Source organism: Pseudooceanicola marinus, from assembly GCF_020177265.1.
Lineage (GTDB): Bacteria > Pseudomonadota > Alphaproteobacteria > Rhodobacterales > Rhodobacteraceae > Pseudooceanicola > Pseudooceanicola marinus_A.
The window spans coordinates 114183-225831 of the sequence record NZ_JAIVMC010000008.1 but is presented as its reverse complement, the minus strand read 5'-3'; the positions used below and the strand labels follow the sequence as shown (position 1 = coordinate 225831).

General features: G+C 68.1%; 109 protein-coding genes and 2 tRNA genes (2 of these 111 only partly in view). 54 read left to right on the top strand and 57 right to left on the bottom strand.

Annotated features, from left to right (window positions below):
* Positions 1 to 299: the 3' portion of a DUF6476 family protein gene (locus tag LC066_RS15235; protein ID WP_224900709.1), read on the top strand. Its footprint begins 16 nt before the window's first position; 299 of the gene's 315 nt are visible here — the last part of the coding sequence; its start codon lies off the left edge, out of view; the stop codon is at positions 297 to 299.
* A 147-nt stretch (positions 300 to 446) separates the two neighbouring features.
* Here LC066_RS15235 and sthA read toward each other — a convergent pair whose 3' ends face one another.
* The 3 genes from sthA to LC066_RS15220 form a co-directional block, all read right to left on the bottom strand.
* Complete coding sequence (gene sthA, locus LC066_RS15230; RefSeq protein ID WP_224900706.1) at positions 447 to 1838, bottom strand: Si-specific NAD(P)(+) transhydrogenase; 1392 nt, start codon at positions 1836 to 1838, stop codon at positions 447 to 449.
* Positions 1839 to 2049: 211 nt separating this feature from the next.
* Entirely contained in the window at positions 2050 to 2727 is a 678-nt protein-coding gene (locus LC066_RS15225; RefSeq protein WP_224900703.1) for a RibD family protein, read from the bottom strand.
* A gap of 133 nt (positions 2728 to 2860) precedes the next feature.
* Positions 2861 to 3397 (bottom strand): helix-turn-helix domain-containing protein, encoded by a 537-nt coding sequence (locus tag LC066_RS15220; RefSeq protein ID WP_224900700.1) that lies wholly within the window; start codon positions 3395 to 3397, stop codon positions 2861 to 2863.
* Positions 3398 to 3534: 137 nt separating this feature from the next.
* On the opposite strand from LC066_RS15220, the gene LC066_RS15215 reads away from it, so the two are divergent.
* Positions 3535 to 4710, top strand: coding sequence for a benzoate/H(+) symporter BenE family transporter (locus LC066_RS15215; RefSeq protein WP_224900698.1), 1176 nt, complete (start codon positions 3535 to 3537; stop codon positions 4708 to 4710).
* A 37-nt stretch (positions 4711 to 4747) separates the two neighbouring features.
* Here the strand turns inward: LC066_RS15215 and LC066_RS15210 are convergent, their stop codons facing one another.
* Genes LC066_RS15210 through LC066_RS15200 form a run of 3 tightly spaced genes read right to left on the bottom strand, consistent with a single transcriptional unit; the run spans position 4748 to position 7486 of the window.
* Positions 4748 to 5620, bottom strand: coding sequence for an isocitrate lyase/PEP mutase family protein (locus LC066_RS15210; protein WP_224900696.1), 873 nt, complete (start codon positions 5618 to 5620; stop codon positions 4748 to 4750).
* A gap of 22 nt (positions 5621 to 5642) precedes the next feature.
* On the bottom strand, positions 5643 to 6800 hold the full coding sequence (locus LC066_RS15205) for a PrpF domain-containing protein (RefSeq protein ID WP_224900694.1): 1158 nt from the start codon (positions 6798 to 6800) through the stop codon (positions 5643 to 5645).
* On the bottom strand, positions 6797 to 7486 hold the full coding sequence (locus LC066_RS15200; RefSeq protein ID WP_263625118.1) for a GntR family transcriptional regulator: 690 nt from the start codon (positions 7484 to 7486) through the stop codon (positions 6797 to 6799). Before LC066_RS15200 ends, LC066_RS15205 begins: the two co-directional genes overlap by 4 nt.
* A gap of 208 nt (positions 7487 to 7694) precedes the next feature.
* On the opposite strand from LC066_RS15200, the gene LC066_RS15195 reads away from it, so the two are divergent.
* The 4 genes from LC066_RS15195 (at position 7695) to LC066_RS15180 (ending at position 11876) form a co-directional block, all read left to right on the top strand.
* Entirely contained in the window at positions 7695 to 8687 is a 993-nt protein-coding gene (locus tag LC066_RS15195) for a Bug family tripartite tricarboxylate transporter substrate binding protein (protein WP_224900691.1), read from the top strand.
* Between the two features lie 132 nt (positions 8688 to 8819).
* Positions 8820 to 9284 (top strand): tripartite tricarboxylate transporter TctB family protein, encoded by a 465-nt coding sequence (locus LC066_RS15190; RefSeq protein ID WP_224900688.1) that lies wholly within the window; start codon positions 8820 to 8822, stop codon positions 9282 to 9284.
* A gap of 1 nt (position 9285) precedes the next feature.
* Positions 9286 to 10800 carry a tripartite tricarboxylate transporter permease gene (locus tag LC066_RS15185; protein ID WP_224900685.1) on the top strand — a complete coding sequence of 505 codons (1515 nt, stop codon included), beginning with the start codon at positions 9286 to 9288 and terminating at the stop codon, positions 10798 to 10800.
* 5 nt (positions 10801 to 10805) lie between these two features.
* Entirely contained in the window at positions 10806 to 11876 is a 1071-nt protein-coding gene (locus LC066_RS15180) for an AbrB family transcriptional regulator (RefSeq protein WP_224900682.1), read from the top strand.
* Positions 11877 to 11897: 21 nt separating this feature from the next.
* Here LC066_RS15180 and LC066_RS15175 read toward each other — a convergent pair whose 3' ends face one another.
* The 6 genes from LC066_RS15175 to LC066_RS15150 all read right to left on the bottom strand — a co-directional run bounded on the left by LC066_RS15175 (position 11898) and on the right by LC066_RS15150 (position 18676).
* Positions 11898 to 12797 (bottom strand): 2-hydroxyacid dehydrogenase, encoded by a 900-nt coding sequence (locus LC066_RS15175; protein ID WP_224900679.1) that lies wholly within the window; start codon positions 12795 to 12797, stop codon positions 11898 to 11900.
* Entirely contained in the window at positions 12794 to 14401 is a 1608-nt protein-coding gene (locus LC066_RS15170; protein ID WP_224900676.1) for an ABC transporter ATP-binding protein, read from the bottom strand. Before LC066_RS15170 ends, LC066_RS15175 begins: the two co-directional genes overlap by 4 nt.
* Positions 14398 to 15237 (bottom strand): ABC transporter permease, encoded by an 840-nt coding sequence (locus LC066_RS15165; protein WP_085887227.1) that lies wholly within the window; start codon positions 15235 to 15237, stop codon positions 14398 to 14400. Before LC066_RS15165 ends, LC066_RS15170 begins: the two co-directional genes overlap by 4 nt.
* Before the next feature lie 2 nt (positions 15238 to 15239).
* The gene (locus LC066_RS15160; RefSeq protein ID WP_085887228.1) at positions 15240 to 16217 is read right to left on the bottom strand and encodes an ABC transporter permease; all 978 of its coding nucleotides are present in this window, start codon (positions 16215 to 16217) and stop codon (positions 15240 to 15242) included.
* A 64-nt stretch (positions 16218 to 16281) separates the two neighbouring features.
* Positions 16282 to 17826, bottom strand: coding sequence for an ABC transporter substrate-binding protein (locus LC066_RS15155; protein WP_224900673.1), 1545 nt, complete (start codon positions 17824 to 17826; stop codon positions 16282 to 16284).
* A gap of 61 nt (positions 17827 to 17887) precedes the next feature.
* On the bottom strand, positions 17888 to 18676 hold the full coding sequence (locus LC066_RS15150; protein WP_412103248.1) for a class II aldolase/adducin family protein: 789 nt from the start codon (positions 18674 to 18676) through the stop codon (positions 17888 to 17890).
* A gap of 180 nt (positions 18677 to 18856) precedes the next feature.
* Here LC066_RS15150 and LC066_RS15145 point away from each other — a divergent pair, with 180 nt between their 5' ends.
* Both LC066_RS15145 and LC066_RS15140 read left to right on the top strand, forming a co-directional pair.
* A complete protein-coding gene (locus LC066_RS15145; protein WP_224900667.1) occupies positions 18857 to 19573 on the top strand; it encodes a GntR family transcriptional regulator in 717 nt (238 codons plus the stop codon).
* Positions 19570 to 20604 (top strand): histone deacetylase family protein, encoded by a 1035-nt coding sequence (locus LC066_RS15140; protein WP_224900664.1) that lies wholly within the window; start codon positions 19570 to 19572, stop codon positions 20602 to 20604. Before LC066_RS15145 ends, LC066_RS15140 begins: the two co-directional genes overlap by 4 nt.
* A 75-nt stretch (positions 20605 to 20679) precedes the next feature.
* Here LC066_RS15140 and LC066_RS15135 read toward each other — a convergent pair whose 3' ends face one another.
* Genes LC066_RS15135 through LC066_RS15115 form a run of 5 tightly spaced genes read right to left on the bottom strand, consistent with a single transcriptional unit; the run spans position 20680 to position 24773 of the window.
* Positions 20680 to 21180, bottom strand: coding sequence for a GAF domain-containing protein (locus LC066_RS15135; RefSeq protein WP_222478467.1), 501 nt, complete (start codon positions 21178 to 21180; stop codon positions 20680 to 20682).
* An 8-nt stretch (positions 21181 to 21188) separates the two neighbouring features.
* Positions 21189 to 21965: an ABC transporter ATP-binding protein gene (locus tag LC066_RS15130; RefSeq protein ID WP_224900661.1), complete on the bottom strand. Its 777-nt coding sequence runs from the start codon at positions 21963 to 21965 to the stop codon at positions 21189 to 21191.
* Positions 21962 to 22810: an ABC transporter ATP-binding protein gene (locus LC066_RS15125; RefSeq protein WP_224900658.1), complete on the bottom strand. Its 849-nt coding sequence runs from the start codon at positions 22808 to 22810 to the stop codon at positions 21962 to 21964. Before LC066_RS15125 ends, LC066_RS15130 begins: the two co-directional genes overlap by 4 nt.
* Positions 22807 to 23709 carry a nickel transporter permease gene (nikC, locus tag LC066_RS15120; RefSeq protein ID WP_224900655.1) on the bottom strand — a complete coding sequence of 301 codons (903 nt, stop codon included), beginning with the start codon at positions 23707 to 23709 and terminating at the stop codon, positions 22807 to 22809. Before nikC ends, LC066_RS15125 begins: the two co-directional genes overlap by 4 nt.
* A complete protein-coding gene (locus LC066_RS15115) occupies positions 23709 to 24773 on the bottom strand; it encodes an ABC transporter permease (RefSeq protein WP_412103246.1) in 1065 nt (354 codons plus the stop codon). Before LC066_RS15115 ends, nikC begins: the two co-directional genes overlap by 1 nt.
* A gap of 96 nt (positions 24774 to 24869) precedes the next feature.
* Here LC066_RS15115 and LC066_RS15110 point away from each other — a divergent pair, with 96 nt between their 5' ends.
* From LC066_RS15110 to LC066_RS15075, 8 genes are all read left to right on the top strand, one after another.
* Positions 24870 to 25481 (top strand): helix-turn-helix domain-containing protein, encoded by a 612-nt coding sequence (locus LC066_RS15110; protein ID WP_224900650.1) that lies wholly within the window; start codon positions 24870 to 24872, stop codon positions 25479 to 25481.
* Positions 25482 to 25525: 44 nt separating this feature from the next.
* The gene (locus LC066_RS15105; RefSeq protein WP_224900648.1) at positions 25526 to 27112 is read left to right on the top strand and encodes an ABC transporter substrate-binding protein; all 1587 of its coding nucleotides are present in this window, start codon (positions 25526 to 25528) and stop codon (positions 27110 to 27112) included.
* A gap of 71 nt (positions 27113 to 27183) precedes the next feature.
* The gene (locus tag LC066_RS15100; protein WP_224900645.1) at positions 27184 to 28278 is read left to right on the top strand and encodes a M24 family metallopeptidase; all 1095 of its coding nucleotides are present in this window, start codon (positions 27184 to 27186) and stop codon (positions 28276 to 28278) included.
* Between the two features lie 174 nt (positions 28279 to 28452).
* Positions 28453 to 29391 (top strand): helix-turn-helix domain-containing protein, encoded by a 939-nt coding sequence (locus LC066_RS15095; RefSeq protein WP_224900642.1) that lies wholly within the window; start codon positions 28453 to 28455, stop codon positions 29389 to 29391.
* 236 nt (positions 29392 to 29627) lie between these two features.
* Complete coding sequence (locus tag LC066_RS15090) at positions 29628 to 30176, top strand: 2,4'-dihydroxyacetophenone dioxygenase family protein (RefSeq protein ID WP_222478485.1); 549 nt, start codon at positions 29628 to 29630, stop codon at positions 30174 to 30176.
* A gap of 96 nt (positions 30177 to 30272) precedes the next feature.
* Positions 30273 to 31526: an MFS transporter gene (locus LC066_RS15085; RefSeq protein ID WP_222478487.1), complete on the top strand. Its 1254-nt coding sequence runs from the start codon at positions 30273 to 30275 to the stop codon at positions 31524 to 31526.
* Positions 31527 to 31612: 86 nt separating this feature from the next.
* A complete protein-coding gene (locus LC066_RS15080; RefSeq protein ID WP_224900640.1) occupies positions 31613 to 32437 on the top strand; it encodes an SDR family NAD(P)-dependent oxidoreductase in 825 nt (274 codons plus the stop codon).
* On the top strand, positions 32434 to 33438 hold the full coding sequence (locus LC066_RS15075; RefSeq protein WP_224900638.1) for a zinc-dependent alcohol dehydrogenase: 1005 nt from the start codon (positions 32434 to 32436) through the stop codon (positions 33436 to 33438). The genes LC066_RS15080 and LC066_RS15075 overlap by 4 nt, the downstream gene beginning before the upstream one ends.
* 81 nt (positions 33439 to 33519) lie before the next feature.
* Here LC066_RS15075 and LC066_RS15070 read toward each other — a convergent pair whose 3' ends face one another.
* Positions 33520 to 34122 (bottom strand): LysE family translocator, encoded by a 603-nt coding sequence (locus LC066_RS15070; RefSeq protein WP_222478494.1) that lies wholly within the window; start codon positions 34120 to 34122, stop codon positions 33520 to 33522.
* A gap of 214 nt (positions 34123 to 34336) precedes the next feature.
* Between LC066_RS15070 and LC066_RS15065 the strand changes: the two genes are divergently transcribed.
* The 4 genes from LC066_RS15065 to LC066_RS15050 all read left to right on the top strand — a co-directional run bounded on the left by LC066_RS15065 (position 34337) and on the right by LC066_RS15050 (position 39150).
* Positions 34337 to 34669 (top strand): hypothetical protein, encoded by a 333-nt coding sequence (locus LC066_RS15065; RefSeq protein WP_224900636.1) that lies wholly within the window; start codon positions 34337 to 34339, stop codon positions 34667 to 34669.
* A 77-nt stretch (positions 34670 to 34746) separates the two neighbouring features.
* Entirely contained in the window at positions 34747 to 35175 is a 429-nt protein-coding gene (locus LC066_RS15060) for a c-type cytochrome (RefSeq protein WP_224900634.1), read from the top strand.
* Positions 35156 to 36559, top strand: coding sequence for a multicopper oxidase family protein (locus LC066_RS15055; protein ID WP_224900632.1), 1404 nt, complete (start codon positions 35156 to 35158; stop codon positions 36557 to 36559). Before LC066_RS15060 ends, LC066_RS15055 begins: the two co-directional genes overlap by 20 nt.
* Positions 36560 to 36678: 119 nt before the next feature.
* Positions 36679 to 39150, top strand: a complete 2472-nt coding sequence (locus LC066_RS15050; RefSeq protein WP_224900629.1) for a heavy metal translocating P-type ATPase — start codon at positions 36679 to 36681, stop codon at positions 39148 to 39150.
* 136 nt (positions 39151 to 39286) lie between these two features.
* On the opposite strand, the gene LC066_RS15045 is transcribed toward LC066_RS15050, so the two are convergent.
* A tRNA-His gene (locus tag LC066_RS15045) sits at positions 39287 to 39363 on the bottom strand.
* Positions 39364 to 39804: 441 nt separating this feature from the next.
* On the opposite strand from LC066_RS15045, the gene LC066_RS15040 reads away from it, so the two are divergent.
* A complete protein-coding gene (locus LC066_RS15040; RefSeq protein WP_222478502.1) occupies positions 39805 to 40005 on the top strand; it encodes a DUF6324 family protein in 201 nt (66 codons plus the stop codon).
* Positions 40006 to 40042: 37 nt separating this feature from the next.
* On the opposite strand, the gene LC066_RS15035 is transcribed toward LC066_RS15040, so the two are convergent.
* Positions 40043 to 40498, bottom strand: coding sequence for an MmcB family DNA repair protein (locus tag LC066_RS15035; RefSeq protein WP_085885957.1), 456 nt, complete (start codon positions 40496 to 40498; stop codon positions 40043 to 40045).
* Between the two features lie 172 nt (positions 40499 to 40670).
* Between LC066_RS15035 and LC066_RS15030 the strand changes: the two genes are divergently transcribed.
* Together LC066_RS15030 and LC066_RS15025 are read left to right on the top strand one after the other, a co-directional pair.
* Entirely contained in the window at positions 40671 to 41936 is a 1266-nt protein-coding gene (locus LC066_RS15030; RefSeq protein WP_224900923.1) for a hypothetical protein, read from the top strand.
* The gene (locus LC066_RS15025; RefSeq protein ID WP_224900626.1) at positions 41933 to 42682 is read left to right on the top strand and encodes a hypothetical protein; all 750 of its coding nucleotides are present in this window, start codon (positions 41933 to 41935) and stop codon (positions 42680 to 42682) included. Before LC066_RS15030 ends, LC066_RS15025 begins: the two co-directional genes overlap by 4 nt.
* Positions 42683 to 42963: 281 nt before the next feature.
* Here the strand turns inward: LC066_RS15025 and LC066_RS15020 are convergent, their stop codons facing one another.
* From LC066_RS15020 to LC066_RS14990, 7 genes are all read right to left on the bottom strand, one after another.
* Entirely contained in the window at positions 42964 to 43269 is a 306-nt protein-coding gene (locus LC066_RS15020; protein WP_222478508.1) for a hypothetical protein, read from the bottom strand.
* Positions 43270 to 43364: 95 nt separating this feature from the next.
* Positions 43365 to 43871, bottom strand: coding sequence for a GNAT family N-acetyltransferase (locus LC066_RS15015; protein WP_224900623.1), 507 nt, complete (start codon positions 43869 to 43871; stop codon positions 43365 to 43367).
* A 1-nt stretch (position 43872) separates the two neighbouring features.
* Positions 43873 to 44367, bottom strand: coding sequence for a transcription antitermination factor NusB (gene nusB, locus LC066_RS15010; protein ID WP_224900620.1), 495 nt, complete (start codon positions 44365 to 44367; stop codon positions 43873 to 43875).
* A 39-nt stretch (positions 44368 to 44406) separates the two neighbouring features.
* Positions 44407 to 44934, bottom strand: coding sequence for a 6,7-dimethyl-8-ribityllumazine synthase (locus LC066_RS15005; protein ID WP_224900617.1), 528 nt, complete (start codon positions 44932 to 44934; stop codon positions 44407 to 44409).
* A gap of 4 nt (positions 44935 to 44938) precedes the next feature.
* Positions 44939 to 46069, bottom strand: a complete 1131-nt coding sequence (ribB, locus tag LC066_RS15000; protein ID WP_224900614.1) for a 3,4-dihydroxy-2-butanone-4-phosphate synthase — start codon at positions 46067 to 46069, stop codon at positions 44939 to 44941.
* A gap of 210 nt (positions 46070 to 46279) precedes the next feature.
* Positions 46280 to 46801, bottom strand: a complete 522-nt coding sequence (locus LC066_RS14995) for a hypothetical protein (RefSeq protein ID WP_224900611.1) — start codon at positions 46799 to 46801, stop codon at positions 46280 to 46282.
* Between the two features lie 50 nt (positions 46802 to 46851).
* Complete coding sequence (locus LC066_RS14990) at positions 46852 to 47442, bottom strand: riboflavin synthase (protein WP_222478520.1); 591 nt, start codon at positions 47440 to 47442, stop codon at positions 46852 to 46854.
* A 328-nt stretch (positions 47443 to 47770) separates the two neighbouring features.
* On the opposite strand from LC066_RS14990, the gene LC066_RS14985 reads away from it, so the two are divergent.
* From LC066_RS14985 to LC066_RS14975, 3 genes are all read left to right on the top strand, one after another.
* Complete coding sequence (locus tag LC066_RS14985) at positions 47771 to 49063, top strand: capsule biosynthesis protein (RefSeq protein WP_224900608.1); 1293 nt, start codon at positions 47771 to 47773, stop codon at positions 49061 to 49063.
* A 206-nt stretch (positions 49064 to 49269) separates the two neighbouring features.
* Positions 49270 to 50367, top strand: coding sequence for a polysaccharide biosynthesis/export family protein (locus tag LC066_RS14980; protein ID WP_224900920.1), 1098 nt, complete (start codon positions 49270 to 49272; stop codon positions 50365 to 50367).
* A gap of 91 nt (positions 50368 to 50458) precedes the next feature.
* Entirely contained in the window at positions 50459 to 52486 is a 2028-nt protein-coding gene (locus LC066_RS14975; protein WP_224900605.1) for a capsular polysaccharide biosynthesis protein, read from the top strand.
* 7 nt (positions 52487 to 52493) lie between these two features.
* Here the strand turns inward: LC066_RS14975 and ribD are convergent, their stop codons facing one another.
* The 4 genes from ribD to LC066_RS14955 all read right to left on the bottom strand — a co-directional run bounded on the left by ribD (position 52494) and on the right by LC066_RS14955 (position 56038).
* Positions 52494 to 53600, bottom strand: a complete 1107-nt coding sequence (ribD, locus tag LC066_RS14970) for a bifunctional diaminohydroxyphosphoribosylaminopyrimidine deaminase/5-amino-6-(5-phosphoribosylamino)uracil reductase RibD (protein ID WP_224900602.1) — start codon at positions 53598 to 53600, stop codon at positions 52494 to 52496.
* Positions 53600 to 54067, bottom strand: coding sequence for a transcriptional regulator NrdR (gene nrdR, locus LC066_RS14965; RefSeq protein WP_085885971.1), 468 nt, complete (start codon positions 54065 to 54067; stop codon positions 53600 to 53602). The genes ribD and nrdR overlap by 1 nt, the downstream gene beginning before the upstream one ends.
* A gap of 211 nt (positions 54068 to 54278) precedes the next feature.
* Positions 54279 to 55259 (bottom strand): sensor domain-containing diguanylate cyclase, encoded by a 981-nt coding sequence (locus tag LC066_RS14960; RefSeq protein WP_224900918.1) that lies wholly within the window; start codon positions 55257 to 55259, stop codon positions 54279 to 54281.
* A 191-nt stretch (positions 55260 to 55450) separates the two neighbouring features.
* Entirely contained in the window at positions 55451 to 56038 is a 588-nt protein-coding gene (locus LC066_RS14955; protein ID WP_224900599.1) for a heme NO-binding domain-containing protein, read from the bottom strand.
* Between the two features lie 150 nt (positions 56039 to 56188).
* Between LC066_RS14955 and LC066_RS14950 the strand changes: the two genes are divergently transcribed.
* Both LC066_RS14950 and LC066_RS14945 read left to right on the top strand, forming a co-directional pair.
* On the top strand, positions 56189 to 56977 hold the full coding sequence (locus LC066_RS14950) for an NYN domain-containing protein (protein WP_224900596.1): 789 nt from the start codon (positions 56189 to 56191) through the stop codon (positions 56975 to 56977).
* Positions 56978 to 57259: 282 nt separating this feature from the next.
* Positions 57260 to 57736 carry a CHAP domain-containing protein gene (locus LC066_RS14945; RefSeq protein WP_412103247.1) on the top strand — a complete coding sequence of 159 codons (477 nt, stop codon included), beginning with the start codon at positions 57260 to 57262 and terminating at the stop codon, positions 57734 to 57736.
* Between the two features lie 52 nt (positions 57737 to 57788).
* Here LC066_RS14945 and LC066_RS14940 read toward each other — a convergent pair whose 3' ends face one another.
* Together LC066_RS14940 and LC066_RS14935 are read right to left on the bottom strand one after the other, a co-directional pair.
* Complete coding sequence (locus LC066_RS14940; protein ID WP_224900593.1) at positions 57789 to 59390, bottom strand: trimethylamine methyltransferase family protein; 1602 nt, start codon at positions 59388 to 59390, stop codon at positions 57789 to 57791.
* A gap of 152 nt (positions 59391 to 59542) precedes the next feature.
* Positions 59543 to 60238, bottom strand: a complete 696-nt coding sequence (locus tag LC066_RS14935; RefSeq protein WP_224900591.1) for an HAD family hydrolase — start codon at positions 60236 to 60238, stop codon at positions 59543 to 59545.
* 168 nt (positions 60239 to 60406) lie between these two features.
* Between LC066_RS14935 and LC066_RS14930 the strand changes: the two genes are divergently transcribed.
* A complete protein-coding gene (locus LC066_RS14930) occupies positions 60407 to 60865 on the top strand; it encodes a MarR family winged helix-turn-helix transcriptional regulator (RefSeq protein ID WP_222478541.1) in 459 nt (152 codons plus the stop codon).
* Between the two features lie 115 nt (positions 60866 to 60980).
* Here LC066_RS14930 and LC066_RS14925 read toward each other — a convergent pair whose 3' ends face one another.
* Complete coding sequence (locus tag LC066_RS14925) at positions 60981 to 61265, bottom strand: DUF3572 domain-containing protein (protein ID WP_224900588.1); 285 nt, start codon at positions 61263 to 61265, stop codon at positions 60981 to 60983.
* Between the two features lie 155 nt (positions 61266 to 61420).
* Here LC066_RS14925 and LC066_RS14920 point away from each other — a divergent pair, with 155 nt between their 5' ends.
* On the top strand, positions 61421 to 62866 hold the full coding sequence (locus LC066_RS14920; RefSeq protein ID WP_224900586.1) for a diguanylate cyclase: 1446 nt from the start codon (positions 61421 to 61423) through the stop codon (positions 62864 to 62866).
* A gap of 58 nt (positions 62867 to 62924) precedes the next feature.
* Here the strand turns inward: LC066_RS14920 and LC066_RS14915 are convergent, their stop codons facing one another.
* The 4 genes from LC066_RS14915 to LC066_RS14900 form a co-directional block, all read right to left on the bottom strand.
* Positions 62925 to 63512, bottom strand: a complete 588-nt coding sequence (locus LC066_RS14915; RefSeq protein WP_224900584.1) for a periplasmic heavy metal sensor — start codon at positions 63510 to 63512, stop codon at positions 62925 to 62927.
* Positions 63513 to 63516: 4 nt separating this feature from the next.
* Positions 63517 to 64065, bottom strand: a complete 549-nt coding sequence (locus LC066_RS14910) for a hypothetical protein (RefSeq protein ID WP_224900582.1) — start codon at positions 64063 to 64065, stop codon at positions 63517 to 63519.
* Positions 64062 to 64652 carry an RNA polymerase sigma factor gene (locus tag LC066_RS14905; RefSeq protein ID WP_224900578.1) on the bottom strand — a complete coding sequence of 197 codons (591 nt, stop codon included), beginning with the start codon at positions 64650 to 64652 and terminating at the stop codon, positions 64062 to 64064. The genes LC066_RS14910 and LC066_RS14905 overlap by 4 nt, the downstream gene beginning before the upstream one ends.
* Before the next feature lie 173 nt (positions 64653 to 64825).
* Positions 64826 to 65530 carry an EF-hand domain-containing protein gene (locus LC066_RS14900; protein ID WP_224900575.1) on the bottom strand — a complete coding sequence of 235 codons (705 nt, stop codon included), beginning with the start codon at positions 65528 to 65530 and terminating at the stop codon, positions 64826 to 64828.
* Between the two features lie 398 nt (positions 65531 to 65928).
* On the opposite strand from LC066_RS14900, the gene LC066_RS14895 reads away from it, so the two are divergent.
* The gene (locus LC066_RS14895; RefSeq protein WP_222478555.1) at positions 65929 to 66453 is read left to right on the top strand and encodes a DUF983 domain-containing protein; all 525 of its coding nucleotides are present in this window, start codon (positions 65929 to 65931) and stop codon (positions 66451 to 66453) included.
* 41 nt (positions 66454 to 66494) lie between these two features.
* Positions 66495 to 67226, top strand: coding sequence for an NUDIX hydrolase (locus LC066_RS14890; RefSeq protein ID WP_224900572.1), 732 nt, complete (start codon positions 66495 to 66497; stop codon positions 67224 to 67226).
* Here the strand turns inward: LC066_RS14890 and LC066_RS14885 are convergent.
* From LC066_RS14885 to LC066_RS14875, 3 genes are read right to left on the bottom strand one after another with little or no spacing between them, the layout of a single operon-like run.
* Positions 67219 to 68103 carry a DMT family transporter gene (locus LC066_RS14885; RefSeq protein WP_224900569.1) on the bottom strand — a complete coding sequence of 295 codons (885 nt, stop codon included), beginning with the start codon at positions 68101 to 68103 and terminating at the stop codon, positions 67219 to 67221. The genes LC066_RS14890 and LC066_RS14885 overlap by 8 nt on opposite strands.
* Positions 68104 to 68118: 15 nt before the next feature.
* On the bottom strand, positions 68119 to 69021 hold the full coding sequence (locus tag LC066_RS14880; protein WP_224900567.1) for a fatty acid desaturase: 903 nt from the start codon (positions 69019 to 69021) through the stop codon (positions 68119 to 68121).
* The gene (locus LC066_RS14875; protein ID WP_222478563.1) at positions 69014 to 69220 is read right to left on the bottom strand and encodes a DUF2061 domain-containing protein; all 207 of its coding nucleotides are present in this window, start codon (positions 69218 to 69220) and stop codon (positions 69014 to 69016) included. The genes LC066_RS14880 and LC066_RS14875 overlap by 8 nt, the downstream gene beginning before the upstream one ends.
* 98 nt (positions 69221 to 69318) lie before the next feature.
* Between LC066_RS14875 and LC066_RS14870 the strand changes: the two genes are divergently transcribed.
* Complete coding sequence (locus LC066_RS14870) at positions 69319 to 70176, top strand: helix-turn-helix domain-containing protein (RefSeq protein ID WP_224900565.1); 858 nt, start codon at positions 69319 to 69321, stop codon at positions 70174 to 70176.
* A gap of 114 nt (positions 70177 to 70290) precedes the next feature.
* Here LC066_RS14870 and LC066_RS14865 read toward each other — a convergent pair whose 3' ends face one another.
* Positions 70291 to 71337 carry an aldo/keto reductase gene (locus tag LC066_RS14865; RefSeq protein WP_222478567.1) on the bottom strand — a complete coding sequence of 349 codons (1047 nt, stop codon included), beginning with the start codon at positions 71335 to 71337 and terminating at the stop codon, positions 70291 to 70293.
* A 185-nt stretch (positions 71338 to 71522) separates the two neighbouring features.
* Between LC066_RS14865 and LC066_RS14860 the strand changes: the two genes are divergently transcribed.
* The 4 genes from LC066_RS14860 to metG all read left to right on the top strand — a co-directional run bounded on the left by LC066_RS14860 (position 71523) and on the right by metG (position 76469).
* The gene (locus LC066_RS14860; protein WP_224900563.1) at positions 71523 to 72743 is read left to right on the top strand and encodes an MFS transporter; all 1221 of its coding nucleotides are present in this window, start codon (positions 71523 to 71525) and stop codon (positions 72741 to 72743) included.
* Between the two features lie 144 nt (positions 72744 to 72887).
* On the top strand, positions 72888 to 73643 hold the full coding sequence (locus LC066_RS14855; RefSeq protein WP_222478572.1) for an SDR family NAD(P)-dependent oxidoreductase: 756 nt from the start codon (positions 72888 to 72890) through the stop codon (positions 73641 to 73643).
* 176 nt (positions 73644 to 73819) lie between these two features.
* A complete protein-coding gene (locus tag LC066_RS14850; protein ID WP_224900560.1) occupies positions 73820 to 74575 on the top strand; it encodes an SDR family NAD(P)-dependent oxidoreductase in 756 nt (251 codons plus the stop codon).
* Positions 74576 to 74756: 181 nt separating this feature from the next.
* Entirely contained in the window at positions 74757 to 76469 is a 1713-nt protein-coding gene (metG, locus tag LC066_RS14845) for a methionine--tRNA ligase (protein ID WP_224900556.1), read from the top strand.
* A gap of 182 nt (positions 76470 to 76651) precedes the next feature.
* Here the strand turns inward: metG and LC066_RS14840 are convergent, their stop codons facing one another.
* From LC066_RS14840 to LC066_RS14820, 5 genes are all read right to left on the bottom strand, one after another.
* Positions 76652 to 79246 (bottom strand): methyl-accepting chemotaxis protein, encoded by a 2595-nt coding sequence (locus LC066_RS14840; RefSeq protein ID WP_224900553.1) that lies wholly within the window; start codon positions 79244 to 79246, stop codon positions 76652 to 76654.
* Between the two features lie 34 nt (positions 79247 to 79280).
* Positions 79281 to 79862 (bottom strand): hypothetical protein, encoded by a 582-nt coding sequence (locus LC066_RS14835; RefSeq protein WP_224900548.1) that lies wholly within the window; start codon positions 79860 to 79862, stop codon positions 79281 to 79283.
* Positions 79863 to 80002: 140 nt separating this feature from the next.
* Complete coding sequence (locus tag LC066_RS14830) at positions 80003 to 81526, bottom strand: inorganic phosphate transporter (RefSeq protein ID WP_224900545.1); 1524 nt, start codon at positions 81524 to 81526, stop codon at positions 80003 to 80005.
* Positions 81523 to 81996, bottom strand: a complete 474-nt coding sequence (locus tag LC066_RS14825; RefSeq protein WP_224900542.1) for an NUDIX hydrolase — start codon at positions 81994 to 81996, stop codon at positions 81523 to 81525. Before LC066_RS14825 ends, LC066_RS14830 begins: the two co-directional genes overlap by 4 nt.
* Positions 81997 to 82127: 131 nt before the next feature.
* On the bottom strand, positions 82128 to 83057 hold the full coding sequence (locus LC066_RS14820; RefSeq protein ID WP_224900539.1) for an L-lactate dehydrogenase: 930 nt from the start codon (positions 83055 to 83057) through the stop codon (positions 82128 to 82130).
* A 333-nt stretch (positions 83058 to 83390) separates the two neighbouring features.
* Between LC066_RS14820 and LC066_RS14815 the strand changes: the two genes are divergently transcribed.
* A complete protein-coding gene (locus tag LC066_RS14815) occupies positions 83391 to 83651 on the top strand; it encodes a MarR family transcriptional regulator (RefSeq protein WP_224900536.1) in 261 nt (86 codons plus the stop codon).
* Between the two features lie 38 nt (positions 83652 to 83689).
* Here LC066_RS14815 and LC066_RS14810 read toward each other — a convergent pair.
* Positions 83690 to 83775, bottom strand: a tRNA-Leu gene (locus LC066_RS14810).
* 157 nt (positions 83776 to 83932) lie between these two features.
* Between LC066_RS14810 and LC066_RS14805 the strand changes: the two genes are divergently transcribed.
* A complete protein-coding gene (locus LC066_RS14805) occupies positions 83933 to 84787 on the top strand; it encodes a rhomboid family intramembrane serine protease (RefSeq protein WP_224900534.1) in 855 nt (284 codons plus the stop codon).
* Positions 84788 to 85032: 245 nt separating this feature from the next.
* Here the strand turns inward: LC066_RS14805 and LC066_RS14800 are convergent, their stop codons facing one another.
* Both LC066_RS14800 and LC066_RS14795 read right to left on the bottom strand, forming a co-directional pair.
* Positions 85033 to 85821 carry an inositol monophosphatase family protein gene (locus LC066_RS14800; protein ID WP_222478590.1) on the bottom strand — a complete coding sequence of 263 codons (789 nt, stop codon included), beginning with the start codon at positions 85819 to 85821 and terminating at the stop codon, positions 85033 to 85035.
* A 101-nt stretch (positions 85822 to 85922) separates the two neighbouring features.
* The gene (locus LC066_RS14795) at positions 85923 to 86879 is read right to left on the bottom strand and encodes a LysR family transcriptional regulator (RefSeq protein WP_224900531.1); all 957 of its coding nucleotides are present in this window, start codon (positions 86877 to 86879) and stop codon (positions 85923 to 85925) included.
* A gap of 93 nt (positions 86880 to 86972) precedes the next feature.
* Between LC066_RS14795 and metF the strand changes: the two genes are divergently transcribed.
* Together metF and LC066_RS14785 are read left to right on the top strand one after the other, a co-directional pair.
* A complete protein-coding gene (metF, locus tag LC066_RS14790) occupies positions 86973 to 87839 on the top strand; it encodes a methylenetetrahydrofolate reductase [NAD(P)H] (protein ID WP_222478594.1) in 867 nt (288 codons plus the stop codon).
* A 143-nt stretch (positions 87840 to 87982) separates the two neighbouring features.
* Positions 87983 to 88456: a PaaI family thioesterase gene (locus LC066_RS14785; protein ID WP_224900527.1), complete on the top strand. Its 474-nt coding sequence runs from the start codon at positions 87983 to 87985 to the stop codon at positions 88454 to 88456.
* A 228-nt stretch (positions 88457 to 88684) separates the two neighbouring features.
* Here the strand turns inward: LC066_RS14785 and LC066_RS14780 are convergent, their stop codons facing one another.
* Both LC066_RS14780 and LC066_RS14775 read right to left on the bottom strand, forming a co-directional pair.
* Positions 88685 to 89755 carry a DUF2235 domain-containing protein gene (locus LC066_RS14780; protein WP_412103245.1) on the bottom strand — a complete coding sequence of 357 codons (1071 nt, stop codon included), beginning with the start codon at positions 89753 to 89755 and terminating at the stop codon, positions 88685 to 88687.
* Positions 89739 to 92045 (bottom strand): xanthine dehydrogenase family protein molybdopterin-binding subunit, encoded by a 2307-nt coding sequence (locus LC066_RS14775; RefSeq protein ID WP_224900524.1) that lies wholly within the window; start codon positions 92043 to 92045, stop codon positions 89739 to 89741. The genes LC066_RS14780 and LC066_RS14775 overlap by 17 nt, the downstream gene beginning before the upstream one ends.
* A gap of 362 nt (positions 92046 to 92407) precedes the next feature.
* Between LC066_RS14775 and LC066_RS14770 the strand changes: the two genes are divergently transcribed.
* Entirely contained in the window at positions 92408 to 95533 is a 3126-nt protein-coding gene (locus LC066_RS14770; RefSeq protein WP_224900522.1) for a valine--tRNA ligase, read from the top strand.
* Positions 95534 to 95631: 98 nt separating this feature from the next.
* On the opposite strand, the gene LC066_RS14765 is transcribed toward LC066_RS14770, so the two are convergent.
* The 3 genes from LC066_RS14765 to LC066_RS14755 all read right to left on the bottom strand — a co-directional run bounded on the left by LC066_RS14765 (position 95632) and on the right by LC066_RS14755 (position 98553).
* On the bottom strand, positions 95632 to 96864 hold the full coding sequence (locus tag LC066_RS14765; RefSeq protein ID WP_224900505.1) for a multidrug effflux MFS transporter: 1233 nt from the start codon (positions 96862 to 96864) through the stop codon (positions 95632 to 95634).
* A gap of 41 nt (positions 96865 to 96905) precedes the next feature.
* Positions 96906 to 97157 (bottom strand): DUF2842 domain-containing protein, encoded by a 252-nt coding sequence (locus LC066_RS14760; protein ID WP_222478607.1) that lies wholly within the window; start codon positions 97155 to 97157, stop codon positions 96906 to 96908.
* Positions 97158 to 97257: 100 nt separating this feature from the next.
* Complete coding sequence (locus LC066_RS14755) at positions 97258 to 98553, bottom strand: adenylosuccinate synthase (protein WP_224900501.1); 1296 nt, start codon at positions 98551 to 98553, stop codon at positions 97258 to 97260.
* 272 nt (positions 98554 to 98825) lie between these two features.
* Here LC066_RS14755 and LC066_RS14750 point away from each other — a divergent pair, with 272 nt between their 5' ends.
* The 4 genes from LC066_RS14750 (at position 98826) to LC066_RS14735 (ending at position 102572) form a co-directional block, all read left to right on the top strand.
* Complete coding sequence (locus LC066_RS14750; protein ID WP_224900498.1) at positions 98826 to 99227, top strand: DUF6524 family protein; 402 nt, start codon at positions 98826 to 98828, stop codon at positions 99225 to 99227.
* A gap of 282 nt (positions 99228 to 99509) precedes the next feature.
* Complete coding sequence (gene secG / locus LC066_RS14745; protein ID WP_224900495.1) at positions 99510 to 99878, top strand: preprotein translocase subunit SecG; 369 nt, start codon at positions 99510 to 99512, stop codon at positions 99876 to 99878.
* Positions 99879 to 100123: 245 nt separating this feature from the next.
* Complete coding sequence (locus LC066_RS14740; RefSeq protein ID WP_224900492.1) at positions 100124 to 101767, top strand: CTP synthase; 1644 nt, start codon at positions 100124 to 100126, stop codon at positions 101765 to 101767.
* 166 nt (positions 101768 to 101933) lie between these two features.
* Entirely contained in the window at positions 101934 to 102572 is a 639-nt protein-coding gene (locus LC066_RS14735) for an SGNH/GDSL hydrolase family protein (protein WP_224900490.1), read from the top strand.
* A 317-nt stretch (positions 102573 to 102889) separates the two neighbouring features.
* Here the strand turns inward: LC066_RS14735 and LC066_RS14730 are convergent, their stop codons facing one another.
* Positions 102890 to 104185, bottom strand: coding sequence for an MFS transporter (locus LC066_RS14730; RefSeq protein WP_222478615.1), 1296 nt, complete (start codon positions 104183 to 104185; stop codon positions 102890 to 102892).
* 334 nt (positions 104186 to 104519) lie between these two features.
* On the opposite strand from LC066_RS14730, the gene ppk2 reads away from it, so the two are divergent.
* The gene (ppk2, locus tag LC066_RS14725; RefSeq protein ID WP_224900487.1) at positions 104520 to 105458 is read left to right on the top strand and encodes a polyphosphate kinase 2; all 939 of its coding nucleotides are present in this window, start codon (positions 104520 to 104522) and stop codon (positions 105456 to 105458) included.
* A 304-nt stretch (positions 105459 to 105762) separates the two neighbouring features.
* Here ppk2 and LC066_RS14720 read toward each other — a convergent pair whose 3' ends face one another.
* Positions 105763 to 106293: a hypothetical protein gene (locus tag LC066_RS14720; protein WP_224900484.1), complete on the bottom strand. Its 531-nt coding sequence runs from the start codon at positions 106291 to 106293 to the stop codon at positions 105763 to 105765.
* 198 nt (positions 106294 to 106491) lie between these two features.
* On the opposite strand from LC066_RS14720, the gene LC066_RS14715 reads away from it, so the two are divergent.
* The 7 genes from LC066_RS14715 to LC066_RS14685 all read left to right on the top strand — a co-directional run.
* A complete protein-coding gene (locus LC066_RS14715; protein ID WP_224900481.1) occupies positions 106492 to 106983 on the top strand; it encodes a TerB family tellurite resistance protein in 492 nt (163 codons plus the stop codon).
* A 7-nt stretch (positions 106984 to 106990) separates the two neighbouring features.
* Entirely contained in the window at positions 106991 to 107830 is an 840-nt protein-coding gene (locus tag LC066_RS14710) for a phosphate/phosphite/phosphonate ABC transporter substrate-binding protein (RefSeq protein ID WP_224900478.1), read from the top strand.
* 85 nt (positions 107831 to 107915) lie between these two features.
* Positions 107916 to 108692, top strand: coding sequence for an ABC transporter ATP-binding protein (locus tag LC066_RS14705; RefSeq protein ID WP_224900475.1), 777 nt, complete (start codon positions 107916 to 107918; stop codon positions 108690 to 108692).
* Between the two features lie 78 nt (positions 108693 to 108770).
* On the top strand, positions 108771 to 109487 hold the full coding sequence (locus LC066_RS14700; protein WP_224900472.1) for a transporter substrate-binding domain-containing protein: 717 nt from the start codon (positions 108771 to 108773) through the stop codon (positions 109485 to 109487).
* A gap of 115 nt (positions 109488 to 109602) precedes the next feature.
* Positions 109603 to 110523, top strand: coding sequence for an ABC transporter permease (locus LC066_RS14695; protein WP_085886016.1), 921 nt, complete (start codon positions 109603 to 109605; stop codon positions 110521 to 110523).
* Positions 110523 to 111362 (top strand): ABC transporter permease, encoded by an 840-nt coding sequence (locus tag LC066_RS14690; RefSeq protein WP_224900911.1) that lies wholly within the window; start codon positions 110523 to 110525, stop codon positions 111360 to 111362. The genes LC066_RS14695 and LC066_RS14690 overlap by 1 nt, the downstream gene beginning before the upstream one ends.
* A 139-nt stretch (positions 111363 to 111501) precedes the next feature.
* Positions 111502 to 111649, top strand: partial view of a glutamine synthetase family protein gene (locus tag LC066_RS14685; RefSeq protein ID WP_222478629.1) — the 5' end (the start) only. It continues 1169 nt past the right edge of the window; 148 of the gene's 1317 nt are visible here — the first part of the coding sequence; it begins with the start codon at positions 111502 to 111504; the stop codon falls past the right edge of the window.

The following is a 111649-nucleotide window of genomic DNA, read 5'->3' as shown; positions in this document are numbered from 1 at the left end:
CTGAGGCGGCGGACGGCGCGGAACCGGCCAGCCTGCGTCTGTTGCGCCGCCTGGTGACGACGCTTCTGGTGGTGATGATCCTGGGGCTGATAACGCTCGTGGGGCTGGTTGTCATCCGTTTTGCGCGCCCGCCCGCCCCGGCGATGCCCGCAGAGATTACCCTGCCCGAGGGCGCCCGCGCCGAGGCCGTCACCCGAGGCCGTGGCTGGACCGCCGTGGTCACCGCCGATCAGCAGATCCTGATCTTCGACGCCACCGGAAAGCTGCGTCAGACCGTCCCCATCACCCTGGACGACTGACCCGCCGGGTACCGGACGTTTGCCAGGGGCGGATCCGACGCCAGACAGGGGCGCCGCAGGGTCCGCCGCGCCCTGCGCCCCTGGTTCACCTTGTTCCAAATACTCCGGCGCGACGCAGCCCAAGGGCGCGCCGTCCGGCCAGGGCGCCTACCCCGCCCCCATCCGGTTCCAGGCGTCCAGCCCGGCCACCTTGTAGGCCTCCGCGAGCGTGGGATAGTTGAAGGTGTTCTCGACGAAGAAATCCACCGTGCCCTGAAGGTTGATGACGGCCTGGCCGATATGGATCAGCTCGGTCGCCCCCTCGCCCACGATATGCGCCCCCAGCAGGCGGCGGGTCTTCAGCGAGAAGATCAGCTTCAGGAAGCCGGTGTTCACCCCCATGATGTGCCCGCGCGAGGTCTCGCGGAACCGCGCGATGCCGCATTCATAGGGCTCGCCACTGGCCTTCACCTCTTCCTCGGACTGGCCGACGGTAGAAATCTCGGGCACGGCGTAGATGCCATAGGGGAATGTCTCGGGCGGCGGCGGGGGCGACACGCCGAAGGCATGGCAGGCGGCCACCCGCCCTTGTTCCATCGAGGTGGAGGCCAGCGCCGGAAATCCGATCACGTCGCCTGCGGCATAGATGTTGGCAGCCTCGGTCTGGAAGGTCAGCGGATCAACCTTCAGCCGCCCGCGGCTGTCGGGCTCCAGACCCACGGCCGACAGGTTCAGCCGTTCCACGTTGCCCGCCCGCCCCGCGGCAAACAGCAGCGTGTCGGACCGGATACGCCGCCCGTCGGTCAGTTCGACGTCCACCCCGGTGGCGCCCGTGGTGACCTGTTTCACCTCTGACCCCAGGCGGATCGTCATGCCCCGGTCGCGCATCTGGTGAATGAAGTCGTCTACGATTTCCCGGTCGACGAAGTTCAGAATCTCGTCGCGCGCCTCGATGAGGGTGACCGGCACGTCGAGGGCCGAAAAGATCGTGGCATATTCCACCCCGATCACCCCGCCGCCGATCACCGTCATGGTACGGGGGATGCGCTCCAGCTCCAGGATCTCATCGCTGTCGAAGACGCGGGTGCGATCGAAGGGGATATGCGAAGGGCGGTAGGGATGGGTGCCGGTCGCAACCAGCGCCTTGTCGAACTCCACCAGGGTGCATTCGCCGGTCTCGGTGCGCACCTCGGCGGTATTGGGATCCAGGAACCGCACCTCGCCAAATCCCGAGCGGACCATGTTGCGCATGAACTGGTGCTGCAGCACCTCGACCTCGTGATCCAGGGTCTTGTGCAACCGCTGCATAAGGTCGATGGCGCCGATGTCCTGTTTCACCCGGTAGCCCTGGCCGTAGAACCCGCGCTCGCGCCAGCCCGACAGGTTCAGCACCGTCTCGCGCAGGGTCTTCGACGGGATCGTGCCGGTATGCACCGACACGCCCCCCAGCCGGCGCCCCTTGTCCACCACCAGCACCGATTTGCCCAGTTTCGCCGATTGCACCGCCGCCCGCCGCCCGGCGGGGCCGGAGCCGATCACCAGCATGTCGATCCTGTCCATGGCCTCGCACCTCTCCCTGTCTCGATCCCCGTCCTGCACCCCGAGCCAAGCGGCTTTGGCGCTCTCGGGCAACCGTGCTGCCGGGCCGGACTGGCCCTGACCTCAATGGGACCGGAGGTGTTAGGAACGGGTTACATCCCACGCACAGGAAATGGGCAATTCGATGCGCTGGTCAGGAGAGGCGGGGCAACGCCACGGGCCGCGCCAGACGTCAGGACAGGACGCGATGGCGCATCCAGACCACGCCGTCCTCGCGCGTCGTGACCGACATCAGCTCCAGCGTGCGGGGCCGGGTGTCTGCGGCATGATCGTAGATCGCGGGCACCCCGCCCTGGCCGTCCACCGTTGGATGCACCAAGGTGCTGGTCTCGTCGATCAGGCCTGCGGACAGGAAGGCCCCGTTGATCCGGCCCCCGCCTTCCAGCACCAGCCGCGTCACGCCGAAGGCCGCGCCGATCCGCGCCAGCGCGCCAGCCAGGTCGGCGCCCTCGGGCCCGGAGAAGACCACCGAAATGCCAAGTGAGGCCAGATGATCGACATGAGCCTGCGAGACACGCTCCGACAGCACCATTACCAGATGATCCCCGTCCAGATCCTCTCCCTCGGGCCGCAGGCGCCCGGTTCGGTCGAAACAGATCCCCAGGCCGCGCCCGGCGGTATCACCGATGCGGTCGGGACGGTTTTCCGGGGCTGTGCCCAACTGGGGCTCCCCCGCCGCCATGTAATGCCCCATGGTCTCCCGCCCAGTGATCCAGCCATCCGGCTGCATCTCCTCCACGGCCGCGTCGTAGACCTGCAGCAGCCGGTCTTCGGACACGGGCCAGCGTTCGGTCGCCAGCCGACCGTCGAGGGTGGTGATCATGTGGCAGATGATATGCGGGCGTGTCATGGCCTGTCCTGTCTGTCAAAGCGCGGATGCTGTTCCGCGCCCCGGGGCAGATAGGGCAGACTGGCGCCGCCGGACAGGGCGGAGCTGTGCAATCACAGATGAACGGACCTCATGAACCGGACAGAGGCGGCCCCTAGGGCGCGGACGGATAGTGCATGACGTTCAGGAACTGCGCCGGCTCCGCCGTGTCGTTGCGATAGCCGTGCAACTGATCCGCGGCAAAGCGCAGGCCCTTGGCGGGCGGGCAAACCGCCCAGGCATCCCCCTGCAGCACTTCGATCTGGCCGCGTGTCACCACCACGTCCTCGACCACTCCCGGCGCATGGGGTTGCGAGACATGCGCCTGCCCCGGCTCCAGCGTGATCAGGAAGGTCTCCGACCCGTAGAGCGGATCGAAGGGAAAGACCGTCTGCACGGTGATCTCGCCGGGGAAGCTGACCGGCACGGGAGGGTGGCCGTCCTGCGGCGCGAGATGCAGGAAGGCGCTCAGCGGCTGGCGAAAGCCCTTGGACAGCTTCCACAACGTGGCGATCGTCGGGCTGGATTCCCCGCGTTCGATCTGGCCCAGCATGGCCTTGCTGACGCCCGTGCGTTCGGCCGCCTGCGCCAGGCTGAGGCCCGCCTGGGCGCGCACCGCCTTGAGGCGGATCTGTAGGGTCGTGTCGCTCATCCGGTCTTTCCGATTGCAGGGCGGCAGTGTCGTGCGCTATGACGTCCGTGCGCTATAGCGTCCGACCGTTATCACGGCCGGGCGCAACATGTCATCGCCCTACCCTATCCCCCGCCGCCCCGAAAGGCACCTGACGCATGACCGGCCTGAAACTCTCGCACCTGGTGACCGCGTTGATCGCGGTCCTGCTGGGCTATACCAGCAGCGCCGCCATCATCTTCCAGGCCATCGACGCGGTCGGCGCCAGCCCGGCGGAGGCGACGTCGTGGATGCTGGCGCTCGGCCTCGGCACCGGGCTGAGCTGCCTGATTCTGTCACTGCGCTACCGGATGCCGATCCTGACGGCCTGGTCGACGCCGGGCGCGGCACTGCTGGCCGTGGGGCTTCAGGGGATGTCCCTGCCCGAGGCCACCGGCGCCTTCCTCTTCTGCGCGGCGCTGCTGACCCTGACGGGAATCACCGGCTGGTTCGAGCGCGTCTCGCACCTCATCCCCGAGGCCCTGGGCAGCGCCCTGCTGGCCGGGATCCTCTTCCGCTTCGGGCTGGAGATCTTCGCCTCGATGGAGGACGACCTGCCGATGGTGGCGGTGATGTGCGTGACCTACCTCGTCGCGCGCCGCGCCCTGCCCCGCTACGCGATCCCGCTAGTGCTGGTGGCGGGCTGCGCCATGGCCTGGGGCACCGGCGCCTTCGACCTGTCCACGACGGGCGGAATCGACTGGACCCTGGCGCGGCCGGTCTTCACCTGGCCCGAGTTCACCCTGACCAGCCTGATCGGTGTGGGCCTGCCCCTCTATATCGTCACCATGTCCTCGCAAAACGTGCCGGGCGTCGTCACCCTGCGCGCCGCCGGATACCGGGTGCCGGTCTCGGCCAGCATCTCCGTCACCGGCCTGACCTCGCTGCTGATGGCCCCCTTCGGCGGCTTCGCCTTCAACCTGGCTGCCATCACCGCGGCGATCTGCGCCGGGCCGGAAGCAGATGAAGACCCGGCGGGCCGCTACAAGGCGGCAGCCCTGGCGGGCGTCTTCTATTCCGTCGTGGGCCTGATGGGGGGCGCCATCATCGGCCTCTTCCTGGTGGCACCCCAGGCGCTGATCGCCACGATCGCCGGACTGGCCCTGCTGAACACCATCGGCAGCAGCCTGACGGCAGCCATGGACCGGCCCGATCAGCGCGAGGCGGCGCTGGTCACCTTCATGGCCACGGTCTCGGGCGTCGGCTTCCTGGGGATCGGCGCGCCGCTCTGGGCCCTGGTCTTCGGCGGCGCCACGCTGCTGGTGCTGCGCTGGCGCCGACCGGCGGCGATCTGAACGGGCCCTTGCCGCGCGACACGGCAAGGGAGCCGGGTCAGTAGGCGTACCGCTTGTCCAGCTCGTCGAACAGGTCCTTGCGCACCACGCGCTGCCGTTCAAGGAAGCCGGCCAGCGGGCCGTCCTCGTCCATCTGACCCTGCTCCTTCAGCTGGGTAAGCGCGGTCTGCATGCCGTAAAGCGCCGATTGCAGCGCCACGTTGGCGTAAAGCACCAGAGAGAAGCCCATCTCGGTGAATTCGTCCACCGACAGGATCGGGGTCTTACCCCCCACCACCAGGTTCACCAGCTGCGGCGTGCCCTTCAGCGCGGCGGGGATCGAGCGCAGATCGGCCTCCGTCTGCGGCGCCTCGACGAAGGTGATGTCGGCGCCGTCCTCGATGAAGGCCGCGGCGCGATCCAGCGCCTCGGACATGCCGTCGGTCGCCGCCGCATCGGTGCGGGCCACGATCATCGTGTTCTCATCCTGGCGGGCATCCACCGCCGCCTTGATACGCGAACGAGCCTCGGCCAGGGGCACGACCTCCTTGCCGGAGAAATGGCCGCAGCGTTTCGGCGTCTTCTGGTCCTCCAGCTGGATCGCCGAGGCGCCGGCGCGTTCCAGCGTACGGATCGTGTGCCGCACGTTCAGCCCGTTGCCGAAGCCGTTGTCGGCATCGACGACGATGGGCAGGTCGGTGGCGTCGCGGATGGTGGCGGTATGCTGCGCGATCTCCGGCAGGGAGATGAAGGCCAGGTCGGGCATGCCGAGGTAGGTGTTGGTCAGGCCGGCGCCGGACAGGTAGACCGCCTCGTAGCCCAGGTCCTCGATGACCCGCGCCGCAAGCGCGTTGGCCGCGCCGGGCAGCAGCATGGCCCCGCCCCCGGCGACACGCGCCTTGAACCGCTTGTTCACTTCATGATTCAGCATGGGATGCCTCGTTTCTTTCGTGTCATGTCAGGGAGAGTTTGCCGCGCGGCACGTAGACCTTGCCGTCCATCAGGCGGCGCTGCGTGCGCAGGATCTTGGCGGCGGTGATGTCGCCGGTGTCGAGGTCCAGCCGCGCGCCGACGGTGACGATGCCGGAGGGCGTGCCGATCCGCAGGGTCTGCGGATCGCTGCCGGGGGCGATCTGGCGCTGCACGACGGAGCCGTCGATGGCCGCGGCGCAGGCCAGGGCCAGGGCGCCGGTGACGGGCACCGCGCGGTGCGCCTGGCCGGCGGAAATCATGCGGATCTGCAGGTCCTGGCCGTCGGCCGGATGCACCAACCCCGCCAGGTCCTCGTAATCCGACGGCGCACCGACCATCGCGACCTTGGGCGTGGCGATACGGGCGCGGGCGGCGGCAAGATCGGGCGTCAGCTGCATCGCCACCGAAGCCTGGCAGCGGATCTCTTCCAGCCGGTCCATCAGGGCCCGGTCGGCATCGATCTTCGCCGGGTGGGTCCGGCTGTCGCCCGCCACCTGCCCCGCTTCGACGAAGACGGAAGGTACGGCGCCGTCGATCATCGTCACCTCGACCTCGCGCCCGTCCGACAGGGTCAGCCGGTCGGCGCGACTGCCGGTCGGCAAGGCGCCGTGACCGGCGGTGTCGGTGGGATCGAGAAACTCCAGCGCGACGGCCGCGCCAGTGCCTTCGACCCCGGGGATGGACAGATCGCCCTCCACCTCCGCCAGCCCGTCGCGGACGGGGAAGCGGGCGGCGATCACCTTGCCCGAGTTGGTGTTGTGGATGCGCACCACGGCCTCGCCGTCGCGCGGGCCCTCCACCAGCCCCTCGTCATAGGCATAGGGGCCCATGGCGGAACTCATGTTGCCGCAGTTGCCGGAGAAGTCGACGCTGTCGTCGATCACGCCGACCTGGGCGAAGGTATAGTCGATGTCGGCATCAGGGCGCGTCGGCGGGCCGATCACGCAGATCTTCGACAGCGAGGAAATCCCCCCGCCCATGCCGTCGAGCTGGCGCAGGTTGGGATCGGGCGAGCCCAGCATGGCGGCGAAGAGCGCGGGCCAGGTGGCCTCGTCCTGCGGCAGGTCGCGGCGCTGCAAGACCAGCGCCTTGGAGGTGCCCCCCCGGATGAAGGCGGCGGGAACGGCAATCTGGCTCATGCCTCGGACTCCTCGGACGGGGCCGCCAGCTGCGCTTCCAGCGCCTCCCAGCTGGCCCGGATGTGACGGCGCATCAGCAGCGCGGCGACCTCGCCGTCGCCGCAGGCGATGGCCTCGGCGATGCGGCGGTGTTCCAGCAGCGCAGCCTGACCGCGCCCGGTGACATTGCGGTGTTTCACGCGCAGCAGCGACAGCTGCGGGTACAGCTCGCGCGTGAGATAGCGCAGGATCAGCGGGTTCCCGGAGAGACGCGCGATGACCATGTGGAAATCCCGGTCGCCCGGACCCTGCAGGTAGGCGCCCTGGGGATGAGAGGAGACCTCCTGCGCGTGCTGGCCCAGAAGCTGCGTCAGCGTCTCGCCGCTGCGCGCATCGGCCTGGCCGGCGGCCAGCCGGGCGGCCTCTGCCTCCAGCGCGGCGCGCACCTCGTAAAGCGCGCGGGCATCCTCACGCCCCATCTCGCGCACGCGGGCGCCGCTATTGGGCACGATGGTGACGATGCCAGCATCGGCCAGCTGGTTCAGCGCCGAACGCACCGGGCCGCGGCTGACCTCGAACCTTTCGGCCAGGGCGACCTCCCCCAGGCGCGAGCCCGGCGCCAGGCGCCCGGCCAGGATCTCTTCCTGCAGGGCCAAGGCGACTCGCTCCGCTGCGACTCCCCGGATCTCCTCCGCTTTTGTTAACAATATACCGGCCTCCCTCTGGCCCGCAGCCGCCGACAGAACAGCGAAAAACTTGGAATTCAGGCATATAAATCGCTATATACTTGCGAAATGTCAATGAAACTTGCTGACTTGACAGCAATCACACCACGGGCCTACATCTTGCCCATCGGCGTTATTGTTCTACAATCCTGGCCGAGTCGATCATATTGAGACATGAGGGGAGGACTCTATGAATCTCACCAAACGCGCTTTCACCGCGGTCACCCTGGGCACCGCCCTGGCCGCTGCCGTATCCCCGCTGGCCGTCTCGGCCGCGGAGAACTGGCCGCCGCGCCAGATCACCTTCGTCGTGGCCCTCGGCCCGGGCGGCTCCGCCGACCGCACCGCGCGCGCCCTGGCGCAGCGCCTGCAGGAAGAGCTGGACACCCCGATTTCCGTGATCAACCAGCAGGGCGGCGGCGGCCACGTCGGCCACACCTACTTCATGAACATGCCCGACGACGGCAGCTACTTCCTGGCGACGTCGATCCACCCCTACATCTCCAACGCGATCCTCAACTACGACGCGGATTACACGCTGGAAGATTTCGCCTTCATCAACGGGCAGTGGAACGACTTCGACATCTTCGCCGTCAACGCCGAGACGCCCTATGAATCGCTGGCCGATTTCATGGCCGCGGCCAAGGAAAATCCCGGCGATCTGAGCGTGTCGGTGGTCCCGAACTCCTCCGGCGCGATCAACCTCAGCCTGGCGCTGGAGGCCTTCGGCCTGACCGAGGATGACGTGAACGTCGTCACCTATGAATCCGGTGGCGCGGCACGGACCGCCGTGGCCGGGGGCCAGGTCGACATGACCGTGCTGGCCGCCGACGGCACCCTGTCGATCGCCGAATACGTCCGTCCGCTGGCCTATGCCGCCGACGAACGCTCGGACGACTGGGATGCACCGACCCTGGACGAGGCGTTGGAAGCCTCCGGTCACGAACCGGTGACCACCCTCGCAGGCTCCATGCGCGGCCTTGCGGCCCACGCCACCTTCAAGGAAAAGCACCCCGAAGCCTTCCAGGAACTGGTGGACGCCTATCATAACGTCATGATGGACGAGGAATTCGTCGCCTCCCTCGAAGCCCAGGACATGGGTGCCGAATGGCTCGGGCCGGAGCGCACGACCGAGATCGTCATGTCGAACTACGAGATCCTGACCCGCTTCGCCGGGGAGTGATCGCCGACACGTTCCCGGGGCGGGGGGCATCTGCCCTCGCCCCGGATCCGGGCCGCCCGTGCCCCGCCCCATAGCGGGGCGGTGGAGAGGCGGCCGGTTTCATTTCCGAAGACATCTGCGGGAGGTCACCAGGTGACAGGCAAGTTCTACGCCACCCACGCCGCGCTGATCGGCATCATCCTGGCCATATCCGGCTTCATCACCTGGAGCGCGGTAGACGCGCGCGCCAGCCTCGACAACCTGGTCGTGGTCGCCCCGGTCGCGGGCGTCATCGCCCTGCTGGCCGTGATCCTTGTGGCGGTGACCCTGCTGAAACCCGCCCCTGCCCCCGCCGAAGGCGAGGCGGGCGAGGCCCCGTCGAAGGATCCGGGCATCTGGGGCGACATGCTGCTGCTCGCAGGCTTCGGCGTCTTCTGCTACGCGCTGACCAAGGTGGGCTTCGACCTGGCGACCTTCCTCTTCGTCTGGGCCGGTGTCGTCATGAGCGGCGGCAAGGGCTGGTGGCAACCGCCCCTCTATGCCGCGCTCTTCACCGCGGCGCTGGTCTACGGCTTCGGCTCGCTCTTCCCCTATCCCATGCTGACGCTGGTGCTGTGACATGATCGACCAATTTGCCCTGTCGCAGGCGCTGGACCTGCTGTTCTCCAGCTTCACCCCCTGGCTCTGGGTCATTCCCGGGCTGCTGATCGGTCTGGTCTTCGGCTCGATCCCCGGGTTGCAGATCTCCATGGCGATGGCCGTCTTCCTGCCGGTTACCTTCTCCATGGACTTCCTGCAGGCCATGCTGTTCCTCACCTCGATCTTCACCGGCGGCGCCTATGGCGGCGGGGTGACGGCGATCCTGATGAACATTCCCGGCTCGTCCAGCTCCATCGCCACGGCCTTCGACGGCTACCCGATGGCCCGCCAGGGCAAGCACAACGAGGCCCTGGGCCTGGGCCTTGCCGCCTCGGTCGTCGGCGCCTTCGTGGGCTACATCCTGCTGATGCTGATGATCCAGCCGCTGGCCGCCTTCGTGCTGAAGATCGGCCCGCTGGAGATGGTCGTCGTGGTCCTCTGGGGGCTGACCCTGATCGCCACGCTGAACGACAGCTCGATGGCCAAGGGCCTGCTGGCCGGGTTCTTCGGCCTGATGCTCAGCCAGATCGGCATGTCCACGACGGGCGTCATGCGCACCTCCGTCGGCATGCCCTACCTGATCGACGGCCTGCCCGTGGTGCCCGCGATGATCGGCATCTTCGCCGCCTCGGAACTGCTGCGCCTGCGCGGGGAAACCTACCTGGTGCAGAACGAGGCACAGCGCGACATCTCCTTCGGTCGCATCCTCAAGGGCGCGGGCGAGACGTTCAAATACCCGGGCGTGCTGATCCGCGGCAGCCTTCTGGGCGCGGTCATCGGGGCCATCCCCGGCGTCGGCTCCTCGGTGGCCAACCTGGTCTCCTACGGTGAGGCGAAACGCACCTCGAAGACCCCCGAACGCTTCGGCAAGGGCGCCTCCGAAGGGGTGGTGGCGGCCGAAAGCGCCAACTCCTCCTCCGAGGGCGGCTCGATGACGGCACTGCTGGCGCTCGGCATTCCGGGCGGGGCGGCCACGGCGGTGCTGCTGGCGGCATTCTCGTTCCACAACATCATCGGCGGCCCCAGCTTCATCCGCAACCAGACCGATGTGGTCTACTCGATCATCCTGGGCAACCTGGGCCAGGTGCTGCTGTTGGCGGTGCTGGGTCTTCTCAGCCTGCGCCTGCTGGGCCTCGTGGTGCGGGTGCCGCTGTCCTACCTTGTGCCCTCGGTCCTGGCGATGTGCGCCTGGGGCGGCTACGGCATCACCGGCACCATCGCCGGGCCCCTGACCGTGGCGGGCTTTGCCGCCCTCGGCTGGCTGATGCGGCGCAACAACTATCCCGTCGCCGCCACCGTGATCGGCCTCCTGCTGGGCCGGATGATGGAAGGCGAGCTGGTGCGCACCATGCAGATCTCCGGCGGCAACCCGCTGCGCTACATGCTGGAGCGGCCTATTGCGCTGGTGCTGTTCATCATCATGCTGCTGGTCCTGGTGGGCGCGCCCGCGCTGAAGGCGCTGCGCCGCCGGCGCCAGGCGCGGACAGAGGTCTGAGACGCATGACCCTGACGACCAACCCGGCGTTGCGCGGCCTGATGACCCTGGCCATCGGCGCCGGGGGCGGGTTCCTGTTCTTCTGGCTCAACCTGCCCCTGCCCTGGGTGCTGGGGTCGATGTTCGCCAATGCGCTGCTGGCGCAGGCGACGCCCTTCCAGCCCAAGCTGCCCCCCGCCTGGCGCGGCTACGCGATGATCGCCATCGGCACCATGCTGGGCACCGGCTTCACCCATGACGTGATCGTGCGCGCCCACAGCTGGATCCCCAGCCTGATCGCCATGTGCCTGCTGTCGCTGATCTTCTGCCTGGGCGCCTACTGGGTCTTCAAACGCTGGGGCCACATGGACCGCTCCACCGCGCTCTTCGCCGCCATGCCGGGCGGGCTGTCCGTGGTCACCATGCTGGCCGAGGAACACAAGACCGAGGTCAACCGTGTGGTCCTGTGCCACACCGCCCGCATCGTGGTGCTGCTGGTGACGGCGCCGATCCTGATCCAGATGATCTCCGGCATCGACCTGGCGGAGGCCAACCGGGCCAGCTTTGCCGAGGCCGAGCCGCTGGACCCGCTGCGCCATGGCGCCATGGCCGCCGTCGCCGTGGCCTGCTGGTGGCTGGGGCAACGCTTCCGCTTCCCCTCCGCGCAGCTGCTGATCCCGCTCTTTGCCTCCGCCGCGCTGCACATGACCGGCGTGCTGACGGTGCATGTGCCCCCGCTGCTGTCGGCGGCGGCGCAGATCGTCATCGGCGGATCGGTGGGCGCGCGCTTTGCCAGCTACACCCTGCGCCAGATCGCCCGCGACGGCAGCCTGGCCGCCGGGGTGGGCGTGGTGCTGGCGCTCGGCTCGCTGGCCGGGGCCTACGCGCTGGCGCCGCTGATCGACGCCCCGGTCGCGCCTCTGTTCCTGGCCTACCTGCCCGGAGGCGCACCCGAACTGGGCGTGGTCGCCCTGGCGCTGGCCATCGACCCGGCGATGGTCGCGGCGCATCATGTGCTGCGGGTCTTCCTGATCGTCGCCGCCCTGCCCTTCGCCGCCTCCTGGATCAAGCCGAAGGAGCAAGCGGAGGAGGGCTGAGCCCCTCCTCGCGCCCGCGCGTCATTCCAGCGAGGCCATGCCGCGCTTGACGTTTTCGACCACCGCCTCGGGCCGGGGCGTGCTGGCCACATGGGGGGTCAGCACCAACTTCGGATGCGCCCAAAGCGGGCTGTCTGCTGGCAGCGGCTCGGTCTCGAAGACATCCAGCGAGGCGCCCGACAGCTGGCCGCTGTCCAGCGCCGCCAGCAGGTCCGCCTCCACCAGATGCGCGCCGCGCCCCAGCTGGATCAGCGCGGCGCCCTCGGGCAGCGCGTCAAAGCTGCGGGCGTTGAGGATGCCCTGCGTCGCAGGCGTCAGGGGCAGTACGTTGATCAGGATGTCCGTCTCCGCCAGGAAGGTCTCCAGCCGGTCGTCGGTCATGTGCCGCGCGCCCGGCAGCGGCTCGCGCGGGGTCGATCGCGACAGCACGGTCACCGGATAGCCCAGAGCCACAAGCCCCGCCGCGATCGCCCGGCCCATCAGGCCGAATCCCATGACGCCGATGCGGCGCAGGGTCGGGCTCTGGTCGCCCACCCGACGCTCCCAGGCGCCCCGGGCCTGGGCGGCCAGGAACTCTCCCATCCGGCGGTGATGCCACAGGACGTGGAAGGCGGCGAAGCCCGCCATCTGCTGTGCCTGGTCCGGATCCTCGACCCGGAAGACCGGCACGTCCGGGCGGGACTGACAGGCGTCGATGCCATCCGTGCCCGCGCCGACCGAGAAGATCGCCCGCAGGTTGGGATAGGGCGCGAAGGCCCCCTCCCCCGGCACGAAAGTCAGGGCGAAATCCACCGCCGCCGGATCCTCGACCTCTTCGGGCAGCAGCAGGCGCACCTCCGGGGCGAAGGCCCGGTAGGGCCCGCGCTGGAACCGCGTCATGTCGAGCATCGTGCAGGTGGCAACGCCGGTCCAGCGGCTCATTCCGCCGCCTGCCCCCAGCCCCCGCCGGGCACGGCGTCGAGCAGGGTCCGCGTGTAGTCATGCTGCGGGTTCAGGAAGACCTCGGACACCGGGCCGATCTCCACCAGCTTGCCCTTCTGCATCACCGCGATCCGGTCACACAGCTGCGCCCCGACCCGCAGGTCATGGGTGATGAAGAGGATCGACAGATCGAACCGCTGCCGCAGGTCGCGCAGCAGGTCCAGCACCTGGGCCTGGATCGACACGTCGAGCGCCGAGACGGCCTCGTCCGCGATGATCAGCTCGGGGTCCATGGCCAGGGCGCGGGCGATGCCGATCCGCTGACGCTGCCCGCCGGAGAACTCATGCGGGAAGCGGTCGACCGCATCGGCGCCCAGCCCCACGGTTTCCATCAGCTCGCGCGCCCGGTCACGGGCCTGGGCCTTGGGCACCCCCTTGGCAATCGGCCCGTCGGTCAGCGCGCGCATCACCCGATGGCGCGGATTGAGCGAGGCATAGGGATCCTGGAAGACCATCTGCACCTTGTGCCGCGCCGCGCGCAGCTCGCTGTCGTTCAGCGCCGCCATGTCGGTGCCGCCCACCATGACCGACCCGGAATCCGGCGTCACCAGCCGCACCACGGCGCGGCCCAGGGTGGATTTGCCCGACCCGGATTCCCCCACCAGGCCCAGCACCTCGCCGCGCGAGATGGTCAGCGACACGTCGTCGATGGCACGCACCGCGCGGGCCTCGCGGAAGAGGCCGCCGCCGGTGTTGTAGGTCTTTTTCAGATGCCGGATCTCCAACGCGGGGGCCTTTGCGACCTCGACCGACTGCGGGACCATCCCCGTGGGGATCGCGTCCAGCAGGCGGCGGGTATAATCGTGCTGCGGGTTCTCCAGCACCTCCGCCGCCGTGCCGCGTTCGACAATCTCGCCGTAACGCATGACGATCACGCGGTCCGCGATCTCGGCCACGACGCCGAAATCATGGGTGATGAACATCACCGCCATGCCATGCTTTTCGCGCAGGTCGAGGATCAGCTTCAGGATCTGCGCCTGGGTGGTCACGTCGAGCGCGGTGGTCGGCTCATCCGCGATCAGCAGTTCCGGCTCCAGCGCCAGGGCCATGGCGATCATCGCCCGCTGCCGCTGCCCGCCGGACAGCTGGAAGGGATAGGCGCGGATGATCTTTTCGGGGTCGGGCAGCTGCACCTCGCGGATCAGCTCCAGCGCCTTCTCGCGCCGCTCCGCCGGGCGGTGCCGGTTGTGCGCCTCGTAGACCTCGGCGATCTGATCGCCGATCCGCATCAGCGGGTTCAGCGCCGTCATCGGCTCCTGGAAGATCATCGCGATGCGGTCGCCGCGCAGGGCGCGCTGTTCCGCCTCGCTGACGCGCAGGATGTCCTTGCCGCCGAACTCGGCCGTGCCGTGATCGACGCGCACCCCTTCCGGCAGCAGGCCCATCAGGGCGTTGGCCGTCATCGACTTGCCCGAGCCGCTTTCGCCCACCACGCAGAGGATCTCGCCCGCGCCGATCTCGTAGGAACATTGGCTCACCGCATGTTCCCGGTCGGCGCCCTTCGGCAGGGCGATGGACAGGTCGGAAATCTTCAGGACGCTCATGACCGGCCCTTTCGCGACAGGTGGGGGTTCAGGGCATCGTTGAGCCCCTCGCCGATCAGGTTCAGCGCCAGCACCGTCAGCACGATCGCCACGCCGGGGAAGAAGGACAGCCACCAGGCGGAGCGGATCACCGTGCGCGCCGCCCCGATCTGGAACCCCCAGGACATGATGTTGGGATCGCCCAGGCCGAGGAAGGACAGCGAGCTTTCCAGCAGGATCGCCGTGGCCACCATCAGCGAGGCCATGACGATGATCGGCGACACGGTGTTGGGCAGCACCTGACGCACCAGGATCGACAGGTTGGACAGGCCGGCCAGGCGGGCGGCGTCGACGTATTCGCGTTTGGTCACCGACATCACCTCGGCCCGCACCAGGCGCGCCACCGGTGGCCAGGAGACGATGGCAATGGCGATAGTGATCGAGGTCAGCGTGGGCTCCAGGATCGCCACCAGCACGATGGCCAGGGCGAAGTTGGGGATGGTCTGGAAGAACTCGGTGAAGCGCATGGCGCCTTCATCGACCCATTTGCCGTAAAAGCCCGCCAGCGCGCCAAGAGGCACGCCGATCAGCAGCGCCATCAGGGTGGAGACCAGCCCGACCAGCAGCGACACCCGGGCGCCGTAGACCAGCCCGGCCAGCACGTCACGGCCCAGGGTATCGGTGCCAAGCGGCAGCCCGTCGGTGCTGAAGGGCACCAGGAAGGGCCGTTGCACCATGGCCCAGGGGCCACGCGGATAGAGGACGGGCGCCAGCAGGGCCACGGCGATCACCGCGATCAGGATCGCCAGCCCCAAAAGGGCGCCGCGGTTCGTGAGGAAGCGTTTCCAGAGTGTCATGATTATGCCTTGTGTCCGATCCGCGGGTCGATCAGCCGGTAGACCAGGTCCGTCAGGATGTTGAAGACGATGACCATGGCGGCCGAGACGAGGAAGACCCCGAGGATGGTGTTGTAGTCACGCGCCGCGAGGCTTTCGAACATCAGCCGGCCGATACCCGGCCAGGCGAAGACCGTCTCGGTCAGCACCGCGCCCCCGACCAGCTGCCCGGCCTGCAGGCCCGCAAGGGTGACGACGGGCAGCAGCGCGTTGCGCAGGATGTGGCGGCGCCGGATGGTGGCCGGGTTCAGGCCCTTGGCCCGTGCGGTCTTCACGAAGTCCTGCTGCGCCACCTCCAGCATCGAGGCCCGGGTCATGCGCATGTAGACCGCCATGAAGAACAGCCCCAGCGTCAGCGCCGGCAGGATCAGGTGCTTCAGGATGTCCAGCGCCCGCGCCAGCCCGCCGAAGCCGCTGCCGACGGTTTCATAGCCGAAGCCGGGCAGCCAGCCGAGCTGCACCGAGAAGACCAGCACCGCCATCAGCGCGGCCCAGTAAAGCGGCGTGGCGTAGAACAGCAGCGCCGTGCCGGTGATCAGCGTGTCCGTGAACTTCCCCACCCGCGCCGAGGCTGCGACGCCAAGCGCCACCCCCGCCACGAGGGAGATCCAGAAGGCCGTCAGCGTCAGGATCAGTGTCGCCGGCAGCCGCTCCAGGATCAGCTCCAGCACCGGCTGGCCCTGGCGGAAGGAATAGCCGAGGTCGAGGGTGACGATATTGCCGACGTAGCGCGCCAGCTGGACGTAGAAGGGCTGATCCAGCCCGAACTGCGCCCGAAGATCCGCGATCATCTGTTCGTCCGCCGCGCCCGCTTCGCCTGCCAGCACCGCCGCCGGGTCACCGGGGGCCGCATGGACCAGGAAGAAGTTCAGGATCGCGATGGCAAGTAGTGTGATCGCCGCCTTCAGCAGACGCGACAAGATCGCTCCGGCAATGGCCATGGCCAGCCTCCCGTTTGGTCTTGGGGAGAGGCGACGGCAGCGCCGCCCCTCCCGATATCAGGATTTACTCTTCGATCCAGGCGTCGCGCAGGCCGTCGTTCAGACCGATCCCCGTGGTGATCAGGTTCTTGACGTTGCAGCGATAGATCGTCGGGAACTCGATCTCGAGCAGCCAGGCGACGGGCACGTCTTCCACGATCTGCTGCTGGATCTCGGTGTAGAGCTCCTGGCGCTTCTCGTTGTCGGGCTCGACGGCGGCCTGTTCCCACAGCGCGTCCAGCTCGGGGTTCACGTAGCCCTCGACGTTGTTCCAGGGGCTGCCCTTCTTGATCTGGCTCTCGACGTAGTTCCGCGCCACGCCCAGGGCCGGATCGCCGTACTGGTAGAGATAGGTGAAGGCCATGTCGTAGTCCCAGTTGGCCGTCTTCTCGTTCCAGCCCGCGACGTCGGCGCTGTCGATCTCAACCTCGACGCCGACCTCGCCCAGGTTCTGCTTCACCGCTTCGGCCCAGCGTTGCCAGGTCTCGCCATAGGGCAGCGGCAGCAGGCGGACGGGGGTGCCGTCATAGCCCATCTCGTCCAGCAGTTCCTTCGCCTTCTCGGGGTCGTAGGGGTACTGCGGCACGTCGTCGGTGTAGAAGTTGGTCTTCGACGACACGGGGCCCGTCGGCACGGTGCCGAAGCCGTTCCAGACCACGTCCTTCACGAATTCGCGGTCCATGGCGAACATGACGGCCTGGCGGAACCGCTTGTCGGCGGTCGGCCCTTCGCGGTTGTTCAGCCACATCCAGGCGTGGGGGGCGAAGAATTCCCAGCCCTTGGAGCTGGAGCAGACGTTGTCCATCTCGGTCAGCCGCGCCACGTCCCAGTTTTCCACGGCGCCACCGGGCAGCACATCGACCTCGCCGGTTTCGAAGGCCACGGCGCGGGAGGCCGCATCGGGCACCACGCGGTAGTAGAGATCATCGATATGCGGCAGCCCGTCGAGGTAGTAGTCCTCGTTCTTCGTCAGGTGAATGTAGCTGCCCTTTTCCCACTCCACGAACTCATAGGGGCCGGTGCCGATCGGCGTGGCGTTCATCTCGTTCGTGGCATAGTCGGTGCCTTCGTAGATGTGCTTGGGCACGATGGGCATGGAGCCCGCCTCGAAGGCGTTGATGAAGGGGCCGTAGGGTTCCTTCATGGTGATGACGATGGTGTTGGCATCCGGCGCCTCGACGCTTTCCACGTGGGAGAAGGCGCCGCGGAAACGCGCGTGGTTGTCCTGCAGGAACTTGGTGGAGAAGATCACGTCCTCCGACGAGAAGGGCTCTCCGTCATGCCAGGTGACGCCTTCGTTCAGGATGAAGGTATAGGTCATCCCGTCTTCCGAGATGCTCCATTCCTTCGCCAGCGAGGGCTGCGGCTCCAGATCGGTGTTGTAGCGCAGCAGGCCTTCGTAGATCTGGCCGGCCACCATCTGGGTCGGTGCGTTCTGCACCAAGCCCAGCATCAGGCTGGGGGGTTCCGGCTGTACGATCAGGTCGAGCCGTCCGCCGTCCTGTTGCGCCACAGCGCCGGTCGCCATGCTGGCGGCGACGAGGAAAGTCGTTGCCTTCAGAAGTTTCATCTTGGTTTTCCCTGTTGGTTTGGGGTTTGTCGGACCCGGTTTGCCGGGCCTCGGTTTGAATTCAGGCGATGTAGCCGGGAGCCTCCCGGTCCAGCAGCCGTAGGATAGACGCCCATTCGGGGTCCTGCCCCGAGGCCTCGATCTTGTCGTAGGCGCGGGCATATTGCCCGGCCGTATGGGCGGCCACCTCGTCGGACAGCGGATCGGGCGTCAGCCCCATCGACAGGGCCGCCACCTGGGCCTTGCACGACCGTTCCAGGTTCAGCGCCAGCTTCACCGCCTCGGCCACGGACCGGCCGCAGACCAGCGTGCCGTGGTTGCGCAGCATCAGCACGTTGAGGTGGCCCAGGTCGGCGATGATGCGCTGCCGTTCTTCCAGGTTCAGGGCGATGCCCTCGTAGTCGTGGTAGGCGATGGCGTCATGGAACTGCGCCGACCACTGGTTCAGCGACATCAGCCCCTCACGGACCGAACTGACGGCGACACCGGCCACGGTGTGGGTGTGCAGCACGCAGGCCGCATCGTGACGCGCCATGTGGACGGCGGAATGGATGGTGAAGCCGGCGGCGTTCACCCCGTGGCCATAGGGATCGTCGAGGATCGCGCCCTCTTCGTCCACCGTCACCAGGTTGCTGACCGTCACCTCGTCAAACATCAGGCCGAATGGGTTCAGCAGGAAACGTTTCTGCCCCTCGGGCCCGTCGGGCAGCCGGGCGGAAATATGGGTGTAGATCCCGTCGTCCATCCCCTTCAGCGCGATCACCCGATAGGCGGCGGCCAGATCGCGACGGATCTCGGCCTCGGTCTTCGGGCTCTGCGCGGCGGAGGTGTCCCCTCCCCCGAGCGACATGGATTCTTCGGGCATCGGCCTGGAAAGCGTGGTCATGGGCGGCTCTGCCTTTCGGATCAGCTTCGGATCGTCGGTTCACGTAAAAGAGATTGCCTGAAGGCGCTTGAGTCAAGAAGATTGTCGACAGCCGACAAAACGACAGATAGTCAGGTCCTGAGATGATTGAGATTTGGACGCCCCATGACCCGGGACACCAGCGCCGTGACTGAGGCCTACCCGTTCCTGCCCCTCAGCCGGGATGGCCTGGTCGACCGGGTCGCCCATTCGCTGGTCAATGCCATCCTGTCGGGCGCGATCCGCCCCGGCGAGCGGCTGGCCGAATCCCAGATCGCCCGCCAGATGGACCTGTCGCGCGCCCCCGTCCGCGAGGCGCTGCGCCTGCTGGAAAGCTCGGGCCTGGTGGAATACCGCGCCAACCGCGGCTTCTTCGTCCACGTGATTTCCGCCACCTCGATCCGCGAGCTCTACGAGCTGCGCATCGTGATCGAGACGGCCGCCGTGCGCGCCCTGACGGAAACCAACCCGGGCGCCCTACCCGGCCTGCGTGCCCAGATGGCCGAATTGCACCGGCTGGCCGACGAGGACGCCGAGATGATGGCCCATGTGTCGGCCGACATGCAGTTCCACCGGCTGATCTGCGAAGGATCCGGCAACCGGCGCTTCCTGCAGGTCTTCGACCAGATTTCCAATGAAACGAAGCTGGGCCTTCTGGTGATCGGGCGCCTTTACGACGATGCGCACCGCATGGCCGAGACGCATGAGCCGATCATCGCGGCCATCGCCGCGGGTGACGCAGATGCCGCCGCTGCGGCCATCGCCTATCACATCGGCGTCGCCAAGGACCTGGTTACGGCCCATATCGAAGCCCAGCAACAGCAGGAGGCCGGCAGGACATGAAATGCTATTACGCCAAGGCGACCGAGGCCCATGACCCGGTCTTCCGCATCTCCCTGGGCCGCATCGCCCGCAACGCCGAACAGGCGGAACGCGCGCGCCTGCTTCTGGCCGGGCTGGACCAGCTGGACCTTCCGGTGACCGAACCCGATCCCGCCCCGCGCGAGATCCTGGAAACGGTGCACACCACGGAGCTCCTGACCTTCCTCGAAACCGGCTGGGCCGAATGGCAGACCCTGCCCGACGCCGGGCCGGAGGTGGTGCCCAATGTGCATGCCCTGAACAAGGAACGCACCTACCCCAAGCACATCATCGGCCGCGCCGGCTGGCACATGGGCGACACCTCCGCCCCGCTGGCCGAGCATAGCTGGGAGGCCACCCTGGGGGCCGTGGCCGCCGCCCATGCTGCCGCCCGCGCCGTGCTGGAGGGTGACCGCAGCGCCTATGCCCTCTGCCGTCCGCCGGGGCACCACAGCTCCGCAGACGTGGTGGCGGGGCACTGCATGCTGAACTGCGCCGCGGTGGCCGCCGAAACGCTGAAGACGCGCCACCAACGGGTCGCGGTGCTGGACATCGACGTGCACCACGGCAACGGCACCCAGGACATCTTCTATGAACGTGACGACGTGCTCTTCGTCTCCGTCCATGCCACGCCCGAAACCTACTACCCCTTCTTCGTCGGGCACGCGCATGAGACCGGCGCGGGCGCGGGGGACGGGTTCAACCTGAACATCCCGCTGGCGCAAAGCACCGGCGATGACGGCTGGTGCGCGGCGCTGGAAACGGCGCTGGCGCGGGTGGCGGAGTTCGCCCCCGATGCGCTGGTCCTCAGCCTCGGGCTTGATGCCCATGAGAACGACCCGCTGAAGGGGCTGAAGGTCACCTTCGACGGCTTCACCCGCGCGGGCCGGATGATCGCCGATGCCGGGCTGCCGACGGTTCTGGTGCAGGAAGGCGGCTACCTGTCGCCCGACCTGACGACCTCCCTCGTGGCCTTCATGACCGGCTACATGGGATGCGACGTGGCGACCTGAGCCCGCCCCCGTTCACGCAAAAGGCGCCGCCGACAGCCCGTCGACGGCGCCTTTTTCGTTCGCAAGCTCAGTCGCTCAGCGCGCCAGTTGCATGGCCACGGCACAGGCAGCCAAGGCCGGAAGGCGCAGCGTGTCGTGAATCTGCGCCACGCGCTCGGCCGTGTAGTAGCCTTCCTCGTGCAGGATGTTCATCGTGGCGATGACCTTGCCGCCCATGATGATCGGCAGGTTCACCACCGACCCGCAGCCCAGCTTGCCGATCAGCTCGGCATCGGGAAATACCGTGTCGATGTCGGCCAGGGTGTTGGACACGAAGGCCTCCTGCCGGGTCAGCACCTGGTCGAACCAGCGGTTCATCTCGATCGGTTTCTCACCCGAAGTCGGGTAGTTCTCGGCGTCATCCGTATAGGCGCGCCGCGCCACCATCGCCTCGGTGTCCGAGGTCATCACGGTGAACAGCTTCGCCCCCACCGTGGCCTTGGTCAGACGGCACAGCGCATCGAAGGCGGCTTCTTCGCTGGTGGCGCCGGTCAGTTCGGCGGTGAAGGCGTCAAGCGCCCGGGTCGTGTCGGTCATGGAAGTCCTCAGCTGTCGGATGCGGCCAGCGGCGCAGGCGCATCGGGGTTGCCGCCGGAAGCGGCATACAGGTCGCGCGTGTAGGGATCGGCAAAGCTGCCGTCATACAGCGCAGTCTTGGGGGCGATCTCGACGATGCGGCCCTTGTTCATCACCGCCATGCGGTCGCACATGAAGCTGACCACGGGCAGGTTGTGGGTGACCATCAGGTAGGTCAGCCCCTGTTCACGGCGCAGGCGCTTCAGCAGGTTCAGGATCTCCGCCTGCACCGACACGTCCAGCGCCGAGGTCGGCTCATCCAGCAGCATCACCTTCGGCTCCAGCATCAGGGCGCGGGCGATGGCCACGCGCTGACGCTGCCCGCCCGACAGCTGGTGCGGAAAGCGGAAACGGAACCGCCGGTCGAGGCCCACGGCCGCCAGCATCTCCAGCACCTTCTCGCTGCGCTTGCCGATGCCGTGGATGGCCAGCGGCTCGGACAGCACCGTGTCGATGGTCTTTCTGGGGTGCAGCGAGGCATAGGGATCCTGAAACACCATCTGGCAGGTCTCGGAAAAGGCCCGGTCGGGGCCATGCCCGCGCGGCTTGCCCAGGACCGAGATCGCCCCGGTCCACTGCGGCGCCAGCCCCGCGATGGCCTTCAGCACCGTCGACTTGCCCGACCCGCTTTCGCCCACAAGGGCAAAGCTCTCGCCCTCGGCCACGTCGAAGGTCACGTCACGGACGACCTTGGTGTCACCGTAGGAAATATCCACGTCCTTGAGGGAAATCGCCGGAGCGGTCATGTGCTTTCTCCTGCGGTACGGTCGAGGACGGGCAGCTCGTCCCGGGTTTCCTGCATCCGTGGCTGCGCCGCCAGCAGACCCTGGGTGTAGGGGTGCTGCGCCTTGTGCAGATCGGCAGCGGCGCAGCTTTCGACGACGCGGCCGGCGTTCATCACCAGGATGCGGTCGCAGTAGCGCGCCACCAGGTTCAGGTCGTGGGAGATCAGGATCAGCCCCATGCCGTTGCCGGTCACCAGCTCCTCGATCAGGTCCAGCACCTGGGCCTGCACCGAGACATCCAGCGCCGAGGTCGGTTCATCCGCGATCAGCAGCTGCGGGCGGGGGATCAGCATCATGGCGATCATCACCCGCTGGCCCATGCCGCCCGACACCTCATGCGGGTACATCTGCGCCACCCGTTCGGGATCGTTGATGCGCACGGAGGTCAGCATCTCGATCACCCGGGCCTGCAGGTCGCGGCGCGGCAGGCGTTCATGCACCTTCAGCGCCTCGGCGATCTGTTCGCCGATGGTCATCACCGGGTTCAACGAGAACTTCGGATCCTGCATGATCATGGAAATCCGCGCGCCCCGGATGCCGCGCATCTGCCGCGCGCTCTGGGCCGCCAGATCCAGCCCGTCGAAGCGCAGCACATCCGCCGTCTGGCGGCCCGGGGCGCGGATCAGGCGCAGGATGGCGCGGCCGGTCATCGACTTGCCCGACCCGCTTTCGCCGACGATGCCCAGACGTTCCTCGCGGCCCAGGTTGAACGAGAGGCCTTTCACCACCTCCACCGGCCCCGTGGGCGTGGCGAAGCTGACGCGCAGGTTCTCGACCTCCAGCAGCGGTGCCTGTTGATCGATCATTTCGCGCCCCCCTGTTTCGGATCCAGCACGTCACGCAGACCGTCGCCGAGGAAGCAGAAACCCAGCGAGACGAGGATAATGGCAAAGCCCGGCATGGTGGCAACCCACCACTGGTCCAGGATGAAGGTCCGCCCGCGCGAGATCATGGCGCCCCATTCCGGCAGGGGCGGCTGCGCACCCAGGCCGAGGAAGCCGAGACCGGCCGCGGTCAGGATGATGCCCGCCATGTCCAGCGTCACCCGCACGATCATCGACGACGTGCAGAGCGGCAGCACGTGGCGGAAGATGATCCGCCCGTGCGAGCCTCCGACCAGACGCACCGCCTGGATGTACTCCGCATTGCGGAAGGTCAGGGTTTCGGCCCGCGCGATGCGCGCATAGGCGGGCCAGGCGGTGATCGCGATGGCAATGATCGCGTTTTCGATCCCCGGCCCCAGGGCGGCGACGAAGGCCAGCGCCAGGATCAGTTTCGGCAGAGACAGGAAGACATCGGTCAACCCCATCAGGATGCGGTCGACCCAACCACCGAAGTAGCCCGCCACGGCGCCGATGATGAGCCCGAGGGGCGCGGAGATCACCGCGACCAGCGCCACGATCATCAGCGTGATGCGCGAGCCGTAAACGACCCGGCTGAAGATGTCGCGGCCCAACTCGTCGGTGCCCATCCAGTGATCGGCCGAAGGCGGCAGCAGGCGCGCCTGCAGGTTCTGACCCACTGGGCTTTCCGGGGCGATCCAGGGGGCGAACAGGGCCGTTGCCAGCAGCAACAGGATGATGATCATCCCCGCCACCGCCAGCGGATTGCGCATCAGCGCGGTGAACATGCGCCAGGCGCGGCCCAGGTTGGCCTGGGTCAGCGTGGCGGGACTGTCGTCCAGAAGCCAGTCACGGGTGCTCATCAGCGGCTCCTCGGGTCGAGAACGCGATAGAGCACGTCCGACACTTTGTTGATCAGGATGAAGACCGAGCCGATGACCAGCGTGGATCCCAGCACGGCGTTCATGTCGGCGTTCAGCAGGGCTACCGTCAGGTAATTGCCGATGCCGGGCCAGCTGAAGACGGTCTCGATCATCACCGAGCCTTCCAGCAGGGCCGCATAACTGAGGCCGATGACGGTGATCAGCGGCACGCGGATCGGCTTGAACCCATGCGACCAGATCACCCGCCATTCCGGCACGCCCTTCACGCGGGCGGTGGTGATGAACTCCTGCCCCAGCTGGTCGAGCATGAAGCTGCGCGTCATGCGGGCGATATAGGCCAGCGAGAAGAAGCCCAGGATCGAGGCCGGCAGCACCAGGTGCGACAGGGCGTTCCAGAAGACGGTCCAGTCCCCGGCAATCGCCGCGTCGATCAGCATGACATTGGTGCGCGCGGGCACCAGGCCTTCGTAGAAGATGTCCAGGCGGCCCGGCCCCGCGACCCAGCCCAGCCCGGCGTAGAACACCGCCAGCCCGACCAGGCCCAGCCAGAAGGCGGGCACCGAATAGCCCAGCAGGGCAAAGACGCGCATCACCTGGTCGACCCATTCGCCGCGCCGCGTGGCGGCCCAGACGCCTACAGGCACGCCCAGCACGACACCGATGATGATGCCCAGCGTCGCCATTTCCAGCGTCGCGGGGAAGACACGCGCCAGGTCCTCGGCCACCGGACGGTTGGTCGATATGGAGCGACCGAGGTCGCCCTGCGCCACCGACCAGACATAGTCGAGGAACTGCACGATCATTGGCCGGTCCAGCCCCATGGCGATCCGCGCCGCGTCGTATTGCGCCTGCGTGGCGCGGTCGCCGACCACCGACAACACGGGGTCGATGGGCACCACGCGCCCGATGAAGAAGGTGATCGCCAGCAGCCCGAGGAAGGTCAGCAGGGTGACGACGACAAAGCCGCCAAGCCCCCGCGCCCGCCGCCCGGCGCGCACCGCCAATGTTGTGTCTGTAGCCAAGGTCCGCGCCTCCTCCGGCATCGTCCAGGTGAAAAACTCTTCACCCAGATTACAAAATTTTTTGCCATAGTAAAAATTTTTTTGTAGCCTGTGGGAAACGACCCGGAGGAAACGCCCATGGCGAGGGAGAAGCACAAGGCGGACCCGCAGATCGGCCCGCTGATCCGCAGACGGCGCAAGCAGCTTGGCCTGACGCTTCAGGCGCTGTGCGACCGCGCGGGGGTTTCCGTCGGCTACCTCAGCCAGGTGGAACGCGACAACGCCACGCCCTCGCTGGGCACGCTGGCGCAGATCGCCGCCGGGCTGGAGGTCGGGTTGGAGTTCTTCATCGCCGCCCCCGGCCCCGGTGATTCCCTGACGCGCGCCGAAACCCGTCCCCAATTCTCGCTCAACGGCTCCTCGATCGGCTACGAAAATCTGGCCACCGACTTCCCCGGCGCCGAATTGTCCAGCTACATCCTGCATGTGCCGCCCGGCTATGCCTCCGAAGTGGTCAGCCATGAGGGGGAGGAGATCATCTATATCCTCGACGGCGAGATCACGCAGACCCTGGACGGCCAGGTGATCCGCATGACCGCCGGCGACAGCCTGCACTACAGCGGGTTGCGGCCGCATTCCTGGACCAATCCCACCGACCGCCCCGCCCGGCTGCTTTGGACGGGCACGCTGGCCGTGCTGAACCGCAAGGGCGCGATGAAACTGCCCGAGATGGCCCCGCTCGACGCCTGAGCGACCGTCCCGGACCAACAAGAAGACCCAACAAGGAGAGAGTGATGAAACTGCTGAAACCCGCGCTTCTGGCCTCGGCCATGGCGCTTCCGCTGACGGGCGTCGCCCTGGCGGAGACCCCCGATTCCATGCTGGTCGTGGCCCAGAACATCGATGACATCGTCGCCATCGACCCGGCCCAGGCCTATGAATTCACCTCCGGCGAACTGGTCACCAACCTCTACGACCGGCTGGTGCAATACGACGCCGAGGATACCACCGTGCTGGCCCCGGGCCTGGCGTCGGAATGGACCGCGGATGCGGAAACCAAGACCATCACCTTCACCCTGCGGGACGGCGCCACCTTCGCCTCCGGCAACCCGGTGACGGCTGAGGACGTGACCTATTCGCTGGGCCGCGTGATCAAGCTGAACCTGACGCCCGCCTTCATCCTGGCGCAACTGGGCTGGACCGCCGAAAACGTCGACGACATGGTCACCGCCGAGGGCGACACCGTGACCGTGCGTTACGAGGGCGACTTTTCCCCCGCCTTCGTGCTGAACGTGCTGGCCTCGCGCCCCGCCTCGATCGTCGACAGCGTGCTGGTGATGGAGCATGAAGAAGACGGCGACATGGGCAACGCCTGGCTGAACGCCAATTCCGCCGGCTCCGGCCCCTTCTCGCTGGACAGCTACACGCCCGGCCAGATGGTTCGCCTGGCCGCCAACGAAGGCTACTTCAACGGCGCGCCGGAGATGCAGCAGGTCATCATCCGCCACGTGGCGGAGGCCGCGACCCAGCAGCTGCTGCTGGAACAGGGCGACATCGACCTGGCCCGCAACCTGACGCCGGACCAGATCGCCTCGCTGTCCTCGGACGAGATCAAGGTGGAGACCTTCCCCCAGGCCGCCGTCCACTTCCTGTCGTTCAACCAGAAGACCGAGAGCCTGACCGATCCCGCCGTCTGGGAGGCCGCGCGCTATCTGGTCGACTACACCGGCATGACCGACACGATCATCAACGGCCAGATGGAAGTGCACCAGGCCTTCTGGCCGAAGGGCTTCCCCGGCTCCTACGACGAGACGCCCTTCACCTATGATCCCGAGAAGGCCAAGCAGATCCTCGAAGAGGCCGGCATCGAGACCCCGATCCAGGTCACCCTGGACGTGATCAACGCCGCTCCGTTCACCGACATGGCGCAATCGCTGCAGGCCAGCTTCGCCGATGCCGGTATCGAGTTCGAGATCCTGCCGGGCACCGGCGCCCAGGTCATCACCAAGTACCGCGAGCGGACCCACCAGGCGATGCTGCTCTACTGGGGCCCCGACTTCATGGACCCGCATTCCAACGCCAAGGCCTTCGCCTACAACTCCGACAACTCGGACGAGAACTACCAGGCGACCACCACTTGGCGGAACAGCTGGGCCGTGCCGGACGAGATGAACGAACAGACCATGGCCGCCCTGTCGGAATCCGACCCCGAAACCCGCCTGGAGATGTACCGCGACCTGCAGCAGAAGGTGCAGGAAAGCTCGCCCATTGTCATCATGTTCCAGGCCTCCTATCAGGTCGCCATGGACGCGGACGTGACGGGCTACGTCAACGGCGCCACCTCGGACTTCGTCTACTACCGGCTGGTCGACAAGGAGTGATCCGCGACCACGCCTAACCACCCCCAGGGTCGCCGGACATCCGGCGGCCCCTTTCGTTTCAGGAGTTTTCCATGTCCTACATGAAGCAGGCCGATGCGCGCCTGGCCCGCCTGCGCGCCCGCATGGCCGAAACCGGCACTGACCTCGTGGTGCTGGGCCCGTCCAGCCACATGAGCTGGCTGACCGGCGTCAGCCCGCATGGCGACGAGCGGCTGGTGATGCTGCTGGTCACCGCCGGGTTCGCGGGCTTCCTCATGCCGCTGCTGAACGCCGACGCGGCACGCAAGGACACCCCCCTGCCCCTTTACACATGGGCCGATGACGAGGGCCCCGACGCGGCCCTGGACCAGCTGCTGACCGACTGCGACGCCAAGCGGCCCGACCTGTCGGTGGTGCTGGACGAAACCATGCGCGCCGACTTCGCCCTGCGCCTGCTGGACGCGCTGGACAGCCCCCGCCGCCGCTTCACCGCCGACACGGTGGGCCTTCTGCGCACCCACAAGGATGCCGAGGAAGACGCCCGCATCAAGGCCGCGCACCTGCTGAACGACAAGGCGGTCGAGGCAACCTTTGCCGCGCTCGAGCCCGGCATGACCGAGGCGCAGGTGGTCGACCTGCTGGCGGACTACTACAAGGCCCACGGCGCGAAGACGGCATTCTCGCTGATCTGTTTCGGCGAAAACGGCGCCTATCCGCACCACCATTCCGGCGAGACCCAGTTGAAGGATGGCATGGCGGTGATGTTCGACACCGGCTGCTACCTTGACGGCTACCCCTCGGACATGACCCGCTGCCGCTGGTTCGGCGCGACGCCCGATCCGGAGTACCTGAAAGTGCGCGACATCGTGGAAGAGGCCGTGCAGGCCGCCGTCGCCGCCGCCAAGCCCGGCGCGCGCGCCAGCGATGTCGACGCCGCCGCGCGCAACGTCATCACCGAGGCGGGCTATGGGCCCTACTTCCTGCACCGTACCGGCCACGGCCTGGGCGTCGACGTGCACGAGGAACCCTATATCACCGGCACCTCCGAACGGGTGCTGGAGGTGGGCAACGTCTTCTCGATCGAGCCGGGCATCTACCTGGAAGGCAAATTCGGTGTTCGCCTGGAGGAGATCGTGATCCTGCGCGAGGATGGCGCCGAGATCTTCTCGGAGATGCCCCGCGTCTGAGGCGCCGCCCGAGACGACACGACCGAGACGACCCGCGCGCCCGCCTGGCCGGCGCGCGGGTTCCCCCAGCTCCCGTTCTCGCAACAATCTTGATCTTGGCATGTATATTTGGAACGATGGCGCACCGTAGCGCGGTCGATCCGCGCCATCGACGCACCTTTGGGAGGAGGGGCCGTGATCGAGAAATTCACCTCGTCGTCCATACCGACGGGCCGCAGGCTCGATTTCTGGAACGAGCTTTGCGAACAGAGCCTGCGAGGCACCACCGTCGACAGTGAAAGCCGCGCGTTCCGGGCCGAGATGTGGCGCCTGTCTCTGGGCGACACGACGCTGCTGCGACCGCGCTCCGATGCCTCGACCGTGCGCCGGCCGGCGGATCCGACCGGCTGCGAGGGGCGATCCGTGGTGTTGCACATGCAGGTCGGGGGCCGCTCGCGGATGCAGCTGCGCGACCGCACCATCGACCTGGCGCCCGGGGATTTCGTCCTGACGGATGCGGGCCACGGCTATGTCTTCGACCTGTCGCAGGGCCATGACCTGATCGTCGTCGAAATGCCGATGGAGGTCCTGCAAAGCCGCATCGACGGGCTGGCCGGGCACCTCGACCGGGCGCAGACCATCTTCACCCCCGGCGGGCGTCTCTTTCGCGAGTTCCTCTTTTCGCTCTGGCGGCAGGACGACATCGGCGCAGGCGATCCGGTCTTCGGCCAGGGCGCCTCACAGGTGCTTGCCGATCTCTGGGTGATGGCCCTGCGCCAGGGGCAGGAGGAACCCCAGGCGCTGAAGGGACGCAAGGAGGCGCTGCGCCAGCGCATCCTGGCCTTCATGGATGCGGAACTCTTCGACCCGGAGCTGACCATCGCCCAAATCGCCAGCGAGTTCAGCCTGTCGCCGCGTAGCCTGCAGGCGCTGTTTTCCGAGATGGGCACGACGCCCACCCGCTACATCCTGTCGAAACGCCTGGACCGCGCCGCCGATTGCCTGCTGGCCGAACCCGGGCGCTCGGTCACCGAGATCGCCTTCGAGCAGGGGTTCAACGACAGCGCCTATTTCGCCCGCCGATTCCGCGCCCAGTTCGGCGTGACCCCGACCCAGTGGCGCCAGCGCACCTGAACGGCTCGCGCATTTGTCCCGTCTTACCTGCGTCTGAATCCAAGTCGCCGCTCGCCCCGTCTGCCACTCTCATCGAACCAACGCGCGAACGGGAGGAGGCCGCGGAGGGTGGGCAGCGATGCCCCCGCCACGGTTGCGCCAAGGAGGAGGTATCTCGACGCCGGGCCCCTGCCCGGTTCAGGTCGGGCGCTGCCTTGCGCTCTCCCGTTCCGCCGGAACGGCAAAGGAGAGCCAGCATGAAAGACGACGCAAGCAAGGCACGCAACGCCCCGCCCTCGGAGGCCTTCCGCATCGTGGACGTCCCCGATCCCTACAAGGAACTGTCGGCCCGCCGCGGCCTCGAAGGCACCTACGTCGGCCCCGAGGACAAGGACAGCCCCTGGATCCCCTTCGGCGACAACGCCGCGATCCGTCACCTGGCCTTCGACGTGCGCAACAACATCTATTCCAACATCCTTTGGATGAAGGGTCCGGGCGTCATAGGCACCCACTACCACCGCGGCCAGATCGTCATGGTCTGCCTCGAAGGCAGCGCCCGCTACCTGGAATACGACTGGACCGCCACCCCCGGCGGTTTCATCCAGGAGGTGCCCGGCGAGGCCCACACCCTTGTCACCGACCACCCCCAGGGCACCAAGCTGTTTGGCTGGATGCAGGGCGCGATCGACTTCTACGATGACCAGGCCAACTTCTCGTTCACCGCGGATGTCTGGTGGTTCATGAACCACTACGAGACCTACTGCAAAGAGAACGGCCTGGAGATCAACGAGCAGCTCTACATCTAAGAGCGCCACGGATCAGGAGACAGCGCCGGGCGGGGAGGAGAACGCGCCCGGTGCAGCCATTCCGGCTTCGGCCACAGCACATTCAGGGAGGACGACATGGCCACCATGTCACAGGCGGGCGCAGGCAAGCAGCGGTCCGCACGGTATCAGTTCATCATGGTCGCGCTTCTCAGCCTGACCTTCGGCGTGGTCTTCTTCGACCGCAACGCCCTGGGCTTTCTCATGCCCTTCATCCAGCCCGAACTGGGGCTGAACAATTCGCAGATCGGGATGCTGGCCTCTGCCCTGTCGCTGACCTGGGCCGTGTCGGCCTTCGTCATCGGGCGACTGTCCGACAGCCTGGGCAAGCGCAAGACGCTGCTCATCGCCTCGACCGTGGCCTTCTCGCTCTGCTCGGTGCTGTCGGGTCTGGCCGGCAGCTTTGCCCTCCTGCTGGGCGCGCGCCTTCTGATGGGGGCAGCCGAGGGGGGCTTCATGCCCATTGCCCACACGATGGTCGCCGCCGAGGTCTCGCCCAAGCGGCGCGGGCTGGCGCAGGGGATCACGCAGAACTTCGGCTCGAACCTGCTGGGCTCCTTCGCGGCGCCCGTCCTGCTGGTTGGTTTCGCCACCATGTTCGGCTGGCGCGAGGCCTTCTACCTGGCCGGTGTGCCGGGCCTGCTCTGCGCGCTGATGATGTGGTTCTATCTGGATGAGCCCGCCGCGCCGCCGAAACACGACGGGCCCAAGGCGTCGGCCCTGGAAGTTCTGAAGAACCGCAACGTGCTGATCTGCGTCTCGCTGTCGGTCATGCTGGTGTCCTACCTCGTGATCTGCTGGGCCTTCATGCCCCTCTTCCTGACCCAGGAACGCGGCATCGCGCCGGAAAGCATGGGCTGGCTCATGGGGTCGCTGGGCATCTCGGCCACCATCGGCAGCTTCGTCGTCTCCGGCCTGTCGGACAAGTTCGGGCGCAAGCCGATCATGACGCTGATGCCGCTTCTGGGCCTATTGCTGCCCTTCGGCGCGCTGTTCTTCGACGGCTCGCTCTGGGTGCTGGCGGTGTTCTTCTTCTTCGGCTGGGGCGTGAACGGGATCTTCCCGCTGTTCATGGCGACAGTGCCGTCGGAAAGCGTCGACCCGCGCTACGTCGCCACCGCCCTTGGCCTTTCCATGGGCCTGGGCGAGGCCCTGGGCGGCGTGCTGGCGCCCTCGCTGGCCGGCGTCGCCGCGGATGCCGTGGGCCTGCAGGCGCCGATCTGGATCATGGCCGGGCTGTCGCTGGCATCTCTGGTGATCGCGCTCTTCCTGAAGGAAACCGCGCCCAGCCAGGTCGGCAAGGCCGCGCCGGTCGCCGCCGCCGCCGAGTAAGACGTCACCTGACGCTCCCGGGGACCCGCCGCGCCATGTGCCCGGCGGGTCCCGCCCTTCCGGAAAGATCCCGAGGAAAGCTCCCCATGACCACACTTGAGAAATTCGACCTGACCGGCCGCTCCGCCTTCGTCACCGGCGCCGCCTCGGGCCTGGGCCTGGCCTATGCCGAGGCGATGGCCGAGGCTGGCGCCAAGGTGACCCTGGCCGACCGCGATGCAGACGCCCTGGCCCGCGAGGTGACGCGCCTCGACGATGAGGGCTTCACCGTGCGCGCGGCCCCCCTCGACATCACCGATCGCCCTGCCCTGACGGCTGCCGTCGACGCCCATGTCGCGGCCTACGGCAGCTTCGACATTCTCTTTGCCAATGCCGGGGGCGACAGCAGCCCCGGCTTCTGGAACCCCGAGGGCCACCGCAATCCCGACGGCCAGGTCGACACCCTGGACCCGGAGGCCTGGGACCGCTCCATCGCGATCAACCTCACCGGCACCTTCAATTCGATCCGCGAAGCGGTGCGCGCGATGAAGGCCGCGGGCCGCGGCGGGTCGATCATCTGCACCTCCTCCAACGCGGCGGTGGTCAACGAACCCATCGTCGGCCTGCCCTACATGCCCGCCAAGGCCGGGGTGAAACACATGGTCGAGCACCTGGCGCTGGAGCTGGCCGAATTCCGCATCCGCGTGAACGCCATCGCACCCGGTCCCTTCGTGACCAACATCGGCGGCGGCTGGCTGAAGAAGGACCCGACGGTGCGCGCCAAGTGGGACAGCCTGGTGCCCCTGGGCCGCGTGGCGGAAACCGACCAGGTGAAACCGCTGGCGCTCTACCTCGCCTCGGATGCCTCCGATTACATGACCGGGGCGCATCTGATGATCGACGGCGGCATGGCATTGGGGAGCTTCAAATGAACAAGGCAGCGGTTTTCCAGGGCTTCGACGCCCCCCTTGCGGTGCAGGACCAGGCGATGCCGGAGCCCGCGCCCGACGGCGTGGTTCTGCGCGTCACCCATTGCGGCATCTGCGGGTCCGACCTGCACATGGCCCACGACCCCGCCTTCGGCGCGCAGCCCGGCGATGTTTTCGGCCATGAATTCGCCGGCGAGGTCGTGGCCCTTGGCCGCAACTGCACGCAGCTTCAGGTCGGCGACCAGGTGTCGGTGATCCCGCTGGGCGGCTGCGGCCAGTGCCAGACCTGCCGCGCAGGCGAGCCCGCCTGGTGCAGCGAGATGTCCCTGCAGGGCGGTGGCTACGGCCAGTTCACCACCACCACCGAACGCCAGTGCCGCAAGCTGCCCGCGGGCGTCACCGCCGAAGAGGGCGCATTGGCCGAACCCCTGGCGGTGGCCCTGCACGGCGTGGCCCTGTCGGGACTGACGGCGGGCGACCGGGTGCTGATCCTCGGCGCCGGGCCGATCGGTCTGGCCACCGCCTTCTGGGCGCGGCGCCTGGGCGCCACCGCCGTCGTCGTGCAGGACATCCACCCGGAGGCACGCGACCTGGCGCTGGCCATGGGCGCCACCGATTTCCTCTGCACCCCGGACGCCCCCGTGCAGGCCAGTGACGCGGCGCTCGGGCGCAAGGCCGACATCGTCTTCGACTGCGCAGGCGCCCCGCCCCTGCTGGCGCAGGCCATCGACCAGGTGCGGGTCAAGGGGCGGATCGTGATCCTCGCTCTCAGCACCCGGGAGACCAGCTTCATCCCCTTCGCCGCCGTGTCGAAGGAGGTCGCGGTGCTGACTTCCGCCTTCTTCACCCTGCGCGAATACGAGGCGGCGCTGGACGCGCTGGCCAGCGGTGCCCCCGTGGCCGAGGCGCTGGTGACCCGGACCATTTCCCTGGACCAACTGCCGGAGGTCTTCGAGGGCATGAAGACGGGCCGGTCGCATGGTAAGGTCATTGTCCGCCCCTGAAGGGTGCGGGAAAGACTTGGCCAGAAACATCAAAGGCGCGACCGGGACACCCGGCCGCGCCTTTTCGCCCGCTGGGGGCGCTCAGACCTTCTCGGTGGCCAGCTTCAGCCCGAGGGCGGCGAAGGATCCGGCGAAGACGCGGCGCAGCCAGGTCATCGCCCGCTCGCTCTGCAGCAGCCGGTCTCGCCCCGTCGCAGCCACCGCGGCGTAGCCCAGGAAGACGACGAAGGTCATCGCGGTGAACCCCAGCCCCAGTTCCGCCAGCAGCCCGACCGAGCTGCCGGCCGGCACGAATTGCGGGATGAAGGCCACGAAGAACAGCGGGATCTTCGGGTTGAGGATGTTCAGAAGGATGCCGCGCCAGACCAGTTTGCCGGCGGGCGCCGCCTCGGCGGCCTGCACCGAAAGGCCGCCCCGGTCCTTCAGGATGCCCCAGGCCATCCACAGCAGGTAGGCGACCCCCGCGAACTTGATCGCCTGGAAGAGCAGCGCGCTGGTGTGCAGCACCGCGGCCAGACCCGCCATCGCCACGATCAGGTGCAGGACGGTGGCGATGGTGCAGCCGGTCGCGGCCCAGATCCCCGCGCGCATCCCGCCGCCCAAGGTCGAGGAAAGCGTGTAGATGACGCCGATGCCGGGTGAGAGGCAGATGATGAAAGCGGTCAGAAGATATTCGAGGCTCACGGGAAATAACTCCATTCAAATCAGGATCCAGAGCACGCTAGCGCTACCATGTCGCCGCGTAAACTCTTCCCTGCCCTGCGCCGCCGACAGGCTGACCAACGCCGCTGCCACGCCCGCGGCCCCGTTGCGGCCCTTTGCCCCGGTGCGCGTCCGGCCATAACCGGTTGACCCGCCCGGACCAAAGCGCGAAGGATCGGGGACGGAGGGTCGCCCGTTGCGCTTGATCTGGTTCATCACTGTCCTTGCCTGGCTCGTCGCGGGCCTGGCACCGCTGCATGCGGCGGGCATGGGGATGACCGATGGTGCCCATGCGACCGCCTGTTGCCCTGAGACCGGGGCGACGGAGGGCCATGAGCAAGGACCAGACGGCGCCGGACAGGCGCAACTGCCCTGCAAGCACGCCGCGGTCTGCGCCGCGCTGATGATCCCCTCGCAGCTTCTCGGCCCGGCCAGCGACCTGGTGCCGGCCCGGTTGCACTGGCACGACAGCGCGCGCACCGCTCGCTCGGTCCCGCAGGTTGCGGACCCGCCACCGCCACGCCCCTGACGTTCCCCGATCCGGGCCTGCGAGCCCCATAGGTCGCGCGCCCCGCGCGGCCCCAACCGGAACATCAGGACCATCCCATGAAACGTACCCTTCCCTATGCCCTGGGCCTCGTCGCCCTGGGCGGCCTCGCCTATCTCGCCCTGCCGGCCCAGACCGACACCGCCAGCGCGGCACCGGCCGAAGGTGATCCCATCGTCGAGATCACCCTGCCCGACACCCTGTCGCCGACCGCGCAGATGGGCCAGCGCGCCTTCAACGCCGTCTGTGCCGATTGCCACGGTGAAAACGCCACCGGCAAGGTGGGCTTCGGCCCGCCCCTGATCCACAAGATCTACGAACCCTCGCACCACGGCGACATGGCCTTCGTCATCGCCGCCGCGCGCGGGGTGCGGGCGCATCACTGGCGCTTCGGCGACATGCCCGCCCAGCCCGGCGTCACACCAGGAGAGGTCAAGACGATCATCGCCTTCGTGCGGGAGGTGCAACGTGTCAACGGCATCGACTGATCTGCGCCTGAGCCGCCGCGCGGTCTGCGCCGGCCTCGCCGCCCTGCCCGTGCTGCGGCCTGCCCTGGCCGACGCGCCGCCGCCCCTGCTGACCGCGCGGGAGGCCAGGGTGCAACTGGCCCCGCCGGGCTACGACACCACCCCGGTCTGGAGCTATGACGGCAGCCTGCCCGGCCCGGTGATCCGCGCGCGCCAGGGTAGCCGGCTGGAACGGCGGCTGGTCAACGACCTGCCGGTGCCGACCTCGGTGCACTGGCACGGCATCCGCATCGACAACGCCATGGATGGTGTCGCCGGGCTGACCCAGGATCCGGTCACCCCGGGCGGTCAGTTCGACTATGCCTTCGACCTGCCGGACGCGGGCACCTACTGGTATCACGCGCACACCAACTCCATGGAACAGGTAGCGCGGGGGCTGGCGGGCGCCCTGATCGTGGATGAACCCACGCCGCCCGATGTCGACGCCGATCATGTGCTGCTGTTGGACGACTGGCTGCTGGACCCCGACAGCGGGCATTTCGTCGACGGGTTCGACCACCCGATGATGCTGAGCCACGCGGGACGCATGGGGAACCTGATGGGGGTCAACGGGCGGCATGACTTTTCGCTGCAGGCCCGACAGAACGACCGGCTGCGCCTGCGGCTGATCAATGGCGCCAATGCCCGCATCTTCGTGCTGGCGCTAGAGGGGCTGACCGGCTGGCGCGTGGCGCTGGACGGGATGCCGCTGGAGAGGCCCGAGATGGTGGACGGCCAGCTGATCCTCGCCCCGGCGCAGCGCGTCGACCTGATCGTCGACGTCACCGCCGAAGCGGGCGCCACGGCAGGGTTGTTGTCGGGCAGCGAGGCTGACGGCTGGCGCCTGCTGGCCGAGGTCGCAGTGACGGGCCGCGCCGCACGAACCCCACGAGGCGCCCCTGCGCCCCTGCCGCCCAATCCCCGCATGGCGGTGCCCGGCGCAGCCGACGCCCCGCTGCTGGAGATGCCCCTTCAGGGCGGCGCCATGCGGGGCATGAACTCCGGCCACTACCAGGGGCAGGAGATGGGCTTTCGCGCCCTGATGCAGCGCGGCCAATACTGGGCGCTGGCGGGACAGGTCGGCCTGGGGCCAGAGCCCTTCGCCCGCCTGTCGCGCGGCGAGACGACGCGGATCGCGATGACCAACGACACGATCTTCCCCCATGCCATGCACCTGCACGGCATGCATTTCCGCCAGATCGGCGCGGACGGGCGGCAGGGGCCGTTGCGCGATACGGTCATGCTGATGCCCGACGACCGGGTCGAGATCGCCTTCCTCACCGACAACCCGGGCAAATGGCTGCTGCACTGCCACATGCTGGGCCACGCGGCCTCTGGCATGACCCACTGGATCGAGGTGGCCTGAGGCCGCCCACCGGGGCGGCCGTAGACGCCGCCCCGGCCCCGACACACGCGAAACGCCCCGGACGATGCCGGAACCTCAGCCGGTTCCGCGCCGTTTGTCCCCCAAGGCAGGAGATCTTCATGACCCATGCGCACACCCATCCCGACAGCCTCCAAAACGCCGACAGCGACGAGGCGATCACCCGCGACCCGGTCTGCGGGATGCTGGTCGACCCGGACGCGGACAAGCCGACCGCCGAACATGACGGGCACCTCTACCATTTCTGCTCCTCCGGCTGCCGGGACAAGTTCCGCGCCGCGCCGCAGGACTATCTGACCGCCACGGATCCCGTCTGCGGCATGAAGGTCGACCGCTCCACTGCCGCGCATATGCTGAAACACGAGGGCCAGAAGGTCTATTTCTGCTCCGCCCGCTGCCAGGAGAAATTCGAGGCCGACCCGGAGGCCTACGCAGAGGGCGTGCCCGCCCCCGAGCCGATGCCCGAGGGGACGCAGTACACCTGCCCCATGCACCCCGAGATCATCCGCGATGCCCCCGGCGATTGCCCGAAATGCGGCATGGCGCTGGAGCCGATGACGCCCTCCGCCGACAGCGGCCCCAACCCCGAATACGTTGATTTCAAACGCCGCCTTGCGATCACGGCCCCGCTGGCCGCCCTGGTCTTCGTGCTGGAGATGGGCAGCCACATCGGCATCCCCTTCGCCGAATGGATCGGCCACACCGCCTTCGGCTGGCTGCAATTCGCCCTGGCCACCCCGGTGGTGCTGATCTGCTGGCCCTTCTTCAAGCGGGGCTGGGCCTCTGTCACCAACCGCTCGCCCAACATGTGGACTCTGATCGCGCTCGGCACCGGGGCGGCCTATCTCTTCTCCGTGGTGTCGCTGCTGGCCCCCGGCCTCTTCCCTGACGCCATGCGCGACGACATGGGCATGACGCCGGTCTACTTCGAGGCCGCCGCCGTGATCCTGGTGCTGGTGCTGATCGGACAGGTCATGGAACTGGCCGCACGGGAGAAGACGGGGGACGCGATCCGCGCCCTGATGGACCTCGCGCCGAAGACAGCCCGCCGGGTCAGCGACGGTGAGGAGGAAGACGTGCCGCTGGACCAGCTGGCGCAGGGCGACATCCTGCGCGTGCGCCCGGGCGACAGCGTGCCGGTGGACGGCGTGGTGACCGAGGGCCGCTCCTCCGTTGATGAAAGCATGATCACCGGCGAACCCGTCCCGGTGGAGAAGACGGAAGGCGAGCCGGTCACCGGGGGTACGTTGAACAAGTCCGGCAGCTTCCTGATGCGGGCCGAGACGGTGGGCGCCGACACGACCCTGTCGCGTATCGTCGACATGGTGTCGAAGGCACAACGCTCCCGCGCGCCGATCCAGGGCACGGCGGATCGTGTGGCCGCCTACTTCGTCCCCGCCGTGGTGGGCGTCGCGCTCCTGGCCTTTGCCGCATGGGCGGCCTTCGGCCCCTCGCCCGCCCTGTCCTATGCCTTTGTCGCTGCCGTTTCGGTGCTGATCATCGCCTGCCCCTGTGCCCTGGGCCTGGCCACACCCATGTCGATCATGGTCGCCACCGGGCGCGGCGCCTCCGCCGGGGTTCTGATCCGCGACGCCGAGGCGCTGGAACGCTTCGCCTCCGTGGAGGTGCTGGTGGTCGACAAGACCGGCACCCTGACCGAGGGCAAGCCCGCCCTGACGGATGTGGAGCCTGAGAACATGGAGAAGACGGAGTTCCTGACCCTTGTTGCCGCCCTTGAACGCGGGTCGGAGCATCCGCTGGCCGAGGCCATCGTCACCGGCGCCCGCGAGGCCGGGGCCGAGGACAAGGACGCGCAGGACTTCGACGCCGTGACCGGCCAGGGCGTCACCGGCACCGTGGACGGCAAGCGCGTGGCCCTGGGCAATGCCGCGCTGATGAAAGGCGAAGGCATCGACATCAGTGCCCTGACCGACCGGGCCGAAGCCCTGCAGGCCGAGGGCAAGACCGCGATGTTTGTCGCCGTCGATGGGCAGGCCGCCGGTCTGATCGCCGTGGCCGACCGCATCAAGGAGACCACGCCAGAAGCCATCCGCGCCCTGCACGACGCGGGCCTGCGCATCGTCATGGCCACCGGCGACGCCGAGGCCACGGCGCGGGCCGTGGCGGGGGAGCTGGGCATCGACGAGGTTCACGCGGGCGTCAGCCCCGAAGACAAGCACGCCTTGGTCGAGAAACTGCGCGGCGAAGGCCTGTCGGTTGCCATGGCTGGTGACGGGGTAAACGACGCCCCGGCGCTGGCCGCCGCCGACGTCGGCATCGCCATGGGCACCGGCGCCGACGTGGCGGTGGAAAGCGCAGGCGTCACGCTGGTCAAGGGGGAGCTGACGGGCATCGTCCGGGCCCGCCACCTGGCGGAGGCGACTATGCGCAACATCCGGCAGAACCTGTTCTTCGCCTTCGTCTACAACTCCGCCGGCGTGCCGCTGGCGGCGGGCATCCTCTACCCGTTCTTCGGCGTATTGCTGTCGCCCATCGTCGCCGCCGCAGCGATGAGCCTCTCATCGGTCTCGGTGATCGGCAACGCCCTGCGGCTGCGCGCGAAAAAGCTCTGACCGGCTCGCCGGACAGCTCGCAAACGTGCCCTCGCGTCCATCGCGGGGGCACCATGCTGCGATGGAGCCGCAAACACAGAAGGCGTCGGACACCGGCGCAACGCAGGTGCGGTTCAGCTGTCGGAAAGGGGGGGAGTGGTACCGCCTCCCCGGTTTGAACGGGGGACCTCTGGATCCACAATCCAGCGCTCTAACCAACTGAGCTAAGGCGGCACGTGAGGGGTCATCTACCCAGCCCCGCCCGCGAATGCAAGAGGGCTTTGGCGCAAAAATTTACCCCGTCGTCCGACCCGCCGCCATGACCGGAGTCTCAGGGGAATACCGGCACGGATCCCGGCGTTTCAGGCGACGAAAACAGAAACGCCACCTTCGGGAGAGCATCCGAAGGTGGCGCGGGACAAGATCCGGAGGGCCGGACGTCATGCCTGTGTTCTGACTGACACCCCGAGGAAGAGGTGGCTTTGTCTGGAGGGTGGCCAGAGTGGCCGAAGTTGGATTTTATATCACATCTAAATGTGGCAAAATTGTGTTCGCCGCCGCGAAAAAGACACGCTACGGCACCGTATCCGACGCAAAGCCGCTCTCGCCCTCCCCCTTGCCAAAGCGCCTGTGCCGCGGTAACGACCTCGGGTTCTTTTCCGGAGCTTGGATTTCATGGGTATCGACACCGAACGCGACATCGAAGCGAATCTGCAGATCGGGCCGACCGACCAGGGCATGGTGCGCCTGTTCATCGACGCTGGTAGCCTGGAAATTCCGATGGATTTCGAACCCGATGAGGCCATCGAGATCGCAGAGGAAATCCGCGCCGCCGCCCAGGCCGCGCAGCAGGCCGCAGGCAAGAAGCGCCGCTGACCGATCCTGACCGCGCCGCCCGCGGCCCCGCCGGGGTCTAGACGCGCGGGTCGCGCAGCGCCTGCAGGCGCCGGGCCGCGTCGCGCGCAAACTTGCGCGAGATCACCTTGCGCCGGGCCGCCGCCAGCTTCTGCTCATCGGGCATCCGCAGGATCTCTCCGCCGTAGGCATCGGCGATGATCAGCCCGCTCTCTTCCGGCAGCAGCTCCACCGGGAAATCCTGATCGACGGCCCAGAAGAATCGGTCGCACCAGTCCAGGTAACCCTGCCACTTGCTGTCCGACAGGTAGTCGGCGCGGCTGCTTTTGCATTCGACCACCCAGATCTCCCCCTTGGGTCCGAGGCCCATCACGTCCACCCGCTTGCCGCGTTCGGGCACGAACTCCTCCAGCGGGGCGAAGTCATGGCCCTTCAGCAGGCGGCAGACGCCACGGGCGATAAGCTGGCCGGGTTGCGGGGCGGCGGGATCGGGGGAGAGGGAGGTCACGGGCATGGGGACATTCTGAACATTCCGTGAACATGCGCAAGCCCCTTTGGTTTGCGCCGCCCCGCGCCCTATCTGGAACGGGACGGTGCCCGTGGGGGGTGCTGGCGAACCCTCGGAGATCCGCTTGACCGAACCGACGAAGGACACCCGGGCCGCACGGCCCGATCCCCGCGCCCGCATGGTGCATGAACTGGAAGGCCACCTGGGCTTTCTCGATACCTTCACCGGCGCCGCCCTGGGCGTGCTGGCAGTGGCCTCGGGCATCTACACCTACCTCGGCGTGCAATCCCTGCTAGACGGGGACGGCGCGATGCAGGCCTTTGCCGCCATCGCCTATTCCGTCGCCGTCTCCACCGGGATCTTCGTCTTCTGGTCCTACCTGATGCGCCTCTTCCCCGCGATGCGCACCGCCCGGTCGCGCGCCGGGTTAATGGGCGCGCTCGGCCTGGGCTCCCTGGCGATCGTCGCCATGTCGTCCTGGCTGAACGCCGCAGCGCTGGCAGGCGGCGCAGCCGTCGAACAGCACCTGGCGGAAACGGTGCAGGACTACCAGGCGGCGCTGGAACGCGCCAACGAGAACGCCCTGGCGGCCCAGGGCCTGGAACGTGACGTGGCCCGCGTCCAGCAAAGCTTTGCCGATCTGTCGGAACAGGAGGCCTCGGGCGGGCTGTCGGGCCTGGCAGGGCGCGGCGCCGTGTTCCGCGTGCTGCGGCAGAAATCCGAAGAGCTGTCGGCCCTGCAACAGCAAATCGCGGCCCAGTCGCCGCTGGTCGACGGGGCCTTCGCCGAAGGCAATGCGATCCTCAGCCGGATGCGTGCGCTGACCGTGGAGCCCGGGCCGGTGGAAACCCGCGCCGTCGAATTTTCCGAACAGGCCGTGCAGCTGGCCGGCCTGATCGCGCGACTGCGGCAGCTGTCGGTGGCGCCACTGGTGGAACGCGCGGCACAGGACCTGACCGCCTCGGTCGTCCTGCCGGAACTGGACGGTGGGACCGAGGCCAACCGCAGCGCCCAGGGCACCACCATCGCCTCGGTCCTTGACGTGCTGGCACAGCGCGCCACGACGCTGGAAACCGCCGCCTCCGAAGTCACCGCCCTGCCCGGCCCCGAGGAGATCACCTATACGCCCCTGTCGCCCGCAGACGCCGTGATCCGCTATGCGGGCAATTTCGTGCCGTCCTGGGCCGGCGCCATCGCCATCGACCTGCTGCCCGCGGTGCTGGTGCTGATCCTGACGGTGACCCACACGGCGATCCGCTCGGGCCGCGAGGCGGTGCCGATCGAGGACCGCATGACCGTGTCCGAACTGCGTGCCGCCCTGGCTGCCGCGCGGGACGTGGACGTGGCCCTGGCCCATGGCCGGGCCGAACTGCCCGAGGCGACTGCCCCTGCGCCGGCCCGCGACGACAGCAGAACCGCTCCGGACGGGAAAGGCGAGGCATGAGCGACGATCCCTCCGCCCGCCCGCTGCGGCGCGCGCTGACGGCGGCGCTCGGGCTGCAGGTGTTCCTGGCGCTGCTGCTCTTCGCGGGCGATCTTGGCCGCGACTTCTCCCTGCCGACGCGCGGCCCCTCGGCGCCCGACCTGGATCAGCCCACCACCCCGGGTGACCAGACGCGCCGCTACGATCCGGCAACGCGCCCCGCGGGCCCTGGCGTCGCGCCTTCGGGCCCGATGCCCGAACGGCTGGTGCTGACCGAAAGCGACGGGGCCTGGAGCCTCAGCGGGCAGATCGCCCCCGGGGATGGCGAGCGGATCATCCGCCAGATCGAGGCCCGCGGCGAGGGCGCGCCGCAGGTCATCCGTCTGGACAGCCCCGGCGGGTCGGTGACCGACGCGCTGGAGCTGGGCCGCGCGATCCGCGAGGCTGGGCTGGACACGGACATGGAGGCTGGCGCCATCTGCCTCTCCGCCTGCCCCTATGTCCTGGCCGGCGGCACGGAGCGGAACGCCGATGAGGATGCTCGTGTCGGCGTCCACCAGCACTATTTTGGCGAAAACACCCTGTTGCCCGCCTTCACCGCCGTGTCGGACATCCAGCGCGGCCAGGGCCTGGTCATGCGTTACCTCGACGAGATGGGCGTCGACCTGCGCCTGATGGAGCCCGCCCTGATGACGCCGCCCAAGGAAATCTACCTGCTGACGCAGGAGGAGCTGCGCGATTTCAACCTGCTGACGACAGCAGAATGACGGCAGCTGTCCGGGCGGCTGAAGGCGAATTTACGCAAAATCCCGACGGCCCCCTTGCCGCGCGCCGGTGAAGAGCCTACCTCAGGCCTCGGCGGGTGCTGCCCTTCTCGTGAACGAGTACATTCCGGTGGCCTTAAGCAACTCCGAGGGAGCTGGCTCTGTCCGGGCCGTGGTCCGGTTACCTGGCGCCCACCTGATAATCAGGTCCTCGGGAATGCGTCACTCAAACGGTTGCGTGCGGGCCCGCCACTTTTCCCTTTATCAGGAACGATTTGCGGCGATCAGCGACGCGGCTTGGCCGTCGCCTCGACGCGCACCGGCTGCGCAAGGATAGGCAGGCGGGTGCCACCCTTGGGGCCATCATCCTTTTCCGCCATGCGCATGATCGAGATCGCGAACTGCACCCCGGCAAAGACGATGCCGTTGGAGAAGAAGATGAGGAACGCGCCCAGGAGGCCGTCGGAGGATCCGAGAACCAGCCGCTGCAGGCCCATCACGTCGAAATAGATCAGCCCGGCGGTGAAGAGCGCCGAGATGCCGAAACCGATCAGGCACTGGGTGATGTAGAGACGAATGAGCTTGGGCATGGGAGAGCTCCTGCAGCTGTCTGCGCTGGTCCTATCCTACAGCAAAACGCCCTGCTTGTCAGGTATCCCCTTCGGGACAGGCTGTCGCAGCGCGCTCAGGCCCCGGCGGGGGCGAAGTCGTAGTGCAGGCGAAGCAGGTCCACGCGGTCCCCGTTCCGGGTCTGCCAGAAGTCGGGCAGGACCTCCTCGCGCCCGAACCCCAGCCGTCGGTAGAGGGCCAGGGCACGGGCATTGTCGGGCACAACATGCAGCCAGAAGGACGCCCGCCCCTCGGCGCGCAGCACTTCCAGCAAGGCCGACAGGGCCCGCGTGCCAGTGCCCCGGCCGCGCGCCAGGACCGCGAATTCCTCAAGCTTGGGACGGTCGCCGTCACAGCCGGAGAGATAGGCAAAGGCCGCCAGGCGGCCGTCGATGTCGAAGGCCAGAAGCCGGCGGGCGCCATCCGGCGCACAGGCCTCCGCCAGCGCCTCGGGTGTCACGGCGCCCAGCACGTCGAAAAACGCGGGATCGGTCAGGATGGCGGAGATCGCGGGCAGATCGTCGGCCCGGGCCGGGCGCCAGCGCGCGGGCTGCAAAGCGGTTTCGGGCGACTGGCCTGTCACCTCAGAACGCCTCCGGCTTGGCCTCGCGCGCCATGTGGTCCAGCACGGCGTTGACGAACTTCGGCTCCTTCCCGTCCGGGAAGAAGGCCTTGGCCACGTCGACATATTCCACGATCACCACCCTGGGCGGCGCCTCGCCTTCCAGCATTTCGGCCCCAGCGGCGCGGAACAGCGCGCGCAGGGTCGGGTCGATACGGGCAATGGGCCACTTGGCGACCAGCGCCCGGTCAGTCATCTGGTCGATCTTCACCTGCCAGTTGACCGCATCGCGCAGGGTCTTGCGGAACAGGTCCACGTCGCCTTCGAGATACTCCGCCTCTTCGTATTCCGCGCCGAAGCGGTGATCCTCGAACTCGACGATCACCTTTTCGACGGACATCCCCGCCAGTTCCATCTGGTAGAGCGCCTGGACGGCATAAAGCCGCGAGGCGGAGCGCATCTTCCGCTTCTGGTTGCCCGAAGGGGGCACGGCCGGGGTCGGGGTGTCGTCACTCATCTGGGGCGCGTCTTCTTATCTGGGTCCGGGCGGTTGGTCTCAACCGGCGCGGGCGGGGTCATCGGCAGCCGGGAGGAATCCCACCCCGGCTTTCGGAGCGCCCCATTTGCGCGAAAGCGACAGAAGATGCAAGGCCGCAGCCGCCGCACCGCCGCCCTTGTTCTGTTCGGCCACCCGGGCGCGGGCCAGGGCCTGGTCGCGGTTTTCCACCGTCAGGATGCCGTTGCCGATGCACAAACCCTGCAGGCCCAGCAGGGTCAGCCCGCGCGAGCTGTCGTTGCAGACGGTTTCGTAATGGGTGGTCTCGCCGCGGATGACACAGCCCAGGGCGACGAAGGCATCGTACTCGGCCATGCGGCCGGCCATGGCGATGGCCGTGGGCAGCTCCAGCGCGCCGGGCACCTCGATTAGGTCGTGGGTCGCGCCCCAGGCCTCGATCTCGGCGCGGGCCCCGGCGATCAGCTCATCCGCGATGTCCTTGTAGTAGGGCGCCACGACGATCAGCACCTTGGCAGGCTTGGTCATCTCGCCGCGCGGCAGGGTGTAATGCTGTTCGGAACCGGCCATGGGGTTACTCCTCGATCCGGCGGGTGCCGGTGATTTCAAGACCGTAGGCATCCAGACCCACGACATTGGGTTGCGCGTGGTTGGTCAGCAGCACCAGTTTCGACAGGCCAAGCGAGGTCAGGATCTGCGCGCCCAGACCATACTGGCGCAGGGTCTGCGGCGACACCGCCTCGCCCCCCTCCAGCTTCATCTGCAGGTCACGCAGCAGGACGACCACGCCGCGCCCCTCTTCGCCGATCAGCTTCATCGCGGTGCGGAATTCATCCGAGCGCCCCTCGGCGCCCAGGCCGGCCACGTCGCGCAGCGGATCCAGCGCGTGCATCCGCACCAGCACCGGCGCGTCGCCCGAAATGTCGCCCTTGATCATCACGATATGTTCGGCGCCCTGGGTTTCGTCGGTGTAGATCTTCAGCTGCCAGTCACCACCGAACTCCGACTGCACGTTCTCTTCCTTGGAGACGCGCACCAGGTTGTCGTGACGACGACGGTAGGCGATCAGGTCGGAGATCGTGCCGATCTTCAACCCGTGGCGCTGCGCAAAGCCGATCAGCTCCGGCAGGCGCGACATGGAGCCGTCCTCGTTCATGATCTCGCAGATCACGCCCGAGGGGTTCAGACCCGCCAGGCGCGACACGTCCACGGCGGCCTCGGTATGGCCGGCGCGGACCAGCACGCCCCCCTCACGGGCACGCAACGGGAAGACATGGCCCGGGGTCGCGATGTCCTGCGGGCCCTTGCCTGCGTCGATCGCCACGGCCACGGTCCGGGCGCGGTCATGGGCGGAGATGCCGGTGGATACGCCCTCGCGCGCCTCGATCGAGACGGTGAAGTTGGTCTCATGCCGGGACGAGTTCTGCGACGACATCAGCGGCAGGCCCAGATCATCGACACGTTCGCCGGTCAGCGACAGGCAGATCAGCCCGCGCCCGTGGGTCGCCATGAAGTTGATCGCTTCGGGCGTGGCCATCTGTGCGGGGATCACCAGATCACCCTCATTCTCGCGGTCTTCGTGGTCGACGAGGATGAACATGCGGCCGTTGCGGGCGTCCTCGATGATCTCCTCGATGGAAGAGATGGCATCGGACCAGCTTTCCTCGACGGGGCCCTTGTTCTCGAATGCGGCGCTCTCGGACATGGCACGCTCCTTGTTACTCGCGCTGGCCTTACCGCAGGGGCGGACGAAAGGCCAGTCACAGACGACGTTCCACAACGCAGGAACGTCCCCTGCCCGCATTTTGCGGCCCGAAATCGACAAGCCGGCGCGGGGGCTGTGGCCCAGGGGCTGTGCCGGCGGCTGGACCGGGGCGGAGGTCACCGGCTTTGCCCGCGAAACGGGCAACGCGCCTCAGCCGAACAGCGCCTCGGCGGGCAGGCTGCCGGCAAGGCCGCCCGCGGTCACCCAGTCGCGCTCCAGGCCAAGCGCGGTGATCGCCACCAGCCCCGCCGCCGGCAGGCGCCCCTGCGCCCGGGCCAGCGCTGCGCGAATCTCGGGCCAGCTGCCCAGCAGGGGCGGCGCGGCAAAGGCCAGGTCCAGACCGGCCACCCGCTCCAACAGGGCCGCCGGAGAAAGCGGCGGATGCGCCAGGCCGACGCGCTGCACATGGCGCAGGGCCATCAGTCGCTCGGTGACGGAGGCCTGCGGCGTCACCCTGTCTGCCTGGACGCCAAGCGCGTTGGACGAGATCAGGTAGCCCGCGATGTCCCGCCCCGAGGTAGCCCGGATGGCGCTGTAGTCGGAGTAGCTGAGCCCCAGTTCCTTCGCACGGGCTATGCGCGACCGGTGGATGGCCATCGGCAGCTTCGCCTCGGCCCGGCTGGCCTGCGCGCGGGCCCACATATGGGTGCGGAAGCGGCGGCCGGCCTCCATCGAGGGGCCCTGGTTGTGGCCGATGACGGCGCGGGGATTGCCCCCGCCGGTCAGGCCTCGAACTCCTGCAGGCGGGCGACGTAGCGGGCCATGGTGTCGACCTCCAGGTTGATCCGGTCGCCCTCTGCGGCGCGGCCCCAGGTCGTCACCTGCTTGGTATGCGGGATCATGTTGATGCCGAAGCGGGCGCCGTCCACTTCGTTCACCGTGAAGGAGGTGCCGTTCAGCGCGACCGAGCCCTTGGGCGCGATGAAGCGCGCCAGCGGACCAGGCGCCTCGAAGACCGCGCGGGTGCTGTCGCCCTCGTCGGTCAGCGAGACCAGCGTGGCCACCCCATCGACATGGCCCGACACGATATGCCCGCCCAGTTCATCACCCACCTTCAGGGCGCGTTCCAGGTTGACCACCCGACCCTCGGCCCAGGTGTCGAGATTGGTCTTCGACAGGGTTTCGGCCGAGACGTCGACGTCAAACCAGTCGGGACCCATCTCGACCACGGTCAGGCAGACGCCGTCGCAGGCGATGGAGGCGCCCAGATCGACGGTCCCCATGTCATAGGCGCAGCCGATGCGCGCCTTCAGGTCGCCGCCACGGGTCAACGCGCGGATCTCGCCCTGGTCGGTGATGATGCCGGTGAACATGGCCGGGTCTCCTGCTGGTCGTCGCGCCCGGGGTCCGGGAATGGGGACCGGCGCGCCTGATGTTTCCACGGGCGTAGCGCGCCGCGTGCGCCCCCGCAAGAGGCAGAGGCCGGCCCGCCCCGTACAGACCCCGCCCAGGCCCCTGTCCGGCCCGCGAAATGGCAAGACCCCGGCAACCTTGTCATGCTAGGGCCTTCAGTGTGTCGGGGCAGATACCCCCGCACTGCCAGAGACGGGTCACATTTCTGCCGGTTTGACGCGGCAGACCTGCTGGCACAGACTGCACGGCGGCGCCGGAGGGACACCGCGCCGCTTTCGGGGAAACGAGATGACGGACAAGACACCGGACGAGCGGGTCTTCCTGTTCCTGCAGGGCCCCCATGGCCCTTTCTTTCACCAGCTGGCTGGCGCGCTGCGCCGCGCGGGCGGCACCTGCTGGCGCGTGGGGTTCAACGCCGGCGACGCCGCCTTCTGGCCCGACCGCGCCAGCTACATCCCCTTCCGGGACAGACCCGAGGCCTGGCCGGACCGTTTTGCCACGCTCTGCGAGGAGAAGGGCGTGACCGATCTGGTGCTTTACGGCGATGTGCGTCCGATCCACGCCCAGGCCGTGGCCGCCGCGAAAACGCGGGGCCTGCGAGTGCATGTCTTCGAGGAAGGCTACATGCGCCCCTACTGGGTCACCTATGAACGCGACGGGTCGAACGGCAATTCGCGGCTGATGCGCCTCGGGGTCGAGGACATGCGCCAGATGCTGGCCCTGTCGGACATGGACGCCCCGCTGCCCCCGGCGGTCTGGGGCGACATGCGCCAACACATGTTCTACGGCGCGCTCTACCATTGGTTCGTGCTGTGCACCAACCGCCGCTATCGCCAGTTCCGCCCCCACCGGGAGATCGGGGTGGGTCGGGAATTCCAGCTGTATCTCAAGCGGTTGCTGAGCCTGCCGGTCACGGCCGCAAGGCGCGCCTTGGCGTCGCGCCGCATCCGGCGCGGCGGTTTTCCCTACCACGTCGTGCTGCTGCAACTGGCACATGACAGCAGTTTTCAAGCACATTCCCCCTTCACCGGCATGGCCGATTTCCTGGGCGTGGTGATGCGCGGCTTCGCCGAAGGGGCGCCGCGCCACCACCACCTTGTTTTCAAGGCGCATCCGCTGGAAGACGGCCGCGCGCCCCTGAGGCGTGAGATCGAGCGACTGGCGCGCGAGACCGGGCTGTCGGACCGCGTGCATTACGTCCGCGGCGGCAAGCTGGCCCGCCTTCTGGCCGATACCCGCAGCGCCGTGACCGTCAACTCCACCGCCGGGCAGCAGGTGCTGTACCGGGGCATCCCGCTGAAGACCTTCGGCGCGGCGGTCTACGACAAGCCCGAGTTCGTCTCCACACAGCCGCTGGCGGAGTTCTTCGCCGGCGCCACCCGCCCCGACCGGCGCGCCTACCAGGATTACCGCCGCTTCCTGCTGGAGACGAGCCAGGTCGCGGGCGGCTTCTACTCGGCCGCCGGGCGACGCCAGCTGATGCGCCAGGTGGTCGACATGATGCTGGCCGAGGAAGACCCCTACGATGCCCTGGCCCAGGGGACCGCGGCGCCGCGGCAACAGTTGCGCGCCGTCCCCTGAGACATACGCAGGAGGCTGGCTTTTGCGCCCAAGCTCCTGTAACCTGAGAAGAATGAGGCAGATCCGGCGGCGGATCCGGGGCCAGCCCGGGCAGATCGAGGCAAGACAAACGCGCGGCGCAAGACGCGACGGCAACAACGACCGGACACAGGTCGAGGAGACGAGCAGTGAACCCCAAAGCTACCCGATGGGCGAAGTCCGTCGCGATGGTCGCGACGATCCTGGCGGTCTCTTCCTGTGATGTGCTGCCGCGCAGTGGTCCGACCAAGCGGGAGATTTTCGCCGGATCCGTGCAGCGCGAGGGCGATGCCTTCGTCATTGCGGTCAACGACCGGGTGACCCGCGCCACCGCCGTGATCCCCGCCCTGGGCTTCAGCGACAGTTTCCGCAACGCGGGCGCAGTGGCCGCCGACGTGATCCGCCCCGGCGACACCCTGTCGCTGACCATCTGGGAAAACGTCGACGAGGGCCTGCTGGCAAGCGAGGGCGTGAATTTCACCTCGCTCGACTCGGTGCAGGTGGACGGCGCGGGCTTCATCTTCGTGCCCTACGCGGGCCGCATCCGGGCCGCCGGCAACAGCCCCGAGGCGATCCGCCGGATCATCACCGAGAAACTCCAGGACCAGACGCCCGACCCGCAGGTCGAGGTCCGCCGCGAGGCCGGCGACGGGGCGACCGTGACGCTGATTGGCGCGATTGCCGGCACCGGCGTCTACCCGATCGAACGCCCCACCCTGCGCCTGTCGGGCATGCTGGCCGCCGCCGGCGGCGTGGCCGTTGCGCCCGAAAGCGCGCAGATCACCGTGATCCGCGGCAATCAGCGGTCGACCATCTGGTTCCAGGACCTGTTCGACGATCCGCGCTACGACATCGCCCTGCGGAACGGCGACCGCATCCTGATCGAGGAGGACACCCGCTCCTTCACCGTGCTGGGTGCCACCGGCGCGCAGTCGGTCATCGATTTCGAAAGCCAGACCCTGTCGGGGATCGAGGCCATCGCCCAGGCGGGCGGGCTGCAGGCCAATGCGGCCGACCCCACCGGCGTCTTCGTCTTCCGCAACGAGGCAGAGGAAGTGGCTGCCCAGGTGCTGGGTCGGAACGACCTGATCGGGGCGCAGCGTATGGTCTACGTGCTGGATCTGACGCAACCCAACGGCATGTTCATGGCCCGCGATTTCCTGATCCGCGACGGCGACCTGCTCTATGTCACCGAGGCTCCGTTCACCCAGTGGGACAAGACGATTGCGGCCCTCACCGGTTCGCTGGGATCGGTCAACGCCCTGGGCACCCTGGCAGGCCAGTAACCGCATGACGCCGAGCGGCCGCCTTTCTTCGTCTGAACAACACAGGGCGGGGGCAGAGCGGACCCAGGCAGATGACGCTGCGGCAGTCCCGATGCCGGAGACGCTGGCCGAGGCCGACAAGCTGAAGCTGCATGTCTACAACGCCGGCTTCCTGCGCCAGCCGCGGCTGCGCCGCATCCTCGACCTTGCCGGCTATCGCGTCAGCCCCCTGGGCCGGCCGGAGCCTGAGGGGCTGATCGGGGTCTGGGGCCATTCCCCCTATGCCCGCCGCGGCGAGGCCGTGGCCGAGCGCACGGGCGCGCAGTTGGTGCGGATCGAGGATGGCTTCCTGCGCTCCCTGCATCCCGCGCGCACGGGGCGCGAACCGCCCCTCAGCCTGACCATCGACCGCCTGGCCAGCCATTTCGACGGCAGCGCGCCGTCGGAGCTGGAACGCCTGTTGAAGCGCCACCCGCTGGACGACAGTCACCTGCTGGCCCGGTCGCGCGGGCTGATCGCACGGATGCGCGAGGCGCATCTGTCGAAATACGCCGCCACCGACCCCGCCTTGCCCCTGCCCCCGCCGGGCTACGTGCTGGTCATCGACCAGCTGCGCGGCGATGCCTCGGTCCGGCTCGGGGGCGCCGACGCGAACACCTTCCGCGAGATGCTCTACTGGGCGCAGGAGGAACACCCCGGCGCCCGCATCGTCATCAAGACCCACCCCGAGACCGCCCAGGGCCGCCGCCCGGGCTACTACGGAGAAAAGGACGCGGCGACGGCGCCCGACGGCAAGATTACCTTGCTGGATGCCCCCGTCAGCCCCTGGGCCCTGATGGAAGGCGCAGTGGCGGTCTATACCGTCAGTTCGCAACTGGGGTTCGAGGCGATCCTGGCGGGCCATCGCCCACGTGTCTTCGGCCAACCCTTCTATGCCGGCTGGGGGCTGAGCGACGATCGCCACCCCCTGCCCCACGGCCCCTCGCGCCGGGGCCGCAGCCTGACGCGCGCGCAGCTGGCGACCGGGGCGCTGCTGCTCTATCCCTACTGGTACGACCCGCACCACGACCGCCTGTGCGAGGCCGAAGAGGCCGCCGAGGCCCTGGCCGCCCGCGCGCGCGCCTGGCGCGAGGACCGCGCGGGCTGGCGCGGCGACAATATCCGGTTGTGGAAACGACGCCACTTCCAGGCCTTCTTCGGCCAGCAGAAACGGATGCGTTTCTCGCCTGGGAACGGGCCGCAGAAGCGGATGACCTGGGGCCCCGCGATCCGCGGCGCGACGGGTGTCGAGGACGGTTTCCTGCGCTCGCGCGGGCTGGGGGCGGACCTCGTGCCGCCGCTGTCGCTCTGCCTCGACGATCTGGGCATGTACTACGACCCGCGTCGCGAAAGCCGGCTGGAACGGCTGATCGAGGCGCGCGCCAACCTGCGTCCCGATCAGGCGTTGCGGGCTGAACACCTGATCGCCGATCTGCGCGCGGCGGGCCTGTCGAAATACAACCTCGGTGAACCGACAGATCTGCCCGAGCTGCCCAAACGACGCCCCGGTCAGCGCATCCTGCTGGTGCCGGGCCAGGTCGAGGATGACGCCTCCGTCCGGCTGGGCGGCGGGGCGGTCACCCGCAACCTCGACCTGCTGACCGCCGCCCGCCAGGTGGAGCCGGGCGCGCTTATCCTCTACAAGCCGCACCCCGACGTGCAACGCGGGCTGCGCCCCGGCGCCCTGACCGAGGCCGAGGTGCGCCGCTATGCCGATACGGTGGTGACCGAGGCCGATCCCGCCGCCTTGCTGGCAGGCGTGGATGCGGTCTGGACCATGACATCGCTGATGGGATTCGAGGCGCTGCTGCGCGGGGTCGAGGTCTTCTGCACCGGCCTGCCCTTCTACGCCGGCTGGGGCCTGACCCGCGACGTCGACCACCTCTCGCGCCGCCGGATGCGGGTCCCGCTGGAAGGCCTGGTGCATGCCACCCTGATCGACTACCCGCGCTATTTCGATCCGGTGACGGGCCAGCCCTGCACGGTGGAGGTCGCGGTCTCCCGCCTGCGGGAGGGCAAGGTGCCGCCGCGGGCGCGGCACCTACGGCTGCTGGCCAAGGCGCAGGGGGCGCTGGCCTCCCAGGCATGGCTCTGGCGCTAGCGGCGCCTTAGCCGGCGGTCGGACGCGCCCATCGGGTCAACACGTCGGGGCCAAGCGCGCGCATCTCGACCAGCGTCAGGCGCGGCGCCTCGGCCAGGCGATCGACGCCCAGGGCACCGATCCCCGGACGGCCCTCGGCCCCCAGAAGCATCCCGGCAGACATCACGATCAGCTCATCCACCAGGTCCGCCGCCATAAGCGTTGCGGCCAGTGCGCCGCCGCCCTCGCAGAAGACCCGCGTCAGCCCGGCCGCACCAAGCTCCTGCAGGACCGAGGAAATATCCAGCTGCCGGCCCGCCAGATCACAGGAGAACAGCCGCGCGCCCAGGCCCTGCCAGGCCTCGACCAGCGCCGGATCGGCATCGCGGCCGTGACAGATCCAGACCGGCACCTCCTTCGCGGTCCGGGCCAGGTTGCCCATCAGCGGCAGGTCCAGGCGACGGGAGACCACGACGCGCACCGGCTGATGATCCATGCCGAGATCTCGCACGGTCAGCGTCGGATCGTCGATACGGGCCGTGCCCGCGCCCACCATCACCGCGTCGTGGCGTGCGCGCAGGGCGTGCACCTCGCGCCGGGCGGCGGGGCCGGTGATCCACTGGCTTTCACCGGTGGCCGTGGCGATGCGCCCGTCCAGCGTCAGCGCCATCTTCAGGGTGACCAGCGGCCGCCCCTGCGCACGATTGAGGAAGAAGCCCGCGTGATCGGCAAGCGCCTGTTCGGCCAGAAGGCCAGTCGTCACCTCGATGCCGGCGTCCCGCAGCATGGCAAAGCCGCGCCCGTCGACGTTCGGATCGATGTCGGCAATGGGTGCCACGACACGGGCCACGCCTGCCGCGATCAGCGCCTCGGCGCAGGGGGGCGTGCGGCCATGATGGGCGCAAGGCTCAAGCGAGACGTAGGCGGTGGCGCCGCGCGCGCCCTCACCGGCCTGATCCAACGCCACGCGTTCCGCATGGGGCCGCCCGCCGGGCTGCGTCCAGCCGCGGCCAAGGATGCGGCCGTCCTTCACGATGACACAACCCACGGCCGGGTTGGGCCAGGTGCGACCCTGCCCCCGCCGGCCCAGCGACAGGGCCAGCGCGAGGTAGCGGGCGTCCTCCGGACGGGTCATCACTCGTCTTTGGGCAGGTTCGGACGCAGCTCGCTGACGAACTTGTCGAAGTCGTCGGCGGCCTGGAAATTCTTGTAGACGGAGGCGAAGCGCACGTAGGCGACGGTGTCGATGCGCGCCAGGGCTTCCATCACGATCTCGCCGATGACCTTGGACGGGATATCGGTCTCGCCCATGCTTTCCAGCCGGCGCACGATGCCCGAGATCATCTGGTCGATGCGTTCCTGCTCAACAGGCCGTTTCTGCATCGAGATGCGGATCGAGCGTTCCAGCTTGTCGCGGTCGAAATCCTCTCGACGGCCATTGGTCTTGATCACCACCAGGTCGCGCAATTGCACGCGTTCGTAGGTGGTGAACCGGCCCCCGCAGGACGGGCAGAAGCGCCGGCGACGGATCGCGGCATGGTCTTCCGCCGGGCGGGAATCCTTCACCTGGGTATCGACATTGCCGCAGAACGGACAGCGCATCGCACGTTGCTCCCTATCGCGCGCCCAGATATGGGCGCGTTTCGATCTTATCCACAGGCACTATAGGGGGTCTACTGGGGATTGGGTAGGGGCCATTTCGCGCCGCTAGATATGCTGCGAATTTGCCACGCTGCCCGGCGCTTAGGCGGCAAAGCTCGCGTAGGGGGCCGCGCCTGGCGCAGCCCGGCCCATGGAATGCAGCCCAGGCGCGTTAACCGGGTGGCGGAACGTGGAAGCTGTGCCGCCCCCGACCCGAATGCTTCGAGGCATAGAGCGCCGCATCGGCGTCCGCCAGCATCTGATCCGCCCGCGGGGCGTCATAGGCGGAGGACAGCGTGGTGCCCATGGAACAGGAAATCCGGCAGACCGCCCCCTCGAAGGTGACGGGCTGTTCCAGCCGGACCAGCAGCCGCGTCGCGATTTCCTCGATCCGGGCGCGTTTCGTCAGGTTGTGGAACAGCAACACGAACTCGTCCCCGCCGATGCGCGCCACGGTGTCGCCGGCGCGGGTTTCATCCAGCATCAGCCGGGCCACGTGCTGCAGCACGTAGTCCCCGGCGGCATGGCCGTGGCCGTCGTTGACCTGCTTGAACCAGTCCAGATCCAGGTGCATCAGCGAGAAATCCTGCCCCGTGCGGATCAGCCGGGCCAGGATGTGATCCAGCGCGCGGCGGTTCTTCAGCCCGGTCAGCGTATCGGTGAAGGCCTGTTCCTCCGCCGCGATCTTGGCCCCCTGAAGCCGCAGGTTGAGGGTGCGCGACGCCTCCATCGCCAGGGTCTTCGCCTCGATCAGGTAGAGCATCTCGATGGTCAGGTCGGTGGGGGCGAAATCGCCCGAATGCAGGGTGTAGGTCTGGATCCCGTCGAGGATCGAGATCCCGAAGGAGAAGGTGACAACGGCCCCGGCCCGCCCGGCCTCATCCGGCAAGAGCGGCGCCAGCACCGCCTTCAGCGCCGTGCGCGGGGCGTCGCGCAGCCGCAGGTGCAGCTTGATCCCGGCCGAGGCCAGCAGCGCCGCCATGCTGTCGACCGCGCGCGGGCGCGACAGCTCGAACAGCTCAAGAAACCTCTGACCGGCCATCGGCACGTCGGGGCGCAGCTTCTGCATCGTGGGGCCGGCGTGGATCACGTGGCCGGTGGCATCCAGCACCAGGTGCATCGGCGCCAGGATATCCAAAGCCCCCTGCGGCATCGGCGGGAGGGGATGCGCCGCCTGGCCGATCAGCACCGGGCCGGTCGCGTCGCCGGTCCTGTCGCCGGGCGCCTCCCGGGGCAGGCCTGCCGCCTCCGCAATGGCACGCCCTCTCCCCTCACCCGCCGCATCCTCCGCTGGCTGGCGGCGGCCGGGCGACAGCGCGGCATCACGGTCTGGTCGCGAAAGGCTCATCCGGCGCGCGCCCCCAGGTCGAAGGCCCGACCCTCGGCGAAGGCGGATTCGACCAGCGTCACCTCGATCACCTCCTCCTGCTGGTGATGGCCCGCGTGGTCCAGCATCACCAGCGCACCATAGTCATCGGCCATGGCCCGCAGGATACCGACCAGTACATGAGCAAAGCCCGGCGGGTAGGCCGAACAGGTGATACGATAGCGGTTGCCCGACAGCTGCCGCAGCTCCATCTGCGGCAGATCCAGATCAGAGACGGCCAGCCGCGTCCGATCCGGCAGCTCGTCCAGCGAATGCAGGAAATCCTCGTACCCCACGCCGGCAAAGCGCAGCAGGCGGCGCAGCCCCTCGTTATGGGGGTGGGACACCAGGTAGGTTCCCAGATCCTCCAGCAGGGTCGCGCGGGACTTGGCCAGCCGCGCCTCTGCCGCGTCGAGCACCCGGAAGGTCAGCGCGTCCTCATAGGTCAGCATCGCCTCGAATTCCGCCACCGGCAGATCGGCGTCGGCCACGACATCCCCCCACAGCGCGGCCCCATAGGTGTCGCGCAGGAAACATTGCAGCGATCTGTTGATCAATCCGTGCATCACAGGCCCGTCGTCCTTTGCCGCAGCATCGCGCGGGAGGTTTAAGAACGGGTCAACGGCGGCCCGCCCAAGCGCGGCCCGCGGGGCGGAACCGCTGGCCCTCGGCCGCCGAAGGCCATAGGGTCGGCCCAAATGAGTAAAGGGGTTTTCATGCCGACCGACACCAAGCCGCCTCTTCTGGCGGTGCTGATCGACGCAGACAATATCTCGGCCAAGTACGCCGAGGCGATGTTCGAGGAGATCACCACGCTGGGCGAGGCCAGCATCCGACGGATCTACGGCGATTTCTCCGGCGGTGGCCCCCAGGGCTGGAGCAAGGACAAGCTGGCCAACCTGGCCATCGTGCCCTTCCAGCAATTCGCCAACACCACCGGCAAGAACGCCAGCGACATCTCCCTGGTGATCGACGCGATGGACATCCTGCATTCGGGCCGTTTCGACGGCTTCGTGCTGATCTCCTCGGACAGCGATTTCACCCGCCTGGCCAGCCGGATCCGCGAACAGGGTCTGGATGTCTTCGGCATGGGCATGCGCAAGACCCCGGCGGCCTTCGTGAAGGCCTGCAAGCGGTTCATCTACGTCGAGAACCTGCTGCCCGACACCGGCAAGACCGACACGGTGAAGAAAGAGCGCGGCGGCCGTTCCGGCGCGGCGGCCAAGGAAGACACGAAGGAGGCGCAATCGCCCGCCAGCGTGTCCGAGGCCCCGGCGGAAACCGAGGATCCGACGAAGCTGATCATCCGCGCCATGGATGCGATCAACCAGGATGACGACTGGTATCTGCTGGGTCAGATCGGCCAGTACATCACCGCCGCCAAACCCGATTTCGACACCCGCAGCTACGGCAAGCGCAAGCTGAGCGACCTGGTGAAATCCCTGCCCCTGTTCGAGACGCGGCGCGGCGAGGGCAACCAGGTCGAAGTGCGCCGGCTGGACTGAGCCCCTGGCGGGCGGGCCCCATGCGCCCTGCCCGCCCTGCGGCGCGATGCCTCGCTCGACCTCGCACGCGCGCGTAACGCGCCTCTCCGCCGATAGGTTCCCGTTGATGCGCAGGTTTTTGCCTGCCGCGCCCGCCCCCTCTTGGCCTTCACCTTATCTTCACGCAGAAGCGACTGACCCGCCGGTCACCGGACCGGCACGAGCCAGCTACACCAGAGATCAACTCGGGGACAAACCGTGCGCTTCACCACACCGCGACGCCTTGTGGCGCTGCTTGGCCTGATGGCCACCACCGCCTGCACCCAGATGCCGCAGGAGGAAACACCCGGGATCCACCCGCAACGCCTGTCCTTCGCCATGGAAGAAGTCGATGCGCTGAAAAGCCGGGGCGCCCGCGTCTGGTGCGTGCCCTTCGCGCGCAACCTTTCGGGCGTCGAGATCCGCGGCAATGCCCGCACCTGGTGGCCCCAGGCCCAGGACGCCTACCCCGTCAGCAAGACCCCAGAGGTCGGCGCCGTCATGGCCTTCAGCGCCACGAAGTCGATGCCCCTGGGCCACGTCGCCGTGGTCTCCGCCCGCCAGGGCGACCGCCGCCTGCTGATCGACCACGCCAACTGGCACCGCAACGAGGTGTCGCTGGGCATGGCGGTCATCGATGTCTCGGAGGCCAACGACTGGTCCCGCGTGCGCGTGGAAACCAACCCCGGCGCCTTCGGCTCCGTCTACCCGGTCGAAGGGTTCATCCTGCCCGACGCCTGATCGCGCCGCGCAGCGCCCCTCCGGGGCGCGACGATGACCCAGGCGTCCTGCCTCAGAAATCGGTGGGCGCCCCGCCCTCTTCCTTGCGACGGATCACGAAATCCTCCAGCGCGGCGCGGTTGGCGTCGGGCATGGGCGGCGGGGTGAACTCGGCCAGGATGCGTTTCCAGGTGACATGGGCGCGTTCGGCGGTCCAGACCTCACCCGCCAGCTGGAAGGCCTCGAAGTTGCGCCAGTCCGAAAGGAAGGGCTGGTAGAAGGCGGTGGTATAGCGGTCCTGGGTATGGGGGATGCCGAAGAAATGGCCGTCCTGGCGCACCTCGCGCATCGCCTCCAGCGCCAGCGATCCCTCGTCCACCGCGCAGATCTCCGGCTCCAGGTAGCGCTGGATCTGCTGGATCACCTCGCAATCCATGACGAATTTCTCCGGGCTGGCGATCAGCCCACCCTCCAGCCAGCCGGCGGCGTGGTAGACCACGTTGGCGCCCGACTGCACGGCCGCCCAGAGCGCATTGGACGTCTCCCACATCGCCTGCCCGTCCGGCACGTTCGCCGCGCAGGATCCGGAGGCGCGCATCGGCAGCCCGTAGTGGCGGCACATCTGGCCGGTCATCTGGGTGGCGCGCATGTATTCCGGCGTGCCGAAGGCCGGCGCGCCCGACTTCATGTCCACGTTCGAGGTGAAGGTGCCGAAGGCACAGGGCGCGCCGGGGCGGATCACCTGCGCGAGCGCAATGGCCGACAGCCCCTCGGCCAGCGACTGCACCACCGCGCCGGCCATGGTCACCGGCGCCATGGCCCCCGCCAGGGTGAAGGGCGACACGATCAGCCCCTGCCCCCGCCGCGCCATGCGCATCCAGCCGTCCAGCATCGGATAGTCATGCTTCAGCGGCGAGGTGGAGTTGATGTTGGTATAGAGGTGGGGGCGCGCGGTGAAGGTCTCCTCGTCCCAGCCGCCCGACAGGCGCACCATCTCCATCACGTCCTCGACCCGTTCGGCGCCCAGCGAATAGGCGTGGGGCACCTTGTCGGTCAGGGTCAGCTTGTCGAACAGCACGTCGAGATGGCGGATCGACGGGTGAATGTCGACAGGTTCGACCGGGTAGCCCCCGGCGAAGTGGATACAGTTGAAATACTGGGTCAGCCGCAGAAGGTTGGCGCAATGGGCGCGGGTGCCGGGGATCTTCCGGCCCAGGTCCATGTCCCAGTAGTTCGGCGGCGAGGAGACATTGCCGAAGAGGATTGCCCGCCCGCCGACCGGCAGGTCGTGCGCCGGGTTCCGGGCGCTCAGCGTCCATTCCGACGGGGCCAGGGCCAGCATCTCGGTGACGAAATCGCGGTCCATGCGGACCACCTCGCCGTCAACGATACAGCCCGCCTGCGCCAGGATGGTCCGCGCTTCCGGATGGAGGAAGGCGACGCCGATCTCCTCCAGCACCGTCATGGCCGCGCCATGGACGGCCATCACGCCGTCGTCGTCCAGCGGCTCGGTCGGGGCGTCGATGTTGATCGGGATGCGCCAGGCGCTTTGCTGGATCGCGTGATCCCCGCGCCGGGCGGCAGACCCGGCCCGGCCGCCTCCACGGCGTCCCTTCCGGGCCGGGCTGGAGGCGCTTGCGGTCTCTGCGGCGGGGGGCGTCGGACGATCGGTCATGGGCATCTCCCTGGGCTCTGCCCCAGAGAAGCGCGCGCACCCGACGCGTTACGCGCAGGAAAACGACACCGCCTGTCGTTTTCGTCTCATCCGCGGGTGCCGGGCGGCCTGCCGGTGCACAGCCGACAGCGCCCTGCACAGATCGAGGGCGGTCAGCCCGCGCGGGCGAGCCAGCCGGGCAGATGGCCGATGTCGGGCAGTACGACATCCGCATGGGGGGCCAGCTCTTCCCGCGGCGCCAGGCCGGTCAGCACGGCGATGCAGGTCATGCCCGCTGCGCGCCCCGCGAGCATGTCATGGGTGCTGTCCCCCACCATGCCGATCTGATCGGGCGCCAGCCCGGTCTGGCGGGCGAAGGCCAGAAGCGGCGCCGCGTCGGGTTTCGCCCCGTGCCCGGAATCGAACCCGGCCAGGAAGGGAAAGAAGCCGTCGACCCCGGCTGCGCGCAACTGGCGACGGGCGGAGAACTCGGCATCATTGGTCATCACGCCCAGGTGCAGCCCGCGCGCCTCGCTCAGCTCCCGCAGCAGCGGCGCCAGCGGCGTGGCTGGCACCAGGGGCGCCTTGGCGGCGGCCTCGGCCAGGTAGCTTTCGACCCCGGCCAGATCGTGCCCCGGCAATTGCGTCAACAGCAGCTCCGCCGCCTCGCGGTTGGTGCCCGCGATGACCGGGCTGTCGGGGTGGAAACCGCCCCGGTCCAGGTCGAACCGTACCGCGTCGGCCAGCGCCCGCGCGCGGGCGGCATCCCCGCCGGACAGATCCGCGATCACGTCCCGGGCCCAGCTGTTCCAGGTCCCGCCGAAGTCGAACAGCGTGCCGTCCTTGTCGAAGATCAATCCCCTGAGCATGCTGTCCTTTCTCCTTCTCGCCGCCGGTGGCCATGGCGCGCAAGCTGCGCGATCGCGCCTCCGGGCACAAGGGCCGGCAGCCCCCCAGGCACAGGTTTGAGGGGGCGGGCGACCGGCATGTCCCGGGGCAATGCTTGACTTTCCGCCCCTGCTCAGTCTCATGACCCCATGGAGAGTGAGACCCCCCCTTATCGGCTGCATGACTCCCTGGGCTACTGGCTGTCGGTGACGGCCCGGATCCAGGAACGTCGCCTGGACGAGAAACTGCGCGAGATCGGCCTGACCCGGATCACCTGGTGTCTTCTGCTGGGTGTGGCCAACGAAGGGCTGTCGCAGCCCTCGGAGCTGGCCGAGTTCGTCGGCATCGACCGCACCGCCACCTCGCGCGCGTTGCGGCAGCTGGAACAGGCGGGTCTGCTGTCGCGCAGCTCGGGCACCGGGGACCGGCGCACCCGGCAGATCCACCTCACCGATGAGGGCTACGAGGCGGTGCGCATCGGCACGCCCTTCGCCCGTGCCAACGGCGATGTCATGGCCGCACGCCTCGGCGAGGCCGAAACTGTCGAGCTACGCCGCCTGCTGCGCAAGCTGGCCGAGGGCGAAGAGGCACAGCTGAGCCACTTGTAAGGCCGCGCCCCGCTTCTCCGCTCCGGGCGCGGGGACTTGCCGATCTCGCGGGACGCGCTCGGCGCGATATTGCCATCACGCGTTCGTTAACAGCTATTCCGGGACCGTAGCGGTTTCAGGTCCAGTGCACCTGTTCGCCGCCCGGAAGCATCTGACGCGCTTGGCCCGGCATCTCGTAGTCCAGCCCCTCGGCCTGGCAGAAGGCCATCACCCAGTCGTCGTCCATCAGCACGAAATCCAGAACAGATCCAAGGAAATGAGGGTCTTGCGCGGCGCGGCGCAGGTCTTCGGGCGCCAGGCCGCTGGCTCCCATGAAGACCGGCAGCAGCTCTTCGTCGTTCGCCAGCCAGACCAGGCAGGCGGTTGCGATCTCTTCGGCGCGGGAGCGGGACAGGGGCATGGCTGACACAAAACCGGTAAATTACGTGCAAGAGTTTCTTAACCAATTTCACCAATTCATGGCTCAGGCAAGACCGCTCTGGCGGACCACTGCCCCCGCCCCGCCCGCAGCGCCGCTGCGCCCCGTCGCCCTGCCGCCAATGGATCCCAGACCGCATGCCCGGACGCATCCTCATCCTCGACGACGATGTCACCCGCCGGATCACCCTGGCGGCGCGGCTGTCGGGCGCCTTCTACGAGATCCGCCTCGCCGACACCCTGGAGGAGGCGCTGGCGCTGGTCGCGGAATGGCAGCCCGCGATGCTTCTGGTGGCGGATGACCTGGCCCGGGCGCCTGCGGCCGGGGTGCTGCGACGGCTACGCGCCACGCCGCGGCTGGCCGAGGCCGCGCTGCTGGTGGTCACCGCGCCCGGGGCCCACATGGGCCGGTCGGACCTACTGGTCGCCGGCGCCGACGACGTGATCGCGCGCAGCGAACCGCAGGAGGTCTTCCAGGCGCGGCTGCGCAGCCATGACCGGGCGCGCGAACTGCTGCAGACGCTGAAGCCGCGCGGCGCCGCCCTGTCCCTGCCGGGCCTGGCCGAGGATCGCGCCCGTTTTCGCACCCCCACGCGGGTCACGGTGCTGGCCCCCGATCCCGACAGCGCCCGAGCCTGGCAGAAGGAGCTGGCGGGGGCACCGGGTTTCCGGATCGAGTTGCGCGACCTGTCGGGCCTGCGTGACGCCGGCGGCGGCCTGTCGGCCGATATCCTGCCGGATCGGGCCGGGCTGCTGGTGCTGGGCCTGACCCCGGGCAGCGAGGCCCTGGGCCTGCGCCTGCTGGCCCGGGTGAAGGCCCGCGCCGATCAGCCCGACCAGGAGATCCTGCTGCTGGCCCCGGGCGCGCCCGCGCGCATCCAGGTCCAGGGGTTCGAAATCGGCGCCAGCGCCGTGATGACCGGCCCCTTCGATGCCGCCGAGATCGTGGCGCGCCTGCGGCTGCTGCGCGCCCGCCTGATGCGCCGCCGGTCCCTGCGTCGCGCCCTGAACGAGGGCATGCGCGCCTCGATCACCGATCCGCTGACGGGGCTCTACAACCGGCGCTACGCCTTGCCTCTGCTGGCCCAGGTGGCCCGACGCGGGGCGATGCTGGGGGAACCCTTTGCGGTGATGGTCGCCGATCTGGATCATTTCAAGACGGTCAATGACCGCTTCGGCCATGCCGCCGGCGACCTGGCCCTGCAGAGCGTGGCCGAGGTCATGCGGACCAACCTGCGCAAGGAAGATGTGCTGGCGCGGATCGGGGGGGAGGAATTCCTGGCCATCCTGCCGGCCGCCGATCCCGAGGCGGCCCTGGCCAGCGCCGAACGGCTGCGGGTCCGCGTCCGCGACTGCCCCGTTCGCCCGGAAAACGCCCCGGCCATTCCGCTGACGATCTCTGTCGGCGTGACCCTGGGGCACGAAGGGCGGCGCAGCCCCGAGGCTCTGCTGGCCGATGCCGATCGAGCGCTCTATGCCGCCAAGCATGCCGGGCGCGACCGGGTGATGCGCCATGTGCCGGGCGGCGCGGCGTCCTGCCCCTTGCCTTTTGCCCCGGAGGGGCGCGCGGAGCGCCAGGCCTGATCAGTTCGTCACGCGGCTGCCACTGTGCTGGAATTGGGACGCCGGCGCGCCAGCCAGCCTACTCCTGATCGCGCGGCCCGTCGGCGGCGCGCAGGGGGCCATCACGATGGCGCGCGTCGAACCGCTCCAACCCTTCTTCCAGCCGGTCGGCAAAGGCGCGCCGCGCCTCCGGGGACATCCCGTCGATATGCGCCAGCAGCGCGCGCTGGCCGGCGGCCTGGAACCGCGCGGCGTCCTGCCTCTGGGCCTCAAGGAGGTCCTGCACGGCCCGGGCATCATAGGGGTCGGCCCGCAGGGCGGTCAGGATCCGGTCGTAATCGGCACGGCGCGACCGACGGTCACGGCCATCGGCGCGCAATTCGCGAAAGACGCGGCGGCCGATCTCGTGCCGGTCCTCATCCGACAGGGCGAAGGTCAACGCCCCGCCAACGCGGTCGGGACGCGGCGGCGGCCCGTCGAAGGGCGCCCGCAGGACGAACCCCAGCACCAGCCCCACCACCGCCAGATTCAGCGCCAGCGAGGCGAAGAGCAGCACCCGCACCCCGCGGCCCATGCGGGCGCGCGGCGGACGCGCCGTCGGGCCGCCCTCGGGGGCCTCGCGGTCGGGGGCGCGGGTTTCGGGAGCTTGGTCTTTCGGGTCGCGCATCACGTCACCCCTCGCTGTCCAGGAATTCGAAGGCACTGGTGCTGTCCACCAGGTAGGGATTGGCGCTGAGGCCGGTGCCAAAGGCACTGTCGAGGCCCGATTGCAGGGCTGCCGGGGGCATCAGCCCCAGCCAGAGACCCACCAGGGTGACCGCGCCCAGGCCCGCCAGGGCCGCGCCCCCGCCGATGGCGCGGATGACCTGCGCCCAGAAACCGCCCGGGCCGAAGCCTGCGCCGGGCATCATCGCGCCGCCCATGCCACCGGCGCCGGCGGGCACCAGGCCGGGGGCAAAGCCGCGCGCCGGCACATGGGCCCGTGCGGCGGCTCTCGCGGCCTCGGCCGTACTGGCGCGCAGATCCATCAGGGTGTCGGCATCCGCCAGGATGCGAGCCGACAAGCCGGGCGGCAGGCCCTCCGCCCCGCCCGGAGGCAGGTCCGGCAGGTCGCCCGTGTCACGGGTATTCCGTTCGGCCCGCGCCTCCGCGAAGAGGGCATCGAGCGCCGCATCGGCCAGGCTGTCCGGCCTGTTCTGTCTGTCGTCGCGATCGGTCATCCGTCGTACCCCAATTCCTCGCGCCGCGCCGCCAGAAGGCGGGCCAGCGCCCGTTTGCCCCGCGCCGTCAGGCTTTCCACGGCCTCGGTGCTGATGTCTAGGATCGCGGCAATCTCAGGATTGCCCAGACCCTCCAGGTGACGCAAGACCACCGCCTGCCGCTGACGGTCCGGCAGTTGGTCCAGTGCTTCCTGCAGCGCATCCATCCGCGCCCGCGATTGCAGCTCCTCGTCGGCGGGCAGCCCCGGGTCGGCGGGTTCCGGGATCGCGTCGAGATCCGTCGTGCCCCCGCGCCGCCGGCGCAGCCGGTCGGTGCAGAGGTTGGCCGTGACCCGGTAGAGCCAGGTCGACACTTTCGCCTCGCCCTGCCGCCAGTCGGGCGCGATGCGCCACAGGCGCAGCATCGCCTCCTGGGTGACATCCTCGGCCTCGGCCCGGTCGCCCAGCATGCGCGCCGCCTGGGCCAGCACCCGGGGCGCCAGCCGTTCGGTCAGCAGCCGCGCCGCCGTGCCGTCACCGTTGGCGTAAAGCACCAGCAGCGCGTCGTCGGGTATGGCGTCTGGATCGTCGAAGGCCATCTCTGTCATACCTGTCGGGCTATCGCCTTCCTGGAAGTCTGTCTATCGCGCGGCCGCCCGTCCGGCGGCCCCGTCCTGCGGCAATTTGCACCCCGGCCCGGGGCGACTGAGGGACGCAGCAGGCCCCGGGCCGAGGCGCCCCGCGACCCCGGGGGGAGGTCACGGAACCCTTGTCCCTGGCCTTACTCGGCCGGGGTCTCGGCAGGCATGTCGAGGAAGAGACGCATCAGGCCACCTTCCCCCCTGGCGCCACCGCCCATGCCGCGATCGGCCTGGCCGCGCGGACCATGGCCCCGGTCACCCCAGCCACGGTCGCCGTGATCGTGCCAGCCCATGCCGCGCTTGCCGCCACGCTGGTCCCCGAAGGACCCGCGCGGGCCATCGCCCATGCGTTTCTGGAACCGGTCCTGGGCGGCGGCGAATTCTTCCTCGCTGATCGCCCCGTCCTCGTCGGTGTCAAAGCGGCTGAAGAAGGAGCCATCGCCGCGCGGTTGCGGGAAGACCTCATCCTTGGTCAGCACGCCGTCCTCGTCGGCATCGGCGAACTCCATCATCCGCTGGGCCGCCTGGTCGCGACGCGCGGCGCGCTGCGCCTCGGCGCGGGCTTCCATGAAGCCGGTGATCTCGTCCTTGGTGATCTCGCCGTCCGCGTTGGCGTCGGCCTTCTCGAAGGCGGCGTCCAGGCGGGCCTGGCCGGCGGCCATGATCTCTTCCTGGGTCACCTTGCCGTCACCATCGGCGTCGGTCTGGGCGAAATCGAAGATCGGGCCACGGCCCATGCCGCCGGGCTGGCCGCCAAACTGGCCACCGGGCTGTGCGGTCACGCCGGAGGCCAAGGCCGTCAGGGCGATTGCGGTGGCGGTTCCAAACAGGGCAATGCGTTTCATCTCGTCTACTCCTCAAGGTCCCTTCCGGGATCGTTCGGGCGGGGCGCCTTGCCGTCCGCCTTCTGGCAAGTCAAACGGGCCACCCCCGGGTTTCCGTCGCCCGGTCGACGATTTTTTTCGTCCCGATCGCCGCCGCCCCCCTGTTTACGGGCGCCAAAGACGCTAAGCTGCGGATCGGAGTGAGAAATCGGCATCCGCCCCCGGGCGTGGTGCCGGCAACGGGAGGAGGACGCGGGCACCTGGCGTGCAGACCGCAAGAGATGACTCGTCGACAGATCATTTGCGACATGGAGCCGCAAGCGGCCGCAGAGCCTTCCCAGGTCGCGGCCAAGGCCCCATGTTTCGGTCAAACGCCCCCGCGATCAAGGATCGGCGCCCCTGCGCCACAGGACCATCAGATGCACAACCATCCAGATCAGCCGCAGCAGACGGCCCCCACAGCCGCCGGACCGGCACAGCCCGCCCCGCCTGCGCAGGCCGACGCCACGGACCCGCAGACCCAGCAGCAGGGCGACGGCAACGCCCCCCGCCGCAGCGATCGGCCGGAGCCGCGCCCCGAGCGTCCGCTGAAACCGGCCCTGCGCCGGGGATGGCGCCGGCGCTGCCCCAATTGCGGGTCGGGCCCGCTGATGAAGGGGTTCCTAAAGGTGCGCGATCACTGCCCCGTCTGCCGCGAAACCTTCAGTCACCACCGCGCCGATGACGGCCCCGCCTACCTGACCATCCTGATCGTCGGCCACCTTTCGGCGCCGCTGATGGGATCGGTCTGGATGGCCTGGCAGCCGGAGCCGCTTGTGCTGTTCACCGTCTTCGCTATTGGCACGGTGGCCCTCTCTCTCTACCTTCTGCCACGGCTCAAGGGCGCGATGGTCGCCTTCCAATGGGCCCGCTACATGCACGGCTTCGGCGCCGACGGCGCCTGACCGCGCCCGTCCGGGCCGGGGCCGATCTGGGGAGGATCGAGATGCAGGACCAGACAACAGCCGCCGGCCAGCCGCCGCGGGACAAGAGCGCGCTACGCGACGCCGCCACGGTGATCGCCCTGCGCCGCCGCGACGGTACGCGCGAGGTTCTGATGGGCCAACGCGGCAGCAAGGCCGCCTTCATGCCCGGCAAGTTCGTCTTTCCCGGTGGCGCGGTCGACCCGGGCGATGCCCAGGTGCCCCTGGCCGCGCCCCTGCCGCCCCTCTGCGCCGAACGTCTGGGCGAGGATTGCCCCCCCGGCCTGGCCCCGGCGCTGGCCGCCGCCGCCATTCGCGAGCTGTGGGAGGAAACCGGCCTGGTGCTGGGGCGGCCGGGCGACTGGCCCGATGCGCCGGCGGACTGGCGCGACTTTGCCGCCACCGGCCACCGGCCCGACCCCTCGGCCCTGCGCTTCGTCTTTCGCGCAGTCACCCCGCCCGGCCGCCCGCGCCGCTTCGACGCGCGGTTCTTCACCCTGGACGCGGATCGCGCCATCGCCGGCGACCTCGACGATTTCACCGCTGCCTCGGACGAGCTGAGTTTCCTGCAGTGGATCCCCCTGCCCGAGGCGCGCGCCTTCGACCTGCCCTTCATCACCGAGGTGGTCCTGGCCGAGGTCGCCGCCCGCGACAGTGACGAGGCCCCCGCCAGCGTGCCCTATTTCGCGCAAGGGGAAGAAGCCCAGCTGTTCCGGCGGCTGAAGGGGCGTTCCCCGCTCGACGAGGTCAGCTGAGCCAGATCAGCGCCACGACCGAGGCCGTGACCAGTCCGATGCCCCACAGCTCCCGCCGGGACATGGTTTCGCGGAAGAACAGCACCGAGGCCAGCAGCGACAGCACCACCTCGAACTGGCCGACCGCATAGACCAGCGCGGCGGTCTGCAAGGTGAAAGCGGTGAACCAGCAGAAGGATCCCGCGACCGAGGTGACGCCGACCCAGATCGTGCCACGCCAGGCAGCGACCACGCGGCTGATCTCGCCCCGTTCGCGCAGACGCAGCCAGGCGGCCATCACCAGCAGCTGCATGGTGACCACCACCAGCAGGGTCAGCAAGGCGCGTTCCCCGGGCGTGCCCGGCACCGCCAGCGAGGCGGCGCGGTAGGCCACCCCCGACAGGGCGAAGAACAGGCCCGAGGCCAGGCCGATGCCCGCCTCACGGGTGGCGAAGCGGGCCAGCAGGGTCCTGCCCTCGGGCAGGTTGGTCAGAATCAGGACCCCCGCCATGCCCGCCAGGATCGCAATCAGGGCGGGCCCGGACACGCCCTCGCCCAGCAGGACGAACCCCAAAAGCGCGGTCAGCAGCACCTCGGTCTTCTTCAGGGTCACGCCAACGGCGAAGTTGCGCCCCTTGAACAGCACCACCACCAGCACCGTCGCCAGGATCTGCGTCACGCCCCCCAGCATGGCCCAGAGCCAGAACAGCGGCGGCAGCGGCGGCAGGGCGATCCCGCTCAGCCCCCAGGCCAGCCAGACCAGCGGCGCGGACCACAGGAAGCGCGCAAAGGTCGCGCCGCCGGCGCTGAGGCCGGCCCCCGCCAGATGTTTCTGCAACATGAAGCGCGCGGTCTGGAAAACGACGGCGGCTAGGGTGACGGGGATCCAGAGGCTCATGCGCCTCGCTTTGGCCTATTCCACGGGGGGATGCCAGAGCGGATGCGGCACCGGGTCCTTGGCGCGGCGGAAGTGGCGGCGGAAGACCTCGGCGTAGCTGCCATAGCGGTAGGCCTCATTCCGGCGCAGGTAGTGATCGCGCCGCGCGGCATAAAGCGCGGGCAGATCGTACCAGGGGCGATTGGGGTGCATGTGATGGACCACATGCAGGTTGTTGTTCAGGAACAGCCAGGCCAGCGGGCCGCGATCCTCGATGATGACGGTGCGGGCCCGCGGGCGTTCATGGCTCTGATGTTCCAGGAAGGTGCGGATCTTCAGCAGGGAATGGGACAGGTAGGTGCCCAGCATGAAGGCCCAGAGCGGGATCGCCGCCACCTCGGCCAGCCACCAGACGACCAGCGCCAGCGCCGGGATGTGCCACAGCCAGCCGCGCAGGACCTGCGGATCGCGCAGGGCGCTGCGCGCCTCGGCGGCCAGCCAGGACAGGGTGCCGATCGCCGGGCCCAGCAGGATCCGTCCCAGCAGCGTGTTGTTCACCCGCAGGAAGGTCTGGCGCCAGCGCGGCAATCGGGCCCAGGCCGTCGGGTCCATGAAATTGCTTTCGGGATCGTCATAGGGATCGGTCAGGATCTCGTCCCGGTGGTGGGCCAGGTGCGTCGCCTTGAAGCGCAGGTAGGGCACGGTGATCGACAGCGCCGGAAAGACGGTGGCGGCATTGGCGACGGGATTGCGGAAGGGATGGCCGTGCAGCACCTCGTGGCTGAGGGAGGAATGCAGCGCCGCCGAAACGGCCAGCAGGGCGATCGCAGGCCAGAGTGCCAGGTCGGCCAGCCAGGTGGTCGCCAGGCCCCAGCCCGCATAGCACAGCACCAGCAGTGCCAGGGTGGGCCATTCGACGGCGCGGCGGGGCTCAGCCATCCAGCCGCCCCCAGCGAACCCGCGCCCAGATCCGTTCATAGCCCATGTAGCACAGCAGCCCCAGTGCGGCATTCACCAACGCCATGGCCCCGCCTAGCTGCGCCGAACCGGTGAACATCAGCCCCACGAGGCTCATCATCAGGAGGCCAAGCAGCGTCCAGAGCACGGCTTTGACCAGGCTGCGTTGCGGTGTTTCCATCTGTCCCTCGCTTTCGCGACGAAGGTAGGGGCAGCCAGGACGGGGCGAAATTCCGTATCCTGTTAACAGATTTCCCGATATGTGATTTAATTCACAGGATGATGGATAAAGTTGACAAACGTGACCGTGCCGAACAGTTTCGCCAGCGCCTGAAAGAGGCGATGGCGCGCCGTGGCACGAGCCAGAGCGCGCTGGCCCGCCGTGTCGGGGTGGATCGGTCGACCATCTCGCAGCTGCTGTCGGGCGACAGCCCGCGCCTGCCGAACGCGCAGGTGGTAGCGGAATGCGCAGCGGCGCTCGGGGTGTCCGCCGATTGGTTGCTGGCCCTGACGGAGCGGCCCGAAACGGCAGCCGACCTTCTGGCCAGTTCCGCCCGCATGTCGGAAGCCGCCCGCGCCCTGATCGACGAACAGATCTTCACCTGGCACCAGGAGGCCGCGGGCTACAAGATCCGCCACGTGCCCGCCGCCCTGCCCGACATGCTGAAGACGACCGCCCTGCTGGAATGGGAATATTCCCCGCACCTGGGGCGCACCACACAACAGGCCATCGGCGCATCAGAAGACCGGCTGGCCTGGATGCGCAATTCCACCTCGGATTACGAGATCGCGCTGCCCCGGCATGAGATGATCGCCTTCGCCACCGCCACTGGCTACTACGCCGATCTGCCGGCCGATATCCGTGCCGATCAACTTGACCGTTTCGCGGATCTGCTGGAGGGGTTCTACCCCCGGATGCGCCTCTACCTGTTCGACGCGCGGCAGCTGTTTTCGGCCCCGGTGACGATCTTCGGCCCGCTGCTGGCCGTGCTCTACCTCGGGCAGAACTACATTGCCTTCCGCGATCGCGAACGAGTGCAGGCGATCACCGATCACTTCGACCACCTGCTGCGAGAGGCCTGCGTGTCGTCACGCGATTTGCCTGGCTATCTGCGAGAGCTGAAGGACTGGGTCTAGGCGGCAGCACCCCTGCGAGAACGCGACCACCCCAAAGGATAAACCTTCAATATCATAAGACTGACGACCGGACCTCATCCACGGATCAGGTCCGGCCGATCCCGATCTTTCGGATCAGTAAGGCATCGGATGCGCGCGATGCACCGCGTCGAGATCCGCGATGACCTCCTCCGACAGTTCCAGATCCAGGCCGTCGAGGATACGCTCCAGCTGTTCCATCGTGGTCGCGCCGAAGATGACGGAGGCGTTGAAGGGACGTTGCGCGGCCCAGGCCAGGCACATCGACACCATGTCGAGGTCATGCTTGAAGGCCACGTCGAGGTAATCGTCCACCGCCGGGAAGACCCGTTTGCTTGCCCGCCCGCCCAGGTCGCCGTTCAGCGACATGCGCGATCCGGGCGGCTTCGCCCGGCCCTGGTACTTGCCCGTCAGCAGCCCGGCGCCCAAGGGCGAATAGGCCATCAGGCCGACGTCTTCCAGCATGCAAAGCTCGGCCAGATCGGTGTCGAACAACCGGCAGAGCAGCGAATATTCGTTCTGGATCGTCGCCGCGCGCGGCCCGTGGCCTTCCTCGGCCAGGCGCAGCCACTGGGCCATGCCCCAGGCGGTTTCATTGCTCAGCCCGAAGGCGCGGATCGTGCCGCGTTTCTGTTCCTTTTCAAGGGCGTGCAGGCACTCCTGCATGTTGTCCACCACCTCCGCCCGGTCCATGCCGGTGGGATCATAGGACCAGTTCTTGCGGAAATGGTAGGAGCCGCGGTTGGGCCAGTGAAACTGGTAGAGGTCGATGTAGTCGGTCTTCAGCCGGCGCAGCGATCCCTCGATGGCCTCGGCAATCGTGTCGGGCGTCAGGGGCGCGCCGTCGCGCGCCATCTTGCTGCCCTCGCCGATCGCCTTGGTGGCGATTACCATGTCCCCGCGATGGCCCCGGCTTTTCTCCAGCCAGAGGCCGATGATCCGTTCGGTCCGGCCGATGGTTTCCTCCCGCACGGGATTCACCGGGTACATCTCGGCGGTGTCGATGAAATCGATGCCGCGGGCCAGCGCCGCGTCGATCTGCTTGTGCGCCTCCCGGCTGGGGGTCTGGTTGCCCCAGGTCATCGACCCCAGGCAATATTCCGACACCTCGATCCCGGTGCGGCCAAGCTTGTTCCTGCGCATATCTGGTCCCGTCTTCGCCGTTTGAAATTCAGTACGGCCAGAGGGTTACCATTTTGCTTCGGGGTGCAAGGGGAGTTGCCGCAATTTTTCCTTCCCCGCCAACCGACGCGCCGCGCGGCACAAAATCGCCGCGCCGATGTCGCGAACGGACGGGTGGCGCGGTGCGCCGGGGCGCAGGAAGGGGCATGCGACTCGTCCTCGGCCTCTCGGCCCTCTTCCTCTCCGTCATCCTTCTGCAACTTTCGGCCGGCGGCGTGGGTCCGCTGGATGCGCTGTCGGGGATCGAGCTGGGCTTCACCCGGGGGCAGATCGGCCTGTTGGGATCGGCGCATTTCCTGGGCTTCTTCGTTGGATGCTGGGGCGCGCCGCGCCTGCTGGGCCGGGTGGGCCACGCGCGCAGCTTCGCCGCCTTCACCGCCCTGGGCGCCATCGGGTTGATGGGCCACATGATGGTGGTCGACCCCTGGGCCTGGGCGGGGATGCGCGTGGCCAGCGGCATCTGCGTCGCCGGCTGCTACACGGTGGTCGAAGGCTGGCTGATGGCGCGGCTGGAGAACGCCGACCGGGGACGCATCACCAGCCTTTACCGCATTGCGGACATGTCGGCCTCGCTGGTGGCGCAGCTGATGATCGGGATCCTGGCGCCCGCCGCCTATGTTTCCTACAACCTGCTCGCCATCCTGTGCTGCGCAGCCCTGCTGCCCCTGGCGCTGAGCAAGGCGCCGCAGCCCGCGCTGACCGCCGCCCCGCGCCTGCGCCCACTGCTGGCCTGGCGCCGGTCCCCCCTGGCCGCCGTCGCGGTGATCGTATCGGCCCTGTCGGCGGCGACCTTCCGGATGATCGGCCCCGTCTACGGGCAGGAGATCGGCCTCAGCACGCCACAGATCGCCTGGTTCCTGGCGCTGTTCATCCTGGGCGGCGCGCTGGTGCAGTATCCCATCGGCTGGCTGGCGGACAAGTTCGACCGGCGCCGGGTGCTGATCGGGATCTCGCTGGCGGCCATCTGTTCCTGCGTGGCCTCGGGCCTGACCATCGACGGGCCACGAGCGGCGATGATCAACGGGTTCCTCTTCGGCGTGACCACCTACCCGGTCTATTCCGTGGCCCTGGCCCACGCCCATGATTTCGCTGCCAGCGATGAACGGGCGGAACTGTCGGCGGCGCTGCTGTTCTACTATGCCATCGGCGCCATCGGCGCGCCCTGGATCGCGGCGCAGCTGATCGAGGGTTTCGGCCCGGCGGCGATCTACGCCATGGTCGCGCTTGGCCATGCGGCGCTGATCGCCTTCGGCCTCCTGCGCATGCAGGCCCGCCCGGCCCCGGATCAGCGCACCGCCTATATCTACGCACCGCGCACCACCTTCGTCGTGGGCCGGCTGCTCCGCGGACTCCGGGAACGGAACTGACAGCCGCCCCTGCCCCACATCCCGTCCGCCAGCGCCCCTGCGGACGGGCTGTGCACCGTCGCACACCATATCGGGGTGCATTCGGCCGACCCGCAATTATCTCTATTGGTATAGACATTTACCTTTGAGGAAAGGGCATCTCCCATGGACCTTCGTTTCAGCGACAAGACAATCATCGTCACCGGCGGCGCCTCCGGCATCGGCGCTGCCATCTCGGAAGAGCTGGCGCGGTCTGGCGCCACGGTCATCGTGGCCGATCTGAACCTCGACGGCGCCCAGGCCCAGGTCGACAAGATCGAGGCCGAGGGTGGCCGCGCCCTGCCCTTCGCCGCCGACGTCTCGGACAGCGACGCGGTGAAGGCCTTGGTGGACTTCGCCGTCGAGAAAACCGGCGGCCTCTACGGGTTGGTCAACAACGCCGGCATCGGCGGCCCGGCGGCATCCACGGGCGACTACCCGCTGGACGACTGGCGCAAGGTGGTGGACATCGACCTGACCGGCACCTTCTACGGCATCCGCCACGCGGTGCCGGTGATGAAATCCGCCGGCGGCGGCGCCATCGTCAACATCGCCTCGATGCTGGGCGCCGTGGGCATTCCCGGGTCCTCGGCCTATGTTGCCTCCAAGCACGGGGTGGTCGGGCTGACCAAGAACGCCGCGCTGGAACATGCCGCGGACGGCATCCGCGTGAACGCGGTCGGCCCGGGCTTCATCGACACGCCGATCCTCGACGCCAACCTGGATGCCGAGGCCAAGCAGGGCCTGGCCGACATGACGCCGATGAAACGCCTCGGCCGCCCGGAGGAGGTCGCCGCTCTGGTGACCTTCCTGCTGTCTGAAAGGGCCGGGTTCGTCACCGGATCGTTCCACCTGGTCGACGGCGCCTATACCGCCCAGTGACCGACGCGGGGCGGGGCCGAATGGCCCCGCCCCCATTCCTGCTTATCCTCTGCCAATGGCAGAATCATGCCATACCCTTCCGTTTTGACCTGAATCATTCCGCACCGTGCGGTTCAGTCCTATCCCTTGGGCATACGTGCTTTTGCACGCCCCATTCGGACCAAGGGAGGTCTCTCATGGACCTGACATTCACCGACAAGACCATCATCGTCACCGGCGGCGCCTCGGGCATTGGCGCCGCGGTCTGCGAGGAACTGGCGGCCTCGGGCAGCACGGTCGTCGTCGCCGACCTGCACGAAGCGCCGGCCCAGGACCTGGCGGACAAGATCACGGCTGCGGGCGGCAAGGCCTACGCCTTCGCGCTGGACGTGGCCGATCCCGACCAGGTGAAGGCCATGGTGGATTTCGCCGTCGAAAAGACCGGCAGCCTCTATGGCATCGTCAACAACGCCGGGATCGGCGGGCCGCAGGCCCCCACGGGCGAGTATCCGATCGACGGCTGGCAGCAGGTGATCGGCATCAACCTGAACGGCGTCTTCTACGGGATGCGCTATGCAATTCCCGCCATCAAGGCCTCGGGCGGCGGGTCGATCGTCAACATGGCCTCGATCCTGGGCTCGGTCGGCACCCCCTTGTCGCCCGCCTATGTGGCGGCCAAACACGGCGTCGTCGGCATGACCAAGGCCGCCGCCATCGCCCACGCCCAGGAAGGTGTGCGCGTCAACGCGGTCGGCCCCGGCTACATCAAGACGCCGCTGCTGGACGACAACCTGGACGCCGAAACGATGGAGATGCTGGCGGGCATGCACCCGGTCGGCCGGTTGGGCAAACCGGAAGAGGTCGCTTCGCTGGTCCTCTACCTCCTGTCGGAACAGGCCAGCTTCGTCACCGGGTCCTACCACCTCGTCGACGGCGCCTATACCGCGCAATGACCTGAGCGGGGCGCGTCGGCCAAGGCGCGCCGGGGCTCTGCCCCCTTGCCTGCGGCCTCCCTCGGGAGATTTTAACCAAGAAGAAGAGCTGCCGGGGCCTCGGCGGCTCTTTTTATTCGGGGCCGTGCGGGCTATGAGGCAGGTCAGACCTGAACGGGACCAGTTACGCAAGGAGGCGTCCATGGCGCGGCATCTCATCACCTCGGCCATCCCCTACATCAACGGGATCAAGCACCTGGGCAACCTGGTCGGCAGCCAGCTGCCCGCCGACCTCTTCGCCCGCTACCAGCGGGGGCGCGGCCACGAGGTGCTGTTCCTATGTGCCACCGACGAACATGGCACCCCGGCCGAACTGGCCGCCGCCAAGGCCGGCCAGCCGGTCGCCGAGTACTGCGCCGAGATGCACGAGGTGCAGGCGAAGATCGCGCAAGGCTTCCGCCTCAGCTTCGACCATTTCGGCCGCTCCTCCTCGCCGCAGAACCAGAAGCTGACCCAGCATTTCGCCGGCGTCCTGGCTGACCGGGGGCTGATCCGTGAGGTGTCGGAAACGCAGATGTATTCGCCCACCGATGGCCGCTACCTGCCCGACCGCTACATCGAGGGCACCTGCCCGAACTGCGGTTTCGAAAGTGCCCGCGGCGACCAGTGCGACAACTGCACCAAGCAGCTGGACCCGGTCGACCTGATCAATCCGCATTCCACCATCTCGGGCGCCACCGACCTGGAGATGCGCGAGACGAAGCACCTCTACCTGCGTCAGTCGACCATGAAGGACGAGCTGGAGAAGTGGATCGACACCCGCGAAGGCTGGCCCGTGTTGACCACCTCGATCGCCAAGAAATGGCTGAACGATGGCGACGGGTTGCAGGACCGGGGCATCACCCGCGACCTCGACTGGGGCGTGCCGGTAAAGAAGGGTGACGAGGACTGGCCAGGCATGGAGGGTAAGGTCTTCTACGTCTGGTTCGACGCGCCGATCGAGTATATCGCCTGCGCCCAGGAATGGGTCGATGCCGGCAAGGGGGACGACTGGTCCCGCTGGTGGCGCACCGATGCGGGCGCCGAGGATGTGACCTACACCCAGTTCATGGGCAAGGATAACGTGCCCTTCCACACGCTCAGCTTCCCCGCCACGATCCTGGGCTCGGGCGAACCGTGGAAGCTGGTCGATTACATCAAGTCCTTCAACTACCTGAACTACGAGGGCGGCCAATTCTCCACCTCGCGCGGGCGCGGCGTCTTCATGGATCAGGCGCTGGAGGTGCTGCCGTCGGACTACTGGCGCTGGTGGCTGTTGAGTCACGCACCCGAATCCTCGGACGCGGAATTCACCTGGGAGAATTTCCAGGCCTCGGTGAACAAGGACCTGGCCGACGTGCTGGGCAACTTCGTCAGCCGGGTGACCAAGTTCTGCCGCTCGAAGTTCGGCGAAGAAGTGCCCGCGGGCGGCACCTATGGCCCGGCCGAGGAGGCGCTGATTGCCGAGCTGACCGAGCGCCTGGCGGCCTACCAAGGCCACATGGATGCCATCGAGGTGCGCAAGGCGGCGGCAGAGCTGCGCGCGATCTGGGCGGCGGGCAACGAGTATCTGCAATCGGCCGCCCCCTGGGCCGCCTTCAAGGAAGATCCGGATCGCGCGGCGGCGATCGTGCGCCTGTCGCTGAACCTGATCCGCCTCTACGCTGTGCTGTCCGCGCCTTTCATCCCCGACACCTCGGAGGTGCTGAAAGAGGCGCTGAAACTGGACAACCTGGACTGGCCCGACGATCTGCCCGAGGCGCTGAATGCCCTGGCGCCGGGGGCGGCCTTCACCGTGCCGGAGAACCTCTTCCGCAAGATCGCGGACGAGGAACGCGAGGACTGGCAGACCCGGTTCAGCGGCACGCGCGGCTGACCGCAGCACCGCTTATGCTTGAAAAGGGGTAGCCACGGCTGCCCCTTTTTCCTTGCGTGCCCCTCGCTGCCCTGAGGCACGGCCCCCTCGTCTTCACCCGGTCATCCGGGTCCCCTCCGCCGTCTCTTGCCAGGGACAGCCAGGGCTCCTCCCTTGCGCGTTTCAGCCAATTGCCGTCGGCCTCAGAACTCCTTCCAGCTCACCTCCCGGTCGGTGGACCGGCGGGCGGGCGTCTCGCCACCTGCCGCGGCCCGGACGCCTGGCTTGGCCGGGGCGCCTGCACCGTCGCGGCTGCGCCGACGCAGGCCAACCGGTGCCGGCGTATCGACGCGGAACCGGGCCGAAGCCTCGACCAGTGCATTCGCTTCTGAGGTCAGGGCATGGCTGGCCGCCGTGGTCTCCTCGAACATCGCCGCGTTCTGCTGGGTGACCTGATCCAGGTCGTTGACCGCCGCGTTGATCTCATTCAGCCCGGTGGCCTGTTCACGGGCCGAGGCGGCGATGGAGGCAACCCGTTTCGAGATATCGACAACCGAGGTCACGATTTCCCCAAGAGCCTCGCCGGTGCGGTCGACCAGATCGACGCCGGATTTCACGTGGCCGCCGGAGGCCGAGATCAATTGGTTGATCTCCCGGGCCGCCTCGGAGGAGCGTTGCGCCAGGGCGCGCACCTCGGTCGCCACGACGGCGAATCCACGCCCGGCGTCACCCGCGCGCGCCGCCTCGACGCCCGCATTCAGGGCCAGCAAGTTGGTCTGGAAGGCGATGTCGTCGATCACGCTGGTGATCTTGGAAATCTCCTTCGACGAAGACTTGATGGCATCCATCGCCTCGACCGCCTGACGCGCGACCGCGCCGCCTGTTTCCGCCTTGCCCTGAGCACTGGCAGCGATCTGGCTTGCCTCGTCGGCACCCGCCGCGGCGGATTTGACCGAGGCCGTCAGCTCGTCCAGCGCGGCCGCGGTCTGTTCCAGCGTAGCCGCCTGTTTCTCGGTCCGCTGGGCCAGGTCATCGGCAGCATTGCTGATCTCGCCAGCCTCGCCACTGATCGAGTTGGCGTTCTGCACCACTGCGCCCATGGCCTCATGCAGGGCTTCCACCGCCTGATTGAAGTTGCTGCGCAGCTGTTCGTACTCGGGCCGGAACGGCTGCCGGATGGAGGAGGTCAGATCACCGTCTGCCAGCTTTCGCAGCCCCACCTTGAGCGCGTCCACCACCAGTTGCTGCTGTTCCGAGGTCTCGCGCCGCTCCCGTTCGGCCTCGCGCATGGACACGTGGCTTTGCGTAATGTCCGAGCCGATGAACACCATGCGCTCGATCTCGCCGTTGCGGTCGATCAGGGGGCTGACGCTGCCCTCGACGTAGATCTCGCCCTGACCGCGGCCCAATTTAAACTTACCGCTCAGCGCCTCGCCCTTGTGCAATTTCTCGCGCGATTCGGCGCGTTCGGCCTCGGACACGCCGATGCGCTGCAGAAGATCCGGCCCGTGGGCCCCCTGCAAGTCGGCCAGAGCCAGGCCGCAGAGGTCCAGGAAGCGCGCATTGCAGCTGGTCAGCCTCTGCGCACTGTCGAGATCCACCCGCAATTGATGGCGGTCGATGGCCTTCAGCACCGCCTCGTTAAGCTTCTCGCTGGAGATGTCCTTCAGTTCGAGGACATAGCCGATCGTCGTCCCCTCGTCGTCATCGACCCGGTCGATATAGACCGAGATCAGCGCCTCGCCCCACCGAAGATCGAGCGTGCAGGGCACGGCCTTTTGCCCGTTGCGGATATCCGTCAGCGGTGCCCCCAGCCCCGGCAGGCGGCCGGCGGGATGTTCGGCCAGCTTGGCCGGGTCGAAACCGGGCCAGCTGTTACGGATCGCGGCGGCACAGGAGGTCAGCAGGCGTTCGCAGGCCGGGTTGGCAAAGGCGATGGCCTGATCATTGTCCAGCAGGATCAGTGCCGAGCCGGAGTTGCTGACCCCCGCACTCTTGAAGGCATTCTCCGTCTGAGTGGCCCGGGCCGCGCGCAGGTTGTCGCGGAACCGCTCCAGCCGACGCGCGATGCGCCCGATCTCGTCGCCTCGGGTGCCACCGGACACCTGGACGTCCAGATCCCCCATGGCGACCTGGTTCATCTGGTCCGCCACCCTCTGCAACGGACGCGACAGATTGCGATAGAACAGCACCGCCGCCAGCAGAAGGGCCATGGCGAAGACAGCCAGGGAGAAGATGACCGAGCTCAGAACCTCGCGCATGGCCTGGGCAATGCGGGGTTCGGCCGTCCATTGGGTGACGAGAACCCCGACAGGCGCCCCCTGACCGCCATAAAGCGCCGGGTAGGCCCAAAGGCCGGCCGCTCCATCGGCCAGCGACGTGCCCTCCTCCATGGCGGCGCGGCCTAGCGCGGTTGCCGCCTCAATGTCGAACCCGCCTCCCCCGACCGAAGCGAGAGGCGTGCCATCGGCCCGCAACGCGAGGGCACCCAGCACATCCTCTCCCAGGTTCGCGGCAAAGTCATCAAGCACGGGTTGCGCCGCCTCGGGGCGATCGAACTTGATCGCGCCCGCCAGACCGGCGCTCATCCCCTTCGTCGCCTCGACCGCACGGATGCCGGTCCAGTCGCGAATGCTCTGGGTCAGCTGGCGCATCCCCATCAGCTGGGAGGTCAGCACCACCAGCAGGATGCACAGGGCCACGATCGCCGTGGCCCGGAAGAAAGAGGTCCGGTGGAAGGCGATTGGCTGCGGCGTTGCCGGCCCGGCACCTGCGGGGTCGTGTTTGCGGCCTGTCATGCTGTCCAGCTCCGTTGGCGGTCGGCGCCGCGTTTCAGTACAGAAGCTCTGCGTTCAGACCGACGGTCACGGCGCCGATCACCTCCTTGCTGTCGGGGTCCAGCACCGAGATGGACACCTGCCCCTGATAGCTTTGGGTGGATTCATCCAGTTCCACGTCGCCCACATGCACGGCTCCGGGTCCGACCAGGTAGGTTTCCTGGAACTTCGCCTCGTCCCCCTGCCAGTAGTCGGAGGTCGGCCCGGTGGCAGCCACGTTCAGCCCGTGGGCATCCATCAGGAATATCTCGGTGATGGCGCCCACCGAGTCCGCCATCTGCGCGCTGAGATAGGCCGAGGCCGGGTTGTTCAGCACCGCGTCCACCAACGGCTGGTCGCCGCTGCCGACCTCGGCCTGCCACTGGGCATCCAGCGCGTCGATCTCCGCCTGGGTGATATCGGGATGTGCGGCGTTCTGCGCCCGGATCGCGTCGATCACGGTCGCGTCGAAGACCCACAGCAGGACCTCGCTTTCGAGGTAGTCGCGCATGGACGCCTCGTAGGGGTTGGCCTGGGCGGCAGGCACGGCGGTCGTGGCGGCAAGCGCCAGCGCAAGGGTGGCATGGAGGGCGTTCATCGGCTTTCCCCGGTCTGGTTGGAATTGCCGGCGGACCTTGGAACAAAAGACTTGCCGGGGCCTTAATGCCCACGCGGTCCTGCCCGGACCTGCCCCTTTGGTTTAGCTAAAATGCAGCCCAGTCGGGGCCCCCAACGGGATCAGCCCAGCAGGTTCAGCACCATGAAGGCCAGCGCCGAAACGAGGCCAGCGGCCGGCAAGGTGACCAGCCAGGCGGCGATGATCGTCATGAAATGCGAGCGGCGCACCAGGCGGCGGCGGCGGCGTTCCTCCACCGGGAAAGTCCGGCCCTCGGCCTTTTCCCGGGCGGCCTTGTCGGCACGGCGATCATTCAGGCGCGACACCCATTCGCGGTAGAACCCGACACCGAAAACACCGCCGATGGTCACATGGGTCGAACTGACGGGCAGGCCCAGCGACGAGGCCAGCAGCACCGTCACTGCCGCCGCCAGCGCGATGCAGAAGGCGCGCGGCGGGTTCAGGCGGGTGATCTCGCGCCCGACCAGGCGGATCAGGCGCGGACCGAAGAGGATCAGGCCCATGGAAATGCCCCCGGCCCCGATCAGCGTGACCCACAGCGGCAGCGGCACCACCGCCTCCAGCCCGCCGGCGCGCTGCGCCTCCACCAGGGCCGCCAGCGGGGCCACGGCGTTGGCCACATCGTTCGCCCCGTGGGCGAAGGACAGAAGCGCGGCGGCGCAGATCAGCGGCAGACGGAACAGCGGTTTCAGCGCCGAGCGGCGGTTTTCCAGCCCACGCGACTGGCGCCCGATCACCGGGATGGCGACCAGCCAGGCCAGTAGGCCCACGGCCAGCCCCAGGCCCACGGTCACCGGCTGCGACAGGGACACCGAAAGGAACCACGGCGGGGCCTTCTGCAGCAGGTAGGCGGTGAAGGCCGCGGCCATAACCCCCAGCAGGACCGGCACCCAGCGACGCGCCGCCGCGACCTTGTCGGGCACGTAGAGGATGCGCCAGCGAACAAAGCCCAGGATCCCCGCCGCCGTCAGCGCCCCCATCAGCGGCGACAGCACCCAGCCCCCGGCGATCAGGCCCAGGGTCTGCCACTGGACGGCCCCCAGCCCGGCCGCCGCGCCCCCGGCGCCCAGCATGCCGCCTACCACCGCCTGGGTGGTGGACACGGGCGCGCGCAGCCAGGTCGCCAGGTTGACCCAGAGCGCCGCGCCCAGAAGCGCCGCGATCATCGCAAGGGGGAAACTGGCGACGGACGACACCACGCCGGGATCCAGGATGCCGCGCGACACCGTCTCGATCACGTCATGGCCGGCGATCAGCGCGCCCGCGCTTTCGAAGACGGCGGCCAGGGCAATGGCCCCGGCCATGGGAAGCGCCCCCGCCCCCACGGCCGGGCCCATGTTGTTGGCGACGTCGTTGGCACCGATGTTCAGCGCCATGTAGGCGCCCAGGGCGGCGGCGGCGACCACGGCGATGCTCGACGGCCCCTGCCCGGTCAGACCGGCGGCCAGCAGCATCGCCAGCACGATGAAGGCCAGCGCCACCCCCGCCATCAGCAAGGGGCGCGACTGGTGCATGGCACCTGCCTCCAGCAGCGACAGCCGGTCCAGGTCGCGGTCGAGCGTGCCCCACTCGGGCCGGTTGGGACCCGTGCGGCGCCCGGCGAGGCGCTTCAGCGGTCCCTTCACCCGGCCAGATCCTCCGCCCGTTCCGCGAAGGCCGCCAGCAGCTCCGACAGTTCGGGCTCATCCACGGCGGCGGCGGCCTCCTCCGGCGTCATCCAGACGCGGCGGCGCTGCCCCTTCTCGGGGTAGTCGTCCAGCAGGGAGGGCACGGGGATGGCGAAGACCTCGACCCGCGTGGGTACGGGAAGACCGCCATCCAACCGCTTGTCATAGCTGTAGAACCCGACGGAGCGCGGACGGCCAGCCGGCTTGATCCCGGCCTCTTCCCAGGCTTCCTCCAGCGCGGTGCCGCCGGCGTCATGGCCCCGCTTCGGCCAGCCCTTGGGCAGCACCCAGCGGCCGGTATCGCGCGAGGTGATCAGCAGGATGCGCAGGTCCTCGCCCCGGCCACGATGGCACAGCGCCGCGACCTGAAACCGCGCGGGCCGCCCCAGCAGGGGCCTGACGTAGGATTTCCAGAACGGACCGAGCATCACTCACCGAAATTGACGCGAGCACGCGCGCGAGCTTCCTGGCCCGATGACGCAATGTCCGAAGGGCCGACGAAGGCGCTTCCTAGCAGAAACAGACGCGGATTGGCAACATTCCTGCGGTTCGCCGCAGATCACAGAAGCTTCTGTGCCGTTTCCCGCAGCATCCCGGCGGAGGCCCGCAGCGCCGTCGCCTCGGCGAAGGACAGGTGCGGGATCAGTGTCTCGGCCACGCCCGCGCGGCCAACCACGCGCGGCAGCGACAGGGTGACGTCGTGAATGCCCTCGATCTCGCTCACCCGGGCGGAGACGGTCATCACAGCGCGCTGGTCGTCGCGGATCGCCTGGACGATGCGGGCCAGCCCGGCGCCGATGCCGTACCAGGTGGCGCCCTTGCCCTCGATGATGCGATAGGCGGCGCGGCGCACCTTCTGGTCCACCTCCTGGCGCACCGCATCGGTGATCGGCGCCCCCACCTGGTCGGCGAAATCCGTCAGCGTCTCGCAACCCGACCGGGCCGAGGACCAGGCCAGCACCTCGCTGTCGCCATGTTCGCCCAGCACATAGGCATGGACCGATTGCGCGGCGACGTTCAGGTGCTGCCCCAGCAGGTAGCGGAACCGCGCGGTATCAAGGATCGTCCCCGAGCCGAAGACCCGCGCCGCCGGAAGGCCGGAGGCCTGAAGCGCCACCTCGGTCATGATGTCGACGGGGTTCGAGGCGATCAGCAGGATCGCGTCGCGGGCCACGCGGTTGGTTTCCGCGATGACATCACCGAAGACGGCGGCGTTGCGGCCCAGCAGGCTCATCCGGTCCTCGCCGGGCTTCTGCGGCACGCCGGCGGCGATGATGATGACCTCCGCCCCTTCCAGCGCGTCGTAACCGCCCGCCCGCACCCGGGTCGGCTGGGCGAAGGGCATCGCATGGGCGATGTCCTCGGCCTGGGCCTGGGCCAGACCGGGGTTGTGGTCCACCAGGACGATCTCGCTGGCCACGCCGCGCAGGACCAGGGCGAAGCCCGCCGAGGATCCCACCATGCCCGCGCCGACAATGCCTACCTTCATCTGCTCGCCCCCTGTGTCACAACTTCGATCGGACGCACCCCGCGGATACGTCCGGTGCCAGCCTAGGCAGATCGCGCGACGGTTGCACGGGGGAACCGCGCCCCGACGCCCCCGGGGCTGCGTCCTGCCGCCGCAGCGCCCCCTTCGCGGGCAGCGCCACGGCTGCGACAGATCCGGCCTGCCCGCCCGCGCCCAGGCTTGCCCCTGCCTGCGCCCATCTTGACAGCCCCCGGCCCGCGTGGTCCATCTGAGGGATATTTCCAGACCCTCCCGGACGCCATTCCGCGTCCCCCCGAGACCCCAAAAGGACGGCCTTCCCCGGGCCGGACCGCGATGCCGGATCGAGAACAACCGCATATGCTGCGCCGTCGCAATGCCGGGGCGGAGCTTCGCAAGAAGGTCGTGCTGGCCGAACTGGCACGGCCTCGCACCCAGACCGAACTGCAGCGCCGCCTCGGCATGAGCCGCAGCGGCACCCTGCACCTGCTGCGCCGGATGGAGGCCCAGGGGTTGGTGCGCGCAGCCGAACGCATCGGCGGCACGCAGATCTGGGAACGGCGCGAGGGCACCGGCGCGCGACGCAAGGGCGCCTGAGGCCGACGGCGCGCCGGGACAGCGGGAAAGGCGGAACGTGGTACGGGCGACGGGACTCGAACCCGTAAGCCTTTTCAGGCGCAAGATTTTAAGTCTCGTGCGTCTACCATTCCGCCACGCCCGCCGACCACGTCCGACAGCTTTGGCACAGCTTCGCGCGCAGTTCAAACCCTGACCGTCACAGCCCCCGGCGCGACCGCTCGCGCGCCCGGCCCAACGTCCCGGGGTGGTCACGGCGATTTGCGCTTGACCTGCCGGGCCCCTCGGACCAGCTATTGGCCATGTTTCCCCTGCGCGATCACAACCCGTCGGGCCGCACGGCCTATGTCACCTACCTGCTGATCGCGGCCAATGTGCTGGTCTTCTTCAGCTATGTCGGCCTGATGGGCGATCCGCAGGCGATCAATGCCTTCTTCGGCAGCTACGCGATGATCCCCGCGCGGGTCAGCTCCGGCGACGGGGCGGCGACCCTGCTGACCTCGATGTTCCTCCATGGCGGCTTCATGCACCTGGCGGGCAACATGCTGTTCCTGTGGATCTTCGGCGACAACCTGGAGGACGAGATGGGCCACTTCGGCTTCCTCGGCTTCTACCTGGCATCCGGGCTGGGCGCCGGCCTGGCGCATCTGATCTCGGCCCCGGAGTCGGTGGTGCCCACGGTGGGGGCCTCGGGGGCGATCGCCGGGGTGATGGGGGGCTACCTGCTCCTCTATCCGCGCGCCAAGGTCGACATCCTGATCATCATCATCTTCTTCTTCAAGGTGATCCCGGTGCCGGCCTGGCTGATGCTGGGCTTCTGGTTCGTTACCCAGCTGTTCAACGGCGTGGGCGCCGATCCGACCACCGGCGGCGTGGCCTACTGGGCCCATGCGGGCGGCTTCGTGATCGGGCTGGTGCTGACCCTGCCGGTCTTCTTCAAGCGCGGCGGCCCGCGCTACTGGAACGTCAACCACGGGCGCCCGCCAAACCCCGAGGCGCAGTACAGCTTCACCCGCTCCTCTGTCCCCCGCGTGGCGCGCGGCCAGCGCAAACGCCGCGACAGCGCCTCGGGTCCCGCCGCCCCGCGCCCGGGGCGCAGCGTCATCCCCCGCGCCGGCCGATCCCGGCGCAAGCCGCCGAGCGATCCCTGGGTCTGACCCCCGGGCACTCCCCCCTCCTTCGCGGGCCACGCCGCTCTGCGTCCCGCCCCCCTCCCCACAGGCGCCCCACCCGTCCCATCCTGAAGCTGGCAATACTCTGGGGGTGAATGGAGCCGGCACGGCTCCAGAGGGGGCAAAGCCCCCTCCCCCTGTCCCTCAGACAACCTCCGGAGAAACGGCCCCAAGAAAAAAGGCGCCACCCAAAGGGTCGCGCCTTGTCTCATCCGTCGATCCGCTGCGGCTCAGGCGTCGCGGATGACCTTGGAGAATTTATCGAACAGCGGCTCGTTGGCGGTGATCATCGCGCCGTCGGACAGGATGTCGCCCTCGGGGTCCATCGGCTCGACGAAGGCGCCGGCTTCGCGCAGGATCACCAGGCCGGCCGCCAGGTCCCAGGGCTTCAGTCCGCGTTCCCAGAACCCGTCGTAGCGACCCGCGGCCACATAGGCCAGGTCGAGAGAGGCCGCGCCCCAGCGACGCACACCGGCACAGGCGGGCATCAGCCGCGCCAGGTCCTTCAACGTGGCCGGCAGGTGGCGGCTGTTGGCGAAGGGCACGCCAGTGGCGAAAACCGCCTCGATCATCCGCATCCGGCCCGAGGCGCGGATCCGCATGTCGTTCATCCAGGCGCCCTCGCCCTTCTCGGCCATGAACATCTCGTCCTTGGCCGGATCGTAGATGACGCCGGCGACGATCTGGCCCTTGTGTTCCAGCGCGATGGAAATCGCCCAGTGCGGCAGCCCGTGCAGGAAGTTGGTGGTGCCGTCCAGCGGATCGACGATCCAGCGCCGGGTCGGATCCTCGCCCTCTTCCTCGCCACCCTCTTCGGCCAGCCAGCCGTAGTTGGGGCGCGCTCCCATCAGCTCTTCCTTCAGGATCGCCTCGGCGGCGATGTCGGCCCGGCTGACGAAGTCGCCCGCGCCCTTGACCGAGACCTGCAGGTTCTCCACCTCGCGGAAATCCTTCACGAGGGAGCGGCCCGCCTTGCGGGCGGCTTTCATCATGATGTTGAGGTTGGCGCTGAAGGACATGGGGCTGGCTCCTGTGTTCGAGTGGCGCGTATAGACGTCGCGAGCCCACTTGCCAAGGGCCTGCGGCGCCCTCGCGCGCCATCCGGCGCGGCCCGGCCGGATCAGCGGGTGCGGGCGACCTCGCGGCCTGTGTCACGACCCGCTTCCCGGCCGCTCTCGCTTTGCAGCTTCACCGCCTCGGTGCGGGCCAGCCGGGCGAAATGGGCCATGTAGGGTTTCTGCGCGTCCTCGCTGCGGCAGGCGGCATACATGCGCCGGCTCATCTTCCCGTCGCCAATGGGTCGGGTAACGTAATCGGGGTGATAGCGGATCTCGCGCATCACCCAGTCGGGCAACACCGCCACCCCGCGCCCCGAGGCCACCAGCAGCAGGATCACCTCGGTCAGTTCGACCTTGCGGTGCGCCGCCGGCTCGACCCCGGCCGGTCCCAGCAGCATCTTGTAGACGTCCAGCCGCGACCGCTCGACCGGGTAGGTCAGCAGGGTCTCCCCCGCCAAGTCCTCGGCGGTGATCAGGCTCTTGGCGGCCAACGGATGGCTGGCGGCGGCCACGAAGACCGGTGAATAGTCGAAGAGCGGCGCAAAGGTGATCCCCGGCAGGTCCTCCGGATCGGAGGTGATGACCACGTCGACCTGCTCGCGCTCCAGCGCCTCCATGGCGTTGAAGGCAAGGCCGGGACGGATGTCCACGTCGACCTCGGCCCAGGCACGGCGGAACAGCTCCAGCACCGGCAGCAGCCAGTCGTAGCAGGCGTGGCATTCCAGGGTGATGTGCAGCCGCCCCGCGCTGCCGTCGCGCAGTTGGTCGAACTCCGCCTCAAGCGCCTCGACCTCCTCCAGCACCCGCTCGGCCACACGCAGCATGCGTAGGCCGGCCGCCGACAGGCGCATCGGCTTGGTGCGCCGCACGAAGAGCTCCATCCCCGCCTGCGCCTCCAGCCCCTTGATCTGATGGCTCAGCGCGCTCTGGGTAATGTGCAGGCTTTCGGCCGCCTTCTGCAGGCCTCCCGTCTCATGAATGGCCCGGATCGTCCGCAGATGTCTCAGCTCCAGGTGCATATGCTGCGCGCCTCATGATTATCGTGAGAATTATGAAGTTGTCTCATTTCGCCTGCGCAGCGACAAGGGGAAACCTTTCATCAGGAGTGAATCATGTCCGTGCCCGCCGTTTCCTTCGAATTCTTCCCGCCGAAGAACCTCGAGGCCTCGTTCCGTCTCTGGGACACCGTGCAGGTCCTGGCCCCGCTCATGCCGCGCTTCGTCTCCGTCACCTATGGCGCCGGCGGCACTACGCGCGAGCTGACCCGCGATGCGGTCGGCACGCTGCACAAGAACACCGGGCTGAACGTCGCCGCCCACCTGACCTGCGTGAATGCCACGCGTGAGGAGACGATGCAGATCGTCGAGGGCTTCGCCGCTGCCGGCGTCACCGACATCGTGGCCCTGCGCGGCGACCCGCCCAAGGGCGAGGGCCAGTTCACCCCGACCCCGGGCGGCTTCGCCAACTCGGTCGAGCTGATCGAGGCGCTCTCGGCCACGGGGCAGTTCACGCTGCGCGTCGGCGCCTATCCGGAAAAGCACCCCGAGGCGGCCGACCAGGGCGCCGACGTCGACTGGCTGAAGCGCAAGCTGGACGCCGGCGCGTCGGAGGCGCTGACCCAGTTCTTCTTCGAGCCGGAAACCTTCCTGCGCTTCCGCGACCGCTGCGCCGCCGCCGGCATCACCGCGCCCATCGTGCCCGGCATCCTGCCGATCGAGAACTGGAAGGGCCTGCGCCGTTTCGCCGAAGCCTGCGGCACCGCGATCCCCACCTGGCTGGATGACGCCTTCGACAAGGCGATCCGCGACGATCGCCAGGACCTGCTGGCCACGGCGCTCTGCACTGAGATGTGCGAGACGCTGATGAGCGAGGGCGTGGACAAGCTGCACTTCTACACCCTGAACAAGCCCGAGCTGACCCGCGATGTCTGCCATGCCCTGGGCGTGACGCCGCGCACCAAGCTGGAAAAGGTCGCCTGAGCGCGCCACACCACCGGCACAGACCCTGCCCGACGCCCGGATCGAAAGGTCCGGGCGTTTCTCCGTCCACCGGCCCGAAAATGTCCGCGATGCGGTTGCGACATCCGCAAGGCGGGACTAGGCTACTGTCAGGAGGAGAGACCATGACAGAGCAGACCGTCCCGCAGCGCGCGGCCATGACGGGGCTGGACGCCCTGCGATCCATCATCGACGGGCGCCGCGACGGGCCTTCGATCGGCCAAGTGCTCAACTTCCGCCTCACCTCGGCCGAGGAAGGCACGGTCATCTTCGACGGCACACCCCTGCCCGATTTCGCCAACCCCGCAGGAACCGTCCACGGTGGCTGGTACGGCACGATCCTCGACAGCTGCATGACCTGCGCCGTGCTGTCGCGCCTGCCTGCCGGGCGCGGCTGCACCACGCTGGAGTTCAAGGTCAACGTTCTGCGCCCGATCCCCTATGGCATGGCCGTGCGTGCCACGGGCCGCACCCAGCACGTGGGCCGGTCGACCGGCGTTGCCGTCGGAGAGTTGACGGGCATCGAGGACGGCAAGCTCTACGCCACCGGCTCCACCACCTGCGCCGTGCTGCCGCTGCCGCCGGGCGCCTCCTTCTGAGGCTACCTGCCCGGCCCCGCCCGCGTGCCGGAGTATTTGCGACAAGGTGAAGACAAGGGGATGACGCTCCGCCGCCACGGCGCACGGGCGGGAACGGCAGGACCCTCCTTTTGCAAAAGGCGGGTACCCCAGTAGCGACCGCGCGCGCCCTTGCCTCGCAGGCGCCCCTCCCCCTCTTCACCTCGGAGAAAATACTCACCGGCGCGCCGCAGGCCGCCTGGCGCGCCTTCAGTGTGGATGTGCCAGCTGCGCATTGGTCGGATAGGTCCCCCGGGCCAGCGCGCTGTCGTGCAGCCGCTCGGACGGGTCGGCGCCCACCACCCGCGGTTTGCGCAGCCAGAAGAGCTTGGCGAAACCCCGCCATTGCCCGACCGACGGCGCATGGATGTCCATCGGGAATCGGTCCCGCCAGCCGGGCGGCAGTGGCAGGCCCCGGTACTCCGCCTGGCCCAGCATCCACACGAGCGGCAGGTTGGCCAGCGGCCGCGCCTCCTGGAAATCGCCCAGCTGCCCACCCACGTCGCCATGGGTGCCCGGGAACCAGACCTGTTCCAGCCGTCCACGCCAGGACGGATCGCTCTCCCACAGCACCGGGGCGTAGACCTGACGGGTCTCCTCCAGCGCCAGGGCGTGGAAGCCCGACTTCACGCAATGGGACAGCTCGTGGTTGTGGAAGGCGTGTTTCACCTCGGCCAGCTTCCAGATGAACGGCAGGCGCAGCCCGAGGCTCTTGACCGTATCGAAGGCGCCGATCATCTCCACCTCCACATGGGGGTGGCATTCCCGATCATGGAAGGCGTCGATGACCACCTGGTCGTGGCTGTCCTGGTAGAGGCGGTAGGCCTGGCGGATGTTGCGTTCGGTTGCGCGCGGCGCGCGTACCAGCCCCACGCGGTCGATCACCCCCGCGAGCGAGCGCACCGCATAGGCGCCCCGCGAGTAGCCGAAGAGGAAAATCCGGTCACCGGGCCGGTAGCGCGAGGCGAGGTAGCCATAGGCGCCGCGGATCTTGCGGTTGATGCCCCGGCCCAGCAGCACATCCATCGTGCTGCGCCAGCTGTCCCACTGCACCCCGGCCTCGTAGTAGACCGACAGGCCGGTGCCCGACATCTCGTTCACCAGCTTGTAGACCAGCCCGGCGTTCGTCTCCTGCCCTGGCAGAAGCGAGGACATGGTGCCGTCGAGGATCACCACATGCGTGACAGGCTGGCGGTTCAGCCGCGCCGGCGCGCGCCGGCGACGTTGCAGCCACCCGCCCGGCCACAGCCGGGCGACTAGGCGTTCAAGCGGCGGCTTCACGGTCTTTCGCCGCCTCCCTCAGCAGGGTCCAGACCCGTTGCGGGGTGAACGGCATGTCGGCCCGCGCCACGCCCGCGCCCGACAGCGCATCCATCACAGCATTGGCGGTCGCGGCCATGGATCCCACGGTGCCCGCCTCGCCGCAGCCTTTCATACCCATGGGATTCTGGGTCGAGGGCACGGGTTCGGTCGAGAAACCGATCATCGGCACATCGCCCGCACGCGGCATGGCATAGTCCATGAAGCTGGCGGTCAGCAGCTGGCCGTCCTCGTCGTAGGTGACGTTTTCCATCAGCGCCTGGCCCACGCCCTGCACGACGCCGCCATGCACCTGTCCCTCGGCCAGCATCGGGTTGATCAGATTGCCGAAATCATCGACCACCGTGTAACGCTCCAGCCGCACCTGGCCGGTTTCGGGATCGACCTCCACCTCGGCCACATGGGCACCGTTCGGATAGGACCGCCCCGGCAGCTTGGCCTTTTCCTCATGCACCAGAAGATCGCTGCGCCCGGCCTCGCGGGCCATCTCAGCCACATCCATCATGGTGGGCGCGGCGTTGGAGCCCTTGATGCGGAAGCTTTCGTCGTCGAAGCTCACGTCCCCCGGGGCCACATCCATCTTCTCGGCCAGGAAGCCCGCGAAGGCCTCGGTCATGGCGCCGGTGACGGCCAGCGTCGCGTTCGACTGGGTAGTGACCGAACGCGACCCGCCCGTGCCGCCGCCCGTGGCGATGCGGTCGCTGTCGCCCTGGATCACGCGGATCGCCTCCATCGGGATGCCGGTCTGGTCGGCTAGGAAGCGGGCGTAGACCGTTTCATGCCCCTGCCCGTTGGACTGGGTGCCGACATAGATGCTGACCGTGTCGTCGTCGTTGAATTCCACCTTCGCCGTCTCCGAGGGATCCCCGAGGATGGACTCGATGTAATAACAAAGTCCTTGCCCGCGCAGCTTGCCCGCGGCTTCGGAGGCGGCGCGCCGCTCGGCAAAGCCCGCCCGGTCGGCCGCCTGGGCCACGGCATCCAGGAGCCGGGGAAAATCGCCCACGTCATAGCTTTCGCCCGTGGCGGTGGCATAGGGGAACTGGTCCCCCTTGATGAAGTTCTTGCGCCGCAGCTCCCAAGGGTCGAGGCCCAGATCGCGGGCGGCGTAGTCCATGGCGCGCTCCAGCAGGTAGATTGCCTCGGGGCGACCCGCGCCGCGATAGGCGTCCGTCTGCGTGGTGTTGGAATAGAAGCCCTCGGCTTCCAGCAGCGCCGCCTTGATGTCATAGACCCCGGTCAGCACGCGGGCGAAGAGATGCGTCTGGATCATCTGGCCGAAGTTGGAGTTGTAGGCGCCCAGGTTGTAGCGGGTCTTCACGTGGTAGGCGGTGATCCGGTGGTCCGCATCGAAGCCGAGCGCGACCTCATGGGTCAGGTCCCGCGCGCCGTTGTCGGACAGCATCGACTCGGTCCGGTCGGCGGTCCAGCGCACCGGCGCGCCCAGCTCGCGCGCGGCAAAGGCGCAGAGGACGTATTCGGGGTAGGTCTTGGCCTTCATGCCGAAGCCGCCGCCGACATCGGGGTGCGTCACCCGCACCTGCCCTTCGTCCAGCCCGAAGAGCCCGGCGAGCTCCTTCTTTGCGCCCCAGACGCCCTGCCCGCCGAAGCACAGGTGCACGCGGTCGCCCTGCCATTCGGCGTAGCAGCCGCGTGGCTCCATCGAGACGACCATGACGCGGTTGTCGGCCACCTCTGCACGGACCACGTGGGCGGAGGCGGCCAGGGCGGCCTCGACGCCCTCGGCGTCGCCTGTGGCATAATCCACGGCCTGGTTGCCGGGCACATTGTCGTGCACGTCGGCCACATGCGGGGCGAGGAAGCCCTGCACGGGCAGATCGTCGTAGTCCAGTTCGATCAGCTCGGCTGCATCCTTCGCCGCCTCGGGCGTCTCCGCCACGATCAGCGCCACGGCCTCGCCCACGAAACGCAGCTTGTCCTCGGCCAGAAGCGGATGACGCACCTCCGCGCCCTTGGAGCCGTCACGGTTGGGCGCCTGGGACGCGGCCAGCCCGCCGGTCAGCCCGGCGGCGTGCAGATCGGCGGAGGAGACGACCAGGCGCACCCCCTCGACCTCGCGCGCGGCATCGAGATCGAGCGCGGTGATCGTGCCATGGGCCACGGGCGAGCGGAAGATATGGGCAAACAGCGAACCCTTGGGCGCCACATCATCCACGTAGCCGCCGTGGCCGGTGACGAACCGCACGTCCTCGACCCGTTTGACCGGCTGGCTTCGACCGAACTTTTCCATGCTGCGCTCCCTCGGTGGTCCTTGCCCCGACACTAGCCTCTCACCACGCATAGTCCATCCCCCGCCCCCCGGATTTCTGCCCTGCGGCATGGCCTTGCTGCGGGGCCGGGCGCGGGGCCCTGCTGCCGGGCCGGGCGTGGGGTTGGCTGGCGGCAGGACTAGGGGGGCGGTGTCTCCTGTCCCGGCCCGCCGTGTCACTCCTCGGGGCATTTCCGACAAGAGTACAGGTGGGGGACGGCCCGCTGGGCCTGCGCGCGGGCGCGGCGTTGCGGAGGCTTCACCTTCGCGCGCCCTTGCGCTATCCCCTGCCCTCAGACGCATAGCCCCCGCGCAGGGGGCCGACTCGACAGGGGATCAGCCCAATGGCCATGGAAAAGACCTTCGACGCCGCCGCCGCGGAACCGCGCATCGCCGCCGCCTGGGAAGAGGCCGGCGCCTTCAAGGCCGGTGCCAACGCGAAACCCGGCGCCGACACCTTCTGCGTGATGATCCCGCCGCCCAACGTGACCGGCGCGCTGCACGTGGGCCATGCCTTCAACAACACCTTGCAGGACATCCTGACCCGCTGGCACCGCATGCGCGGTTTCGACGTGCTGTGGCAGCCCGGCCAGGACCACGCCGGTATCGCCACCCAGCTGCAGGTGGAGAAGATGCTGGCCGCCCAGGGCAACGAGAACCGGCGCGAGATGGGCCGCGAGAAGTTCCTGGAAAAGGTCTGGGAATGGAAGGGCCAGTACGGCTCGACCATCGTCAGCCAGATGAAGCGCCTGGGCAACAGCTGTGACTGGTCGCGCAACGCCTTCACCATGGCCGGCGCGCCGGGGGATCCGCGCACGGGCCACGAGAACAGCCCCAACTTCCACGATGCCGTCATCAAGGTCTTCGTGGAGATGTACAACAAGGGCCTGATCTACCGCGGCAAGCGCCTGGTGAACTGGGACCCGCATTTCGAGACCGCGATCTCCGACCTGGAGGTCGAGAACATCGAGGTCGCGGGCCATATGTGGCACTTCAAGTACAAGCTGGCGGGCGGCGAGACCTACACCTACGTCGAGAAGGACGAGGACGGCAACATCACCCTGTCGGAGGAACGCGACTACATCTCCATCGCGACCACGCGCCCCGAGACCATGCTGGGCGACGGCGCCGTGGCCGTGCACCCCGATGACGAGCGTTACGCGCCCATCGTCGGCAAGATGGTGCACCTGCCGCTCTGCGATCGCCTGATCCCCATCGTCACGGACGAATACCCCGATCCCGACTTCGGCTCGGGCGCGGTGAAGATCACCGGCGCGCATGATTTCAACGACTACATGGTCGCCAAGCGCTGCGGCCTGCCGATGTACCGGCTGATGGACATGGCGGGCAACATGCGCGCCGATGGCAACCCCTATGAAACCTGCGTGGCCCGCGCCCGCGAGATCGCCGAGGGCGCCGATGCCACGGAGATGGAAATCGACACGCTGAACCTGGTGCCCGAGAAATACCGCGGCATGGAACGGTTCGAGGCCCGCAAGGCCGTCGTTGCCGACATCACCGAGGCGGGCCTGGCCGTCATGACCACCGCCGCCGACGAACGCCTGGGCGGCAAGCGCCCCGAAGGCGAAGAGGGCGAGGAGATCGTGCCGCTGGTCGAGGCCAAGACGATCATGCAGCCCTTCGGCGACCGCTCCAAGGTGGTGATCGAGCCGATGCTGACCGACCAGTGGTTCGTCGACAGCGCGGAGATCGTCAAACCCGCGCTCGACGCCGTGCGCACGGGCCGCACCAAGATCATCCCCGAGTCCGGCGAGAAGACCTATTACCACTGGCTGGAAAACATCGAGCCCTGGTGCATCTCGCGCCAGCTGTGGTGGGGCCACCAGATCCCCGTCTGGTACGGCATCGACCTGGGCACCCTGAAGGACGGCGGCGAGGGCGACCTGGACCTCGTGGACATGCTGACCCTCTTCATCGACGAGCACATGGTCCACATGGGCGACGTGGAGGCCTGCGGCACGGACCTGGACGAGGTGCTGAACCGCTTCCAGGATCTGAACGCCGACCTGCCCTCGCCGCTCAGCCATGCGCGCATCGTCGAGGTCGCGGACAAGAAGGCCGCCCAGCACGCCCTGGCCGAAAGCCTGGCGGAATACACCGCGACCCAGGACCCGACCAAGCTGGTCTACCCCGTGTGGCAGGACCCCGATGTGCTGGACACCTGGTTCAGCTCGGGCCTCTGGCCGATCGGCACCCTGGGCTGGCCGCAGCCCACGCCGGAGCTGGAGAAATACTTCCCCACCGACGTGCTGATCACCGGCGAGGACATCCTGTTCTTCTGGGTGGCGCGGATGATGATGATGCAGCTTGCCGTCGTCGACGAGGTGCCCTTCCACACCGTCTACCTGCACCAGCTCGTCCGAGACGAGAAGGGCAAGAAGATGTCGAAGACCACCGGCAACGTCATCGACCCGCTGGAGATCATCGAGGAATACGGCGCCGACGCCCTGCGCATGACCAATGCCTCCATGGCGGCCATCGGCGGCGTGCTGAAGATGTCGGAGGAGCGCATCAAGGGCTACCGCAACTTCGGTACCAAGCTGTGGAACGCCACCCGCTTTGCCGAGATGAACGGCGTCTTCGAGGGCGGCGCGCCGTCGGCGGAGGTGCCTGTCGCGACGGCCACGGTGAACAAGTGGATCATCGGCGAAACCGCCCGCATCCGCGAAACCGTGGATGCCGCGCTGGACGGCTACCGGTTCAACGAGGCGGCGCTTGGTCTCTACGCCTTCGTCTGGGGCAAGGTCTGCGACTGGTACGTGGAATTCTCCAAGCCGCTGCTGGCCGACGGCGCGCCCGAACAGGCCGAAACCCGGGCCGTCATGGGCTGGGTCATCGACCAGTGCCTGACCATGCTGCACCCGATCATGCCCTTCATCACCGAAGAGCTGTGGTCGACCACCGCATCGCGTGACGGCCTTCTGGCCCACAACGACTGGCCGACCTACGGGGCCGAGCTGATCGACCCGGCGGCGGATGCCGAGATGAACTGGACCATCTCGCTGATCGAGAGCATCCGCTCGGCCCGCGCCCAGATGCATGTGCCCGCAGGCCTTTACGTGCCGCTGGTCGTCACCGGCTTCTCGGACACGGCAAAGGCCGCCTGGGCCAGCAACGAGACGCTGATCAAGCGCCTGGCGCGCGTAGGCGAGCTGGAAGAGGTGGCTGAGTTCCCCAAAGGCACCATCACGCTGCCCGCCGAGGGCGCGACCTTCGGCCTGCCCCTGGCTGACGTGATCGATGTCGAAGAGGAAAAGGCGCGTCTGGAGAAATCCCTGGCGAAGCTGGCCAAGGAAATCGGTGGCCTGGCCGGCCGTCTGAAGAACCCCAAGTTCGCCGAAAGCGCCCCTGCCGAGGTCGTGGCCGAGACCCAGGCCAACCTGGACGCCCGCCAGGACGAGGAAGCCAAGCTGAAAGCCGCGCTGGAGCGGATGAACGAGTTGGGCTGAAGCCTGCCTGCGCCCTCGGGCGCAACGCTGAAATGACAAAGGTCCGCCCCTCGGGGCGGACCTTTTGCATGGAAGGGATGGGTGGGCGGCGCGCTGCCCTATTCCATCCCCGGGCCGGCCTTGGGGACATCGCTGCAGATCACGCCCCGGCGCTGTTCCACCCGGGTCAGCCAGAGCGTCGCCACCAGCCCGATCAGAGCGATGATCAGCATCGCGCCCAGCAGGACAGGCACCGCAACCTCCGCCGTCAGCAGCAGGCCCACGCTGCCCGTGGCCAGCGCGCCGACCAGCTGGATCAGCGCGGAGCTGAGCCCCGAAGCAGCGCCGGCCAGGTGCGGGCGCACCGCCATCACGCCGCTGGCGGCATTGGGCGAGGTCAGCCCGTTGCCCAGCCCGTTCAGCATCACCGCGCCAAGCAGCACCGGCAGGCTGATATGCCCCGCCAGCCAGGCCAGCAGGGCCACCGCCAGCCCCGCGGAGGCCAGGGCCCGCCCGATCAGCATCAGCCGGGTCAGCGGCCAGTCCACGGTCCGCGCCACACGGCCGGAGATCCAGGACCCGAGGATGAAGCCGGCCGTCATCAGCCCCATGTAGATCCCCAGCTGCCCCGACCCCATGCCGAACCCTTCCGACAGGGCCAGCGGCCCGGCGGTGACGAAGACATGGAACGCGGCGATGGAGAAGCTCCAGCAGGTGGCATAGCCCCAGAAGCGCGGCGAGCGCAGCAGCTCGGGCCAGGCGCGGAACTGATCGGCAAAGCCGCCGCCACGGCTGCGGTTGGTCTCCCCGAGGTCACGCCAGCTCAGCGCCAGCATCGCCGCCCCCAGAAGGGTGTAGAAGGCGAAGTTCCCGCGCCAACCAAAGGCCTCGTCGATCAGACCGCCGAGCGCCGGGCCCAGCAGCGGCCCCAGCCCCATGACCATCGACACGGTCGCCATCTTCTGCGCCAGCTCGCGCGGTTCGTACTGATCGCGCAGCACGGCCCGGCTGAGGGCGACACCGACGGCGGAGGCCGATTGCAGCAGCCGCCCGATCCAGAAGACCGTCACGTCGCTGGTGAAGGTGCACAGAAGCGAGGCGAGGGTGAAGACGGCCATGCCGCCCAGGATCACCGGGCGCCGTCCGTAGACATCGCTGAGCGGCCCGAAGACCAGCTGCATGACGGCGGTCATCAACAGGTAGGCGCCGATCACAAGGCTCATCGCGCCGTAGTCGACGCCGAACTCCCGCGCCATGCCGGGCAGCGAGGGGACGAACATGTTGATGGTCAGAACGGCGCCGCCGGTCAGGATGATCAGGGTCGCCAGATGCGGCGGGGTGCGGTCTGTCACGTCAGTTCCTTCATCCCCCCGTTATCTGTCTCTCCCGGCGCTCAGCTGCGCGGGTCGTCCCGCGTGGTGTCTTCAGCCGGGGCGTCAGGATCGGCCTGGCCGATGCCCATGAAGACCATCTTCAGCGGGAAGGCCCAGAGAACGCCCAGGCCCACGTAGACCAGCAGCTCCACCAGGATGGGCGGCCGGCCGAGCCAGTTCATCACCGTGACGCAGGCCACGATGTAAAGCGGCAGACCGATCACCAGGATGATCAGCGACCAGCGTCGCCGTGCCTTGTAGCTCAGAGCCATGCCCGTCCTCCTCTTGTCTGGCCACGCAGGGGCGCTGCCCCCGTCTGCATTCCGCAGACGCGCCCCATGCCGCGGCGGGGGCAAAGCCCCCTGCCCCTCATCAATCCGCGAAGGGATCCGTGACCAGAATGGTGTCGTCGCGTTCCGGCGAGGTCGACAGCAGTGCCACCGGGCATTCGATCAGCTCTTCCACCCGGCGCACGTACTTGATCGCGTTCGCCGGCAGGTCGGCCCAGCTGCGGGCGCCTTCCGTCGACTCGCTCCAGCCCGGCATCTCCTCGTAGACGGGGGTGCAGCGGGCCTGCTCGTCGCTGGCGGTCGGCAGGTAGTCCATGCGCTTGCCGTCCAGCTCGTAGCCGACGCAGATCTTCAGCGTCTCGAAACCGTCCAGCACGTCGAGCTTGGTCAGGGCGATGCCGTTGACGCCAGACACGGCGCAGGTCTGCTTCACCAGGGCGGCGTCGAACCAGCCGCAGCGGCGCTTGCGGCCCGTGACGGTGCCGAACTCATGGCCCCGCTCGCCCAGGCGCTGGCCGGTCTCGTCTTCCAGCTCGGTCGGGAACGGGCCCTCGCCCACGCGGGTGGTGTAGGCCTTCACGATGCCCAGCACGAAGTCGATGGATCCCGGGCCGATGCCCACGCCGGTGGCCGCCTGGCCTGCGATGACGTTCGACGACGTGACGAAGGGATAGGTGCCAAAGTCGATGTCCAGCAGCGAGCCTTGCGCGCCCTCGAAGAGGATGCGCTTGCCCGCTTTCCGCTTCTCGGTCAGGACCTTCCAGACCGGGGCGGCGTATTGCAGGATCTCGGGGGCGATCTCTTCCAGCTTGGCGATGATCGCGTCGCGGTCGATAGCCTCCAGGCCCAGGCCGGCGCGCAGCGCGTTGTGGTGGGTCAGCGCGCGGTCGACGCGGGCCTCCAGCGTGGCGCGGTCGGCCAGGTCGGCAACGCGGATGGCGCGACGGCCCACCTTGTCCTCGTAGCAGGGGCCGATGCCGCGACCGGTGGTGCCGATCTTGGTCCCCTTGGAGGAAGCTTCCTCGCGGGCGCGGTCCAGTTCACCGTGGAACGGCAGGATCAGCGGGGTGTTTTCCGCGATCATCAGAGTCTCGGGATTGATCTGCACGCCCTGCTCGCGGATCTTGGCGATCTCGCCGACCAGGTGCCAGGGGTCCAGCACCACGCCGTTGCCGATGACGCTGAGCTTGCCGCCGCGCACCACGCCCGAGGGCAGCGCGTTCAGCTTGTAGACCTCGCCATCGATGACGAGCGTATGGCCGGCGTTATGGCCGCCCTGGAAGCGCGCGATGACATCGGCGCGCTCGCTCAGCCAGTCCACGATCTTGCCTTTTCCCTCGTCACCCCACTGGGCGCCGACAACGACGACATTGGCCATCTCAGGTCCTTTCCGACTTGGCAATGTGACCGGGCGCGCAATCCGGATCGCGCGGCCCAAACCCGCGCCGGTATAGCGTCCGGGCGGCGCGGACGAAACCCGAATCTGTGCCGTACGGAAACCCAAAGGCCGCGTTTCTCCGGCCGGGACGCATCGCCGCGGCGCAGGACGCTGGACAGAAGGGGCCGAAACAGGCAAACCGGCGCCAATTTCCGAAAGACCGATCCGCCGGCGGGCGGACATTTGCTAGATCCGTTTCAAAGGGGACATTGATGGGATTCTTCCTTCGCTGGGTCGTGGCCTTTTTCCTGATCGCCGCCACCTACAACCCGACCGAATACAATTACGTCACCTGGGTCATGCAGAACTGGCCCGACCTGATGTCGGTCACTGTACTTTTGGGGCTGCTGCTCTTCGTGGGCTACGTGATCTACCTGCGCGCCACCCTGCGCTCGATCGGGGTCTTCGGCATGGGGCTGGTGCTGGCCATCGCCGCGGCGCTGATCTGGGTGCTGTCGGACTTCGGCCTGCTGGGGCTGACCAACCGCAATTCCCTGCTGTGGCTGGGCATCATCTCGCTCTCGCTGGTGCTGGGCATCGGCCTGTCCTGGAGCCTGATCCGCCGCCGCCTGTCGGGCCAGGTCGACATGGACGACATCGACGACGACAGCTGAGCGGCACTGTTCCTTACAACGACACGCCCCGATCCCGGGTCGCCCAAGCGGCAACATCGCGCGCTGCCCTCCCCCTTCTGCCCTTGCCACCCGCGCGACAGGGCCGCCGCACCCTGCCCGACACAGCCCGAGCGCCTCGACGCGGCCCGCGCCATTCGGGGTTGCGGTGCAGCCCTGTCTGGCTTAGATACCCGCCGAATGATGGCTCCCCGGGGCCGTCCGCGATATGCCGCATACTGATCCAGGGGCGCCCGGCGCCCGCGACCGAAACGGGCTTTGTACATGGAAAACGTCGTCCTCATCGTCCACCTGATCCTCGCGCTTGCGCTGATCGGCGTGGTGCTGCTGCAACGTTCCGAAGGCGGTGGCCTCGGCATGGGTGGCGGCGGGGCGATGACCGGCCGGGCCGCGGCAACCGCCATGGGCAAGCTGACCTGGGTGCTGGCCACGGCCTTCATCGTCACTTCGCTGGCGCTGACCATCGTGGCCGCGGAACGCTCCTCCGGCTCCTCGGTCCTCGACCGGCTGGGCACCGCGCCCGCCCCGGTCGAAGAGGGCGCAGAAGGCGCCGAGACCCCGGATGCAGGCGGCCTGCTGCCGCCGCCCTCGGGCGCGTCGGGCACCGACGGGCTGACGCCTTCGGCCGACTGATACCGGCCGGGCACCGGCCCTGAGCGGGCGCTTCGGCGCCCGTCGGGAAACTGCCCCCTCTCAACCACTACACCTTGCGGGACGCCTCCTGCCAAACCCAGCATCTTGCGGGATCCTGTTGCCAGTGCCATGCGAATCTGGTAGCTCTTAAATCCCGTGGAACAGCGGTCTTCGGACCGCTCTGTCCTTATTTTGCGCAGCCAAAGTCGCGTCCGCACGCCGACACTTCACGGGAGCCTCAAGACATGGCGAGATACATCTTCATCACCGGCGGCGTCGTTTCGTCCCTGGGCAAGGGCCTTGCGTCTGCTGCGCTCGGCGCCCTGCTGCAGGCCCGCGGCTTCTCCGTCCGGCTGCGCAAGCTGGATCCCTACCTGAACGTCGATCCCGGCACCATGTCGCCCTTCGAACACGGCGAGGTCTTCGTCACCGACGACGGCGCGGAAACCGACCTGGACCTGGGTCACTACGAACGGTTCACCGGCGTCGCCGCCCGCAACACCGACAGCGTCTCTTCGGGCCGCATCTATTCCGACGTACTGGAGAAGGAGCGCCGCGGCGACTACCTGGGCAAGACCATCCAGGTCGTCCCCCACGTCACCAACGAGATCAAGGACTTCCTCCACGTCGGCGAGGACGAGGTCGATTTCATGCTCTGCGAGATCGGCGGCACCGTCGGCGATATCGAGGGGCTGCCCTTCTTCGAGGCGATCCGCCAGTTTTCCCATGACCTGCCGCGCGGCCAGTGCATCTTCATGCACCTGACGCTGCTGCCCTACCTGGCCGCGAGCGGAGAGTTGAAGACCAAGCCGACCCAGCACTCGGTGAAGGAGCTGCAGTCGATCGGCATCGCCCCCGACATCCTGGTCTGCCGGTCCGAACAGCCGATCCCGGAAAAGGAACGCGAGAAGATCGCGCTCTTCTGCAACGTGCGCAAGGAAGCGGTGGTGCCGGCCTACGATCTGGGGTCCATTTACGAGGCCCCGCTGGCCTACCACCGCGAGGGGCTGGACCAGGCCGTTCTGGATGCCTTCCAGATCTCCCCCGCGCCGAAGCCCGACCTGACTGTCTGGCAGGATGTCTACGACCGCATCCACAACACCGACGGCGCGGTGAAGATCGCCATCGTCGGCAAGTACACGCAGCTGGAAGACGCCTACAAGTCGATCAAGGAAGCCCTGGTGCACGGCGGCATGGCCAACCGGATCAAGGTCAACGTCGAATGGGTCGATGCGGAGATCTTCGACCATGAAGACGCCGCTCCCCACCTGGAAGGCTTCCACGCGATCCTGGTGCCCGGCGGCTTCGGCGAACGCGGCACCGAAGGGAAGATCAAAGCGGCGGAGTTCGCCCGGACCCGCAGGATCCCCTATCTGGGCATCTGCCTCGGCATGCAGATGGCGGTGATCGAGGCGGCCCGCAACCTGGCCCATATCGAGACCGCAGGATCCGAGGAATTCGACCACGAGGCCGGCAAGAAGCGGTTCGAGCCGGTGGTCTACCACCTGAAGGAATGGGTGAAGGGCAACCACGCGGTGAAACGCGCCGTGGGCGATGACAAGGGCGGCACCATGCGCCTGGGCGCCTATACCGCCGCCCTGGCCGAAGGATCGAAGGTGTCGGAGGTCTACCACGCCACCGAGATCGAGGAACGCCACCGCCACCGCTACGAGGTGGACATCAAGTACAAGGACAAGCTGGAAGAATGCGGCCTGTCCTTCTCCGGCATGTCCCCCGACGGACGCCTGCCCGAGATCGTCGAGATCAAGGACCACCCCTGGTTCATCGGCGTGCAGTTCCACCCCGAGCTGAAATCGAAACCCTTCGCCCCGCACCCGCTGTTCGCGGACTTCGTGCGTGCCGCGAAGGAGGTCAGCCGCCTGGTCTGACCCGGAGCCGCAGCCGCAGCATACAGGAAGGCGCCCACCGGGCGCCTTTCTTGCATCTTGGGCCCAAGGCGACAGGGGTGTGCGCCGCGGCATCACGGGCGCCCTGCCGGCATCGTGACTTGATCCGGCAGACCCCCGGGCCACATGCTGGGCCATGGTCAAACGAATGCTCCTCGCCCTCACCCTTCTGGCAGCCTGCGGTCGCGGCGTCCCGGAGGGCGCCGAGGTGGTCGTGGCTGGCGACTCGGTCATGGCCTGGAACCGCAGCTCCGGCGCCTCTGTCGCGGATCAGCTGGAGGCACGGCTGGGCGCGCCGGTTGGCGACGTCTCCCTGCCGCTGGCCCAGGTGCGGGGCGGGACCGGACCGCTGAACATCCCCAACCAGCTTGCGGGCCTCAGCCCGGAATGGGTCGTGCTGAACGGCGGTGCCAATGACCTGAGTGTCGGATGCGACTGCAACGATTGCGAGGCAACGTTGGACCAGTTGATTTCGGCGGACGGGACGCGGGGCGCCATCCCTGCGTTGGTGACCGACCTGCGGACCCGTGGATCACAGGTCGTCTGGGCCGACTACTATACCTCGCCCCGCTATGCCGGCACCGACTGCGAGGGCCCCTATCGCGTGCTGGAAAGCCGGCTCGGGGCGATGGCCGCCCGCGACGCCGGCGTCTCCCTTGTCGACATGGACAGCGTCTTCAGCCCCGACGACCTGTCGCTTTTCGCGCGGGACCGCCTGCACCCGTCGGAAACAGGATCGGCGCGGATCGCCGCGCTGATCGCGCCGGTCCTGCAGGCCACCCCCTGACCCTCCGGTCAAAACGCTCGGACGCACGGGAACCATCTGCGCCCTTCCGTCGTTATCCATGCAACAGACATGGTTTACATGCCGCAGCCGAAGGAGATGCCCCGTGAACGCAATCATTTATCTGGTCGGGCTCGTCGTGATCGTTCTTGCCATCGTGCAGTTCGTCCTCTGATCCGACCCAAGTTTGTCCCTGTCATACGGCCCGCCCTTTCCCCTGGGGCGGGCCGTTTGCCGTTCTTCGCCGACCGCGCCACGGGCATGCAAAAGGGGCCGCTCCTTCCGGCGCGGCCCCTTTGCGTTTTTCCCACAAGCTCTGGTCAGATCTTGTGCCGGCCCATTGCCAGGACGCAGAGCACGGTGATGACGCAGGAGGCCAGCATGTAGTAGCCCACGTGGCCCATGCCGTAGTTCGCCTGCAGCCAGGTCGCGATATAGGGCGCCAGCGAGGCTCCGACGATCCCCGCGAAGTTGAAGGCCAGCGACGAGCCGGTGTAGCGCACCTCGGTGGGGAACGGCGCGGCCAGGACAGCACCGATGATGCCGTAGGTGATCCCCATCAGGGCCATGCCCAGGGTGACGAAACCGTAGACCCCGCTCAGCCCGCCTTCCAGCAGCGGCGCCAGGGCGAAGGAGAAGACACCGATCAGCACGGTGACGGCCAGCAGCAGACGGAAGCGCGAGATACGGTCGGCCAGCTTGCCCGCCAGCGGGATGAACAGGCCGAAGACCACGGCGCCCCAAAGCTGGATGTGCAGCGCCTCGGTCAGCGACATGTCCAGCACGCCGACGTTGTAGCTCAGCAGGTAAGCGGTGCCGATGTAGAACAGCACGAAGGTCGACAGGGCGACGAAGGTGCCCAGGAACAGCTCGGTCTTGTGGGTGCGGAAGATCTCGACGAAGGGCACCTTGACGCGCTCCTCCTTGTCGATCGCCTTCTGGAAGGCCGGGGTTTCGGCCAGCGACAGCCGCACCCATAGGCCGATGGCGATCAGCAGGACGGAGCCCAGGAAGGGAATGCGCCAGCCCCAGGCCAGCAGATCCTCGGTGCTCATGAAGGTCAGCAGCAGCGTGAAGAGGCCCGACGACAGGAACAGGCCCACGGGCGCGCCCAGTTGCGGGAACATGCCATACCAGGATTTCTTTCCCTCCGGCGCGTTCTCGGTGGCGATCAGCACCGCCCCGCCCCATTCCCCGCCGAGGCCAAAGCCCTGGCCGAAGCGGCACAGCGCCAGCAGCGCCGGCGCCGCCACGCCGATCTGCGCGTAGGTCGGCAAAAGGCCGATGATGACGGTGGAGATCCCCATGGTCAGCAGCGCCGCCACCAGCGTGGTCTTGCGCCCCACCCGGTCGCCGAAGTGGCCGAAGACCGCCGCGCCCAGCGGACGGGCGAAGAAGGCGATGGAGAAGGTGGCGAAGGAGGCCAGCAGCGCCGTGGTCGCATCCTCACCGGGGAAGAACAGGTGCGGGAAGACCAGCACGGCGGCGGTGGCGTAGGAATAGAAGTCGAAGAACTCGATGGTGGTGCCGATCAGGCTTGCCAGCAGAACGCGCGAGGGCTTGTTCAGGGGGGCCGCCTCGGCCGCCATATCGGGCGTGGAGGTCGTATCAGTCATGTCATGTATCCGGTTCGTTGCGGTCCGCCCGAACCTCCGTCCCCCGGGGCCTCCTCCCCCGTCGCCAGGCAGAGACTGGCGGGTAGCGCAACAAAGATGCGGAGAAAAGACATCTTGGGTAATTTTTAGCGAAAACATGGCGGGGTTGACCCATCCGCATGACTGAACCGCCCGACCGTGGCCCCCGATGCGGGCCAAGCGCGGCACCGCAATCCTTTGGGCCCCTGCCAAGAAACCGTTACATTCCGGTGATCTAAGGCAGGCGATTCCGCCCCCGCGCGCCGACCAGCCGCGCGGCGCGCGCGCCTGCCCCCATCTGACCACGAGAGAGACCATGCCCCAGGACCCTTCCCCCTCCCGTTCCGACGAGCTGTCGGATTCCGAAGACTGGCTGGAAGCCGAGCTGCGCGACGAGCTGGACGAGGATTACGAGATCGAGCTGGAAGATGCCGTCCTGTCGATGAAGATCCGCGAAATCTACAACAAGGCCCACGGTCCCTCGATCCCGCGTCCGCAGTATTTCCGCGACCTGCTGCGCCTGCAGGCAGAGCTGATCAAGTTGCAGGACTGGGTGGTGCATAGCGGCGAGAAGGTCGTGGTCATCTTCGAGGGCCGCGACAGCGCCGGCAAGGGCGGCGTCATCAAGCGGATCAGCCAGCGCCTGAACCCCCGCGTGGTGCGTACCGTCGCCCTGCCAGCCCCGTCGGAGCGGGAGAAATCGCAGTGGTATTTCCAACGTTACGTGCCGCACCTGCCCGCCGGGGGCGAGATCGTGCTGTTCGACCGCAGCTGGTACAACCGCGCCGGGGTCGAGCGCGTCATGGGGTTCGCCGACGAGGACCAGGTCAGCCAGTTCTTCGACGACGTGCCGGAATTTGAACGGATGCTGGTGCGCTCCGGCATCCGGCTGGTGAAATATTGGTTCTCGATCACTGACGAGGAACAGCAGCTGCGATTCCTGATGCGCATCCACGACCCGCTGAAGCAGTGGAAACTGTCACCGATGGACCTGCAGAGCCGGGTGAAATGGGAAAGCTACACCAAGGCCAAGGAGGAGATGTTCGCCCGCACCAACATCCCCGAGGCGCCCTGGTACATCGTGCCCGGCAACGACAAGAAACGCGCCCGGCTGAACTGCATCGACCACCTGCTGACGCTGTTCCCCTATGCGGATGTGCCCTCGGAGGAGGTGCAATTGCCGGAACGGGTCTACAATTCCGACTACGAGCGCGCGGTCCTGCCGCCGGATCTTTACGTGCCCTCCAAATACTGATCCCGGGTGCGGTGATCGCCCGACTGGCGGGGTGACAGGCGGAAAGGCCATCCGGGCCTTTCCGCCAAGGCGGCGCGCCTCGGGACCCTATCGGGTTTCGCTCTGGAAACGAAACAAATAGGCATTTTTAATCTGCCGACTAAAATAACCGGCGCGCCTTTAGATTTATTACAGACATTCCTTTTGGGCGCCCGATTTCGACGACAGACCATCTGCAGGAAACGGTATTCCCCACAGACCGCCAAAACGGCGCGGCGCATCTTTGCGCAATCTGGGATTTCGGATGCCGGACCGCGCCCGGGGATCAGGCCGTAAGGGGCGAGAAAATGCGCCCCAGAAGGCTCTTTTCCTTGGCCGTGGCCTTGCGTCGTCCGGCCTTCACCGGCAGCGCGTTGGCCATCTGCCCGACGATCGCCGGGTTCAACCGCCAGCGCCCTTCGATGCCCTGGCGCGCATCCTCGGCCTGGGTTTCCAGCCAAGTGGCCAGACGGTCCGGGCCGATCATCTTGCGCGCCGGGTCCGGCAGGTAGAAACCCGCGTTGATACGCTGGCACAGCGCGTCGAGCTGGGCACAGACAGGCTGCATGGCAGGTGGCACCTGCGCACGGGGAACCTTGTCAAACCGCTCCGGCTCCGCGTTGTGAAACAGGGTCAGGGCCGAGCCCAGATCGACGCAGACCTGCGCGGAAATCCAGCGGATCACCTCGTAGGAACCGGGTTCCCATTCGACGGCACGTGACATGGCGCAAACCTGACGATCCGTTGCACGGCGCAGGGCCTCCAACCGCTCTTCAGCGGTGGCGGCAGCCCAATCAATCCGAGCGAGAGACGGCATTGCGCACTCCTGAAACTTCCTGACACGTCATCTAATTGCACGTGATTTAAGAAAAATTTTGGTCACAATTGTGGCCAAGGCGGGACATTCAACCCTTAGGCAAACCCATCATGCCCCAGGTTGTGTTATTTCCCAAGCCAATTCTCAAACCCGTGACCCCCATTGGCGCGACGCGGGGGGCGGTCTATATCTCGGATCATGTTTGGTGATTTCCTCTCCCGCCTCACCGCGCCCCGCCCAGAGCCCCTGAACGAGGGCGATGCGCGGCTGGCGCTTTCCGCCCTGCTGGTGCGCGTGGCCCGTGCCGATGGCACCTTCGACGGTGGCGAACGCCGCACCATCGGGCGCATCCTGGAAACCCGCTACGCGCTGGACGGCGCCGGCGCCGAGGCGCTGCTGCGCGATGCCGAAGAGCTGGAGGGGCAGGCCCCCGACACCGTTCGCTTCACCCGCGCCATCAAGGACGCGGTGCCTTACGAGAACCGTCTGGCGGTGGTCGAGGCGCTCTGGCAGGTGGTGCTGGCCGATGGCAGTCGCGACCCGGAGGAGGACGCGCTGCTGCGCCTGGTGACCTCACTTCTGGGGATCACCGATCAGGACAGCGCCCGGGCCCGCCAGCGCGCCGGGGCCTCCGATGCGCCCGCGGCGGATCCCGACGATACCAGCGCCCGCCCGGGCCCCTGGTCCTGACCCGGCAATGACCTCCGCCGCCCCCAGCCCCAGGTCCGCCCCCGCGTCTTCCGCGATCCCGCCGCTGGCGGTGGCCTTCCCGATGTACGACCGGGCCACCACGGCGCATATCTACGACCGGCTCTGGCAGCACCTGCGCCCGGAACTGGCGCAAGCCCTGCCGGATCAGGCGGATGCCCTGCCCGACGGCCTCTGGCGCGGCACGGCCGATCTCTTCGATCTCTGGCAATCCCCGGACCTGCTGCTGGCCCAGACCTGCGGCCTGCCCTTTCGCGGGCCGCTGAAGGGGCGCGTCACCCTGGTGGGGACCACGGATCCCGCCCTGCCCGGCACACCGCCCGGTCACTACCGGTCCGTCATCGTCACCCGCGCGGATGACCCGGCGCGCGCCATGGCGGATCTTGCGGGTCGCCCGGCAGCGGCGAACGAACCGGTCAGCCAGTCGGGCTGGGCCGCGCTTTGCGACCATGCCGAACAGGCAGGGATCAGCCTCGGCCCGGTCACCTTCACCGGCGCCCATGCCCAGGCGGTGCAGCTGGTGGCCGACGGCGGCGCCGACCTGGCCTGCATCGATCTGGTGACCTGGCGCCTGCTGCTGGCGGAGGAGGATCGCGCCGCCCTGGCCCTGAAGGTGATCGACCGCACGCGGCCCACGCCAGCGCATCCCATCATCACTGCGACCGGGCGCGCCCCGGCACCACTGGCCGCCGCACTGGACCGGGCCCTGACGCAACTGCCCCTGGCCGACCGCAGCGCCATCGGGTTCACCCGGCTTCTGCCCGCCGACGCGGCCCAATATTTCGCCATCCCCCTTCCCCCGGCCCTACCCCGTGACCCATTGTCGTGAAGTCATCCTTCACGAATATTGATTTCACGGTCAAATTCGGTCCAAATCGGCGGATCAACAGAGGCCGAGGCTTTCAGGGGGATACGTGAGCCAGAACCCGCCCGTCATTGAACTACGTGACCTGCACAAGGCCTATGGCGAGCTGGAGGTGCTGAAGGGCGTCTCGCTGACCGCTCACCGGGGCGACGTCATTTCCCTCATCGGCTCCTCCGGGTCCGGCAAATCCACCATGTTGCGCTGCGCCAACCTGCTGGAAGACAGCCAGCAGGGCGAGATCCTGTTCAAGGGAGAGGCCGTGCGCTGGCGCGGCCAGAGCCACGGGCGGCGCCCGGCGGATGCCAAGCAGGTGCTGCGCATCCGCACGAACCTGTCGATGGTCTTCCAGCAGTTCAACCTGTGGTCCCACATGACCATCCTGCAGAACGTGATGGAGGCGCCGCTGACGGTGCTGGGCCGCGACCGGGCGGAGGTGGAACCCAAGGCCCGCGATTACCTCGCCAAGGTCGGCATCGCCGACAAGGCCGACGCCTGGCCCGCCCAGCTGTCCGGCGGCCAGCAACAGCGCGCGGCGATCGCCCGGGCGCTTGCGATGGAGCCGGAGGCGCTGCTGTTCGATGAACCGACCTCGGCCCTGGACCCGGAGCTGGAACAGGAAGTTGTGAAGGTCATCAAGGACCTGGCCGCCGAGGGACGGACCATGTTGCTGGTCACCCACGACATGCGCCTGGCCGCCGACGTGTCGGACCAGGTGGTCTTCCTGCACCAGGGCAACCTGATCGAACAGGGCCCGCCGGAGCAGCTCTTCGGCGCGCCCAAGACCGAACGCCTGCAACAATTCCTTAGCGCGACCACCAGCGCCTGACTTCAGACACCCCGAGCCCGGGGACAACCGGGCCGGACAACCGGCGGCCCCGCCGCCACCCAAAGACGGGAGATACCGATGCAGAAATTCATCCTGAGCACCGCCGTGCTGGCGCTGACCGCTGGCGCCGGCCTGGCCGACACGGTCCGCATGGGCACCGAAGGCCAGTACCCCCCCTACAACTTCATCGACGACAACGGCGAAGTGGCCGGCTTTGAACGCGAAGTGGGCGACAAGCTTTGCGAACTGGCTGAGCTGGACTGCGAGTGGGTCACCAACGAATGGGATTCGATCATCCCCAATCTGGTGGCCGGCAACTACGACACCATCATCGCCGGCATGTCGATCACCGAGGAACGCGAAGAGGTCATCGACTTCACCCAGGATTACTACCCGCCGACCGGCTCGATCTACCTGGCCATGGATGACGGCGTGGACCTGGAAGGCGGCGTTGTCGCGGCCCAGACCGCGACGATTCAGGCGGGCTACGTGGCCGAGACCGGCGCGACCCTGCTGGAATTCGCCACCCCCGATGAGACCATCGCCGCCGTGATGAACGGCGAAGCCGACGCGGTCTTCGCCGACAAGGACTTCCTGCTGCCCTACGCCGACGAAGGCGAGCTGATGGTGGTGGGCGAGGAGATCCCCCTGGGCAGCGGCATCGGCATGGGCCTGCGCGAAAGCGACACCGAGCTGAAGGAGAAGTTCAACGCCGCCATCGACGAGATGAAGGCCGACGGCTCTCTGAACACGCTGCTCGACAAGTACTTCGGCGAAGGCACCGGCACCTATTGATCCGGACCTGCCTGCCCCGGGCCCAAGCGCCCGGGGCACGCCCATGCGGGGCTGGCCTGTCGCGCCGGCCCCGCCACCCGTTTGCCCCCGCCGACGCAAGGGATGATCGCCACCCGTGTTCGACTTCTGCACAGATCCGGACCTTCTGGAGGGCAGCCGCTGGCTGGCCTGCTACCTGACCACGCCCAAGCACATGATGTTCTACCAGTCCTTCGGGGTGGTGATCGCCCTGCTGCTGGTGACGGCGCCTATCGCCCTGTTCGTGGGCTTCCTGGGCGCCCTGGCGACCCGCTCGCACGTCGCGCCGCTGCGCTGGCTGGGGCTGGGCTATTCCTCGATCGTGCGCGGCGTGCCCGACATCGCGTTTTTCCTGTTCGTGCCGCTGGCGCTGGACCAGCTGCTGGAATGGCTGCGGCATGAGGTGAAATGCCCCGACTGGGATGAACCGATCCGCCAGGGCAATGATTTCGTCGTCTGCGCGGCGGCCAAGCTGCCCCTGGGGTCGGCACCGCAGATCTGGCACGAGCTTTACGGCATCACCCTCGCCATCGTCGCCTTCGCCTTCGTCTTCGGCGCCTTCGCCTCGCATGTGCTTTCGGGGGCGATGAACGCCGTGCCCCGCGCCCAGCTGGAAACGGCGGAGGCCTATGGCATGACGCGTGGCCAGGTGACCCGGCGCATCCTGGTGCCGCAGATGTGGGCCTATGCCCTACCCGGCCTGTCGAACCTGTGGATGATCCTGATCAAGGCCACGCCGCTGCTGTTCCTGCTGGGCGTGGAGGATATCGTCTACTGGGCGCGGGAGCTGGGCGGGTCCAAGACCTCGGCCTATTCCTATCCGCACCCCGACTGGCGGCTGTGGTATTTCACCGCCCTGCTGGTCTTCTACCTTCTGATGACCAAGCTGTCCGAGCTGGCCTTCGCCCGCCTCGAACGCCGCTTCGCGCGCGGTCAGGCGACGGCCTCGGGCATGCGCCAGGCGCGTGGCGGCAAGGGCGGACCGGGCGCCGGCGGCAGCAAGGGGGCCACGGCATGATGTCCTGCATCGACACCATCCAGGCCTACGGGCTGCGGTCCATCGGGCTGGGCGAACGTCTGCTGCCGCGGTCCGATTTCACGCTGTGCGATCAGTTCGTGCTGATCGGCTCCGGCATGATCTGGAACCTCTACTTCGGCCTCGGCGCCCTCCTGCTGGGGTTCTGGGCCTCCATCGGCGTGGCCCTGATGCGCCATGCCGAGCCCTGGTGGATCCGCAAGCCCGCCGACTGGTTCGTCTTCATCTTCCGAGGCTCGCCGCTGTTCATCCAGTTCTTCCTCTTCTACGCGCTGTTCACCCAGCTGCCGCGTGAAGGGGTGCCGATCAACCTTGGCTTTGTCGCGTTCACCGCCGACACCTCCTGGCTCACACGGGCCTGGGGCGGGGCGCTAATCACGCTGTTCCTCAACACCACCGCCTATACGGGCGAGATCTTCCTGGGCGCCCTGCGCTCGGTCCCCAAGGGCGATCTGGAGGCAGCGGATGCCTATGGCTTCTCCGGCTGGCGGAAGTTCCGCCGCATCACCTTCCCCACCATGCTGCGCCTGGGCTGGCCAGCCTACACGAACGAGGCGATCTTCCTCTTTCACGCCACGACGCTGGTCTACTTCAGCTCCTTCCCGGCGCGACAGCAGAAGGGCGATGCGCTTTACTACGCCGACTACTTCGCCTCGAAGACCTTCAACCCCTTCATCCCCTACCCGATCCTGGCGATGTATTTCATCGCGCTGACCCTGACCGTGGTGCTGGTCTACGGTGCGGCCTACCGCCGGTTGACCCGGCACCTGCCGTCGAACCGCAAGCCCCGGCTGAAGATCCGGCCCCAGGTCGTGCGCTGAGGGCGCCTGCCCTGCAGCGCAGCCCCTTTGGCCCTGCGATTTGATCACCTTTTTGCTTCACCGCCGGAACGGGTTGGGGCATGATGGCCTGGATTTGATCATATTAGAATGCGGCCGATGACCGGCCCGAGAGGTTTCGATGCATTTCGACCAATACCGCACCTTCCGGGTGGCGGCCGCCGACCTGAACGGCCAGATGCGCGGCAAGCGCGTGCCACTGGCCACCTTCGACAAGCTGGGCACCGAAGGCACCCGAATGCCGCTGTCGGTGCTGAACGTGGATGTCT

Bases quoted from the DNA above. Each gene is read 5' to 3' on its own strand.
- sthA (WP_224900706.1), bottom strand. From the start codon at position 1,838: ATGGACAGGATCGACATGCTGGTGATCGGCTCCGGCCCCGCCGGGCGG.
- LC066_RS15225 (WP_224900703.1), bottom strand. From the start codon at position 2,727: ATGACACGCCCGCATATCATCTGCCACATGATCACCACCCTCGACGGT.
- LC066_RS15220 (WP_224900700.1), bottom strand. From the start codon at position 3,397: ATGAGCGACACGACCCTACAGATCCGCCTCAAGGCGGTGCGCGCCCAG.
- LC066_RS15215 (WP_224900698.1), top strand. From the start codon at position 3,535: ATGACCGGCCTGAAACTCTCGCACCTGGTGACCGCGTTGATCGCGGTC.
- LC066_RS15210 (WP_224900696.1), bottom strand. From the start codon at position 5,620: ATGCTGAATCATGAAGTGAACAAGCGGTTCAAGGCGCGTGTCGCCGGG.
- LC066_RS15205 (WP_224900694.1), bottom strand. From the start codon at position 6,800: ATGAGCCAGATTGCCGTTCCCGCCGCCTTCATCCGGGGGGGCACCTCC.
- LC066_RS15195 (WP_224900691.1), top strand. From the start codon at position 7,695: ATGAATCTCACCAAACGCGCTTTCACCGCGGTCACCCTGGGCACCGCC.
- LC066_RS15185 (WP_224900685.1), top strand. From the start codon at position 9,286: ATGATCGACCAATTTGCCCTGTCGCAGGCGCTGGACCTGCTGTTCTCC.
- LC066_RS15180 (WP_224900682.1), top strand. From the start codon at position 10,806: ATGACCCTGACGACCAACCCGGCGTTGCGCGGCCTGATGACCCTGGCC.
- LC066_RS15175 (WP_224900679.1), bottom strand. From the start codon at position 12,797: ATGAGCCGCTGGACCGGCGTTGCCACCTGCACGATGCTCGACATGACG.
- LC066_RS15170 (WP_224900676.1), bottom strand. From the start codon at position 14,401: ATGAGCGTCCTGAAGATTTCCGACCTGTCCATCGCCCTGCCGAAGGGC.
- LC066_RS15165 (WP_085887227.1), bottom strand. From the start codon at position 15,237: ATGACACTCTGGAAACGCTTCCTCACGAACCGCGGCGCCCTTTTGGGG.
- LC066_RS15160 (WP_085887228.1), bottom strand. From the start codon at position 16,217: ATGGCCATTGCCGGAGCGATCTTGTCGCGTCTGCTGAAGGCGGCGATC.
- LC066_RS15155 (WP_224900673.1), bottom strand. From the start codon at position 17,826: ATGAAACTTCTGAAGGCAACGACTTTCCTCGTCGCCGCCAGCATGGCG.
- LC066_RS15150 (WP_412103248.1), bottom strand. From the start codon at position 18,676: ATGTCGCTCGGGGGAGGGGACACCTCCGCCGCGCAGAGCCCGAAGACC.
- LC066_RS15145 (WP_224900667.1), top strand. From the start codon at position 18,857: ATGACCCGGGACACCAGCGCCGTGACTGAGGCCTACCCGTTCCTGCCC.
- LC066_RS15140 (WP_224900664.1), top strand. From the start codon at position 19,570: ATGAAATGCTATTACGCCAAGGCGACCGAGGCCCATGACCCGGTCTTC.
- LC066_RS15135 (WP_222478467.1), bottom strand. From the start codon at position 21,180: ATGACCGACACGACCCGGGCGCTTGACGCCTTCACCGCCGAACTGACC.
- LC066_RS15130 (WP_224900661.1), bottom strand. From the start codon at position 21,965: ATGACCGCTCCGGCGATTTCCCTCAAGGACGTGGATATTTCCTACGGT.
- LC066_RS15125 (WP_224900658.1), bottom strand. From the start codon at position 22,810: ATGATCGATCAACAGGCACCGCTGCTGGAGGTCGAGAACCTGCGCGTC.
- nikC (WP_224900655.1), bottom strand. From the start codon at position 23,709: ATGAGCACCCGTGACTGGCTTCTGGACGACAGTCCCGCCACGCTGACC.
- LC066_RS15115 (WP_412103246.1), bottom strand. From the start codon at position 24,773: ATGCCGGAGGAGGCGCGGACCTTGGCTACAGACACAACATTGGCGGTG.
- LC066_RS15110 (WP_224900650.1), top strand. From the start codon at position 24,870: ATGGCGAGGGAGAAGCACAAGGCGGACCCGCAGATCGGCCCGCTGATC.
- LC066_RS15105 (WP_224900648.1), top strand. From the start codon at position 25,526: ATGAAACTGCTGAAACCCGCGCTTCTGGCCTCGGCCATGGCGCTTCCG.
- LC066_RS15100 (WP_224900645.1), top strand. From the start codon at position 27,184: ATGTCCTACATGAAGCAGGCCGATGCGCGCCTGGCCCGCCTGCGCGCC.
- LC066_RS15090 (WP_222478485.1), top strand. From the start codon at position 29,628: ATGAAAGACGACGCAAGCAAGGCACGCAACGCCCCGCCCTCGGAGGCC.
- LC066_RS15085 (WP_222478487.1), top strand. From the start codon at position 30,273: ATGGCCACCATGTCACAGGCGGGCGCAGGCAAGCAGCGGTCCGCACGG.
- LC066_RS15080 (WP_224900640.1), top strand. From the start codon at position 31,613: ATGACCACACTTGAGAAATTCGACCTGACCGGCCGCTCCGCCTTCGTC.
- LC066_RS15075 (WP_224900638.1), top strand. From the start codon at position 32,434: ATGAACAAGGCAGCGGTTTTCCAGGGCTTCGACGCCCCCCTTGCGGTG.
- LC066_RS15060 (WP_224900634.1), top strand. From the start codon at position 34,747: ATGAAACGTACCCTTCCCTATGCCCTGGGCCTCGTCGCCCTGGGCGGC.
- LC066_RS15050 (WP_224900629.1), top strand. From the start codon at position 36,679: ATGACCCATGCGCACACCCATCCCGACAGCCTCCAAAACGCCGACAGC.
- LC066_RS15040 (WP_222478502.1), top strand. From the start codon at position 39,805: ATGGGTATCGACACCGAACGCGACATCGAAGCGAATCTGCAGATCGGG.
- LC066_RS15035 (WP_085885957.1), bottom strand. From the start codon at position 40,498: ATGCCCGTGACCTCCCTCTCCCCCGATCCCGCCGCCCCGCAACCCGGC.
- LC066_RS15030 (WP_224900923.1), top strand. From the start codon at position 40,671: ATGGTGCATGAACTGGAAGGCCACCTGGGCTTTCTCGATACCTTCACC.
- LC066_RS15025 (WP_224900626.1), top strand. From the start codon at position 41,933: ATGAGCGACGATCCCTCCGCCCGCCCGCTGCGGCGCGCGCTGACGGCG.
- LC066_RS15020 (WP_222478508.1), bottom strand. From the start codon at position 43,269: ATGCCCAAGCTCATTCGTCTCTACATCACCCAGTGCCTGATCGGTTTC.
- nusB (WP_224900620.1), bottom strand. From the start codon at position 44,367: ATGAGTGACGACACCCCGACCCCGGCCGTGCCCCCTTCGGGCAACCAG.
- LC066_RS15005 (WP_224900617.1), bottom strand. From the start codon at position 44,934: ATGGCCGGTTCCGAACAGCATTACACCCTGCCGCGCGGCGAGATGACC.
- ribB (WP_224900614.1), bottom strand. From the start codon at position 46,069: ATGTCCGAGAGCGCCGCATTCGAGAACAAGGGCCCCGTCGAGGAAAGC.
- LC066_RS14995 (WP_224900611.1), bottom strand. From the start codon at position 46,801: ATGGAGGCCGGCCGCCGCTTCCGCACCCATATGTGGGCCCGCGCGCAG.
- LC066_RS14990 (WP_222478520.1), bottom strand. From the start codon at position 47,442: ATGTTCACCGGCATCATCACCGACCAGGGCGAGATCCGCGCGTTGACC.
- LC066_RS14985 (WP_224900608.1), top strand. From the start codon at position 47,771: ATGACGGACAAGACACCGGACGAGCGGGTCTTCCTGTTCCTGCAGGGC.
- LC066_RS14980 (WP_224900920.1), top strand. From the start codon at position 49,270: ATGGTCGCGACGATCCTGGCGGTCTCTTCCTGTGATGTGCTGCCGCGC.
- LC066_RS14975 (WP_224900605.1), top strand. From the start codon at position 50,459: ATGCCGGAGACGCTGGCCGAGGCCGACAAGCTGAAGCTGCATGTCTAC.
- ribD (WP_224900602.1), bottom strand. From the start codon at position 53,600: ATGACCCGTCCGGAGGACGCCCGCTACCTCGCGCTGGCCCTGTCGCTG.
- nrdR (WP_085885971.1), bottom strand. From the start codon at position 54,067: ATGCGCTGTCCGTTCTGCGGCAATGTCGATACCCAGGTGAAGGATTCC.
- LC066_RS14960 (WP_224900918.1), bottom strand. From the start codon at position 55,259: ATGCCGCAGGGGGCTTTGGATATCCTGGCGCCGATGCACCTGGTGCTG.
- LC066_RS14955 (WP_224900599.1), bottom strand. From the start codon at position 56,038: ATGCACGGATTGATCAACAGATCGCTGCAATGTTTCCTGCGCGACACC.
- LC066_RS14950 (WP_224900596.1), top strand. From the start codon at position 56,189: ATGCCGACCGACACCAAGCCGCCTCTTCTGGCGGTGCTGATCGACGCA.
- LC066_RS14945 (WP_412103247.1), top strand. From the start codon at position 57,260: ATGGCCACCACCGCCTGCACCCAGATGCCGCAGGAGGAAACACCCGGG.
- LC066_RS14940 (WP_224900593.1), bottom strand. From the start codon at position 59,390: ATGACCGATCGTCCGACGCCCCCCGCCGCAGAGACCGCAAGCGCCTCC.
- LC066_RS14935 (WP_224900591.1), bottom strand. From the start codon at position 60,238: ATGCTCAGGGGATTGATCTTCGACAAGGACGGCACGCTGTTCGACTTC.
- LC066_RS14930 (WP_222478541.1), top strand. From the start codon at position 60,407: ATGGAGAGTGAGACCCCCCCTTATCGGCTGCATGACTCCCTGGGCTAC.
- LC066_RS14925 (WP_224900588.1), bottom strand. From the start codon at position 61,265: ATGCCCCTGTCCCGCTCCCGCGCCGAAGAGATCGCAACCGCCTGCCTG.
- LC066_RS14920 (WP_224900586.1), top strand. From the start codon at position 61,421: ATGCCCGGACGCATCCTCATCCTCGACGACGATGTCACCCGCCGGATC.
- LC066_RS14915 (WP_224900584.1), bottom strand. From the start codon at position 63,512: ATGCGCGACCCGAAAGACCAAGCTCCCGAAACCCGCGCCCCCGACCGC.
- LC066_RS14910 (WP_224900582.1), bottom strand. From the start codon at position 64,065: ATGACCGATCGCGACGACAGACAGAACAGGCCGGACAGCCTGGCCGAT.
- LC066_RS14905 (WP_224900578.1), bottom strand. From the start codon at position 64,652: ATGACAGAGATGGCCTTCGACGATCCAGACGCCATACCCGACGACGCG.
- LC066_RS14900 (WP_224900575.1), bottom strand. From the start codon at position 65,530: ATGAAACGCATTGCCCTGTTTGGAACCGCCACCGCAATCGCCCTGACG.
- LC066_RS14895 (WP_222478555.1), top strand. From the start codon at position 65,929: ATGCACAACCATCCAGATCAGCCGCAGCAGACGGCCCCCACAGCCGCC.
- LC066_RS14890 (WP_224900572.1), top strand. From the start codon at position 66,495: ATGCAGGACCAGACAACAGCCGCCGGCCAGCCGCCGCGGGACAAGAGC.
- LC066_RS14885 (WP_224900569.1), bottom strand. From the start codon at position 68,103: ATGAGCCTCTGGATCCCCGTCACCCTAGCCGCCGTCGTTTTCCAGACC.
- LC066_RS14880 (WP_224900567.1), bottom strand. From the start codon at position 69,021: ATGGCTGAGCCCCGCCGCGCCGTCGAATGGCCCACCCTGGCACTGCTG.
- LC066_RS14875 (WP_222478563.1), bottom strand. From the start codon at position 69,220: ATGGAAACACCGCAACGCAGCCTGGTCAAAGCCGTGCTCTGGACGCTG.
- LC066_RS14870 (WP_224900565.1), top strand. From the start codon at position 69,319: ATGATGGATAAAGTTGACAAACGTGACCGTGCCGAACAGTTTCGCCAG.
- LC066_RS14865 (WP_222478567.1), bottom strand. From the start codon at position 71,337: ATGCGCAGGAACAAGCTTGGCCGCACCGGGATCGAGGTGTCGGAATAT.
- LC066_RS14860 (WP_224900563.1), top strand. From the start codon at position 71,523: ATGCGACTCGTCCTCGGCCTCTCGGCCCTCTTCCTCTCCGTCATCCTT.
- LC066_RS14855 (WP_222478572.1), top strand. From the start codon at position 72,888: ATGGACCTTCGTTTCAGCGACAAGACAATCATCGTCACCGGCGGCGCC.
- LC066_RS14850 (WP_224900560.1), top strand. From the start codon at position 73,820: ATGGACCTGACATTCACCGACAAGACCATCATCGTCACCGGCGGCGCC.
- metG (WP_224900556.1), top strand. From the start codon at position 74,757: ATGGCGCGGCATCTCATCACCTCGGCCATCCCCTACATCAACGGGATC.
- LC066_RS14840 (WP_224900553.1), bottom strand. From the start codon at position 79,246: ATGACAGGCCGCAAACACGACCCCGCAGGTGCCGGGCCGGCAACGCCG.
- LC066_RS14835 (WP_224900548.1), bottom strand. From the start codon at position 79,862: ATGAACGCCCTCCATGCCACCCTTGCGCTGGCGCTTGCCGCCACGACC.
- LC066_RS14825 (WP_224900542.1), bottom strand. From the start codon at position 81,996: ATGCTCGGTCCGTTCTGGAAATCCTACGTCAGGCCCCTGCTGGGGCGG.
- LC066_RS14820 (WP_224900539.1), bottom strand. From the start codon at position 83,057: ATGAAGGTAGGCATTGTCGGCGCGGGCATGGTGGGATCCTCGGCGGGC.
- LC066_RS14815 (WP_224900536.1), top strand. From the start codon at position 83,391: ATGCCGGATCGAGAACAACCGCATATGCTGCGCCGTCGCAATGCCGGG.
- LC066_RS14805 (WP_224900534.1), top strand. From the start codon at position 83,933: ATGTTTCCCCTGCGCGATCACAACCCGTCGGGCCGCACGGCCTATGTC.
- LC066_RS14800 (WP_222478590.1), bottom strand. From the start codon at position 85,821: ATGTCCTTCAGCGCCAACCTCAACATCATGATGAAAGCCGCCCGCAAG.
- LC066_RS14795 (WP_224900531.1), bottom strand. From the start codon at position 86,879: ATGCACCTGGAGCTGAGACATCTGCGGACGATCCGGGCCATTCATGAG.
- metF (WP_222478594.1), top strand. From the start codon at position 86,973: ATGTCCGTGCCCGCCGTTTCCTTCGAATTCTTCCCGCCGAAGAACCTC.
- LC066_RS14785 (WP_224900527.1), top strand. From the start codon at position 87,983: ATGACAGAGCAGACCGTCCCGCAGCGCGCGGCCATGACGGGGCTGGAC.
- LC066_RS14775 (WP_224900524.1), bottom strand. From the start codon at position 92,045: ATGGAAAAGTTCGGTCGAAGCCAGCCGGTCAAACGGGTCGAGGACGTG.
- LC066_RS14770 (WP_224900522.1), top strand. From the start codon at position 92,408: ATGGCCATGGAAAAGACCTTCGACGCCGCCGCCGCGGAACCGCGCATC.
- LC066_RS14760 (WP_222478607.1), bottom strand. From the start codon at position 97,157: ATGGCTCTGAGCTACAAGGCACGGCGACGCTGGTCGCTGATCATCCTG.
- LC066_RS14755 (WP_224900501.1), bottom strand. From the start codon at position 98,553: ATGGCCAATGTCGTCGTTGTCGGCGCCCAGTGGGGTGACGAGGGAAAA.
- LC066_RS14750 (WP_224900498.1), top strand. From the start codon at position 98,826: ATGGGATTCTTCCTTCGCTGGGTCGTGGCCTTTTTCCTGATCGCCGCC.
- secG (WP_224900495.1), top strand. From the start codon at position 99,510: ATGGAAAACGTCGTCCTCATCGTCCACCTGATCCTCGCGCTTGCGCTG.
- LC066_RS14740 (WP_224900492.1), top strand. From the start codon at position 100,124: ATGGCGAGATACATCTTCATCACCGGCGGCGTCGTTTCGTCCCTGGGC.
- LC066_RS14735 (WP_224900490.1), top strand. From the start codon at position 101,934: ATGCTCCTCGCCCTCACCCTTCTGGCAGCCTGCGGTCGCGGCGTCCCG.
- LC066_RS14730 (WP_222478615.1), bottom strand. From the start codon at position 104,185: ATGACTGATACGACCTCCACGCCCGATATGGCGGCCGAGGCGGCCCCC.
- ppk2 (WP_224900487.1), top strand. From the start codon at position 104,520: ATGCCCCAGGACCCTTCCCCCTCCCGTTCCGACGAGCTGTCGGATTCC.
- LC066_RS14720 (WP_224900484.1), bottom strand. From the start codon at position 106,293: ATGCCGTCTCTCGCTCGGATTGATTGGGCTGCCGCCACCGCTGAAGAG.
- LC066_RS14715 (WP_224900481.1), top strand. From the start codon at position 106,492: ATGTTTGGTGATTTCCTCTCCCGCCTCACCGCGCCCCGCCCAGAGCCC.
- LC066_RS14710 (WP_224900478.1), top strand. From the start codon at position 106,991: ATGACCTCCGCCGCCCCCAGCCCCAGGTCCGCCCCCGCGTCTTCCGCG.
- LC066_RS14700 (WP_224900472.1), top strand. From the start codon at position 108,771: ATGCAGAAATTCATCCTGAGCACCGCCGTGCTGGCGCTGACCGCTGGC.
- LC066_RS14690 (WP_224900911.1), top strand. From the start codon at position 110,523: ATGTCCTGCATCGACACCATCCAGGCCTACGGGCTGCGGTCCATCGGG.